Origin of the sequence: Methanobrevibacter sp. (genome assembly GCF_017410345.1) — an archaeon.
Classification (GTDB): Archaea; Methanobacteriota; Methanobacteria; order Methanobacteriales; family Methanobacteriaceae; genus Methanobrevibacter.
Window position 1 is genome coordinate 1 of sequence record NZ_JAFQQZ010000044.1, and the last position, 115343, is coordinate 115343.

Genomic DNA, 115343 nt, shown 5'->3' on the forward strand with positions numbered 1-115343 from the left:
TCAACATTTCAAGCACAAATCAACACATAAAATATACTTTTCTACTCCGCTTCTTTTTAAAAATTATACATAGGAGTTTTTAAAATGGCAAATACAGAAAACTTAAAACCATTTACTAAATTAAATGCTAAAGAAATGGGAAGACGTGGTGGAATTGCTTCTGGAAAAAGCAGAAAAGAAAAAGCATATATAAAACATAGCTTAACATTACTATTAAATATACAGAATTATATAAACTCTCTTTCTAACATAGAGTTTGAAACCTTTGTATGCGTTTTTTCATTAGAACAGCAAAGTTATATACGCACACTATTTAAACCTAGTAAAAAAGAAATAAGACAAATATTAAAAAAATTTAAATAAATTTTACACCAATATTTATATATCTATTTTTAAGAATCTAAGAACGGTGACATAATGGTAGAATTAGATAAGGAAGAATTATACAAGCAATTGGAAGAGATGGAAAACGATTTGAGACTTTATCCCATTGAAGATGGGTTGGAAGATGATATAATCGATTACATCAATGGAAAGGAATTGACTGAAAACGAAAAATGGGATTTGGAGAACAGACTTGAAGATTTCTTCTATGGCGCCAAACTCAAATGCAGAAAGCCTACCTACTACTTTACTGATGGATTTGAGTTTTATGTCACTGAAATCTATATAGACTTTAGAATCCTTGAACATGTCAGAAAATCATTCCCTAAATTCAATCAACTTTCAGTTTCATCTGAGATTGAACAAGGATTTTCCTGTCTTTCCGTTAAATTAACCCTATGATTTGATTTGCTTAAGCAATTTTCATGCCCACAATTTAATTATGCCTGATAAACATGTTAGACCTATTTAAAAATGAATTAAAAGATGCAATAAGATATCCCTTTATAGATTGGAAAAACCTTATCATAATAGGGACCTTAATGTTTGCCATTACCATTTCAAACAAGGCTAATCTTAGCAAAATAGATTTGGCAATTTCTATTTTAGAAAGTCTTATTCCCAACTATTTTAATTCAAATACAATCATTTTAATCATTTCTGTTATTTTATTATTTCTGGAAATGGGATATGGGTCAAAGATAGTCTATAAAGGATTATTGGGAGAAAACAAGCCCCCTAAATTAAATAAAATCAAAAAATTAGTTTGGGAAGGGTTTAAGAAATATTGCATCGTTGTAATTTATGGTATTGTGATGACACTTCTGCTTAAGCATGCAAAATCCTATTTCCTTGCAGATGATATTCCTTTGGCAATTGTATTTTTCATATTATTCAATTTTGTTTATTTGGTCTTGGTAGGGGCTCTTCTTAATAGATATGAAAGTAAGGGAAAGTTCATTAAGGCTTTTCACTACAAGGAAATCTTCGGCTTGATGAAGGACATTGGCGCAAAAGATGTCTTTACAATTTTCATCTGTGCTGTCATAGGCCAAATCTTTGTAGTGAGCGGTTTTGTTGACATTACAGAAGGTGGCCTAACCCTTTTTGAAATTGGCATTTCAATCCTGACTTTCTTTTTGGCTCCGATTAGTTTAATATCTACAAAAAGACTGATCTCCTTGAATCTAAGAAGAGTATACGCTGAGAAGGATAAAAAATTAAAATCATCCGAAAAAGAATATTTGGAATAATAAGTTTAAATTAAGATAAAAACAAGCAATAAAATTGTAAACAATTAAGTTAAAATAATTATTTATAATAAACATCTATTTTTTTATGAGGAACTGTCCTTTTGTATTTTACTCTTGGATAACCGATTACAAAAGCGGAATACATATGCTTATTTGAATCTATTTCAGGGAAGAATTCCATCAGCTTATCATGATTCAATTCATCAGCCTTAAGAGTGAATAAGGAATAGAATCCTCCAAGCCCCATTGTATAAGCCAATAATTCAATCCTTGCATTTGCAATAAGAGCATTTGCCTGGCTATTTGAAAAAGACAGAATCATCTGATGGCCTTCCCAAAGAAGCGGGTGATTCTTATAGTTTCCCTCACCTCTAAGATACTCTCCAAATTGCTTTATTCTAAAGAATTTTTCTTCTTCAACACTGATTATATCATAGACCAAATGCATGAATTCATCCAATTTCTCATCCATCACTACAAATTCAACATCCTGTGCATTTTGAGCACTTGGACTGTAATAGGCAGCTTCAAATAGCTTATCAAATGTTTCATCATCTATTTTTTTCTTCTTAAACCAGCGAATGCTTCTACGCTGCTTTAATAAATCAAGAAAATCTTCACTGGATACTGGAATTTCCTTAGGGTTATAATCAATAACCCGACTCTTCTGATTTTCAAATACCTTTAGAGAAATAGAATTAGTTGGACAAATTGCTAAACAATGCCCACAATCAAAACAGTCCCCATTATCGACTTCCACTGCCTTTTTATCAACAATAGCTATATTATCCCTAATACAAACCATTTCACATAATTTACATCCAGAACAAGTTTCTGTGTTGATGTTTAATTTCATTTAATCACTGGTAAATGCTATTTTAATTAAAATATTTAAAATTGATTAAGTTTTGTCAATACAAAAATTTTTAAAAATTTATGAAAAACAACTAACTCTTTTTACAAAAAATAAAATAAAAAAAGTTGAAATTTATAATAATTCTTCAATTCTTGCCTTTACATCATCCAAACTTTCAGTAGGTTCGAATCTTTGGACTACATTTCCTTCACGGTCAACCAAGAATTTAGTGAAATTCCATTTGATGTTTGGATTATTCATATAATCCTCATCAATCTGTTTTAATATGCCATCCATCAATTCGGCTTTTTCACCTGTAAATCCTTTGAATCCCTGTTCACTTTTAAGATAGGCATATAAAGGCTCTTCATTTTCACCATTCACTTCAATCTTTTCAAAGATTGGGTATTGAACTAAAAAGTCAACACGGCAGCTTTCAGCAATTTCCTCTCCAGTTCCAGGAGCCTGCTGGCCAAATTGATTGCATGGAAAATCCAAGATGGTGAATCCCTCATCCTTAAATTCATTGAAGATTTGAGTCAATTCATTATACTGTGGAGTGAACCCACATTTGGTTGCTGAATTAACAATTAACAATACTTGTCCCTCAAAATCCTTTAAGGATACCATATTTCCTGCAGTGTCCTTTACTTCAAAATCATAAATTGACATCTTTTCACCTTTGTTTTTTATTTGAATGAAAATCTGAAATAAAAAGAATAATAAAAGTTATTCTATAAATGAAGAGAGTTCCTCACTGAATTCATCACGTTTTACTTCCTTTGTAGTAAGTGCCAATGTCTTTAAGGGAGCCTTACCAACATACTTTTCCATTTGTGCAAAAGTGCCCTCAAATCCAGAACCCCCGGCAGTCACAAAGAATTTCACATCATTGAACTTGCCTTCATTCTGTTTAATATATGAAATCATAGGGTTTGCAGCCTTTCCTGCCCATACAGGAACGCCCAAATAAACCAAGTCATAATCTGAAGGGTCGAATTCCAAAGCTTCCAAATCAATGATCTTTTCTGAAATGGCATCCTTTCCACCACGCATATAACCTATTTTACCATCATAATTGACTTTGGATACGATTTCTTCAATATCCGCACCAGTTTCTCTTGCAATAGCTTCCGCCAATTTCTTTGTAACGTTTGATCTTGAATAATAAGCGACTAAAACACTCATGATATCACCATTTTTAAAATAAATTTAATTGATTTGATTGAAATAATTTTTTAATAAAATCATATAATCTTTTAATTTTCAAAATATAAAAAATTAATTATATAAAATATGAAAATTAAAGAATTAATTAACTAAAAATTACTTTTAAAATATTTGAAAAGAGGTTAAAGAATGTTATTTATTTACTATCCGAAATGCAGCACATGCAGAAAGGCCAAGAAATGGTTGGATGAAAACGGATTCGAATACGACGAGCAGCATATCGTTGAAGACAATCCTGACTACGACCAATTGAAGGCATTATATGAGAAAAGCGGACTTCCCCTCAAGAGGTTCTTCAATACCAGTGGCGGAATTTACAGGGAGATGCAATTAAAAGACAAGTTGACCGACATGAGTGAAGAAGAGCAATTGAATCTTTTAGCTAGTGAAGGCATGCTTGTAAAGCGTCCAATAATAGAGACTGAATCTATCTGCCTTACTGGATTTAGGCAAAAAGAGTGGGAAGAGAAGTTAAAGTAATTAACTTATCCCCTTTTTACTTTTTTTTAAAAATTTTTCTATTTTTCTTAAATTTGTATCTTATTTTCTTATTTTGAATTTTTCAATTCCCTCTTTTAATGCATTTAATCCTTCAACCAGTAATTCTTCAGGGCATGCAATGTTCATTCTTAGGAAATTGTCTCCATTTTGACCTAATTGAACTCCTGGAGACAGGAATAAACTGACTTCCTTCCTTAAGAATTCGGACAATGCATTGGAAAATTCTCCATTTTCAAAATTTTTATTCAAATCACTGCAATCCAGCCATAAGAGATAGGTTGCATTGGCGGGAACCAATTTGATTTCAGGAATCTCACTTCTTAAAAAATCATCCACAATCATCTTATTGTCAAATAATACTTCTTTTAGCTCGTTTAGCCAATCTTCACTTTTATACGCTGCAATTGTAGCGTCAATGGAGAATATGTTCGGCTGATTGAAGCAATCAATTGACAATTGCCTTTCAAGAACTTCATAAAGCTCTTTGCTTCTGGTGAAGACCGCAGAACTTTGAAGCCCAGCAATGTTAAATGTCTTGCTTGGAGAAATGCAATTAATGCTGTTATCGGACAATTCATCATCTAAGGATGCAAACGGAACATATTTTAAATCAGGATCTGTCAAATCACAATGAATCTCATCCGATACGACTATGACTCATTCTCTTTTGCCAAAATAGCTATTTTTTCTAGAGTCTCCTTATCCCAGATTCTACCAATAGGATTATGAGGATTACATAATAACATCAATTTAGTCTTTGGATTTTTGAATTTCTCTTCCAAGTCATCAAAATCAATTGCATAAGCGGTTTCCACATCTTCAGAGTCAGGATTGTAAATCAATTGATTTTCCACCACGTTTCTATTATTATTCTCAATCACATAAAAGAAATCATGATAAACTGGTGTTTGGATTAAGACATTATCCCCCTCATCTGAAAAGGCACGAATAATGCTTGTTATTAAAGGCATTACTCCAGTTGCAAACAGTAATTCCTCCTTTTTCATTGAAAGACCATATCTTTTCCACCAATTGATATAGGAATCAAATACCTCCTCATTTACAAAGGAATAAGCATAAACTCCATGCTTGGCTTTTCTACTGACTGATTCATAAATGAGTGGAGAGGCATAGAAATCCATATCTGCAACCCACATTGGATATTCATCATCAAACAAATCCCATTTCAGTGAATTGGTGTTTTTCCTATCAATAATAGATTCAAAATTGTATTTCATAAATAATCTCCTAATGAGAAATTGTTAATTATATTAGTCTTTAATTAATAAACTAAACAATAATAGAAATTAAAAAAAAAATGATAAAAAATAAATTTTAAATTTTAAAATGAAACATCCATTTTTAAAATTATGGTTTAACTATAAAAGAAACAAATCCATATGGTAAAAAAGAACTTTGCTCTTGTACAACTTCACCATGTTTAACGACTTGGACATTTAAAACATCTGAACTGCCATCTTGTTTTGAAACTTGGACATTAATTTTTTCACTACCATTAAAGTCTAAATCAATAATTTGATCTCCATGCCCTACTATTACTTTAACTGTATCATCATTTTGAACAATACCTTGCCATTGCCCATCATAATTAACTTTTAATTGTGTCCCAGAGCCTATGCCTCCAAGGGCAAGTAATAAGATTGCCGCTAAAATAAAGAAAGCAACTATAATGACAATTGCCTTTTTATTCATATCCCATTCATTCCAAGTATCTAAAATACTCATCTTAAAAACCTCACATATTTAAATCACTTTGCTTTGATAATAAACATCCGAAAATTATTATCTAAACTAAAATTTGTTTAATTTTAAATATATACATTATGATTTGATTTTAGACTTAATAGATAATTATATGACCATTATAAAAGAATATAAAATTTAAAAGAATAATAACAAATTAAGTTAAGATAATAATTTTTATATACATAAATAAATAGAATATAAAACAATTAAATGTAAATGAGGTGAAAATAATGGAATCAAATAAGATTTTAGCAATTATCTCAATAATCATTGGTTTAATATTCATCATATTCCCAATATTCAGTTCCAATTTAATTTCCATTCTAATTGGTGCTGCAGTATTGATATTCGGTATTGCATTGGCTTATACAGGAATCATCTCAAAAGAGATTTCCCCTGCTTTTTCAACCATTGCAGCAATATTTGGAGTGGTAATGATCATCTTAGGATTGGCATTCATCTTTGGAACAAATGCAATTGCCTTCCTGGTAGGATTGCAATTCTATATAGTAGGATTCATGATGGTTATTGTTGGTGTAATGGGGTTGCTTGGCGGTCCGGCCATTCAAAGAACCGGCTCTATAATCTGCTTGGTATTAGGAATAGTCATTTTATTGATTGCAATGTTTGCAGCAAACAATCCTGTATTGATTACCATCATTTTAGGTATTGCATTAGTGGCTTATGGAGTATCCGGATACTTGCATGCTGATGAATACTAAGAGACTAATTTTGAAGAATAATTATTCTTCATTTTCTTTTTTTTTTGATTTTTTATTCTATTTTTTTTTTTCGCAAAATAATTATTTTTATTTGTTCATATATTTTTTTTAGAAATTTTTTAATAACGGTTTTTCATTTTGTTCATATATTTCTTAAAAATGTTCAAAAATTCATAAAAAAATATATAAAAAAAGACATATACTATCTTTATAAGTAAAATAAGCAAATTCAACTTAGTTAAAACTGATTTTGTATAAATTATCATAAGGTAGTGTATTAGATGAATGAAAATTCCGGATGGGGTTCAATAGCAACATTTTTATTTGCAATGATTGGCCTTACAATTGGTATCGGCAATATTTGGCGTTTCAGTTATGTATTCTATACCAATGGAGGAGGATCATTCTTCATCCCCTATTTGATTGCCATCGCAGTTATGGGAATACCGTTCCTGATTTTAGAGTACGGACTTGGATTTAAATTCAAAAAGAGCTTTTCAAAGCTTTTATATGACATCGACCCAAGATTTGAGATTGTCGCATGGGCATTGGTGCTCTTTGTATTCATTGTTGCAATTTACTATATGGTCATTTTAAGTTGGGATTTCATTTATCTGATTAACAGCTTTACATTCGGATGGGGAAATGACCCATCACTCTTTTTCACCACAAATGTCGGAGGATCCTCCAATCTTAGTGGAATCGGTTCTGTAATATTGCCTACCTTCATTGCCATCATAATATTATGGGCCTTGTTCTGGCTTGTTTCAAACAGGGATGTTGATAAAGGAATCGGCAGAGCATCAAAAGTTCTAATGCCACTTCTCTTCATTATAATGTCATTCATCCTCATTTACTCATTTACATTGCCTGGATTTGAATTGGGATTGGCCACTTTATTGAAGCCTAACTGGCTGGCCCTTCTTGATGTGAACATTTGGCTTGCTGCATTTGCCCAAATAATATTTTCATTAAGCATAGGCCAAGCCATGGTATATACCTATGCAAGCTACCTATCCAAAGAATCCAGATTGATTGACGATGTCTTTATGGTCGTTGTTGCAAACTGCCTATATGAAATATTTGTTGCCATAGGAATATTCTCCATATTGGGATACATGTCTGTGACAAGCTCAATTCCTATAACAGAATTGATAAGTGAAGGAACCGGTTTGATTTTCATCGTTCTTCCGGAAGTCTTTGCAGTAATGGGACCTATCGGCAGAATAATAGCTCCATTATTGATGCTGTCCATATTATTTGCAGGATTCACCTCATCACTTGCATTGTTCGAACCGCTATTGTCTTCAGTCTGTGACAAGCTCAATTGGTCCCGTAAAAAAGGAGTTACCGTTCTAGTCATTATTGCATGTGTCTGTTCATTATTCTTCTCAACAGGAATAAGCAGCTATCTGGTTGAGATTGTTGACACTTTTGTCAATGAATTTGGAATTTTGATTCTGATAGCAATACAGGCAATAATATTTACCAGATATTTGGATATGGATGAGATAACTGCCGTTCTAAATGAAAACTCCACCATTAAGGTTGGAAGAAAATGGAAATTTGTTCTTAAATATCTGCTTCCATTGATGCTGATTATAATGTGGATTATAGGAATTTACAACTTAATCTACAATGTTGACGGGTTTAAGATAGGAATTTATCTTTTAATCACATTGATTGTTATTGGATTGTCAGTATTCTTCGTTAAAGTCAATCCAAAAAATGACTGAAAAAAGATTTGAAAAAAAGATAAATAAAATTAAAATAGATAAAAATAGCAATGAACTAAAATATACTTAAAATTAAGAAAATAAAAAAAGTATTTGACTAAAAAAATACTGAAAAAAATAATAAAAAAAGTAAAAGAATAAAATTATTCTTTTGCTTCAATAACTGTTTTTCCTCCCATATAAGGCACTAAGACCTCTGGGACCTTTACACTTCCATCCGCTTGCTGATAGTTTTCCAAAATGCAACATATGGTTCTTTCAGTAGCAATAGCTGTACTGTTTAATGTGTGCAATGTTTGAGCGTCTCCAGATCCTGCCCTACCGACTCTGGTCTTGGTCTTTCTTGCTTGATAATCGCCACAATTGGTACAGGACACCAATTCCCTGAATGCACCTGAACCTGGGAACCATGCCTCAAGGTCATACTTGATGGCTGCATTGTCATTCAATGCAGATGAAACAATAGCCACAATCTGATATGGAAGACCTAATTTCTTATAGATGCTTTCAGTGACTTCCAAGAGTCTCTTATGCTCATTCTTGCTCTCTTCAGGATTTGAGAAAATGAACTGTTCAATCTTTTCAAACTGGTGAACCCTAAAGATTCCTAAAGTGTCCTTTCCATGGGATCCTGCCTCTTTTCTAAAGCAGGTGGAAAGCGCACAGTATCTTAAAGGCAAGTCTTCAGGATTGATGATTTCGTCCCTGTGAAGAGCTGCAAGTGTCTGTTCAGCAGTTGCAATCAAGTATAAGTCCTCATTTTCTACCTTATATAAGGTCTCTTCAAACTCACCGAGCTCTGAAGTCTCAGCTGCAACTTCACTCTTTACAAAGAAAGGAGTTTGCATAGGAATGTACCCTTCTCCTTCAAGCTCGTTCAATGCAAATTGAATCAAAGCTAAATTGAGATGCAATATGTCTCTTTTCAAGTAGTAGAATCTTGCACCTGCAATGCTTGCTGCAGTTTCAATGTCTGCACCATCGATCTTTTCAATCAAGTCCACGTGGTTTAAAGGCTCAAAATCAAATTCAGTCAATTCTCCAACAGTCCTTACAACCACATTGTCATCTTCAGTGTCTGAAACAGGAACATCCTCATCGATGATGTTTCCAACTTTGTATCTGTAATCATCCCTAAGCTCAAGGTATTCTGCATTTTTGGCATTCAATTCCTTTATTTCATCTGCCACCGCCTTACTTTTGGCAATGACTTCCTCCATATTGCCTTCCTGCTTAGCTTTTTTGAATGATTTGGATAACTTGTTTTTCTCTGCCCTTAATGAGTTTAATCTCCTTTCACCTTCTCTCCATAAGGTGTCATATTCAATAACCTTTTCAGCATTTTCTGTGCTTCTGAACCTTTTCTCCTCAGAGTCAAATATCAAATCAGGGTTTTCTCTGAATAATTTAATGTCTAGCAATTTTTATTCTCCTTCTAAATGAATAAATGATTAATAATTATAATTTGATAATTTTTATTAAATTGAATAAATTTTTTTAAAAAAAATTTTACTATAAACTAATATATTTTTCTTATTTAATAATTATTTTGATTGATTGAGATTATTTTAATTCATTGATTAAAAAGGAATATCTTGATTCGGCTTTCAAAATCGGGTCTTTGGAAATGTTATTATGACTTAATATCCTTATGAATCTTTTAGTGTCATCTTCAAGATCTTCCCTTTTTAAGACTTCTTCCTCCAAATAGTCAGGATAAACCAAATAGCCATAATCCAAATCAGAATTATCTTCATCATTGCCATCTTTATCATATTTGAAATCGATTACATTTGCTCCAATATCTGAAACTATGTCCTTTAAGAACTCTGAATAGACCTTTACTTTTTTATCCTTATTGAGTTCTCTTATTTTATCAAATTCCTCTTCATCAAAAAGAGCATATTCAACATCATCCTTATAATCATTAAAAATGACTTCAATCTCTTCACAATCAATTGCTTTTTCAATCAAATTCTTTTCAAAAAGATAATCGGACACTGTTTTAATGCTTTCCTTGATTTGACTGAATGTATTTATTCTGATGGCTAATGAATCCATTTTCACCTTGCTTTCAGAAAGCAAAATGGCAAAATCCCCTTCTTCCTCATCTGGGAACCTGTTTACCTTAAAGTCTTCAAGTCCTGCCCATTCCACTATCTGCCTGCACATTGGAGTTGTAACAACTATCATAATATTCCTCTAATAAAAATAGAACTTAATACTTATTAAATATTATATATTACAAAATATAAAAATTATATTAGTTAAGCATAGAATTAGAGGCTTGAAAGTGAAGGTAAGTTTAAGTTTTGAAAAAGGTTCATCAAAAGACCTATCCATTATGGTTGATGCGTTAAGGGCAAGCAGCACAATGATTTTTGCTCTGGATAAATTCAAGGATATCTATCCGGTATACACTCCAGAGGAAGCAATGGAAATTGCTAAGGAAAAAGATGCTGCATTGGCAGGGGAGAGGACCGGTAGAACAATTGAAGGGTTTGAACTTGGAAATTCACCTGGTGAAATGAAAGCATATAATGGTGAAAAGGATTCCTTGGTTCTTACAACAACAAATGGAATAAGGGTGTTGGAAAATATGGAATCTGAAATCGTTCTGATTGGATCATTTGTCAATGCAAAGGCCTGTGCAAAGGCAGCATGCAAGCTTGCAAGAGAGCACATTGAAATCGTCATGGGAGGATTTGAAAGAACATTTGCAATAGAGGACTTCTTGGCAGCAGGTGAAATAATTTATTGGATCCAAAAGGAATTGGAAGAGGAAAATAAATTGAATATCGATGACATAGCCTACTATGAAGAGGAAACAGGCATAACAGAATATGCGCTTTCAGCCATATTGGCAAGCAGAGACAAGGAAAAGGTAGAGAAAGTCTCCATAAAATCAAAATCAGGACGTCGTCTTGCATATTTGGGATATGAGGATGATGTCAATCTATGTGTGAAAATCAATATAAGTGAAAATGTTGGAATCTATAAGGATGGAAAAATCACACTATATGAAAATCAGGAATAAATTGAAAATCATAATCCCATTTACACAAAGTTTATAAGCATAACTAATATAATTAATATAGTAATGAAAAACAATAATTCATAAAGAAATTTTATAAAGAAGGAATCTAATGATTAGAGAATGTTTAAAGATTATAGGAACCGCACATGTGTCTCAAGATAGTGCCGATGAAGTAAGGGCAGCCATTTTGGAAGACCAGCCTGATGTGGTGGCCATTGAATTGGATAGAGGACGATACCAAAGATTGATGAATGAGAGAAACGGTATCGTGGAAGATGACTCAATCCATATCACTGAAATCATCAAGGAAAACAAGGTAGGGGTTTTCCTGGTCACAACAATCCTTTCCTATATGCAAAATAAGATCGGTGAGGATGTGGACATCAAGCCGGGTGCCGAAATGGTTTCTGCAATTGAAGCCTCAGAAGAGATCGGCTGCAGAATCGCACTCATTGACAGAGACATCAATGTCACTTTGCAAAGGGTATTGAACAGCATGAGCGCTTGGGAAAAACTGAAGTTCCTGTATGGAATTGTCGCCTCAGTATTCTCCTCAGATGAAGAGGAACTGGACATTGAAGAGTTGAAACAGCAGGCCAATATTGACCAGGCCATGGAATACTTCAAGGAAATCTCACCTGGAGCATACAACGCACTTGTTAAGGAAAGGGACGCTTATCTTGCAAAGGGAATATTGAACATTCCGGAAGATAAGGTAATAGCTGTTGTAGGTGCAGGACACAGGGAAGGAATAATCAGTTTTCTTGACAATCCAGAAACCATACCAAGCTATAGAGAACTGAATGATATGAACAGCAAAGGAGGAATTCCTTGGCTTAAAATCATTTTGGCATTGATTCCAATCTCATTTGTCGTGATATTTTTTCTTGCTTGGATGAATGGAATTCACATAGAAGGGGACATTGCACAGTTCATTGTAATCAGCATGATAATGGGTTTCATAGGTTCAATCGTCTCAGGATCCAAAATCCAATCAGCCATCATCGGAGGACTTGTCGCTCCACTTACCATCATTCACCCATTGCTTGCTGCAGGATGGTTTTCAGGACTTGCAGAAGCCAAATTCAGAAGGGTGAGAAGACAGGACATCAATAATTTAGGCAAGATAGAAAGCTTTAGGGATTTATGGAACAATAATATCATTAGGATTTTGCTTGTGGTTGTTGGAACAAACATTGGAGTGAGCATTGCAACACTCATCATATTGCCATCACAAGTGTTTATTCCATTGTTCATGAAATTATTTGGAGGATAAAAATTAATTAATTTGAATTTTTTCCTAAATGAGGTTATTTAGATGTATTTAATATTTAGATGCGACTGCGGAAGGGTATTGTATGCAAAAAAAGGAGTCGCTACCAGAAAATGTCCATGCGGAAAGACAATCAAGGTAAAAAGCCGCAGAATCCTTCAAAAAGTGGAAACTGCAGAAGATGCAATATATGTGGTGCAGAAGATGCAAGAGGAAATTTACGGAGAATCCGTATTCAGCACTGCAGAGGAATTCAAGAACAATAAGTTTCTCAATCAATTGGATAGAAAAATGAAGGAATTATAATATTCTAATCAATCAAAGAAATTATAATGAAATTGTTATAAAATCATAAGAAAATCGTGATTAAATTGCTCAAAAAACATTAAATTTATAAATAGAATTATAAAAAAATTATTTTTAAAAATATAATCTTTTAAGGACTTAATGGAAATGGACTCGATAATTATAGGAATTGAAATTTTAGTAATAATAATTTTAATCGTGCTCAATGGACTTTTCTCCCTTGCAGAAATTGCAGTGGTATCCACAAGAAGAATCAGAATGCAAAAAATCGCAGACGATGGAGATAAAAGAGCGGCCGCTGTTTTAGGCTTTATGGATAATATCAGTGACTTCTTATCTACCGTTCAAGTAGGTATAACCTTTACTGCAATTATCACAGGGGCAATCGGCGGAACTACTTTTTCTGAACCTTTAGGTAATTTCTTAAGCCCATACATACCTTACAGTTACCAATTAAGCTTCATATTCGTTATTCTTGTAACCACATACTTTACAATCTTGATTGGTGAAATCGTACCTAAAAGAATGGCATTGAATGACCCTGAAGGATATTCCTTGAAAACCGCAAAATTCATGAAAATAAGTTCATTGATCTGCAAGCCAGTTGTAAAATTGCTTGACAGTTCCACTAATCTCGCTTTAAGAATTGTTGGCTCCAAACCAAAGGAAGACCTTGTCACTGAAGAGGAAGTCAAGCTTCTTATTGAAGAGGGTATTGAAGACGGAACAATAGCTGAAGAGGAAGAAGAGATCATTAAAAGAGTGTTCCGTTTGGATGACCAAAAAGTGGATATGATAATGACTCCAAGAAGTGAAATCATCTGGCTGGACTTGGAAGATGACTTGGAAGAGAACAAGGAAAGAATCATTGAAAGTAAAAGATCTATCTTCCCTGTAGCCGATGGAGAATTGGATGACTTCATTGGTGTTGTTCAGGCAAAGGACTTGTTAAGTGAAATCTTTTCAGGAAATGATGTTGACATTAAGGAAAGCGTCAAATCCCCATTGGTCGTTCCTGAGAATATGCTTTCAATGGACTTGCTTCAAGAGTTCAAGGAAAACAGAGAATATGTTCATATGGTTCTTGTTGTGGATGAATTCGGAAGTGTTGTGGGACTCATTACCTTAAACGACCTTCTTGAAGGAATCGTAGGGGATATTCCTGGTATCGATGAGGAAGATGATCCTAAAGCGATTGAGAGAAAAGACAATTCATGGTTGATTGATGGAAGGTTCTCCATTGAAGACTTTAAGGACTTATTTGAGATTGAAAAGGAAATGCCTAATGAAGTGGAAGATGGTTATACAACCATTGCAGGATTCATCCTTTCACACGCAGGAAAGATTCCGGACACTGGTGAAATATTCCATGAAGGCAAGTTTACCTTTGAAATAGTTGATATGGATGCAAACCATATCGATAAGATCTTGGTAACAGTCAACGAAGAGGATGCTAATAAGTTAGACTTAGAAAGCGATGAAGACTAGGGGATGAAAGATGGAACTTATCATTCAAATCATTTTACTTATCATAGGATTTGTGCTTTTGATTAAAGGTGCGGACGTATTTGTAGATGGTGCAAGTAATGTAGCCTACAATTTGAAGATTCCTACAATAATCGTTGGATTGACAATAGTCGCATTCGGTACAAGCGCACCTGAAGCTGCAGTTTCCATTACCTCAGCATTCGCTGGAACCAATGCAATTTCATTAGGAAACGTTATTGGTAGTAACATCTTCAATATTTTAGCTGTTGTCGGTGTTTCCGCATTGGTCGGAACATTAACCGTAGATAAGATTCTAATTAAAAGAGATTTCCCATTTTTAGTTATTTCAACAATAGGCCTGCTTGCAATAGCTATCATCTTTGGAGAGCTTAGCAGACTCTGCGGAATAATCTTCCTTATCATTATCATTGCTTATGTTTATGTTCTTGTCCAAGAGGCAAGACAGGACAAGGAAGCCATGTCTGAAGAGATTGAAGTGAAGCTTTCAATACCAAAAGCATTCCTTTACATCATCATTGGTATTGCAGGCATCATAATCGGTTCCGATTTGGTTGTAGATGGTGCAAGCTTCATTGCAAGTACATTCGGATTAAGCGATGTGCTCATTGGTCTTACCATTGTTGCAATAGGAACATCTCTACCTGAGCTTGTTACATCTGTTACTGCTCTTAAAAAAGGAGATAATGGTATTGTAATCGGTAATGTGCTTGGATCAAGCATTTTCAATATCCTATTTATTTTAGGTATCAGCAGTGCAATAATGCCTTTGCCAATTGAAGCGGAAATGATATCTGATATAGGATTGATGACTGTAATTACAATCATTGGTGCAGCATTCGCCTATACTAAAAATGAAGTGGATAAAAAAGAAGGAGCAGTATTGGTTGCCTTATTCATACTCTATATGGCATTTGTTATTTTAAGAAATTAATCCAAACTTTTACTTGCCTTCGGCTCGCAAAAGTTTGATCAAAACCTTTTCTATCCTATTTTTTGAAATTTATTCTTAAACAACAATTTCTAATTTTATTTTTTATTTTCATTAACAATATCCTTTATTTCACAAGCTTTACAAATCTTAGCTGATGTTGGCTCTCCACATCTTTCACATTCATTTAGAACTGTTCTGACATTCTCAACATCAAGTGTTTTGATAAATGAATTCAATACATTCTGTTTTGTTCCAGGATGCGTGGACTCTGTATTGTTTAAAAACTCTTTAATCTTAGCCCTTAGAGAAAGGTTTGAATAAGGACATTCATCCAAATGAATCTCTATTCCATTTAGAATTGCCCACATGCCAACCTCTTTTTCTGGTGTGTTCCATAATGGCTTGATTCTTGGAACCAGCTTTTCATGAATCTGATCAAGCTCCGGACCGAATTTAGAGAACTTTACAGTATCCCCTCTTGAAAAGCTCATCAAAAATGATTGGATCTCATCATCAAGATTATGTCCAGTAGCTATCTTATCTGCACCTATTTCATAAGCAGTCTTATTTAGAATATTACGTCTGAAGACACCACAAGGAATGCATGCGCTTTTGAAATAGGAATAAATGTCATCCAATGCAAATCCTTCCTCATCCTTAAAGGATTTTTGAATTAATGGAACATCCAAAAGCTTTGCATTGCTTACTGCAGCATCGATTCCATGCTGACGGTATCCTTCTATCCCTTCATCAACTGAGATGGCTACAAGCTCAAAGTCAAAATCAGCATTGTCTTGATAATTCTTAAGTGCATGAAGAGTCAATACGCTATCCTTACCTCCAGATAAGGCAATAGCTATCTTTTCACCAGATTTGATCAATTGATAATCATCAATCAACTTGTCTATTCTGCTGAAAATCTTTTCATTGAATTCATCTTTATTCAAACTCATGATACCACTTAAAAATTAAATTATATTATCTTCTAAAAAAAGTTTTTCTATTAAATCTTTTATCATACAAAGTATAAAAACTAAACTATGATTGGGAGAGTGATCTTTTAGAATTTATTGATCCTTCTTCTAATCACTCATTATCATCACATGAAAAAATTATCAAAACAAGAAACTTTTAACATAATGATTAAATTTTATCATTATATTCAATTTTTTAAAAGTATTATAATATTTTTTTCAATCTAAAAGAAACTTTTATATTTATTGTTCAATAAACTTTCCCATAACGAATATAATATTTTTATCACATATTATTAGATTTTTCTCTAAATTGTGAAGAATATTATTATTCAACGAGGTGTTATAAATGAAAAACTATTTTGATATCAAAGATAAAGTAGCTGTAATCACTGGTGGATCATCAGGTTTAGGATTCCAAATCGGTAAAGCATATGCTGACCAAGGCGCTAAAGTCATTCTCTTAGCAAGAAGAGAAGAAAGATTAAAAGAAAACGTTGCAGAAATCAAAGAAACATACGGAGTAGAAGCAGACTACGAAGTTGTTGACGTAACAGACTATGCAAATGTTGAAGCTGCTGCTAAAAACATCATTGACAAATTCGGAAGAGTTGACATCCTTGTAAACTGTGCAGGTAGAGGATACATGGCTCCTGTAGTTGAACAACCTGTTGAAGAATGGGACAAAGACATTGCAATCGACTTGACCGGTGTATTCTACTGCTGCAAAGCATTCGGAGAATATATGGTCAAACAAGAATACGGTAAGATCATCAACATGGGTTCCATCCACTCCAGAGTAGCATTGACTGGTGGATTAATTACCGGATATACCGCTGCAAAAGGTGGAGTATACAACCTTACCAAAACATTAGCAGCTGAATGGGCTCCATACAACATTACTGTAAACGCAATCGGTCCTGCATACTTCGAATCCGAATTGACCGCAGATGTTGTTGGCGATGAACAATTTGATATGTTAATCAAAGCATTCTGTCCAATGGGCAGATGGGGTAAAGAAGGAGAATTAGATGGAATCGCAATTTACTTGGCATCTGATGCATCCAGTTTCTGTACCGGCCAATTGATTAACATTGACGGCGGATGGACTGCTATCTAAAATTATTGAATATTATTTTCAAAAAGCTAATTCCAGTCTTTAGATGGAAATAGAAAAACCATTTAATATTTTAGTAGGATTATTCTAAAATAGTCTTGCTAAAATATTCTCCTTTTAAAAAAATTTAAAAAATAAATATATTCTCTTTTTACAATAATTAAAAAAAAAACTATTCTCTCATTTTATAAAGATTAAAAAAAAAAGTAAAAAAAATTAAAGAAAACTATTCAAAGAATTCTTTAATTGCCTTAATGATTAAATCCAAGTCTTCTTGAGTGAGCTTTGCATGAATAGGAAGTGACAATACCTCTTCAACAATCTCATCAGTTACTGGAAGAGCTTGATCATAGCCCATATTGGTGTATAGGACTTGATTATAGAGAGGAATTGGATAATAGATACCATTTCCAATGCCATTTTCAATCAAGAAATCAGAGAGCTCATCTCTTTTTCCATCCTTGACCTTAATTGTGTATTGGTGGTAAACATGCTTGTAGCCATCCTTTACAATAGGGGTTTCAATTCCATCAATGCCCTTCAAACCTTCATTAAGGTATTTTGCATTTGCAATTCTCTTTTCATTGAAGGAATCTATTTTCTTAAGCTGTTCAATACCAATGGCCGCTCCAATGTCAGTCATCCTGAAGTTGTATCCCAATACGTCATGATGGTATTTGGTGGCAGAACCGTGAGCCCTGTATACCTTTGCGTTTTCTGCAAATTCCTCATTGTTTGTGGTGATCATACCGCCTTCACTGGTTGTCATGTTCTTGGTAGGATAGAAACTGAAACAGGCCATGTCTCCAAGATTGCCTACCTTGACACCATTGTATTCGGCACCATGGGCTTGAGCGGCATCTTCAATCACAATCAAATCATGTTCCTTTGCAATTTTCATTATGGCGTCCATATCTGCAGATTGTCCATACAATTGAACAGGCATAATGGCTTTTGTCTTGTCAGTGATTGCCTCTTCGATTTTTGCAGGGTCTAAAGTAAATGTTTCAGGGTCGATATCTACAAAGACAGGTTTTGCGCCAGTGAATAGAATGGAGTTACCGGTAGCTGCAAATGTGAACGGACTGGTAATCACTTCATCACCTTCGCCGATTCCTGCAGCCAAGACAGCCACATGCAATGCGGAAGTTCCTGAATTGGTGGCAATTCCATACTTTGCACCTACATATTTTGCAAATTCCTCTTCAAATTCAATTACTTTCGGTCCCTGTGCAATCATACCTGATTTCATTACATCAATTACTGCATTTATCTCTTCCTCTTCAATAACAGGACTAGCTATTGAAACTTTAATGTCTGCCATATTTTCACCTATAATGAATAAAACAATTGTTTTAATTAAAACTTATTTCAATGAAATTTTAATATTTTTTAATATGAAAATTAATTATTTCTAAGATTTTTTGTAGTTAAATAGTTTATAATAGTCTATTTATACTTTGTATTATATTAGTTTTATTATAATTCTTAAATTTATTTAAATAAAATGAAAAATAAATATTTATAAGAATATTAAATTAAAAGAATTTTAAAAGCAAATGAAAATTTAAAAAGGACAGAAAATATGGATAATAATCAAAATAATAATTATCAAAATGATTACAATATAGAAATCAAGGAGTATAGGGAGGATGAACTCAAGGTCATCGAAGAGGGTGAAGTGAAGATAAAATTCCCTGACTTTGACAAGGTTTCATCAGATGCTCCCGTCTTCTATAATCCAAGAATGGAATTCAATAGGGACAACTCAATTCTTGCACTTCAGGCATACCAAAGGGAAGTTGATAGGGAAATAAACATCTGCGATCTCTTTGGAGGAAGCGGAATCAGAGGAATCCGCTATAAGAAGGAAATCGATGGTGTCGGTGATGTTGCAATAAACGACATCAGCCCCCTTGCAAATGAATTCACCAGAATCAATGCAGAGCTGAATGAAGTTGAAGTTGAAATAGACCAAAAGGAAGCGAACAACGAACTGCGAAGCAATATGGGAAGGTTTGATGTAATTGACATCGATCCATTCGGAACCCCTTCACCATTTGTGGATTCTGCAGGATACAATCTAAAAAGGGATTCACTTCTTTGCCTAACTGCAACAGACACTTCATGCCTTTGTGGAACATACGAAGAGCCATGCATCAGGAAATACAATGCACAGCCATACAAGAGCGAATACTGTCATGAAAACGGAATCAGGATTCTCATTGGATTTGCAGCATTGACCCTTGCAAAATATCAGAAATACATTGAAGTGAAGATGTCCCACAGTAGCGAGCATTACATGAGAACCTATCTGAAGGTAAGAAAAGGCTCAAAAGCGACAGACGAATCATTGAAGAACATTGGATATATTGCACATTGCAGAGATTGCCTATATAGAGAGGAATACAAAGGCCTTGCAAGCAGCACCCCTGAATTCTGTCCGGTATGTGGTGAAAAGCTGATTGCAGCTGGCCCAATGTGGCTGGGACCTATCCAAAATGAGGAGTTTATAGATTCAATGATTGAAATAGCTGAGGAAAAGGAGCTTAATCAAAAGGACAAGGTCTTGAAGCTATTGAATTCATGCAAGATAGAGGCAAATGCACCAAGCACATTCTATGATATCCACAAGGTCTGCAGAGTATTGAAGATCAGCGCACCTAAGTTTGACAAGGTATTTGACAGCCTGAAAGAAAAAGGATTCGTTGCAGTTAAGACACATTACAGTCCTCTTGGAATAAAGACCGATGCAAGCAATGAGGAATTGATGGATATTATAAAGGAATTGGCTGAATAGAAATTGAAACTAAACTCAATTAAGTATAATATAAAAGATTGAAAGTTTTTAAGGGATTTTATCCAAGAAAATGAGATTATAATAAAAAAGAATTTCTTAAATTGGAATATACGAACAAATTATTAGTAAAATATACTTTAAATAATTAAAATAAAATTTATTTTAAAAAATATTTGATAATCAATAAAATAAACAAATAAAAATAAAATTTATCAAAAATTAGAAAAAAATAAGAAAAATAAGAAAAGTTTTATATATAAATTATTACAAAAATAAGTATGTTATATTAATATGGTTTTAACCTATAAACACGAAACTAGTTGCAATGATTAAAACCCCTATAGAATTGCAATTCAATAAAAACTCAAAAAGTGAAAATATGTGTGCAAAAAAGAATGATGAAATAATCAAATTAGATGAAACTGATATCAAAATTCTAAAGATTATCAACGATGACGTTAGAATTTCATACAGACAGATATCACGTGATTTAGGAATTTCTGTAGGAACTGTACACAATCGTATCGATAAAATGCTTAAATCCGGTGTCATTGAAAAATTCGCACCAGTTTTAAACCATAAGAAATTAGGCTATGCACTTACCAGCATTATCGGCGTCAACGTAAAAGGTCAGGAACTTGAAGCTTGGGAAGCTGAAATCTCAAACAACAAGAATGTTGTAGGCCTTTATGACGTTACCGGCCAATACGATGCAATTGTAATTGCAAAATTCAAAGATACTGATGAATTGGACAAATTCCTTAAAGAATTGCTTAAATCCGGTTGTATTGAAAAGACAATTACACAAACTGTACTTAATATCGTTAAAGAAGATATTGGATCCGCCAATATCCTTTAATCTTAAGTGCATTCAAATTTAAATGATAGTAATTAAATAATTTTATATTAAACCCCTTTTTAAGATTATAAAATTATTTTAATTATTATTCAACCCCTTTTTTTAACTCCTTTTTTATTCATTTTAAATTCTTGAAGTTAATTTTATGGACTTTTTTTAATTGAAAATATCATAAGTGTTTTCAAGAATCCAAATATTTCAAGCTAATTTTACTAATGGATTGGCAAAATGCAATTTTAAAACAATTTAATATAGAAAATTTTATTAAATTAATCAAAAAATATATAAATATACAATTATATTATTGTAATTATAGAAAAAATAAAAAAGTTAATTCTAAAAACTTTTAGAATAAAGTAAAAATTTTTTATTTTTATCAATTATAAAGAAGGTAAACAAAAATGGTAGTTTGTCTCCCAGACACACAAGATGATGAACCACGTATCCCTATTCACTTAAGTAGAGTAGGCGTTACTGGCGTCAAAAAACTTTTAACTATTAATAGAAAAGAAAAAAGACCAATCATATTGCTACCTACTTTTGATGCTTTTGTAGATTTGCCAAGCACTCAAAAAGGTACACATATGTCTAGAACTCCTGAAGCTATCAGTGAAGTTGTTGATGAGGTTGCTACTAGTTCCACAACAGGTGTCGAATCACTTTGTGCTGAAATCGTCACCAGGATGCTTGAAAAGCACGAATACGCTAAACGTGTTGAAGTGAACATGACCAGTGACTACATGTTCATGAAAGAGTCTCCAGTAACCGACAATAGGTCACAGGAAATGGCTAAGCTAATAGCTCATGCTGTTGGTATCAGAAACGATGACGGATCCATTTCCATCAGAAAAGCCATTGGAGCTCAAGTTCTTGGAATGACTGTCTGTCCATGTGCACAGGAATCTGTAAGGGAAGTTGATAAGAGCAATTTATTGAAATTCTTAGATGAAGAGACCTGTCAAAAAGTATTGGATACTGTAACTTTCGCTTCTCACAACCAAAGAGGAGAAGGAACAATCTTGATAGAAGTTCCTGAAAAGGAATACATCGATGGTGAGAAATTGATTGAAATCATTGAATCCTCCATGAGTTCCCCTATTTCAGAACTTTTAAAACGTCCTGATGAAAATGCAGTTGTAATGAATGCTCACAAGAATCCTGTATTCGTAGAGGATTGTGTAAGGACAATGAATGAAAAGATCGTTGAGGCATTTTCATACTTGCCTGATGACACATTGATCACTACAAGACAGGAAAACCATGAAAGTATTCACAGACACAATGCTTATGCAGAAAAAGTTTCAACTTTAGGTTCCCTTAAAGAGGAACTTAATTTAGAATAAGAAGTTTTCATTAAGTCAATGGACTTAATCCAAACTTTATTTTTTCTTTTTAAACACATGCAAATATTGCTTATTTGCTTAATATACTAAAAAATAAGATAATAAAAATAAGAACTATTTTTAATATTTAATAGACCTAGTCAATATAAGGTTTATTAAACTAATTTTATCAAAACAATTAATGACCAGTGAATAGATTGAACTAATTTTATTAAAAAATAAATTTCCATCCCCCATTTCATGATTTAAGTATGCAAGTAAGTACTTGCATTCGAAAACCTTTATATAATCGTTTTAATAGATAAAAGAGTAAGCAAAATTAATTTCACTTAAAAAAATTGGGGGAAAAAATTATGAGTACTATTCTAATAATAAGTTTAATATTAATTTTAATTTCAGTCGGTGTTTCATATCTGTCTTATCTTTCTTTCATTAAGACTTACTCCGACGAAGCTAAAATCATTAATGAAATAATGGTTAAATATCCTAATAACTTAAGATATTACGCATAAATATCTAAAAAATAGTAAAAATCAAAGAATTAAATAATAAAATTTAATCCTTTGCCCATCTTTTCAATTGAGGAAATACTTCATTCATCATTTTAGAAGCTTCTTCAATGTTCATTTCCGGATGAACTTCCACCATCTTTTCACTGCAGAATGCAATCATTTCTTCCATAGTCATATCGGAAGTGAATTCACCATCCTTAAAGCAGTAGATGCAGTAATCCTCATTTTTGGATCCGTCTGCATTGGTTCCATAAAGCTCTTCGGTCATAGGCATTGCACATGATTGACAAAATTTCTGATTTTCAAAATTTTCCATAATATCTTTTTCCTAAATTTATACTTATATCTATTGAATCTTACCAATATTATAATTTTCGAAAGAGCATTTATAAAGTATTCTGATTCATGATTTCCAAAATGGAATCAATTCCATTAAGTGATTTCAGTTTTTCTCCAATTTGGAGAGCGTTTTCTCTAAAAATAGAATCATTTATCAGTTTTTCACTTTCAGATTTTATGATATCGCTTTTAAACTCATCAATTCCCAATACTTTACCAGAACCTGCCTTTTCAACAGATCGGCCATTATAAATACGTTCAAACACTCGTCCAGGACATATCAATTGGGGAACTCCATATATCAGGCCATCTATTACGCTATTTTGACCGCCATGATTTATGAACAATACAGCATTCTTAAGCAGTTTGGAAAAATCCCAGCGATTGTCAACATGAATATTATTATAATCCTGCTTTTCAAGTCCTAAAGAAGCAATGTAAACCTCATATTTGCTATCAATAAAGGCATCTTTAACTTCATTGAGCATCTTATTTGGTGAAATGGTTCCGTTTCCCATATAAACCAATATGACGTTCCTATCATCATCAGAATAATCGTCTTCATTAAACTCCACATCTTTCCAAGTTCCACAAAAAGTCACATTATCCTTATCAAACGGTTCCAGTTCATGAATGCTTGGAACGAATGACTCATCTGCCCACTTGAAAAGATCCAATGATGAATCAACTTCTGGAAGGTCATTTTCCTTTAAAAACTTCTTCAGCCCTTTGGCATACTTTGGACTGGAGGCATATTCAGTCTGTGTCGGATAGCTTACAGTTGAATATAATGGCTTATTCTCAAGTTTTGAAGCAATAATTGCAGACATATTGAACTCCGAATAGACAATATCCGGATTGAAATCCTTAATGGCATCTTGCATATTCTGAACACTTTTTACTAAATAATTATAATCAATATTTCCTGTAAAATGCAAGACATCCTCAAAGCTCCCTACATTCTTCCTTTCAATGATTCCCAATTTCTGAGCCATAGGAAATGTTCTACTGGCAATGGCTTTAGGAAGCCCAAGTGGCATAGGGACTTCAAGATAATAGTTCTTGACTCCATCAATTGGCTTATAATTCACATCTTCTGCCATACAAGTGGCAACTTCAATACCTGCATCCCTAAAATGTTCAACGAGCAGCCTAGCTCTACCGGAAGGACCAGCGGTTTCCGCCATTGCAGACATTGAACCAACCAATACTCTCATATTTACACCATAATCTCTTTTACAAACATTGAATTATTGCATTCATAAGCAAAAGCCTCTTGCTCCAATACATCATTATTTTCTATAAACCAGCATTCAAATATGGATTCCGGTAAACTATCATATGATGAAGTGAAAATAGTTATCAACAGCTCATCAAACTCTCTGGATTTATAAAATCCCTTCACTTCAGTAATATATAAGCTATCATAGCCATTTTGATTTAATCGATCAATCAGCACATCAAGAATCTCTTCATATTCTATAGGAATCAAGCCCATTTTCAAGAACTTATAGATAGGTATGTGAAATACATATTTTTTATCTAATTCCATTATTTCGCCCCCCTTTAAAATTAATTGATTTTAATTCTTTAAAAAATCCGATAAAACATATATTGATTTCATGTTATATATTATTTTGTAAAATATATATACTATCTAAATTAAAAATAAGATATATAAAAAATAAATTAAAATAATCAATTTAAAATAACAAGTGATTTTATGTCAGAAATATTACTAAGAACTACAGGGCAGATTATAGGTCATTTCAACGCATATAAAGGTTCCAGACCAGCATTTCATGGAGAACATGTTGTCATTGTAAGAGGAATCAGCCGTGACCCAATCGAAATTGATGAAATGGAAGCCAAATTGGCAGAAGTCAAGGATATCCTCCAAGCGGAAGAAGCGGATGTCATGTCAGATGACGGCAAAGCATTTGTAGAAAAGGTAGACTCCTATATCAGAGATACAGAAGCTGCCGATACCGCACCTGATAATGGAGGAATACTTAAAATGAAAGAGCAATTGGAAGCTATGGGTTTGAATGTGGAGTACAAATTGTTCCTAATGCCTAATGTAGGTGCATTTGTAGCAATCTGGAAAGACAAATCCGGATTCGGACCATTATATGTTGAAGTAACCGCTTCTGAGAGAGGAGAAGCTGATACTGAAATGATATAAGATATAATTTTAATTCTTAATTAAAACAAATAATAAAAAACTGGTTAAAATGTCTGATTTATCTAATATTGACTTTGAAAACCTTGGTCGTGAGGACCTAATAGCTATTTTGGAATGCAAGAAAGAGGACATTCTAAAGATTATGGCTTTAGCCAATTCCAAAAGGGAAAGCGATTATGTGACATATTCCAAAAATGTCTTCATTCCACTTACAAAGATATGCAGAAATGATTGCGGATACTGTGCATTCAAGCAAAGCCCGGATGATCCTGATGCAATCATATTGTTGGACAAGGAAGAGGTATTGGCTACATTGAAGGAAGCTGAAAAGTACGGCTGCAAGGAAGCATTGTTTACAATGGGTGAGGATGCAGATACAGAACCTGCTGTAAAGGCAAAGTTAGAGAAATCAGGCTATAATAACATGATTGATTACATCTATGACATCTGCAAGATGACCGTTGAGGAAACAGATCTCCTTCCTCACACAAATGCAGGAAACTTCCCATACGAAGATATGAAAAAACTTAAAGAGTACAATATCTCAATGGGAATGATGCTCGAAAGTTCATCAGAGAGATTGATGAGCACAATAGCTCACGAAAAAAGTCCTGGAAAAGATCCTAAAATAAGACTCCAAACTATAGAAAATGCCGGAAAGCTCAATATTGCATACACCACTGGAATATTGATTGGAATCGGTGAAACCAAGGAAGAAATAGCTGATTCACTGCTTAAGATAAAGGAGCTTTGCGATAAGTATGGCCACATTCAAGAGGTGATCATACAAAACTTTACTGTAAGCCCTGGAATTGAAATGGAAAGCTATGAAGAGCCAAGCCTTTTGGATATGGTCAGAACCGTTGCAGCTGCACAGCTCCTTTTCGATGAGGACGTTTCAGTTCAGGTCCCACCAAACCTAAACTATGAAACAAGCCAGATATTCCTTCTCTGCGGCACTGATGACTGGGGAGGAGTCTCACCATTAAGCGAAGATTACGTGAACCCATCATCTCCATGGCCAACATTGGAAAAACTTGAAAAACTGACTAACGATGCAGGATACGAATTAAAGGAAAGGCTTGCAATTTATGAAAAATACATAAATGAGAAATACATTGAAAATCCAGATTTGCTGGAAAAAACAAAAAGAGCTCAAGAAGAGATTAATAATAATTAATCTCCTTTTTTTAAAAAAAAGATTTAATAATAATATTGAAAAAAATTTTGGTCAAGGTTTTGGCCGAAGGCCAAAAAGCTTGGCTATAAAAAAAGTCTGGCTAACTTCAAAAGTGCTTTTGGATTGGATTTAATAACTATTTTTACAATATCACTTGTAGTCAGCTTATCAAATTCAGTTTCCTTGAATTTATGGGCAATCTTATTTATGTCATCATCATCCAAAGTCCATAGATACTCAGTTACTTTAGTGTACTTTTGCATTTCACTGCCCATTTCCTCTAAATACAATTTTTCATACTTCTTAAGGAAATTCTTTGAACAGTCCCCTGCCTTGATTGCTTCTGCAGCCACTTGGCCGGCGAATTTTCCACCTAACATACCATTGGTTATTCCACCACCGGTCAAAGGATTGACCTGACTTGCAGCATCCCCAACAAGCATGATGTTGTCTCCGTACATTTCCTTGACAAGACCTCCAACCGGATCCCCACCTGAATTCAATTCAACTGCCTGAGCATCTTGAGTTGCATAACAGTTGTCAGCCGCATCAACAAGGTATTCATAAGCGGATTTTTGAGCCATGTTTGTAATGACACCAAGACCTACATTTGCAACATCTCCACCTTTAGGGAATAGCCAGAAATAACCTCCTGGAGCAACGCTTCCGAAATAGAACTCAAGATAATCATTCCTTTTCATCTTGACATTGCACATTTCAAACTGCACACCCGCCACCATATGCTGGGGCTTGAGGTATGCATTCAAACCTGCCCATTTGGCAACATGAGACTCCGGACCATCTGCACCGATTATGATTTTGGCATGAATGTCAAAGGTCTCACCCATTGATTCACAAGTTACGATGAATGTTCCATCATCTGCTCTTTCAAGGCCTTTAGCTTGGGTCTTGATTCTGATTTTTGCCCCTTCCCTTGCAGCTTCAGCTGCCATATGCTTATCAAAGACCTTACGTTCCAATACATAGCCTGCATCAGGCAGGTCTATCTGATCCTCACCAAGCCATATGTCAGTTCCGTCAGGAGCAACGAATCTTACCCCGCTAATTTCATTGGTAATCCAATGAGGATCCGCCTCAAGGTCCAATTTCTCAAAAATCTTCTTTGAAACCCCTTCAGCACATCTTTTAGGAAATCCAATTTCGGATTTCTTGTCTATAATGATTACATCAACTCCTCCTTTAGCTGCAAATCTTGCAGCTGAAGAGCCTGCAGGTCCTCCGCCAATTACCAATACATCAGTTTCAATCATGATACTTCTTCCTTAAAAATAAAAAGTGCAATCATAAGTTCTTATGAAAATAATTATTACATATTATAGTTTTAATGAACAGTTATAAAAAATTTTTTAAAAAATTCTCGCATCCAATACTATATGCTCAACACCTGGAGAATATCTTTTAATCCTTTGAACATTCAAGACTTCAACTTCCCTCTCGCCACATTCCCAAGCCATCTCCTTTACTCTCTCATACGGACGGGTCCCAATCAGCTTATCCGGAACCGTTTCATGATAATGTATTATCCCTCCGTCCTTAACGCATTCCATTGCCGGCTTTAGGAAGTGATGGGTTGTCTTCACATATCCCATCAATACCCTATCTGCAGAGTATTTGGGAGCTTCCACAGCGCAATCCCCTAAGATTGGAATCATTCTCTCATAATTTGCCTTTTCATTGATCTTATTCAATTCAATGTTTCTCTTCAGGAAATGATAGGAATTTGGATTGATTTCAATTGAATAGATTTTCTTAGCCTCACTATGAACTCCAATTGGAATGGAAAAATAGCCGATTCCGGCAAACATGTCCACTACAGTCTCTCCCTTAGTGACTAATTTGGCAATTCTGAGCCTCTCATTATTGTTTCCTTTGGCCCACATCACCCTAGAAAGATCCAAATTAAACAAGCATCCGTTTTCCTTATGTATGGTCTCAGTTTCGCTACCATAAAGAAGACTTATGGTCGGCTCTCTTTTTTGTCCTTCGATTCTTTCTATCCTAATAATTGACTTGACATTATGCTTTGATGCAATGGCTTCCAAATCCTGATTCTCATTGAACTTGCTGTCAACTATTAGAATATCTCCAATTTTCTTCCATTTCAAAATAACACCTGAAAAAGTGAATAAGATCATCTTATACAATCAATGAAATAAATTCAATAATTATAATTTATTCTAATAAAATAAAATATTTTTTGTAAATAAGCAAATAAAGACTTAACAGAATAAACCATTCAATAAAAATATTAAACTAATTTAAAAACATTTATATAATACAAAATTAATAATAAATGTAGATACATTAAAATAAATTAAAGTTATTAAAATCAATATTAATTCTTAAAGAAAAATATTGATTGGCAATAGGTAGTTTGAATAAAAAAATAAAAATATTAAGTTAAATTAAAAATAAATAATGAATTAATCTTCAATAAAAGAATAATCTGATTTAAATAAATTAAAAAATTATAAAAAAATAAATCTGAAACATGAAATTATTATAAAATTACCAAAAATAACGAAACTATTATATATAATGTATAACATAATAAGAATAGGTTAGGAAAAGCGGTTATATTCTAAGAACATTAACTTAATTTTATGAATTTAATATGACTTGAAAACCTGACAGCTCTAATTTTAATTAATAATAATTTCAATCATTATTTTAGATTATATTTTATTATTTAAGATTACTTTATACTTTAAATTTAATTTTACATTATTATGCGAGGTGTATTAATATGGCTGAAAAAAACACTTTTGAAGGTACCACCACTGTGGGAATTACCTGTGTTGACGGTGTTGTATTCGCAAGCGAAAGAAGAGCAAGTATGGGAAACCTTGTTGCTCACAAAGTAGCTGAAAAGATATTCAAAATTGACAATCACATTGCAGCAACCATTGCAGGATCTGTTGCAGGTGCACAAAGCCTAATGAAAATCATTAGCGCTGAAACCGCATTATACAGATTAAGAAATGGCAAGGATATCAGTATCGAAGCAGCTGCAGCTGTAAGTTCTAACATATTACACTCCTCACCAGCATATGTACAAACTCTTATCGGAGGAGTAGATGAAACCGGCGCATCAATCTATTCATTGGATGCAGCAGGTGGTATGATTAAGGATACCTTCATTTCTACCGGTTCCGGTTCTACATTTGCATATGGTGTTCTTGAAGACAGATTCCACGAAGACATCACTGTAGAGGAAGCTAAGGAATTGGCTATTAGATCCATCAAGGCTGCTACAGAAAGAGACACTTACTCTGGAAATGGCTTCTTAGTAGCGGAAGTTACTAAAGACGGATTTAAAATGTTAGAAAAAGAAGAAGTTGAATCTATTATTGAAAAGATCAATAAATAAAAAAGATTCAATTAAAAGTTGAATCTATTGTTGAAAAATCCAATAACTAAAAAATTTATACGAATTATTAATTTTTTAACTTTATTTTACAACTAATTTTACATATTACAGTATAGATAGTATATGCAATAAATTAAGTAAACATCTTTTTTATGACACACAAGCTGTTTATTTAATAAAAGAATATTGATATTGAAATCAATATTCTTTAATTTAATTTTAATTTCATAATTCCTAGTTAGATTTAGGATTATCCGATAGTTAATTATTTTAATTATTTAATTTACTTATTTGAGTTATAAGCAGCTTATTTAAAAATTAACCAAAATTTACTTAACGAATATTTTTAAAAGAACAATTCTATAAACGAAATTTAAAGAACTGAAAATTAGAAGATTACAAAAATATTGACTTTATGCCATATGCTAATTTTATACGTCTATTTTTCGAAGTGATAATATGGCTTCAAACGTTTTAGAAGAAATCAAACAAAAAATCATAAAAAAACTACCTGATGAAGTTCAATTGGCAAATATTGAATTTGAAGGTCCTGAGGTAGTCATTTACACAAAAAACCCAGACATTGTAGCAGACAATGGTGACCTGATTCGAAACTTGGCAAAGGAACTTAGAAAAAGAATCATAATCAGATCAGACAAATCAGTTTTACTTCCATATGATGAAACCATTAAAAAGGTTGAAGAGATAGTTCCGGAAGATGCTGAAATCTCAAACATCACTTTTGATGAAGTTACCAATGAAGTGGTAATAGAAGCTACCAAGCCTGGTCTTGTCATTGGAAAATATGGAGTCACCTCAAGGGAAATCGTTAGAAAAACCGGTTGGGCTCCAAAGATCTTAAGGACTCCTCCAATCAGATCTGATGTGATTGACAGAATCAGAAATACATTGATGCACAACAGTAAGGAAAGAAAGAAAATCCTACAGACTTTAGGTGCAAGAATTCACCAAGGGGGAAAATATCCTAACGAATGGACCAGATTGACTGCTATGGGAGGATTCAAAGAGGTAGGACGTTCATGCATGTTGCTTCAAACCCCAAACAGTAGAGTATTGCTTGACTGCGGAGTGAACGTAGCAGGACAGGATGACAAAACCAAATTCCCAATGCTTGGAGTTCCTGAGTTTTCAATCCAGGACTTGGATGCTGTTGTAGTGTCACACGCTCACTTGGACCACTGCGGATTCATTCCTTACCTTTACCACTATGGTTACGAAGGTCCCGTCTACTGTACCACAGCAACAAGAGACCTGATGACCCTATTGCAAATGGATTACATCGACATTGCACATAGGGAAAACAACCCTCTTCCTTTCAATGTGAAGCATGTGCAGAAAATGATCAAGCACACAATCACTCTTGATTACGGTGTGGTGACTGACATCTCTCCAGACATCAAATTGACCTTGCATAATGCAGGACACATCTTAGGTTCCGCTATGTGCCACTTCCACATCGGTGACGGTGCACACAATATGCTTTACACCGGAGACTTCAAATACGAAAGAAGCAGACTCCTGGAACCTGCAACCACCAGATTCCCAAGGGTGGAAAGCTGTGTGATGGAAAGTACATATGGTGGACATGAGGATGTCACCCCTTCAAGAAACAATGCGGAAAAAGAATTGATGAAGACCATCTACAAAACCTTGAAACGTGGCGGAAAAGTCTTGGTTCCTGTATTTGCCGTAGGAAGAGCACAGGAATTGATGATTGTGCTTGAGGAATACATGCGCCATGGCATGATTGATGAAGTGCCAATCCACTTGGATGGTATGATTTGGGAAGCGACTGCAGTCCATACTGCAAGGCCTGAGTACCTAAGCAAGGACTTGAGAGACCAAATCTTCCATATGGGCAGAAACCCATTCATTTCAGAATCATTCAATAAGGTTCAAAACAATGCTGAAAGAAAGCAGATTGTTGAAGGAGAGCCTTCAATCATACTTTCAACCTCTGGTATGATGACTGGAGGAAACTCTGTAGAGTACTTCAAATGGCTATGTGAAGACAAGAACAACACAATCGTCTTCGTAGGTTACCAATCCGAAGGTTCCCTTGGTAGAAAGATTCAAAAAGGACACAAGGAAATACCACTTGAAGATGAAACAGGAAAAACCAGAGTCTTCAATGTTAAGATGGACGTAAAGACAATTGAAGGATTCAGTGGTCACTCCAACAGAAGACAATTGATGGAATTTGCAAAAAGATTGCATCCAAGACCAGATAAGATCATCACCTGTCACGGAGACCCATACAAGACTGTTGATCTCGCTTCAAGCATTCACAGAAGCTATAAGGTAGAGACCAAAACTCCACTTATTCTTGAAGCGACCAGACTTCAATAAATCTAAATTTTATTTTTTAAGATTGGAAATTATAAATTTTTAATCTTAAAATTTTATATTTTGAGAGTGGAAATTATTATAAAATTTTTAATCTAAAAATTTTATTTTAAACTAAATTTTATTTTTTTTTAATTTTTAATACTTAAAATAATTAATATAATATAAATAATAGCTAAAACAAATATTATAATGTTAGCTATTATTTAATTCATTATAATAGCCTATTTAAAATAAAGAACTTTTAAAAAAATATAGATTATTAAAATTATTATTAGGTGAATTTTATGGTTACTTATTCAGAATCCGGTGTTGACATTGACCTTGAAGCATTGACCGTTTCAAAATTAGCTTCAAAATTGCAGCCAACATTGGAATATAGGAATATCATTACTGACAGCGGACACTTTGCGGCATTGGTTGAACTTGGCGATAAGGCCATTGCAATGAGTACTGATGGTGTAGGAAGCAAGATATTAGTAGCAAAAATGATGGAAAAATATGATACCGTTGGAATTGACATGATTGCAATGGTAGTCAACGACATCCTTTGTGTAGGTGCGGAGCCTATTGCATTGGTAGACTACTTGGCAGTTGAGGAACCTGATCCAAAAGTAGCTGAAGAGATTGCAGACGGCCTTGTTAAAGGAGCAGAAGAATCCCAAATCGCTATCATCGGTGGAGAAACCGCTTCCCTTCCTGGAATTGTAAAGGACTTTGACTTGGCAGGAACCGGAATCGGATTTGTGGACAAGGACAAAATCATAACCGGTGCAGACATTGAGGAAGGAGACATCCTTATCGGTCTTAGAAGCAGCGGTATTCACAGTAACGGTTTAAGCCTCGCAAGAAGGGCAATCTTTGAAGACGGCGGATTCACTGTAGATGACAAGATGCCAAATTCAGACACTACCATCGGTGAAGAATTGTTAAAGCCAACTCAACTATACGTAAAAGCCATTGTTGAACTTCTTAAACATGACTTCAACATCAAAGGTCTTGCTCATATGACCGGTGGAGGGGTAAATAACCTTTCAAGACTTAAGAAAGGAATCGGTTTTGACATTACAGATTATCCTGAACCACAGGACATCTTCAAATTGATCTACGAACAAGGAGTTCCTTTGGAAGAGATGTACAAGGTCTTCAATATGGGAATCGGATTCTGCGTAATCGCAAGTCCAGAAGAAGCTGATGCAGTAGTTGAAGCATTAAGCGAAAACATCGAAGCCTACAAAGTGGGAACAGTTACCGGTGAAGAGAAGATCACCGTTAAAACCTTTGAAGGAACTGTAATCGAATATTAATTCAATCATAATTAAAAATAAAAAATAACATAAAATTCCAATAATAATTTTAAAAAATTTAAAGATTAATTACTATTTATTAATCTTAAAAAATGCATTAAAAAAAATAATAATTACAAAGATATTTCAACAAATGCCAATCATTAAGGAGGGAAAATATGAGAATTAGTGTTGAAAATGAGAGAAAACTTGTAAATGAAATCTTGGTCAATATTGGAGTGCAGGAAGACCATGCAAAGATAATTACCGAAGCGACCTTAGACTCTGACTTGAAAGGTTTCACTTCACATGGACTTGGAAGATTCCCACAATACATCAGAGGAATCAACAACGGTTTCATTGAAACCAAAGGAGACTACGAAGTTGTAAAGGATGAGGATTCCATTGCATTGATTGACGGTAAAAGCCTATTCGGACAATACATTGCACATGAAGCAATGATGATGGCAATCAACAAGGCAAAGGAAACCGGTATCGCTGCAGTAGGTACATTCAATTCAAACCACTTTGGAATAACCGGATATTATTCCGACTTGGCCATTAGAAATGACATGATTGGTATTGTAATTTGTAACACTGAACCTGGAGTAGCACCTTTAGGCGGTAAAAAGGCTATTCTTGGAACCAACCCAATAGCTATTGGTATCCCTTCTGAAACCTACATTGCTGTAGATATGGCAACTGCTGTAAGCGCAAGAGGAAAGATCCTTGAAGCTAAAAGAAAAGGTGTCGAAATTCCTCCAAACACTGCAATTGACAAGGATGGAAATCCTACCACTGATCCTGAAGCTGCATTAGGCGGTTCAATCCTTCCATTCGGTGGAGTAAAAGGATACGCTTTAAGCTTCATGATTGAAATCATGTGCGGCCCTCTCGTAAATGCTGCATTCGGTACCCATGTGACCGGTACTGCAGGAGATTACAAGGAAGACTGTAACAAAGGGGACTTGTTTGTAGCAATCAACCCCGCTAAATTCGTTTCAATTGACGCATTCAAGGAACAGGTCGAGGAATTCGTCAAGGAAATCAGAGAATCCGGTGACACATTCGTACCAGGAGACCTTGAAGTCAGAATGATTGCTCAAAATGAGAAAAATGGTTTGGAAATAGATGAAAAACTCTATGAAACCTTAAAGACCATTTGTGATGCTGAAGATATTGATTTAGACAGTTACTTGACTGACTAGATTAAAGTTTAAGAAAAAGTTTGAACAAAACTTTTTCAATTTATTTTTTTTTTACAGCTTTTTTTATTTTTACTATTTTTACTAATTTTACTATTTTTACATATCAACTGTTTCTAAGAAAAAAGATATTTTAAAATTTTCTCATTTTTCACTAATTTTTTTAAAATTTTTATGAAAAAAATACTAAAATTATGACATTTCAATTACTATAAAAATTTTAATAATAAAAGTTCATTAAATTATAGTTTATATTGATAAGTATTAAAATAATTAATCAAATAATGAAAATACTAAAAGTTTGAATAATATTGTTAATTTTGATAATAGGTAATCTACATAACACAAATGAAAAATAGAAAAATAGTTAAAAAGTGAAAAAACGATTTTGTGAATATGTGAAATTTAATAAAAAAATAAATTATGAAAATATGAAAGATGAAAATTTTTAAAAAATTGAAAAAAAGAAATAATGAAAAAATTTTAAAAAAATTAAATTGCACAAGATGGTGCAAAACCTATATCATGTAAGAATTTATCAAGACCCTTTTCTGCCATGACCACATCATCGACCAGACAGAATATTCCTAACTTGCCCTCTTTGATGAAAGTTGAAAGTTTGCTTGGATCATCTAACAGTTCAGCTGCATCATCTTCAGCAACTGTGAAAAACAAATCTGTTTCCATCATGTTGAGGGAACTATTAACATTGAACTTTGAATCAATAGCTCCTTCTGTTCTTTCTACAAGCAAGAAATTCTTATCGCTCTCACCAACAAAGAATGCGATTTTAGTCCCTGGGCTTAAGACTGCAAAATATTGTTCTGATTCTTTTATGAAATTATCCCATAGATTATTATCATGAACTTTAACCGGCTTTACCATAGAAATCACCTAAAGTGAAAAAATATATTAAATTATAAATCGAATTCATTGATCTTATCTTCAATGATTTCCTTGACAATCTTTACACAGATTTCCCCTTCATCATCCAATCTTGCAGCATCATTTGCCTTGTATTCTGTTTCAGCCAAAATGTCTCCAACATTGAGCTCATCAATGACTTCCACACCTTTATCCCTTAGAATCTTTCCAACACAATTTCCTTCACAACCATTGATTGCCAAAATCGGATACTTGTCAAGAACTCTTGTAAAACCTTCAACATTTGCGGAAGTTGAACCCATGCAAATGGATAGGATCTCCACATCATCAATAGCCAAGTCATGAACTGCAACTCTTGCCACCAATCCATTCGGACTCATGCCGCTACATGCTGCCAAAGCAATTTTTTCTTCCATAAACACACATCCTAAATAATAATTATAATGATAATTCTAATGAAAATCTAATGAAATTTTTAAATAATAATTTTAATAATAAATAATAATTCTAATTTTTAACTAATGATTCAAACTATTCCTTTTTCATTTCAGGAACATACTTTGCATAGAAACCATCGGTATCTGCATAAATGGCCTTGAATCCATAAGCCTCAGCTTCCTTCATGGCTTTCTTAATGTGCTGACGTCCCCATGCTGTAATGGACTGTGCACATTCAAATGAATACCAACGGAAACGCAGGAATCCATAAACTCCATACATTGTATTTGCCAAACGCTTTAAAGCCTGCTGCTGAACATCAAGACTCTTCCTTAAAACAGGGTCATCAGTTGCCTTCATCCTATTCTTTACGGCAAACCTTTCATTCAAAATGTCTTCCAAAGCGGATGGAATGAAACCTTGAGGCTCCTTCTTGAACTTGAAGAAGTGCTCAGGTGAGATATAATACTCTTCATCGTTATCAATCTCTGAAGATAACTCTTCCTCTCTTAGATTATCTATATCATCATAGCCGGTTTCAAAGTCTTCAAACTTGGCATTATATGACACATTGTCCTTAACCAAAACATCTGGAGAAATGTTCTTTGAAATAATCAATGTAGGATACAGACTCTTGAAGTCGAACTGAACCAGATTCTCATGCAAACCGATTTCAGGATCCTTCACATATCCCCCAGAATTGCTTCCTCTTTCCTTGATGTTCTTTTGAGTCAAGTTAGGCTTGTTCGGTACAACCTCATCAACTTCATAAGCCTTTCTCACCAGATACCATTCTGCCTGTTGGCCTGTAGCCATACGGGTCACGTCTACGAATGGCTGACCTACAATACGGGTGAGTTCCAAGTTCAACGGCAATGTTTCCTGAGCTATCTTCAATGTTGATACCACATCATCAAGAGAGTATTTGAACAGATTCTTCAGTTCCTTGCCGCCATTGTCCCAGAATTCATATATTCTGTCTCCTGGAACATCTATCTTTTCCTCTCCAAAGAACTCAAAGTAAACCCTCTCTAAAGTGTATCTGTCAAGGGACATGTATCTTCTCATGACCAAATACAAATCAACGTGAAGAAGGCCTTTGAATACTGCTGCATTGTTGAATCCTCTTCTAATTGATTTCATGGTGGAACCATCAACACCAAGGTCCAAGTCAAGACCCCATAACTTTGCCCTATCCTTGAGATATGGGAAGTCAAAGAGGTCAGAGTTATATCCGATGATAATATCAATATTGTTTTCCTTTACGGTTTTGATAAAGGATTCGATCATTTCCTTTTCATTGTCAACCTTTTCTATGAAGTACATTTCAGGGTCGTTTTCAAACTCATCTCCCTTGGTTGAAATTACTTTTCGAACTCCAACATTACTGTCGATTCCAATCATGATGATCTCATCTTCACTAGGATTTGGCATTCCATGAGGGTTTCGAACCTCCAGGTCAAAGCTCATCATCCTGAAGTTTTGAAAATCAGCGTTTGCAGTAATTGGAGATTTGGATAATTTAAGAATTTCAAGAGAATCATTATCGCTATCAATAGTCTCAAATGAATCAATGAGTTCTCCTTCCAATTCCAGTTCAGCCATAGGAACCAATGCATTGTCAATCAGATAACGTCTGTAAAATGGAATGTCATGTTCTCTAAGCTGTTTTACAGAGTCCAGATCCCAAATCTTATCTCTGTATTTAGGTACGTCTTGAGGATGGTTGAAGCTGATTTTAACGAATTCGGTTGGAACCTGAAAGTCCTTTTTAGTTACCTTTTCAAGCTTTACATATTCCACTTCCCCATTATCAGATAGTTCTTCCAAATCTTTTATGCATCTATCAATATTGGATGAAGGCAAAACATACAAGTAAGGAACGAAACTGTCGTCCAATGCAATCAGATTATTGGACTCTCCCCCTTTTACCTTCCCAAATAATCTCATGACTGGCTTTTCGTCATGAGTTATGTAATCAATATCCAAAAGAACTATATTTCTTTTTACCATCCTATCAACCTAAAAATTAATGAAATAATTATTTGATAATTATCAATTTTCTCTATTAATATTCTTCAGTATCCCCTTTATTATCGCTTTCAAGCTCTTCCTTAAGGGACTTGATAACCGCATAAGTTATTCCTAAAATCAATGGTCCTAAAATGAAACCTACAATTCCAAATACATAAGGTCCTGCCATGAATCCAACCAAAAGAATCAATGCATGAATATCAGCATACTTACCAGCCAATGCCGGACGGATATACATATCACTTAGGCTAAGCACAAAACCCCAAATAAGGGTCAGGACTGCCTGTACGACATTGCCAGTTACAAAAACATCATAAGCTGCCAATCCCCAGTAAATAGGCCATGGCCCGAATATAGGAATCAATTGAAGTATTCCAGTGATTACTCCCAAGAGCAATGCAAACTGATATCCTAAAAGGGCATAACCAATTCCTGCCATTATACCAATGATTACTGCTGTCAGGAAGTGACCATAGAAAATGCTTTTCAATACATTTGCAATCTCATCGATTGTCTTGTCAAAGAAGTCCTTATGGGCATCTGGAACAAATGCAAACAAATATTCCCAAACACCGTCTCCATCCTTAGCAAAGTAATATATTGAACAGAACAATACAAATAGTTTTATTATAATGTCTGAAAAGCTTTTAGCCAAAGCCACAATGTATTGCAAGATATAAGTGAAGCCTTCCTGCAAGTATAGGGAAATTGAATTGAAGAAGTTCTGTGCGGTCAATTGCACATCAACCGGCAAACTGCCCACAATATTTGAAAATCCTTTATCCAAAGTTACTTCAGAGCCGCTTGGATTAGAAGCCAGATACATTGTAGCGAAATTGGAAATATCCCAAAATACATATCCGAGCAATAAGATCAATGGAATGACAACCAATATTATCGCCAAAATGATTGAAATTGAAGGATACTTCAATTTGGTCTGTATTCTTCCAGCAACCGGCCTAACACCATAAGCTATCATTGCCCCTAACAATACCATATTCAAGACTGGAGCAATGGTAATGAATGAAAGTATCAGCAAGACCACTATGATAATAATATGCAAGCCATATTTGTTTTCACTTAAATTAAACATAATATCAAAACTAATAATAAGTTCTATCTAATAATCTTAAATTCTATTTTAAATAATCTAATTAGTCCTATTTAAAAGTATTGTTTTAATCCAGAGGCAGTTCTATGGAACTTACCAAACTCTACGATTTGTGAAACCTGATCTGATGAGAAAACAGGCCCTTCAGCACATATTCTCCAACCGGTATTGTCTACACAGCATTGGCCGCAAACACCTATGGCACATTTCATATAACGTTCCATTGAGTATTCTCCCTCAATCATATTGGCTTCAAGACTGCCGTACAATGGCCTCATCATTACTTCAGGACCACAAACAACCGCCCAGTCATACTCCTTATGCTCAATCAATTGCAATACCCTATGGATTGCAAATCCCTTGAAACCGCAGGATCCATCATCAGTACAGGTATAAACCTTTGCGCCTTTTGCCTTCAAGCGGTCATTGAACAAGAGTTCATCCTTGGTCTGTGCGGCACAAACAACATCAACTTGAGCTTTTTTCTTCAATGCCTCTTCAGTAAAGGAAGCAATAGGAGCCATTCCAACTCCACCGCCAATGGCCAAGACTTTCATGCCTTTCAAATCAGTGTCAAATCCATTTCCATAAGGTCCTCTAATGCCTAACTTGTCACCTTCCTTCAATGTATGCAAGGCTTCAGTGAATTCACCTACCTTCTTGACGGTTATTCCAAACTCGCCTTCAGCAACATCAATATATGAAATGGACATTGGCTTTTCATCCTTGAAATTCCATACCATTACAAATTGACCAGGAGTAGGAATGTTTTCACCAACCATAGTCCAATCAAAAATAAAGGTTTTAATTGTAGGAGTTTCTTCTATAATCTTTTTAATCTCTATAACTTTAGGTACATTCATCTTATCACCAACAATACCAAACTTTTCAACCTCAATTTAAACTATGGTTCCTTATGAGCAAAACCTACCATTTCACTAATTGAATCAAATTCGCTTTCCTCTATGAATTCTTCCAAGTCACTTGCGACCCTTCCGAATATCTCAGGACCTTCATACATAATGGAGGTTCCAATCTGAACGGCAGTGGCACCGGCATACAGGAACTCCACAACATCGGCATAATTGCGTATTCCTCCAACACCTACAATTGGAATGTCAGTTGCCGCATAGGCATCATAAACGCAACGAACTGCTATCGGCTTTATTGCAGGTCCGCTCATTCCGCCAAACTTATTGGCAAGTATTGGATTTCCGGTCACTATATCTATTTTCATTCCAGGACCTAAGGAGTTGATCAATGTCAATCCGTCTGCTCCACCATCTTCAGCTGCAACTGCAATCTCTGAAATGTCTGTTACATTTGGAGTCAATTTTGCAAGTATTGGAACATCCACAGCATCTTTCACTGCCTTTACGACATTTTTGGTGAGTTCCGGATTCTGACCAATTGATGCACCGTAGCCTTCCATTGCATGAGGACAGGAAACATTGAGTTCAATCATATCAACCAAATCCTCCACCTTTCCTGCAACATAAGCAAATTCATCTGGAGTTGCACCATAAATGGAAGCGATTGATTTGCCCTTTATCCTATTGACCTTTTCCAATTCGTCAATAAAGGCTTCAACACCAGGACTTGAAAGCCCGATAGCATTGATGATTCCTCCCTCTACAGCAACGGTAGTTGGATTTTTATAGCCGTCATTAGGCTCTTTTGAAAATGATTTGGATACAACTGCACCGGCACCAGATTTTATCATCCAATTAAGGGAAGATGCATGACTACCCAATACGCCTGCAGCAAGCATCAATGGATTCTTTAAACTGACACCGCATAATTTAGTTTTTAACATGAATAACCTCCAATAAACATGATAATTTTGATAAGTTGATAATCTTAAAATTCTTTATTATATTAATCATATAATTTTATACTATTTTAATATATGAAAACTATTAGATATAAAATATTTGATTTTTTATGAAAAAATCAGTCCTAATTTAATCAAAATCATAAGAATTTGCAAGAGAATAAGTGAAAATAATGTAAAATATATTAGAAATAAAAATTGAAAAAATAGAAAAATAAGGAAAAATAATGTAAAATATATTAGAAATAAAAATTGAAAAAATAGAAAAATAAGGAAAAATAATGTAAAATATATTAGAAATAAAAATTAAAATAAGATTATGGTATTTTATATAACACAATGTATTGCAGGATTTATTGCATTTGATGAAGATTTTCAAATAGCCAACTATAAACTGTTCAATGAAGAGGATATAGTTTCAAATCTCATTAAAATAGAGGAAAATGAGATTTTGGATGAAGAGATTGAACTGATTAATGAGATTGCATTTGATGAATCTTCTGATGAAAAAAAGATCATCATTGAAACCACTAAAAGAAAATCCCAATATAAGGAACTTGAAAACTATGAAAACATTGAAGTGAAAACTCCAAACAAAGGTGGAGAACACTTAAGAAGCAATATGGATAGTGTTTTAGAAGAGATTGGATTTTCAAAAGGCCAAGAGGAAATCATTCGGATTTATGAAAAACTGGCCATTTACAAAATAAAGAAATCATCACAGGAAGAGGACAAGCTGCTCATTCAGGCAATAAACTCTGTAGATGACATTGATGAATCAATCAGCAAATTAGTCGAACGTATCCGTGACTGGTACACCATTTATTTCCCGGAAATGGATACAATAGGCAATAATGAAACTTATATCAAATTAATAGCTGAAAGCGAAAATAGAGAGGATATCCTAGAAAACTTCAAGGAACATTTCAGTGAAGAGATTGAAGAGAGCACTGGAGCTGACATTGAAGAGGAAGATCTGGAAATGCTTAAAAGCTTTGCAGAATCCATCTATTCACTTCAAAAGTCAAGAAAGGAACTTGAAACTTATATCGATTCCAAGATGGAAGCCATTGCTCCAAACTTAAGGGACCTCTTGGGAGCTACCTTAGGTGCCAAATTGATTGCACATATCGGAAGCATAAAGAGATTGGCCACCTATCCTGCAAGTGTCATTCAAATCATGGGCGCTGAAAAGGCAATATTCAGACACTTGAAAACCGGAGAGCGTCCTCCAAAGCATGGATTGATATTCCAACACCCAAGCGTTCGTGGAGCCAAATGGTGGAATAGAGGAAAAATAGCCAGAAACCTGGCTTTAAAGATCACTCTTGCAGTCAGGAAAGATGTGTTCTCTGGAGAATATGATCCGACCATTGCAGAAGACTACTTGAAAAAGGTAGAGCAGATTGAAAAGGAAAATCCTTTCCCTAAAAAGACTAGCCAAAAAAGGGCAAAAGAAAGAAAATCCGAAAAGGATAAGGGAAAAGGAAAAAGCAAGAAATACAAAGGAAACAAGAAAAACAAGAAGAACAAAAAGAAGAGAAGAAAATAATCAATTGAATTTAAATCTGCAAATTTATAAAATTCCTATAAAACAAAATATAAAATCAAGAAATGAGAAAATCACTATAAAAATTATCAAATTCATATAAAGATGTGAAAAAATGAACATATTTTACAAAGATGGTGAAATAGCTACTAAAAACTTGGCTCCTGGAATTAGGGTTTATGATGAGAAACTCATTCAAGATGGAGATGAAGAGTACAGGATATGGAATCCGAGAAGGTCCAAATTAGCTGCAGCATTATTGAACGGATTGGAAGGGCTTAATCTGGAAAACGATTCAAAAGTCCTCTATTTAGGCGCTTCAACAGGAACAACCGTTTCACACATTTCAGACATTTGTGATGAAGGATTGATCTATGCTGTTGAATTTTCACCTGTCAGCATGAAAAAATTGGTGAGGCTATCCCAAAAGAGAAACAATATCATTCCATTGCTTGCTGATGCCACCAAACCGAAATATTACCTAAACAAAGTTGAAAAGGCAGACCTTGTTTACTGTGATGTGGCACAGGAAAAACAGAGCGAATTATTCATGGATAATATGAATCTCTTCCTAAAGGAAGACGGACAAGGCCTAATTACCATAAAAGCAAGAAGCATTGATGTTATCCAAAAGCCTAAAAAAATATTCAAGGATGAAGCAAAAAAAATAAAGGAAAATGGTTATTCCATTTTGGAAAAGATTAAGTTAGAACCTTATGAAAAGGACCATATAGCTTTTCTTGTGGAGAAATCTTTTTAAAAGAACATATATTCCTTTTTCAAAAAAAACCATTTTCAAAAACCATATAAAACTCTTATTTTAAGTTAAAACCACCATTTTTTTATTAAAATTATAAAATAAAAATTTATTTTATCTAATAATTTGTTTAATCCATTTATTTATAATATTATTAGAAAATATTAATATATCATTCTAATATCAATTATTCAACTACTTTTTATGATTAGATTGTAATTTAAAGCTCTAAAAATCCTTGTTTTATAAGTATTACTTTTATCAAAAAATTTCATTTCAAAAAAGAAAAAATACAATAGATTTTTTAAAAAAAATTGATTAAAATTAACTGAAAATTAAAAATAAAACTAATATAATTTTAAAAATGAAACTTGGAAAAATTTAGCATAATAAACAGTAATTTTAAGTAAAAATAAGAATTTAGTATAATCACGAACAATATCAAAAAAGTATTACTACTGAAACCTTTTTATATAAGAATATTACAAATATATATTTGCTAATGCAATAAAAAAAGAGTTCATAAAAATATCCTCTAGGTTAATTCACTCATAAAAAACACTCCATAATTAAATAACTTAGAGGATTGAACTTTTTTTGCAAAATAAACTATTTTTAATGCTTTTTTTACAAAATTTTATCAAAATTTTAAAAAATATTTCTAATTTTCCCTTATTTTCAAAAATAAGAAAGAACTACTAATTTTTATAAAAAAGTAATACTTTTTTTAATTTTTATCAAAATAAAAGCAAAAAAGAAGTATTAAGAATAATAAAGGAAAATATTTTAAATTTTTAAAGAAAAATAAGGAAAAATATAAGAGAAAAATTATATAACGAACAAAAAAAATCATGACTAAAAATAGATAAAGAAATAATTAAAAAAAATTATGAAAAAAAATAAAGAAATAATTAGTTTAATTTTTTAGAGACCTCATCAAATATTGATTTGGAAATCTCTCTTTTGGAGCTTAATGAAACCTTCTTGACTTCATCGCTTACAAGAATGACTTCATTGGTCTCAGATCCAAATCCGCATCCTTCATGGGAAACATCATTGGCCACTACCAAATCAGTGCCCGCTTCCTGCATTTGGGTTTTAGCGCAATTGATCATCTTCTCTTCTGAAATATTGTATTCAGCCTTAAATCCAACCAGGAATATGTCCTCATTGATCTTCTTAATCCTTTGGATTATCTTTGCAACAGGCTCGAATTCCAATGACAAGTTATATGATGATGAGATCTTGGATTCCTCCTTATTGATTGGAGTAAAGTCAGAAACAGCTGCAGTGGCTATGAAAACATCAAAGTCAGGAATCAATTCATCTATCTTCTCGTTCATTGCACTGGTTGATTCCGCATCAATCACATTGAATGCCTTTGGAATGGAAACGGAATGATGAGCTGCCAATATTGTCAGATTAGCTCCTCTAATGAATGCTTCCTTAGCAAGTTCCAGCCCCATCCTTCCTGAAGACCTGTTGGAAATTCCTCTTATAGGATCAATCTCTTCAAAGGTTCCTCCTAAGCTGATCAATACGTTTTTCCCTGCAATCTTGGATACTTCCTCATCTGCAATGCCTTTTTTTACCTTATCCAAATTAACTGCCCTTACAGATTCAAGAACTATATCCTCAATGGCTGGGAATTTGGCCTTTCCTTCATCAATGCGAGGATTGACAAATCTGATGCCCTCTTCTTTAAGTTTCTCCACATTCTCACTTACCGCATCATACATGGAATCATGCATTGAAGGGACGAAAACAATAGGTGTGTCATGGCCATAAGCGGTAATCAGTAGAGTGCTTACTGGATTGTCAGAAATCTTATATGCAAATTTGCTGATTGTATTTGCAGTAGCTGGAGCAACCAAGATCAAATCGACTTGAGAATACCTTACATGCTCTATCTTTCCAGTCAATTCCAAGACGACTTCCTGACCTGTTGCAAACTCAAGAGCATTCGGATGAATGATCTTTGTCGCTTCCTTGGTCATGAATGCCTTGACTGAATGGCCTTGCCTTCTAAATTCCCTTGCAAGCTTAATGGTTTCAGTTGCTGCAATGCTTCCAGTAACACATAAAACTATTTCCATAAGATCACTTCAATAAATTTAAAATACTTAATTAAAAACAATTTAAAAATAAAAATAGTGAATTGCCTAAGACAATCACTATTGAACCAATTATAAATAACTATTATAATCTAACGCTGTTAATGATAAAATCAAAAGTTCCCACTTCATCATCATATTGGGATTGCGGAGCAGAACATAGGATAACATAAATGTCAGAGCCTTTCTTAAACCAAATGGCCTTATGCTGTTTTGTTATGTTATCTGATACGGAAGTGTAGTCTGCCTCCAAAGCAGGTTCGCCATTGAATGAAACATTACCCATATATAGGATATTGAAATCAGAATTACGAGCTAATATATTATAATTAGAATTGAATTCAGATTGCAATGATTTGGCCTTTGATTTCTTTTCAATGTTCACATTAATGCTATTAAATCCTGAAGAATCTTTTGAATTGGAATCTGCAACTGCCAAAACTGTATCATTGGACTTGGAATTTGCAGCAACCCAATCTCCAGGCATTGATAATGATATTCCATTTTCAGTATAGTTTACTGATTGCTGTGACAAATCCACTTCATTGTCAGTATTGATAGGATTGTTTATAAAAAATGAAATACCTACAATCAATAAAATCAATATTAATCCGATACCAATAATCTTTTTCATATTATATCTCCAAAAAACAATAGTAGTACCATCAATAAAATCTATTCCTCAGTGCTTCCAGATGAACCGCCACCAGAAGAAGAACCTCCACCAGAAGATCCGCCACCGGAACTGCCTCCAGAAGAAGAACCTCCACCAGAAGATCCGCCACTAGAACTGCCTCCAGAAGAAGAACCTCCAGAATCACTGCTAGAACCACTGCCAGAAGATGAACTGGAAGAGGAGCTAGATGAACTGGAAGAACTGGATGAGCTTGAAGAACTTGAATCATCATCTGTAGAACCATACTTAGTGGTATTAGAGTAAGATTTTGTATAATTATAACTGAGAGACTTGTTTATCTTAACTTCCGGGAATGCTGTATCGTTAATGGTTGCCTCATGGCCAGTTAACATATGAGAGACATCCCCGTCTATGCCAATGCTAGACATACCAAAGCCTATACCTGCACCAAAGGCCACAAGCAGGAATACGACTGCCAAAGCTATATACCATGGACTTGTGCTTGAAGATTCCTCCGGCTTTTTAGATACTGTATAAGTCTCAGGATTGTGAATGTATTTCCTAACCAATTTTTCCTTTTCCTCTTGATATCTTCTAGAATCAGCATAATTGGATTTTAATGAAGAAGGAGTTTCCTCTTTTCCTTGCATCGCACGAATTCTATCACTGACTTCAATAGTTTCAAGCTTATGCTCATACTGGTCCCTGAAATAAACATACTTCTCTTCAGAAATAAGACCGGCTTCATAATCCCTTTGAAGATTTTCCAAAATCTGCATAAGCTTCTTTCTATCTGGATTCATACTTCTCCTCCTATATCGATTGATTGAATAAAATACTATAAATTAAAAATATCAAACTACTTATTATTTTTATATATTTATATTATATTAATATATAAATTTCATATTTAATAAACTATACTAAATAAATATGCTAAAAAAATGAATGAAAAATAGAAATATAGTTAAAAAATTTTGAATAAATGTTCTCTGAATGCCTGAAAAGAACCTAAAATTAAAATAAATTATTTGAATAAATCCTCACTGAAAACAGGATAAGACCCTAAAATCTTAAAGAATGAGGTATTGTTTTCCAAATCTTCCAAAATACGTTTTATATCCTCATCTAATCTGTGTCCTTCAAGATCTATGAAAAATATGTAGTGGCCCAATCCCTCTTTGGAAGGTCTTGATTCAATTTTAGTCAAGTTAACATCATTCTCTGCAAAGAGGCCTAAAAGCTCATAGAGTCCACCAGGCTTATCCACAAACAATGAAAATGAAATTGAAGTCTTGTCCTTACCGGTTATTGGAGAATCTTCATGGTCCAAAACAATAAAACGGGTTTCATTATTGAAATTCTCCTGTATGTTTGTATCGATAACCTTCAATCCATAGAGTTCCGCTGCCTTCAATGTTCCAATAGCTGCATCCTCACCGGTTTCAGCAACCCTTTTTGCAGCTGCTGCAGTACTTAATGTATAATGTGCGGTTATTCCATGCCTTTCCAAATAAGGCTGGCATTGCCCTAAAGCCTGTGAGTGTGAATAGACATTTTCCACTTCATCTACACTCATTTCCTTAGCAGCCAATAGGTTATGGTTGATTGGAATGACAATTTCATTCTTGATCTTCAAGTCGAAATTATGAATCAGGGAGTCTAAAGTCAAGCTGACTGGACCTTCAATGGAATTTTCAATTGGAACAACACCACATACACAGTCTCCACTTTCTACAGCACCCATAACCTGCTGTATTGAACAGTAGGAAACCAGATTGTCACTGACCAATGATGCCGCTTCATGGGAAAATGTACCTTGAGGTCCTAAAAATGCTACTTTGTCCTTTGTCATGATTAAACTCCTAATTAAAAAAAATAAATTATTATATTTTGCTTCGTACTTTAGTTTACTATTTCTTATATATTAATCATAGTATAAAAAGGGATAAGGTTAAAATAACTTAAATAAAATAAGTAAATCGAAAAAATAGCTAAAAAATAGTGAATAAATCAAATAAAAACTGTTTAAAATAAATAAAAATAGAAAAAAGAAAAATAAAGCATAAGAAAATCTTATGCTTAAGACTAAAATCAATCGAAAATGACTCATTGAGTTTCAATTTCATAAATCAATTTTAGCAAATCTGATTGAGTTACAATTCCTATAATCTGATCTTCATCATCGACTACAGGGTAACCATTATAACCAGTTTCCAACATCGCATCGGCAAGTGTTGGAATTGTTGCATACTGTGAGATTGTCTCCACATTTGTGGACATGTAATCTCCTGCAATCAACTCCTTGATTTGAGAAGCTTGATACTTGTCAGGAGTGTGTTTCCTAAAGGAAACGAATGCCTTTGCAATGTCTTTTGAAGTTATAATTCCTGCAAGCTCATTGTCTTCAGTCAACAATAGACGTCCTATCTTTGAGTCCATAATGACCTTTCTTGCATGAACTAAACGATCATCTGCAGATATTGAAACAATATCTGTTGTCATAATATCCTTAACTGAAATCTTTTCATATGCTTTTGCCTTGCATAAATATATGAAATCAGATTTAGTTACGATTCCTACCATTTCACCATCGGACATGACTGGAATGGCACCAATGTTCTTGTCAATCAATATCTTTGCCACATCGGTTACATCATCATCCTCATCAACTGTAATCAAGTCCTTGACCATCACAGTTGATACATGGAAATGGGAAGGAGCCATATTACCATATTTAGCGGAGCCTAACTTATCAGCTATATCCTTTTCTGAGATAATTCCGACTAAAACTTTCTTATTGTTTTCATTGGTACTAGTGACTGGTATTCTTGATAAGTTATCCTTATACATCATTCTTAGACAATCACATATGTTTAAATTCTTATCAATAGATACCACGTTTTCAGACATTATATTTTTGATTTTCATACTTTCACCAACGATAAAATACAATGAAATAGCTATTAGATAAATTTGAAATTGAAATAATCATTAAATTTTAATTCAATTCTTATTTGATAATTAAATCTCATAGCGTATCTAATCAAAGATATAAACCATTACCTACCAATAGCTATCTCTTAAAGTTCAACAATAGCTACCTGATTGCAAAGCAATCAACAATTCCTTAAAAAATAATTCAATTATTTGTTAAGAACTGTATTCAAAATATCTCTTTCAGTGACGATTCCCACTAGTTCATCATCATCAACTACAGGAACACCACCAATGTTCTTTTCAGCTAATAATTCACATAAGTCTCCTAATCTAACATTAGATTCAGTTACTAATATGTTTGGTTTAATGATTTCAGAAATTTTTCTTTTCAATACATCTAAACCACTATTAGAGGTCATAGAAGCAAACATTTCTTTATCACCAAAGAATCTTAAGATATCAGTTGAAGTTACAATTCCTATTAGCTTTTCTTCTTCGACTACAGGAATTCTTCTTAAGTTATTTCTTACCATGATCTTGGAACAACTTTCAATAGGGGTTCCAGGAGTGGTAGTAATAACATCTTTAATCATGATATCACCTACAGTTTCAGTAGTCAATGAACCTGCAAGTGCTAATGCGAAATCTCTTTCAGTGACTATTCCCACTAATTTTTCTTCCTTATCTACAATAGGTAAAGATCCAATGCCGTTTTTGGTCATTACATCTACACTTTCTCTAATAGAATATTTAGGGCTAATAGAAATAACATCTCTTGTCATGATTTCCTTGACATGATCATTGATTGCTGCCAAGAAATTGTCATTGTGTTTCTTTTCTATTATGTCAAATTTACTTCCTCCACCAAGGAAGTCAAGAATATCCATAGCAGTTACAATACCCAAAAGTTTATCTGAGCCAGGATGGGTTACTGGTAATCTTCTGAATCCATGTTCAATCATCATTTCAGCAGCTTCCTTGATAGTCTTGGTTGGAGGAATGCTGATCACTTCTCTTTTAGCGAGAGTCATGATTTCCCCTTCATTTTCAGCCACTTTTGTTTCATGTTCAACTGAACCACGATTCATAGATTTTCTCAAGTTTTTAGTGTTTTTGTCTTTCATATCGACACCTCCGGATTTAATAATTCTTCCAGGTCTAAATTACAAATCCTATCATAACAATCAAGCTATAGAACTCTGGGAAATACCATTAACCAGATGACAAGTTCAATTGATTTTTTTTATTTCACTAAAAATCAATTAGATTCATGTGAACTTAAAAAATTCCTCAAACCTACATCCAATTTAACAATATAGAAATTAAGCCTATAATCCGTCATTACGATAATTGACGATCCGTAATCTATTTTTGAAATTATGGATTTGTGGGAAGTTCTTATGTATCTTTAATTCTATCATCCAAGTCTTTAAATAATAAAAACTCTCTAGAAATCCAAATGAAAAATTTGGATAAATGACATAGAACTAACTACAATATTAGATAGGTTTTGATAGTTAATATTATTATCGATTTAATTCTTACTCACTTATAAAAGAAGTGATTTTTTATTGAAAATCATTGAAAATATACACTTGAAAAAACTAAGAAATCATGAAAAATCAAAAATATAAAAATTAATTAATAATAAGACAATATAGTAAATACTATAATAGAAATTATACTTATCAAATCATCAAGAATTAGTGATTAAAATGACTCAAATTAAAAAAACTGTTAGAACAAGAGACTTCATTATAAGTACAGACGGATTATTATTCGCTTCAACAAATTACATTCACCCTGAAGACAGAATCATTTGCTTCCTAAGATACATTCCAGATGAAAACGGAGACAGGAAAAAGGATGGAATCAGATATTCAAAAGTAGGTTCAGAAGAGGCTTACGCATATTTAAGGGAAAACCATCCTGACTATCTATACTTCTGTGATGTGACAAATGTAGAGATGATGGGAGTTCCTATAGACAAGGTTGAAAGAATCATCAAGCCAGAAGAAAGATTAAAGGGTCTCAGGGCAACCTACTACGAAGAAATAAATGATAAAGTAAAAGCTGGAGAAGAATTGGATTACAAGGAAGAACTCTTGAGCAAACTCTTTGACTTATCAGACTTCTTCCATTATGTTGCAGGAATCGATTATGATGACCTTGGAATCTCAGGATCAATCTTGCCAGGACTTCAAAAGGCAGGAACTTCAGACCTTGACTTTGTAGTCTATGGCCTTGAAAACCATAGGAATGCAATCAAAGCATACAAGGACAACAAGGACAAAGCTGTTTTCATAGAAGATATCGACAAATCAATCACACTAAATAGAATCAACGATGACTTCTGGGACTTTGTATATGATAAGAGAATCAAAGACGACTCCCTGACAAAAGAAGAGTTCGCTTGGTATGAGGAAAGAAAAAGCAATAGAGGATTGATTAGAGAAACCCTTTTCGACATCTTGGCAACCAGAAACTATGATGAGATTGAAGGAACCTGGGGAGATACAGTATACGAACCAGAAGGATTTGCGAAAGTTAACTGCACAATAAAAAGCGCACTTGGAGCCTTCGACAATCCTGCAGTATATACAATAGAAGATGTTGAGATTCTAGAAGGACCAGATATCGAAATCTCAGAGCTCGCTTCACTAACACACACTTACGCTGGAGAAGTAGTGGATGGAGAGGAAGTAGTGGCAAGAGGAAAAATAGAAAAGGTCTTGAAAAACGGAGAGTTTGAGAAATATAGGATCTTGGTAGGTACTACTAGGGAATCCTTGAATGAATATATCAAACTTAGAGAGAGTCCTGTATAAACTCATACTAAATTAAGAGAAAGTCCAGTTTAGACTGGATTTCTTATTTTATTTTTTTACTTTTTTTAATAAATTTACTATTTTAAATTAATTTACCTACCTACATTTAAAACTATTTTTATAATTTCCATATATGATAAACTATTTTTAAAAAATGAATTAAAATTACCAAGTTTTAATCAACAAACCTCATTTTAATTAATCGTATTTATAATTAAAATGTAGGAAAAATTTTTGTAAAAAATTGAACTATTTTTCAAATAAAATCAATTTTTCAAGCTAATGTAAAAATTGATTTAAAATTATTAAATTCTAATAAAACTGCAAAATTATAATTATTTCGTAAAAATAACTATTTTTATAAAATTATAATCAAAAATAACTGCATACTATTTATTAAATGAAAAATAAAGAATAATTTAACAAATAATATGGAGTTAAAAAATGATAAGTGTGTCAACAATTAAAAGTTATATGTTCTGTCCTTTGAAATTATATTTTCAAAGCAATATCGATGAAGAAACCGAAGAAGATTATTTTATCTCAAAGACATTAAAGGATCTTAGAATGGACATACAAGATCTTCTTCGTAAGAACCTAAGGCATATCAAAAAGGATATGTCTGAAGAAGAGATTGAAAAAAGAATTGCAATAGGAATAAACAATCAAATAAAAACCACATTCGATATTATAGAAGAGATAAATGAGAAGAACAAGAACAATGAAAACAGCAATTTAAAAAAAGATGAGGAAATAGAATTCATTGATGAAACTAAAACCGAAGATGAAAAGCTAAATGAACTAAAAAAAGAACTGATTAGCGAAATAGACTTCAATCTCAAAATACTTTCCCTAAAGGTATCACAATCCATGAAAGTCCTTGATAAGGATGGAGATGAACTTCAGGGACTCTTCTTCCCAACTTCCATGTACAGCTATCTTATACGAGACATCGGTTTGGACCTGATAGGACTAATAGACAAGATAGAAGTTGAAAAGGGGAATTATTTCCCAATATCATTGAAATCATCAAATCCTCCTATAAAGGGAGTTTGGGATGGTGATTTCATGGAGGCAATCGCCAATGCACTCCTGATTGAACAGGAATTCAATACCTATGTTACAGTTGCCTATGTGGATTACTTGAAAATAGGGGAACGTAGAACTGTAATAATAGATACCGAAGCAAGAAAAAGCTTTTTTAAAGTTCTGACCAATATAAATAGAATAATCGAAGGTGGGGAAATACCTACAGTTAAAACCGGTTTGAAAAAGTGTGAAAGCTGTGAATATAAGGAACTATGTGATAACAGTTAAAAAAATAAAGAAAAAAGAACTAAATCAAAACTGGGAAAAACGGCACTAACAAGTAAACTGCAATCAGCACAATCACAGTCAAAATTACAATAGCTCCAAGAGGTACCTTTTTCCATGCGAGTCCTCCTGCTATGATTGCTCCAATAAGTCCAATGTACCATAATTCAGGGTCTACAGTAAGCACTCCTGGACAGATCAATGCTGCAAGTGCAGTGTATGGAATCAGATTCAGGAACTTCTCAAATTTAGGTGAGAAATTCAATCTTTCCATAAAGATTGCTGGAATTACCCTTGGAATAAAGGTAACAAGTGCACAAAGAATAATGAGTAAAGTAATATTCATCATTGCACCTCCTCATTACTGCCATTCACTCTGCAATGGTCATCACTTGTATTATAGGCATCCCCTAAAACTGTATCATCATCGACTATATACATTCCAATGAGAGCACCTAAAAGAATGGCTATGATCAATGACCAATTTCCAATGAAAAACTGCAATACAACATTTAAAATAGCTGTTATTACAACTAAAATAGCCAATTCCTTACTTTCCTTAACTGCAGGAACCAATAGTGCTACAAATAGGGCATATAAAGAAATGTTAAAACTATTTGCAACAATTATAGGAAGCACATTCAAGACTATAACACCAATAATTGCACCAAAAATCCAAGACAGCCATGCAATTCCTGCAAGACCTATATAAGTCCATATTGAAGACTCTTCCATTAGCATGAACATTGCAAAGGCTTCATCAACAGCAAGGTGTGATGAAGGTATCCTCACAGCAAGGGAAGCATCATCAACCTTGTTGTAAATGCAAGTGTTCATTACAAAATATCTGAAATTAAGTACAAATGAAGTCAAAACGATATTGAAAAGAGTGGCCCCTTGAGCCAACATGGTAGCTATCATGATTTGTCCGGCACCTGCATAAATAAGCACAGACATTGAAACTGTCTCAAATGGAGAGAGCCCTGCCTTAATAGCTAAAGCAGCATATCCAATTCCCATTGGAATATATCCAAATGTGATTGGAATACCTAACTTTAAACCATGCACAAACTTTTCCTTTCTAGTAATTTAAAACAACTCCAAAAATAGATAAAAAATCATGAAAAAAATAGATAGAGAGATGAAAATAAAAAAATTAGAACTTATTGTTCTTTGCTAATCTTTTCACATCAAAGACTGCAGTGCTTGCAACAGCCATGACCGCCATTACACCTGCTTGAATAGGATCTGTCACAATCAAGTCAGCCTCTTCTGTTACGCTTCCAGGCATATTCAAAGTGATGACAATCAAGTCCTCATGCTTTTCCTTAAGGCTTCTGACTGTTTCAGTTATCTTGCCGCCCATCAAAGATCCTGCAAGGACAAGGGCGCCTACACGAGGCAATCTGTTTACTGCATCTACAGCTTCGGCAATATTCTCTTCGCCAACTAAAGGAATAGTATCCACACTTATGCGCTCTCCACGGATATTATGCCTATCCGCTTCTGTAATTGCACCGACTGCAACTTGAGATACCTGAGCTCCACCACCGAAAATAAGAACCCTTTTACCGAAAATGTCATTCAAGGAACCGTGGATTTCAATATCTAAAATAAAATCAGTGGATTTCAAATCCTCTATGAGCTCATCAAGATGCTCCACATTATCAAGTTCAAGATTCAATGTGCCGACATCCTCATTAACATAAAGATGAACATAGGAAATGTTTATTCCATGACGTGAGAGAATGTCTGTTATCTCATCTAGAACTCCCTTCTCTTCCTTAGTTGTAAGTGTTAAAGAAATACTATTCATAATATTACCTAATAATACTTAAAATATTCAATTATTTAAATATTGTCTAAAAATCCAAAGAATACTTAAAAAAATCAAATTTTAAAAATATAAGATTTATTCAATAAATTTAAAAATAATAAAAAAGATTAATTGAAGATAAAATAATCAAGAAAATATTTATGAGGAAAACTAATATTAAATTATCTCCAATTAATCTAATTTTGCTTTTAGCGCATCTAATTCCGCATGCGCCTTCTTATATAAGTTTAAATAGCTGTCATGCTCTGTGACAGGAATAACCTTTAGACCTAACTTTTCATATTCCTCAATATAAGATCCGTCAAATACAGGAATCTCAAATTTGATTTCATCTGGAGTCTCATTCACAATAATCAAATCCCTGTAAGGGAAATCATATTCCACAATGTATCCTCCAAGACTCATCATATGGTAAGGTCTGATTACAAATTTCATTAAATCACCACGATTAAATTTAAAAAATTTAATAGTTTCTATAATTCTAAACTCTTATATCCAAATTCCCAAATCTAGAACAATGCAATTACCATAGCCAATACTCCAAGTGCAGAACTGACCAAAATGGTAGGATATAACTGTCTGTTGGTAAATATTGGAGAGAATGCACTGACAATTGCCATAATCACAGGCAACAATAGGGACACTATAATACATACTATGAATTTAAGTGAGAACAGTTCAGGAGCAACTCCCAAGAACAATACACAGTACATCAATCCTAAAGTAAATATCAGGAATCCTCTGGTCAGGTAAACAAATGTTCTGTATTTGGACGCAAGTTCCATATATGGTCCTTCAATCACATCTGACTTGGCCTTGATGTATGAAAACGGATATTCATTCAAAAGAATCATGTATCCTATAAAGAAGACCACTGTTCCGATGATACCTGCCAAAGTAAACAGGAATGGTCCGTTTGCTTGCTGATAAGCTACAATATCCGCCAGGAATATACTTTTTGATAAGGCTGCAGGTATGAATAAAGCCAAATACAATGGGAATGAACCGAAAATAATCATCCTAAGTGACCTGTTAGAACTGATGTCCTCAATGGATGATACAAGCAAACCTGGTCTTTCAGCACCTTTTGCATGGTCTGGGAACCTTAAGTTAATGCTCATAACGGATTTTGATAAGGAACCCATCAACACATAAGCGATTTCTTCAACTTTTAAGAATCCAACAATAGCTATTAGGCTAGCAAAGGCCATGAACTGATAATTCTCCGGCATCAATGCTAGAAATACTGCGAGCACTGCAATGAAACAAAGGATAGGCATTGCCTTATACAATCCAGGTGCAGGGGAATTAGGCTGTATGTTCTCCTTGAAGAGGAACTTGACTGATGCCCATAGTCCCGGACTTGTAACAGGCGGCCCGATTCTTTGCTGAATCCTTGCCTGAACATATTTCCTTTCAATTCCAGGAATCAAAACACCTATGAACAATGCTATGATAAGTGTTAGAATAACCTCTAAAATTGAAATAAGTGATATTTCATAAGCCATTTTTCTTTCCTCATAAATTTTTAATAAATGTTATCATAAATGATTAAATCATCTAAATTAAATTTTAATACTATCTTTTAATGAGATTTTATTTTTCAATCAATGAATGTTTGAACGTAAAATTGATTTGTCCAACTTATTGTTCCTTGTATCATAAACCTCTATTGCCCTGTCTGAACAGGTAAAGCATGGATCACACTGGACAATGCATAACTGACCGTCAGTGATGTGATTGCCGATGCAGGCGTATTGCATGGCCCCGATGTTACTCATTGAAGGGGTTCTTATGATGCAATGCCTAACCCTTCCATCCTCAATTGCATAGGAGTGATACAATGTTCCCCTAGGAACTTCAATATAGCTTTCAATCAAGTCGGTGTCAACCATTTCCCAGGACCTGTCAGTGATTTTTCCTTCAGGCAAGTCCCTTATGGCTTGGCGAATGATCTTGATCGCTTCAAAAATCTCAAACACTCTCATAAGAAGCTGAGCCTTTACGTCACAAGTGTCTTGAGTGATTATATCATAATCGAAATTGTCATACTCATACATATCAGTTCTTAAGTCTCTCTTTACACCTGTAGCACGTAAGGTAGGTCCAGAAACCGCTAACTTAATAGCCTGTTCCTGTGGAATGTATCCGGTTCCTGTAATCCTTGACAATACAATTGAATCATGAACGAATCTGTCTGCAAAGTCTGCAACATTCTTTTCCACAAGGTCCAATCCATCCAATATCCTTTGGATTCTGTTCTCATCCAATTCGCATCTTGGCCTTACTCCACCAATGATGGAACATCCGTATTGGACACGGTTTCCCCCAATCATTCCCAAAAGGTCCATGATGGTTTCCCTAATGTAAAACACCCTCATGGAGAATGTCTCATGAGCCAAGGTTTCACAACCATGCCCTAAGTACAATAAGTGACTGTGCAATCTTTCAAGCTCACCGACTATTACACGAATGTAGACTGCCCTGTCCGGAACTTCAACTCCAAGACCTTTCTCGGCAGTCCTTACGGAATTCCATGTATGTGAGTTTGAACAGATCCCACAAATCTTTTCTGTAAGCATATTGGCTTTTTCCACTGGAAGACCTTCCATAATACGCTCAATACCTCTGTGGTTAACACCAATTGTAATTTCCGCATCCTTGATTATCTCATCCTCTACGAAAAATCTAACCCTATAAGGTTCTAAAGCAGCAGGGTGAACCGTACCCATTTGAATCTCAGTCTCTATGATTTCCTGCTTTTTAGCTTTTTTCTCTTCCATATAAATCCTCTCTTTAATACATTAATGATTAATCAGCATTCAATAAATGTGGCAATGATGCAACTACTCCTGCCAATACATCCTGTGGCCTTACGGCACAGCCTGGAATCTTTGCATCAACTGGAATGACATTTTCAACAGGACCTTCAATCTCTTCTGAAGGAATGTCTCCATAACAGTTCTTATAGACACCACCCATCACTGCGCAAGCTCCTGCAGCAACAACAAGCTTTGGATTTGGAATGGCATTGTAAATGTCTTCCAATGGCTTTCTGTTGTCATGTGTGACCGGTCCTGTAACAACTAAAATGTCCGCTTCACGAGGGTTCCATGTCAAGAAAACACCATATTGTTCCATGTCAAATTTAGGAGATAATACTGCGTTTACAATCTCAATATCACAGCCATTGCATCCGCCGGTATAAACCAGCATGACATGGATAGCTTTTGACCTTGAAAGTGTTTTAAGACTCATCTATTCACCTCCCTCATCTGAAGACTCAACAGTTTCACTATCGACCTCATCAGCAGAACTTTCATTGATTTCAGCACTTCTTTGAACGTCCTTCTCATATTTCTCATTAATATTATCCTGAATGTCCTTGATTTTGGAGACCTTTTCAAGACCTACTCCCACATTCTCAATATCATCCGCTACAACATTCTCAGACAGCAATGACTTGTCAGACAGGTATTGTGCAATGAATGATATCTTCTCTTGTGATATCTTGATAGGTTCCTCCAGCAATTCGCTGGTGTCAATATGAATTTCACCGACATTTCCTGGGTGAATTGTTCCTGCCTCTTCAAAGAATGAATATATAGGACAGAAATCGTGACACCAGTAACATACCACACATTTTAAAGGATCCAACTCTGGAACTTCGGTCTTTACCCATCCTTCCTTAAGCTTTACAGGGTTTTGCAATGGCTTCATTGTAACCGCACCGGTCGGACAGACATTTGCACAACCTCCACATCCAATGCAAGCCTCTTCATCCACTTTCTTGTCAGGCTCAACTGTTCCTGTAAGAATAGCGTTACGGAGTTCCATATCAGTTACTCTATCTGCTGCGAAGAGAATCCTTTTGAAATTAGTATAGGCTCCATTAAGCATAATTTTCAATACATCTTTCATTTCCATCAAACTCCTAATTCACCCTATCAAACTCTCTTTCGAAAATAAATGATTTGGATGGACATATATTCATACAAGCTCCACAGTAAATACATTTATCATCATCTACAGCGAATTTAAGGTTCTTATTTCTAGTTCCGAGATTAACTTCATCGCTTGGAATCTCAACTGTATAGATTGCCTCTTCCGGACAGATGTCCTTACATAATCCGCATTTCACACATAGGTTCTCATCAATGTAATTGAATCCTCCGGAAATTTCATATTTGACTGCTGTTGTTTTAGGAATCGCATCCTTAGGACAGTGTATTCCACAGGTTTCACACATTATACATTTATCCAAGTCGACGTTGATTGCACCTCTTTGAAGTGTAATCGCTTCCTCAGGACAAAGCTCAGCACATATTCCACAGGAAATGCAGTCATCACTGACTTCTCCGTCCCATGAGATGACTTGGAAACTTCTTGCCTCTTCCTTACATTCATTCACACATTTTCCACAGGAAACGCAGTATCCGAATAATTTGTTGTCTTCGCTTTCTGTCAAGGAAGAAACAGGACAGGCATATATCGCTTCAAGACGTTTAGCCTTGTTCTCTTCAGTATCCTCATCAAGTGAAGGGTCATATCTCAATGCGTTCTCATCCCTGATCAATGCCTTGCTGTCAAATGTTTCCTTACACAATCCGCAATTGAGACAGCTTATTATGCTTCCTTCAGTGTTTGAATATAATGTGTCATCCTTAATGCTTCTTACAATCTTGAAGTCCCTTGCGGTCAATGCGTCATTGATACAGTTTTCAACACATGCCAAACACAAGGTACAGATGCTCTTATCGTAGTCGCCATCCTTCAATGCACCTGTAGGACAGACATCCTCACATACCTTGCATCCTATACAGTATCCCTCATCCAGAATAATAACCTCTATCGCACGAGTAGGACAGTAATATGCACATCTTCCACATTTCACACATTTTTCCAAGTCTGTGCTGACACATATTCTATCTGCTGTCTTGTCAGACTTTACAGGAAGCTTCATGCTTTCAATCTTCTTGACTCCTGCACCGAAACCGACAGTATTCGCAACCATTTTCAAGGAATTGAGCAGTACTTTCTGCTTGTCCAATACCAGGTTGTCAGTGTCCACTCTTGCCTTTCTGGTACATACATCCTCACAAACTCCACAGCGTGAACAGATACCTTTGACGATTCCATTATCAAGATGAATGCTTTCTATAGGGCAGGTGAATTCACAAACACCGCAACCATTACATTTTGCCCTATCAACCACATATCCGCCGTATTTATTTTTGAATATCGCATGATTCGGACAAGCTTCGAAGCAAGCACCACAACACATACAGCTAAAAGCCTTGTTATCAACAAAGCGTATTGCTTCACTTGGACAATTCCTTATGCAATCCCCTTGTCCATCACACTTATTAGTTGTTAAATACATGATTCTTCTCCTTATAATAAGTAAGACCAAAATCTAATGGTCCCCTTTCGCTCGTCCTCCTAACAATGCACTACCAATTAAAACACCGAAAATAGTGGCTAAAAATACAGTAGCTATCGGCAAGTCCTGATAAGTGGCAAATTGACCAATATCATAAGACATTATAAATCCGCCTACAATAAGAGCAACAATTGCGCCTAAAGTAAATTTAAAACTATTTTCCTCACTTAAATGGAGTCTTGTGCCTACTATAAATCCAAAGATCAAGGCAATTAGAATTGGTCCGATTACAATATTAGCGATACTCATTCCTCTTCCTCCGCTAATTTTTTAAACTGTGAAAATGCAATCACGACTGCACTTAAACCAACAAATACCTTTAATCCCACTGCTATATTCAAATAAGGAACAATTCCCGCATGGGTCACATCAGGATATGAGAATATTGCTGCAATGGCTTGAGGAACCAGTCCATAAAGATTTCCACCTACATTATAGAGGAATGAACCGGTCAATGCAAGTCCTGCCAAACCGAGCAATACATAAGCCAATGCTCCAACAGATTCCAAAGTGGAAATGAATTTGTGAGACAATTTGATTGGACTGCCATCAACACCGTAGACTATGACACAGAATATGATTGCCCCTGCAATCATGGCTCCACCTTGGAAACCTCCACCAGGAGTTATATGCCCTCCTAAAATGGTCATGATTCCCAAAGCAATCATGATAATGGCTATTGGAAGAGTCATAATCTTCAATATAGGGCTGCTCTCATCCTTGTTCCAGTTTGGAGATTTTTTACCTTCCACCATCATTCATCATCTCCTTCATCAATATCTGCATTTATGTTCTTGTCTAAAATCTTTCCTTTTCCAAAGACAAGCAATACAACAAGGACTGCAGTGACTAGAATCAAAGATTCTCCCAATGTATCAAAGCCTCTCCAATCGAATACAACCAATGTAACCATGTTCGGAGCAAGCTGGGTTCCGATTGCATTGTAGACCAAGCTTATTCCAGGCTGAATCAAGCTTTTGAATCCATAAATCGCATCGAAGAGACTTGCCGCAAAGATCAATGTGGCCAAGCCCATTATTAAAGACCTTACACTAGTAATTTTATCAGACATACTTTAACCCCCAATAAATTACTGCAATGAGAATTCCAAGAGTTATGATGACATAGAATGTCATCTTTTCCAAGGAATCTGACTGTTCGGATTTTATCTTTCCTGCAAGAGGCATGTTTGTAAAGAATAATATAGCTACCAAAAGCACTACAACAATTGAAGCAACCAGACTAACGTGCCTTAGGAATAATGCCGCAAGTATCAATGAAACGAACACCAGGAATTCGGCAGCTATTGCTCCTGAAACGTTATTCATGGTTGTAGGGTCTTTGGATAAATTAGACTTAAGTTCTTTCATTGAAACTAAGAATTTACTGTATAAACCCATCAGATCAATCCTCCTGCAAATGGAATGAATACATCAGTTACTATATTTGGGAAAATACCCAATGCCAAACAAATAATCAATAGAATGGCTACAGAAAATACGGTAGCCTTTGGAATCTTATCATGAGCAAATTTCAAGTCCTTTGGTTTTGGCTGCAAGTATACAGTATGGAATGCCTTTACAAAGGTGAAGAATATAACTACACTTACAATGATTGCAAGTATGGCCAACTCTGTGTATCCTGCATCCAAGGCAGCCTGCACAAGCATCAGCTTACTTTGGAAACCGTTGAACGGTGGAACACCTGCCAAAGCAAATCCTCCAAGCAATACCATTATTGCCATTGTGGAATCCACTCCAATCAATCCTCCTAACTTTCTGGTGTCAGAGGTTTTTGTAAGGTAATATACAGTACCGAATCCAATGAACAGCAATGCAGTGATCACAATCTCATTCGCTGCCTGGAACAATGCCGCTGCAATTGAGTATTGTGTGCCTATACCGAAACCTAAGGCAATGAAACCAAGTTCCCCTACAGCCAGGAATGCTATCATTCTTCTAAAGTCTACCTCCATTGCAGACATTGCCACACTTAAAACCATCGCAAGAATGGCAAATACGATTATGGCTGTATTGAAGTAAGGGATATAAGCAAATATCTTATACATTGCAAGTCCGAATGCGAGCATGCACAATACTGAAAATCCTTGCAATATTGCAGATCCGTTAGGTCTTGCCTTTGAGTAAACCGCTGATTTGATTGTGTGGAATGGAGGCAATCCTGCTGAGTATAGCCATCCAAACAAGATCAATGCAAAACCGATCACCAGGCTTGGAGAATATGGGTTTACGAAATTGTTGCTAATTGCATATATAATGTCATTTATGTTTACAGAACCGATTGTTCCGAGTATGAATGCAATTCCCAACAAGAGCATTGGTCCGCCGATTGCACCTAAAATCAGGTATTTCAAGGCAATTTCATAATTGTCCTCAGTGCTTGATGCTATGATAATACCCACTTGGGTCAAGGCTGTAATTTCAAAGAACACATACATATTGAAAATATCGTTGGAAAGCATCAATGCGGTTACAGATGCTATACCCATAAAAATAAGGTATAGGTAAGGTCCGGAGACTTCCTTCTTCTCAGAGAAGTAAGTAAGCACTGCAAGGAATGCAACGATTCCCATAAGGAATATGAATATCCTTTCAATATTTTCAAATACATAAACAATACCAGTATTGTAGCTTGCTGCAAGAGTGCCTGCAAGATTTGCTGGAAGTGAATTGGCCAATAGTGTTGGGTCGTGTCCTCCGAAGAATTGGACACCGACAGCTGCAATAACTGCAATTATAGGAATTGCAATGGCCACAACAAGTGAAATGGCCTTTACGGTCTTGTCCTTTCCACCAAATATGTTAACGATCAAAGCAGCCAATATTGGAATGACAACCATCAATGGAATCAGATAATTCATTTTTCATCCCCCATTATCTCAGATACGCTTAAGGTTCCATGCTTTCTGTAAAGAACCATAGCCAAAGCCAACATCACTGCTAAAGTACTTGCACCAATTACAATGCTTGTAAGAACTAATGCTTGAGGCAAAGGATAAGCCGCATTCGCTGCAAACCAGTCTGCAGTCATGCCTGGCAGGAAGATAGGAACAACGCCTCCTGCCTTGTATCCTAGGCAAATCAGGAAAAGGTTAACCCCTTCCTCAATGAAAGCAATACCGATAATTTTTTTAATCAGATTATCTATGAATATTGCTGCAAATAGTCCGATAATTATAAATGCGCCAGAAGCGAACAAGGACGCCAATTGAAGATCCATCATAACTATGCCTCCTCCCTTCTGGTCTTTAAGACAGCCAGTGCGATAAATACAGGTACGATTGCCCCTTCCACAATAGCTTGGGTCAATGCCACATCCGGAGCAAGCAAAATCTGGAAGAGAAATGCCACACAGAATCCGGAAATACCTGTCAAGATTGCTGCCTTAAGCAAGTCATTTTGTAAAAGTGCGATAATAGCGCTTACAACTGCAACAAAAATAACTATATATTCAATCATTGCCATCATCCCCACTTTTCTCATCTAAATCTTCATCAACACTTGAATCCAATTCCTCTTCGACAGGAGCCTCTTCAAGATCCTCATCATCTTCGACAGGAGCTTCTGGAACGTCCTCATTTTCTTCCAAAATCTCCTCCTCCAAAAGGTTTGGATTAAGTACTGGATTATTAAGATCATCTTCACTATGGAAATAAGCATTAGCCAATGCATGAGCCAAGAGTGGAGCTAGGAATAAATAGATAAGGGCAAACAAGGGTTGGCCCAATGCAATGAATGCGATTATTCCTGCAACATCAACAATCCCTAAAATATGGATTCTGGCATAGACTACATTGTCTAAGTTTCTATCAATCCTTAAGACACCTACTACTGCAACCAATATCAGAAGCGCAGAAATGACAAGCAAGACTGATTGAATGAGATTTATTAAACCCGGGTCAATTCCAAACATCATCTATGCCCTCCTCATAACTGCTGCATAGGCTATTGTTCCAACAATTCCCAATAGGAGCAATGCCAGAGCAATATCCTTGAAAAATCCGATATTATATATTGTACCGACTGTAATAAGTAGCAAAGTAAGTGCCAAAGTGAATGAAGAAGTACCTATAAGTCCCATAGATATGGATTTATATGTAATAATCCTCAAGCTTGCAATTGAAAATGCAATCAATGCAATTATTAAGAAACACTCACAAATCAATAAAATATCCATTATCATCACATTCTATGATTAATAAATTAAATCAGATTAATAAACATTACAAAATTTCATAAATTAAATCGCTTATTCATTCATTTAAAGCCGTATCGACAAATTAAATGAAAATTTTAGAAATTATTCCAGCATTCCCTTGATATAAGGTTCAAAGGGAATGATGTCCTTAACGTCTCTTGGAGCAATGACTGCAACTTTAAGAACTTGATTTTCGCTGTCCAAGTCTACAGACAAGGTTCCTGGAGTCAAGGTGATACTGTTTGCTAAGATTGTTTGAGAAATCGGTCTTTTCAAATCAGTATCAATATCGATTACAATAGGGTCAAAGCCATCACTCTTAAAGACTCTTAAGGCCATATCTATTGTGGATTTGATAATTTCCAAAATAAGAACCACCAAATAAGCAATCGCATAATAAATTCTACTTAAAAACATTAAAATAACCCCATAATGTTTTAAATTAAAAATATTTACAATAAGTCAAAAATTTGCAAAAAACAGTTAAAATTTTTTAACCAATCATAACAAATCATGATAAATTATCATAAATATTCATGACACTTTCATGACAAATTCCACATGAAAAAAAATATGCAATAAAAGCACCATATAAATTATATATAATGATAGTAAAAAAATTAATTTTTTTAATATATTATAAACACTATTATTTATCATGATTATTTATTATAAATCTTTTTATATTTTTCATGAAAATTTGGTGATAAAAACAGATAGTAATACTAAGTTATTGAAAAATATTAAAAAATTAGAAAAAATTCTAAAGATTTCAATAAAAAAAATTTATTAAAAAATTAATTGAAAATCCTTAAGTCCGTATTAAGAAAATTCCTTAAAGACCAGTTAAAAAATTAAGGTAAAAGAGGAGTTTATTAGGAAACAAAAATACAAACATCACCATCAAAATCAAGAACAATAAAACACCTAATTTCTTATGGTATTCCTTGTCCCTAAATGGACTGAATGCCTTGACTCCAGAATGGGTGAAGGAGTCCAGGATTATATGGCTGCACAATCCAAAGAATATTGAGAATGCAAGCAATGTCAAATTGATCTTTAAAGGAGGAATAAAGCCCATATTTACAGAGACAACCAATATTGCAATAGCTACCAAGAATACTGGAGAGAGTTTCTTATTCAAGAAGAGCAATGCTAAAGCAATAATCAATATCAACAGAATCATCAGGTTTCTTGAGTTATTGAAGTCCAGATCATAGGAAGACAGACCCATTCCAAAAAAGAGGAAAAGTGATAAAATAAGACTTATTAGAAATGCACCTAAAATAGAATGGGTAAATCCTCTATGGCTTGAGACCAAGAATATGGCTCCAAGCAATATAATCACCAGGCCTAAATAATAAGGCAATCCCAGAAAATACAGAAAGATTGAAATCAACGCCCCTAGAGCAATGATTGTGAGAACATGATTTCTTTTGAATTCATGGTCAAAGTCAGGAATATTCGCTGAGATTACCGCTAATGCAATAGCCAAAGGATTATAAAACATTAATAGAGAAAGAACAAATGCAAATATGGTATGGCCCTTATAAGAGGAAATACTAACACATCCTATTGATTGACATACTCTAAAACACTCCAAATAAGTATGTTCAAATAAATATTTGATTTTAAGTCAATATAAACTAAATGAGAGCATTTGAGAAGTAATAATTTAAGGAATAGTTTACTATTTAGAAAAGAATGATTTAAAATTGGAAATAGTTTACTATTTTAAAAAAAGTAGAGAATATTTTTAAATCATTTAATCATAAGTTTTCTCAATTATGCCAAAATATTCTAAAAAGGCTTTCATCTGCAGGTAAGATCTTTTGCAAATCTTTTCATTTGAATATCCAATGGCTGACAATACCTCACATGTTACAGCTGGAATCTGCGCCAAATTGGATTCATCCTCAAGAGCTCCCTTAAAAGGAATCCCCGCCATAGGATAAATGATCTTTTCAGAGCCAACTTTCTTGGAAATGTAATCGGCAATGTAAAAGCTTGCTGTACATGGCTTTTGAGTGCAGAATACCCCTTCCTTACCTGGATTTGAATTAGGTGCAGATGAATGGAAATCACCGATTGCAGAAATACCCAATTCCTTGGCTTTCTTTAGAATGTTATTTGTTATTGTATTAGGCAGATGAGTGGATCTGTTCAAGTCAATCCCATCAAAATATCTTGAATTGTCCATAGTGCTTTTTGGAGAAGCTGAAGGAATGATATAAACAGTGCCTTGCAAATCCAAACCAGCAATTTTCTCAATCAAATTATAAGCGGCAATCTGAGGAGCCAATTCGTTTCCATGAACTCCAGCAACAAGCATGACATTCGGATATCCCTCTCCAATCTTTATCATGGGAGTTCCCTTAATGGCCTGATTTAAAATGAATCTGGAATTGTCTGATAAAGGAATATTATTGAAAATATTCCTATTTGCAGAAATGAATCCTCCGCTTTCATGGGAAACGATCTCCAATTCCAAATTGTTTCTATTCAAGTCATCCATCAAATCGCCTTTAAGAAATAGTTTTGAAAATATAAAAAATATACAATAATAATTTTTATATCTTATTTTATTTAATTGATTCTTTTTAAACTTAAAAACCATATACAATAAAATATAAATTTAATAAATTCTTTTTAAACTTAAAAACTATATATAATAAAATACAAAACTTAATTTATAATTTAAACTTAAATTATAATATCAATCAACAAAAAATTTAACAAAATTAAATTTACTAAATTTATTAAATAATAAAAGTGATAATATGGAAAAAGTCGTTCTTGCATTCAGTGGAGGATTAGACACCACTGTATGCGTTAAATTATTGGAAGAGGAATATAATTACGAAGTAATTACCGCATGTGTTGATGTTGGCCAACCCCCTGAAGATTTAAAGAAATCTCAAGATTCTGCAGACAAGATCAACACAGGAAAACATTACATCATTGACGCAAAGGATGAATTTGCAAACGAATACATTGCAAGAGGAATCAAGGCAAATGCAGAATATGAAGGATACCCATTAAGCACTGCACTTGCAAGACCTTTGATTGCAATGAAAATCATTGAAATCGCTGAAAAGGAAGGTGCAACTGCAATCGCACACGGATGTACAGGAAAAGGAAATGACCAATTCAGATTTGAAGCCATCATCAGATCCATGTCTGACTTTGATATCATTGCCCCAATCAGAGAAAAGAACCTGACAAGAACTGAAGAAGTGGCTTATGTGAAGGAACATGGACTTAATTTGGCATATGATAAGATTTACAGTATTGATGAAAACCTTTGGGGAAGAGCTATTGAAGGTGACGTTCTTGAAGACCCTGCAAATGAGCCTCCTGAAGACATCTATGAATGGACTAAATCTGCAGAAGACGCTAAGGACACCCCTACCAAAGTAAGCATTGAATTTGAGGAAGGAGTTCCTGTAGCTATCGATGGAGAAATGATGGGACTTGTAGACTTGATCCGCAAGGCAAATGAGATTGCCGGTGAAAACGGTGTCGGTAGAGTGGACATCATCGAAAACAGAATGATCGGTCTTAAGAGCAGAGAAATCTATGAAGTTCCAGGTGCTAAACTCTTAATCGCTGCTCACAGAGCATTGGAACCATTGGTCTTGACTGTAGATGAATTGAGATTTGCAGAATACATGAGCACATTATACGCTGACATGGTTTACGAAGCATTATGGCAAGAGCCTTTAAGAGAGGACATCGATCAGGCTATCGACCATATGCAAAGAAGAGTCAGCGGAGAAGTCGTGATGAAACTCTTCAAAGGTTCCATGCAACCTATAAGCAGAAAGTCACCTTTCAGCTTACACAGCATTGAACAGATCACCTTTGAAGACAAGGAAACCGACCAAAGAGAAGTTGAAGGCATGATCAAATACCACGGTCTTCAAGCTGCAAACTATCAAAAATTAAATAGATAATTCTTTTATCTATTTTTTCTTTTTTTATTTGATTTTAAGTTTAAATTTAACTAATTTTAAAAAAAATTAAAAAATTTGCTATTTTTATAATATGAAAAATTAATAAAATTGGCCAATTGTCTAAAAAATTTGAGAAAAATTAAAAAAAGCATGATAATTCTTTAATAAAATTTTTCAAAAGTATGTAAATCATATTTTTAATCAAAAACTTTATAAATGGGAAACGATATATTATAAAAAGAGAATAATATGTACTCAATTACATATCACCCCCTTTACATATGTTTTTTTTAAAAATTAAACCTTTGCATATTATTCTCGCCTTTTTTTAAACTATTTTTCGTTATTTTTAAATTTAAAGCAAAATAAGCTATTTTTATAGAGCATTAAAACATTCCAATATCGTATTATTTTAAAAAAAAGTCTGTAGATTATGATATTGAAAATAAACTATTTTTCCAAACTAAAATCCAATGAATTTCCAACTAATTCAATGCTTTCCAAGGTATTTTCTGTCTTATAGACAAGAATTTCCACACCTTCGGCATATGCCTTGTTTAGAGTCTGTGAAAACTTGGGATCATTTTCCCAATTAGGCCTGAAGCTATTTCCGTTTGGATGTTCAATCAGGAAAAATACAACTGCCCTAATTCCTTCTTTTTTAAGTGAAATAAGCTCTTCCAAATGCTTTCTGCCTCTTTCTGTAGGGGCATCCGGAAACTGTGCAACTCCATCCTTGATTAGGGTGACTGACTTTACTTCAACATATGTTTCATCAATGACTTTTGAACCATCATTTGAACTGTCTTCATTTGCCAAATAAATATCAATCCTTGAATTTCCAATTGTCTTTTCAGATTCTAAAATGGAATAGCCTAAAAGTTCCTTAATCTTTCCCTCTTTAATGGCATCAAAGACAATACTATTCGCTTGCTGTGAAAACATTGCAACAAGAGCGCCATTGTTTTCAACCAAATAGAGAGAGTATTTGGTTTTTCTATTGGGATTGTCACTTGGCTTTAGATAAACTGTTGCACCATCAACCAAAAGCTCCTTGCATCTGCCTGTATTCGGCAAGTGTGCCCTGACAATTTCCCCATCAAGCTCTGCTTCCACAATAAATCGATTGGCCCTTTTTCTAAAAATGGCTTTAACCAAATCAGTCAATTAAATCACTCTAAAAAATAAAAAAGAATATGAATTATTCAATCAAATCACTCATCACTGCACCTAAATACTGAGTCAGATCCTGAGCTCCAAAGCCGTATCCCTGTGCCTCATAGGCCAAATCTCCAGCCTTTCCATTTAGATAAGGGGCAAGCAATGCCGCATCAAAGCTATTCAATCCTTGGGACAATAAGCTGAGACAAATTCCCGCCAATGCATCTCCTGTTCCGCCAACAGTCATTCCAGGATTTCCTGTCCTATTGATCTTCAATCTGTTTCCATTGAAGATAAAATCATATTTGCCTTTCAATATGACTGAACCGTTAATGTTTTTAGTAATCTTGTGCAAACCATCAATCTTGTCATTGACTTTTCTAAAGTCGAGATTATCCTTATTGCTTAATTTAACTATCTTTTCAAGCTTATCCAAATCCTCACTTGGAATATCCTTAAAGAAAGACCTGAACTCTGACAAATGAGGTGTGATAATCAAATCCTCTTTTTTAGAGACTAAAGAAATATCAACCAATTTCAATGCATCTGCATCCAAAACCAATGGCTTGTCTATTTTCATTGCCAATACATTGAATAGCTTTCCAGTCTCTTCCATTTGACTTGAACCTGGACCTAATAGAACAGCATCCACCTTTGAAGCAAGTTCCAAAATATCATCCAAGTCCTCAAGGGAAAGATAATCTCCTTTTGCTTCAGTTACAATGAAATCTTCAGAGAATGATTTTATAGGAATTGCCGCATTCCTTGGAGTGTAGATATAAGTCAAGTCAACACCTGTTGCAATGGCTGCCTTAGCTGAAATTGCAGGGGCACCATAATAATCCTTGCTTCCCCCTACAATCAGGACCTTGCCATTGTTTCCCTTATGGGAATCATTGGCCCTGTTCTTCAGTCTAAGCAAATCGCCACCTTCAACAAACAATTCAGCTTCTATAGGAATTCCAATATCACAGGTGATGACTCCGCCGGTCTTTTCCTCACCTGCCAATTTGACACCGGTCTTGATCTTATGAAAGCTTACGGTATAGTCAGCATTTACAGCAATGTCTGATATCTCTCCAGTTAATGGATCCAAACCTGAAGGGGCATCCACTGCTATCTTTATGCCGTTTATTTCATTGATGATCTCCACTGTTTTTCTAACCTTTGTTCTGAGCTTTCCCTTGATTCCAGTTCCAAGAAGACAATCAAGTACTATATACTCACTATTGGAATCAAAATCAAGCTTGTCCAAATCTGAAGAATCCTTAATGAAATCAACAGACAATCGTGAAACTCTCGGTTCCATATTCATGAGTATTTCAAGGTTTGTGAATGCATCCTCAGACTTTATCTCATCTAAGGAATTTAAACAATACACTTCGACTTCAAAGCCTCTGTTCAATAAATGCCTTGCTGCGACAAACCCGTCTCCACCATTTCCACCAGAACCTGTGAAAATGATAACCTTCACTGGCTTTGAAAACTTGAAAGTTGAAAGGGTTGCCACCTCATCTGACAATGATTTGCCTGCATTCTCCATCAAGCACAATCGAGAAAGCCCTAAATATTCACAATTATAGTCTGTTGTCATCATATCTATTGGATCCATTATTTCACCTTTAATGCTGAATTATTTTTGAAGATTTAAAAAAAATATCATAAATAATATAATATATAAACTTACTAATAATTAAATATACAATAAAGAAAATTAATAATATTAATAAAAATCTTAATACTTGAAAAATAAGAAAAGTTTAAGAATTAATGGAGAATCATAATGAGTGAAATAAGAAAAATTATTGAAGATTTGAGAAAAAATAAGGCAGGAATGCGTGGAATCCTCGCTATTATCATAATTTTTGCCTATGGGATTTTAGGATCTTATTTCATCATGGGCCTTAACATAAATAACTCAATTTATTATACAGTCATAACAGTGGCAACTGTAGGATATGGAGATATAATACCAGTTACTCCACTTCAAAAATTATTTTCTACTAGTTTAGCCCTAACAGGTCTAGGATTGCTTGCATATATATTTACCATTATTATTAATTCATTTGAAGAAAACCTACACGACATCAGGAGTGGAAGACATATGGAAAAAAGATTGGCTGAAATGGAAAACCATTATATTTTATGCGGTTTTGGAAGAGTAGGTACCGCAGTCTATGAAGAACTGATGAAAAGAAACCAGAAAGTAATCATAATTGAGAAGAATGATGAAAAATTGGAAGACATCGAAGAAGATGACAATGTCATTGCACTTCATGCAAATGCAACAGAAGACAAAACCCTTAAAAAGCTCAATATTGACAAGTCATTGGGAGTGATAGTGACAACCGGAAGCGATGTTGACAATCTGTTCATAGTCCTTACAACAAGGGAACTCTATGAAGACGCTTGGATCATATCAAGGGCAAGCAAAAAGGAAAGCATCAAAAGATTGAAGAATGCCGGTGCAAACAAGGTTATTTCCCCTGAAGTGAGTGGAGGAAACGACATATACTTTGCTGCCGTACAACCTAACTTGGTTCATATCACTCAAAATCATGGAATCGATTTCCTTGAAAGGGAATTTGAAATACTTAAAAAGCACAATTGCCATTTGGAAAATATAGAATACCATTTCCCAGGAATCAGAACCCCTGTTACCAGAACCATTGGAGTCTTGGATGAAGAGGAAAAGGACCATTTCATTGATATGGTCAAGAACAATCCAGAGGTTAAGGAATCCTTGGATGTCATGTACAATTCAGTGAATGGAGTCCATTCCCATTGGATATCCGGACCGGATAAGACTCATGTGGACATGGCCATTGAAGAACTAAAAAAAGAAGGAAACCTTTTAGGCATTAATTTAGACTTTAAGGAAATAAATGAGTTTACTAAACAATTTAAAGAGTAAACTCTAACTTTTTTATTAAAAATAGCATAATATTAAAAAAACTGAAAAATAATTAAAACTCAAAATCTATATTCATTTCCATTAGATTCTCAGTTTCCTCAAGTTTATTAACTAGTCTTTCATCCAAATCAGGATTGTTATCGTGAAAATCAATTTCTCCAAATTCGCTTCTAGGTGAAAAGGCCAAGTAATCTTTTTCTAAACTAAAATCATCCTCCTCCTTTCCAACATTTCCACGAGCATCAAGCCTAATCCACTTATTTGAATCTTTAATATACACAGTATTTAAGGCATGGACAATATGACCTAAACTATCATCTTCAGCTATTGTAAGCAACTGATAACTGATTCCTGATGGAATTCCATTTGCCCTAAGAAGTGCTGCAAGAAGACATGATTTTGTCCAGCATATCCCTGTCTCATTTATTAATGCATCACTGGCTGTCCTTGAAACTATATTTGTTTGTATATCCCATGAGTGTGGAATTTCATCTCTGACAAAGATATAAGCTCTTTTAATATAATCTTCATCATCATATGATTGATCTTTTAATTCCTGAACCTTTTCTTGGATATGTGGGTTCATATAATCAATGCTTTTTGTCTCCGCTAAATATTCCTTCATTAAGATTATTCCTCCACCCAATAAATTGTAAATCTAATTTCAAAAAATTTGTTAAAAAATGATAAATAAATATAATAAAAAAAGAAAAAAGAGTTGAGATAATAGAATTATCTCAAAACATTAATACACCATCTTAAGCTAATGTACTAATTAAATTAAATTTTAATAAATTACAGAATTATTCAAATAATTCGTGTAATTTCATGATGTAACTACCTAATTTACCGTCAAAGTTACCTGCACTGATTTCAAGTACTCCGTCAACGGTACAAGCTGCCATAATACCTGCTTTCATAGCTGCTTTTACAGATTCTTCATCTACACCATCAATAACGATTTCAAATACACCATCAGCATCTGGTCTGATGTCAGAGTCGACTTGGTCTTTTAAGGTTACACACATTTTTTCGTTAGTGGATGCGTTTAAGAATTTGGAATATTTGTTGGATCCTACTTTGGAACCGGAAGCAACCATACCACCAGGGAATGGAGTGATGGTACCAGGTACGTGGGAAATTGCTTTTACAGCTAATTGAGCAGCTTTAACTCCAGCCATTACGTCTCTAGCTAAGATGAAGAAGTTTCCTCCAGCTACACCATCTTTGTAACCGAATTCGGATTCTACAATGAAGTCACCGGACATGATTGGAATGGAGTGTACTTTTCTGCCGTCAATGCAGCATTCTTTTTCGTAACCGTCACCGAAGAATTTGAGTTTGTTACCGGTTTTTAAGGTTTCTTCAGATTCAAGTAAGTTGAATGCAGCTGCAGTAGGAGCGGTTAAAACACACATACCGATTCTTTCCATTAATTCGTGGTCGAGTGCTTTTTTACCACCTTGACAGATCATGATTGCGTAACCAGGTCTTCCGTCAGGAGTACATTCAGCTGGTACAAAACAGTCAATACCTGCTTCAGCAGGACATCCGATTACAGAAGTTCCGTAACCAGTTGCTTCAGTTGCTGCGATTTTTGCAAGTCTTGGAGTTGCTGCAGTTACTAAGATTCTAGTTACTTTAATTCCGAAACCTTCTGCGAAAGTATCTTTAATTTCTACACCGTTAATTTCCATTTTTTCACCATTTAAATATTTAAATATTGAATTAGAATAAATTAAAATCTCGAGATTTAATTTAAAAAAATTAAAGTTATCTAATTTATACTAATAATTAATTATATATTAATTCATTAAAATAAAGTTTCCTATTTAATTGTAAAATAAAAAATTAATGAAGGTTCTAAAAAGTTAAATTTATTAAAAATATTTTACTAATATAATATTAAATATACAATTTAAGGTGTCTAAAATGGAAAGGGAAAGCTATTATTTTTTATTCCTGCTGATTGCATTTGCAATCTGCATTGGGGTATTCTGGTTCCAATTCAACAATGATGTGACTACATTCATGATAATCAATGCAACTGAAGTTACAGAGGGAGAATCCTTCAAGGGAGCATTGATGGATTCATATGGACAGGGAGTTCCAAATAAAACAATCACATATCATAAGCCAGGATATCAATTTGGAACATTGGTGGATACGCAGACGGATGAAAACGGCGAATTTGTGATAGAAAAAGCGGAGTATCTCTCCGATGCCCCTGAAGATAATTACTATGGTGATTTCACTTATGCCGGTGATGGAAAATATCAAGGCTGCGTATATGAAAGAAATGTTACTGTAGTGGCCAAATAATTAAAAAATAGATAAAATTTAAAATAGAAAAATAGAGCTATTCAATAGCTCTTAATACTCTTTTTATAAAAATTAGTTTACTGGTTTTGAACTGTTTCTTCCAAGACTTCTTTTTCTTCTTCAGTTACAACTTCAAGAACAGCTTCAGCTTCCAGAACCTCTTCATCTTCCATCTCATCCTTAGCTTCAGAAATTGGATCTTCGGTTTCACTATCCAAAGAATCATCTGTGGAATCCTCATCTATCTGTTCCAAGACCTTTTGTCCTTCTTCAGAAAGCTCATCATCACCTTCATTCTCATTTTCAGCCATTTCAAATGATCTGTCCAATACGGAAGTTCCAAACATTGAAAGGCAAAGCAATCCGATTGAAGTTGTCATCCAAAATGAAATCAATCTTTCCACAACAGTAGCTGCCGCACTGATTGAAGGTGTGATTCCTGCTGCAGCATAGAACAGAATCATAATGCCGTCTACAGCACCAAGACCTCCTGGAAGAAGAGGGACCATACCGACAAGTGATGCTATGATGAACACTTCACCAATGAGAATTGGAGAGACATCTGCCCCAAACGCTAAAAAGACCACATATACCCTTAAGATTTCAAATATCCAAATGAGGAAGGACAATGGCAAGGCATAATAGATAATGGTCTTATCCCTCATCAATGCATTCATTCTGGATTGGAAAGTTATGACCGCCTCAACAATCCTCTTTTCAGTATCCTCATTGAATTTCTTATAGAATCTGCGGGTTATCCTTATGACCCATGATGTGATCTTTACACCAAAGGATTGGTTGATGCACACATAGAGCAATAGGATAACCAAAGCGGTGATTCCGCCAACACAGAGAACCAACAGGATAATCCATGCGATATCCAACGAAAAGGTGAATATCATTCCAATGATTGTCAGAATGGAAAGTATGACGAATGGGAAAGTATCCAAAGCCCTGTCTGCAATGACAGTTGCAAAGGTGTCTTCAAACTTAAAATTGCCCTCTTTTGCCAAAAGATAGGCTCTTACAGGCTCTCCTCCGCCACGGCCACTTGGAGTGATGTTGTTTACAGCTAAGCTAACCAATACCATAGGAAGGGATTTTCTTATTCCCAAATCCATATCCGCGGTCTTGTTGATGATGTTCCATCTCCAAGTGAACAGAAAATAAGTGAAGAATTGACAGCAAACAGCCAATAAGACAAACCATAGGTTTGACATTTCTAAAGCCCTTATGACATCATCTATACCAATGAAGTATAGCATTACGGCCATTATTATCAAACCGACTATTAGGAATACAATAACTTTCTTGCCTCTCATTTTATCAACTGCTGTTTGCTATTTGGAATAATTCCCATATGACTTAAAAAAATTTTCAAATCCTTGAAAAAATTAACTTTATTAATAGAATATTTAATAAATCTTTTATATAAAATTATATATTTTTTTTAATATGGTTTGTACATATAAAAACTAAACTATAATAATATTTAAATACATAAAGGATATAATCAATATTTGTATGAAAAGGAAATATATCACTAAAGCAGATTTATTCGTTGTGCTCCATTACTTAGGGTACATAATGCAAGGGTTAGGAGTTGTATTGTTAGCTCCGATCTTAGTTGCATTGGTGTATGGAGAGTATATTAAAGTGAGCGCTTTTTTAATTCCCTGCTTTACTTCATTTGTTATAGGAACCTATTTCACTAACAAATTTAAAGGCTATAACAAGCTTAGGCTAAAGCATGGAATGCTGATATCATCCTTTGCATGGCTATGGGCTTCACTTATCGGAGCTTCAATCATGGCCCTTTCATTAGATATCCACTTTGTCGATGCCCTTTTTGAAAACATGTCCGCATGGACAGGAAGTGGAATGACTTTTTTTGTAAATGTTGAAATCTTGCCTAAATCCATCCTATTCTTAAGAAGCTTGGAACAATGGATAGGTGGATTAGGAATTGTAATCATATTCATCGGAATTTTAATCAGGTCAGGTACTGCAGCGGCCAGATTATACAAATCAGAAGCTAGAGAAGAAAAGATCAAGCCGAACATTGCAAACACCTTAAGGAAAGCTTTGGAAATCTACCTGATTTATACTGCACTGGGAATATTTCTTTTCATTCTGGCGGGACTTCCTATCTTTGATTCCATAAACCTCACATTCACCAGCATTTCCACTGGAGGAATGTCCATTAAAAATGCAAATGTGGGTTTCTATCAGAATGACTTGGTATACATCATCAGCATGTTCCTGATGATTGTAGGTGCAACCAGCTTTACAATCCACTATAGGATTGCAAAAACAAAAGGAAAGGCACTTTTAAAGGATGTTCAATTCCAATTGATGATTTCCCTAATTATCCTAGCAAGTGCGATCATTTTAGTGACAAACAAGATGGTGCCTATTGAAGAGATATTCACAGTCATATCTGCAATTACAACTACCGGTGCGAATGTTGTGCCTGCCCACGAACTTGCCACATGGAAAAGCTCCTCCCTTATCATTCTAATGGTCTTGATGGTTATTGGAGGTTCTTCAGGGTCCACAGTAGGTGGTATGAAACTCATTAGGGTCATTACAGTCCTTAAAGGAATGAATCTGACTGTAACTAACTTGGTCTCACCTGAAGGAAGAGTTGTTAGCACAAGGATTGGTGGGAAGAAGATTAATGAAAGAGAAATTAAAGAGGCTTCTGGATATATGGTCATCTTCTTCATGTTTTTAGTCTTCGGATGGCTGGTTATGACATTGTACGGATATGATCCGTTTACAGCACTCTTTGACGTTGTATCCCTTATAAGCAATAATGGATTAAGCACTGGAATAGTCTTCGGAGGATTGCCTCTTCCTGTAAAACTGACATTGATCTTCCTGATGTGGATTGGCAGATTGGAAATCATTCCTGTCTTAGTGGTATTCAGAACAATTGGAGGACTGATTAGTCCTAGAAGAATTAAAAATTCAATGAGAAATGGGCATAATGAATGAGATAATTTATTATGAACTTTAAACAGCCCAAAAAAAATCTATTTTAATTCTTGTTCCCATAAATAGGGAATGCCCCCTAAAATCGCCACGAAAAAATGCTATTTTTATATTGTTCTTATAAATTAAAACTAAGATTTAGAAAGATTTATAAGTATAAATTAAGATATTAATTTTATAAATTTTTTAAAGACTATTAAAAAATTAATGAGTTATCATATTTATAAAAGATTATTAGGTGATTGTTATGTATATTGTGATTATGGGCGGAGGTCGTGTAGGGCTTTCCCTTGCAGACCGTTTAATTATTCATGGTTATGATGTAACAATAATTGAAAGCAATGAAGACTTATGTGATAATGCTTCAGAAGAATTGGATGCAATGGTTATCTGCGGTAACGGAACAGATACAAAAACCTTGGAAGAAGCGAATATTGAGGAAGCTGATGTTTTTGTGGCAACTACAGGTAACGATGAATCAAACTTACTTTCTTGCATTTTAGTGAAAGAGTATACAGATGGAAAGATCATTGCAAGGGTAAGCAATCCTGACCACGAAGAAGCATTCAAGAAAGTCGGAATCGACAAGGTAATCAGCCCTGAAAGAACTGCTGCAGGATTCCTTGAGAAAGTCATTACAAGACCGAATGTAGCTGACTTGATGGCATTTGGTGCGGGTAATGCAGAGATATTGGATATGACAATTCAAAATCCAAAGGTATTTGGAAAGAAAGTTTCCGAATTCTCACCAACTAAGGATTATATCATCATATCCAGAAACAAAGGCAACCACGAATTGGAAATTCCTCAACCGGATGACATCTTAAGCAATGGTGACAAGATTTCCATTCTTGTAAAAAGAAACGCCTTTGAAAAAGCAGAAAAGAAATTTATGGGTGCAGGAGGATTATTCGGATTTTAAATCCCACTCCTAATATTTTTTTATAAATCAATAATTCATTCGTAATTATTAAAACTAATTTGTTTTTCAATAAAAAAAGAATGGGAAAACTAAGTTTATCTTATTCCCATCATCATGCAAGACATTTTGATATGCTGATTTCCATTATTTACCCAAGGGCCATGACCTGGAAGCAGATATTCAACATCCAATTCCTTCAAGCGCATCAATGATGCCTTCATGTCATTTGGATTTCCACCAATATCCATACGACCTACACCGCCATTTGCAAAGATTGTATCACCACAAATGAGAATCTCACCATCATACAAGGATATTCCTCCAGAGGTATGCCCAGGAGTTGAAATGATTTCAAAATCAGCTATTCTTTCCCCCTCTTCAAGTTCTATGTCAACATCATGCTTTCTGACAATTGAACCGAACAAGGAGGAAACGGTCAATTCACTGTCAGGGTCTCTCAATGCTACAGCATCTATCTTATGAATGGCTATCTTTGCATTCGGAAAGAAGTCATTACCACCAACATGGTCAAAATGGCAATGAGTGTTTACAATAAGATCTATATCCTCTGGCTCAATTCCTATTTCCCTTATTTGTGAGAATAATGTTGCATTGGATTGTCCTGTTCCGGTATCAACCAATATGTAATTGTAATCATCATCCCCATTTGAATCATCGATTAGATAAGAATTGGAATCCGCCATAAGTCCTTCTATACAATAGACATTTTTGATTTTTTCCATAATATCACTAAAATTAACTTTAAAAAATTGAAAATAATTAAAAAATAATCATTTTTCTTATCATATTTAATTTTTTAAAAAATAGTAAATAAATTTACCTAAAATAAACTATAAAATAAGTAAAATTGATAAAAATCGATAAAAATAGTAATTAAGTAAAAATGGGGTCACAGGGATTTGAACCCCGATCCTAGGATTTCTCATGCCTCAGTACTCCAATTGGTCATCACATAACCAATCTATACTGATTATCAGACTACGCGTATTTCTTCAAAGACAACTGGAGTCCCAGATGATGCCAGGTTACACCATAACCCCATACTTAATAGATTAACATATCAGATATGTTAACCTAAAGCCAAGAGAGAGATTTGAACTCCCGTGTAATTGGTCTGCAGCCAACCGCTTCGCCTCTAAGCTATCTTGGCATAATAATACAGTACTATAAATTATGTTTTAATAATATATAAACTTATTGATAAAATAAAAAAAATAGTAAAATATTGTCCAATTTTGACAAAAAGAATAATCATAAAAATTAAAATTAAAATTTCATTTGCTTGTCAAAGCCACAGATCTCATCAATCTCATATGCCTTTTCCAAACAATAATCCTTCTCCACCTTATAATTTCCATTTCTGGTTTTCTCGATTAAGTCTGGAGATAAAAAGAACCATTTTGTGTATTTGAATTTGACACCAAGATATGGGTTTGCACCAAAAGTCTCTGAAAACTCCACTAAAGCATCAATTTGAGGAGAATCAATATAAATCTTGTCTTTAGTAGTAGTCTTCACTTCAATAGCCAAGTAAATCTTGCCATTTCCTGCAATGACATCAGGCAATGGTTTTTTAGTGGCTCCTCCAGATGCTGGAGCTCTCATAGCAGCAAAATTTCTATCCCATAATTTGTGAACCAAATCCCTTTCTTCAGCTGAACCTTTTTTAGCCATATTAAAACCCACTTAAATGTAACCTAATTAATATTTAGTTTATTTTTTTATATATAAATAAAAGCAGTTAGAGCATTTGAAAAGTAATATTTCTAAAATTTTCTAAATAAAATGAAAAAAACTGAAAATAAAATGAAAAAATAGACTCATAGAAATGATAAAAATGATAAAAAAAGTTTAAAAATGGGGCCGGGGCCGAGATTTGAACCCGAGTCACAGGATCCACAGTCCCGTAGGATGACCGCCTACCCTACCCCGGCATATGAATACCATAATAGAATAAAAAATGAAAATAAAGATTATGCGGGGGCAGGGATTCGAACCCTGGTAGATCTGCATCAACAGGTCCTAAGCCTGTCTCCTTTGGCCGCTCGGACACCCCCGCTAATGAGAGGGAAGGAGATCCCCAAAAAATCTTCAAATATAAAAAATGCTCCGACCGGGATTCGAACCCGAGTCTTCGGCTCGAAAGGCCGAAATGATTGGCCGGACTACACCATCGGAGCAAATAATACCTATGATAAAACTAGAATATGCAATGGGCCCAATGGGATTCGAACCCATGACATCCCGGTTATGAGCCGAGCGCTCTACCTGGCTAAGCTATGGGCCCAGAAGCGCCGTCGACAGGGCTCGAACCTGTGACCAATCGGTTAACAGCCGAACGCTCTACCTACTGAGCTACGACGGCATAATAACCCATGCTTGCAAATCAAGTTTTATAAAAATTAACACTGCAAAAATACAGTAATAATATGTTGAATAACATACTATATAAATGTTTCTATAAAAAAAGTTTGAAAAACAAATCATCATTTGCCTCCTGCTCTACAAAATTTAATATATAAGAATATAATATAAATTAATAAAGAAAGAAGATGAGAATAGAGCAAATCTTCTCAAAAATCAATGAAAAAGAAAGACAAAAGGCGAAACCATGAATAATATAGACAGCATTGAAACACTTGAACTGGTCACAAAGGCCAATGCCCTCAGCTTGAAAAAGGGATATACAGAAATAAGTCTTGAAAGAGCTGTTTTCTTATCATGGTGGTGCGATAAGGGAGATTGCAAATTCTGCTATATGAGCACTCAAAAGAACAAGATCAAAGATCCCACAAAGGCAAAGCGCAGAGTGAACAACATATTGGCAGAAGCCGAAATGTGCAGCAGACTCGGATGGAATATAGAATTCCTTTCAGGAGGATACAAATCCTTCACTACACAGGAGATCAAATCAATAGCTGAAAACATACAATCCATAACCGGAGATGGGGTTTGGCTCAATACAGGAATCACTTCTGAACTTGAGGAATACGGCTCTGAAATCAAGGGAATCACCGGAGCTGTGGAAGCTGCAAATCCTGAGTTTCAAAAGACAGTCTGTCCAAGCAAGCCATTGGACCAAATCAGCGAGATGCTGGATAAGGCTGGAGATTTGGGATTCAAAAAAGCAATCACAATCATACTTGGTCTTGGAGAAACTTTCGAAGATGTGGAATACTTGAAGGACTACATCAGAGATCATAAAATCGATAGGGTGATCTTCTATTCCCTGAATCCTCACCCTGAAACCGAATACGTAAACAGTTCCCAGCCTGCATCAATGTATTATGCCAAGGTGGTCTCAACAATAAGACTTGAATTCCCAGATCTTGAAATAATCTGCGGAACATGGACCGACAATCTGGCAAATATAGGAATACTCATTTTAAGCGGAGCAAATGGAATCACCAAATTCCCGCTCTTCAAGATGTTCGGTACCAAATACGGCAAAAGGGTTGAAGAGGAAGTCAAATGGACTGGCAGAACACTTAAGGGAACCTTCACAGACAAAAGCAAATTAGGAAGCGAGAAAAGTGAAGTCAGCCCGGAACTGGACCCATACATTAAAAGATACATTAAGGATTCCTTAAAAAACAAATACAAATAATAAGAAGTACAAGAATCCCTTAAACAAATAGAAAAACCCTATTAAAAACTCCTTCATAACAACTTATTTTATTAATAATATATATTATAAAGAAAATCTTTATAAATATAAATATACATAAACTAACATAATATGAATTTATAGTTAATTAACATAACTTTCCAATTAACAGCTATTAACTACTTATTCTTATTTAATTAAAATAAATTATTTGACTAAAAAATAATTTAATAAAAAAATATAATATTTAAAAATCCTTGGAGGGATTGATATAGACGTAAATATGATGTGTGGACTTGAGATACATGTACAGCTTGAAACTGACTCAAAATTATTCTGTAACTGTCCAACAAACTATCAGGAAGCACCTGCAAACACAAACGTTTGCCCAGTATGCTTGAACCAGCCAGGTGCAAAGCCATTTCCAACAAATGAAAAGGCAATTGAAAACGCTTTAATGATTTCATTGATGCTTAACTGTAAGATTGACAAGAACTTCACTTATTTCATGAGAAAACACTATGACTATCCTGACTTGCCTTGCGGATATCAGAAAACCTCTGTGCCAATAGGCTATGAAGGGGAATTGAATGGCGTTAGAATCAGAGAGATTCACATGGAAGAGGATCCTGGACAATTCAAACCTGACAGAGGTATTGTAGACTTCAACCGTTCTGGAATCCCACTTATCGAGATTGTTACCGAGCCTGACATGCACTCTCCTGAAGAGGCACGTAACTTCCTGAAAGAGCTCATCAGAGTATTGGAATACAGTGGAGGAGCCCGTGGAGAAGGTACCATGAGAGCGGATGTAAACGTTTCCATCAATGGTGGAAACAGAGTGGAAATGAAGAACATCAACTCCATCAAAGGTGCATACAAGGCATTGAACTTTGAAGTGATAAGACAAAAGAATCTCTTGAAAAGAGGCCGTGAAGTAAAACAGGAAACCAGAGCTTTCCTTGAATCACAAATGATTACCGTTTCAATGAGGGACAAGGAAAATGCAGATGACTACAGATTCATCCCAGACCCTGACCTTCCACCAATGAAAATCAGCGACGAACAGATCAACAAGGTTCTTGACGTCATGCCTGAAGCACCTCACAACAAGGTGAAAAGGTTCATGGCAGAGTACGGAATCGATGAGGAATCTGCAAAAGTGCTTACATCCGAACTTGATTTGGCTCAATGCTACGAAGAGGTTGCTAAGGAAGTTGACCCTAAATTCGCAGCAAAATGGATGAGAGACGAACTCAAAAGGGTACTCACATACAATAAGCTTGACTTTGCAGATAGTGGAATCGTAGCTGATGACTTGATTGAATTCTTGAACATGCTCTTAAACAAGGAGATCACCACTAAGGCAGGTCAAAGAATCATCGAGCAAATGCCAAACAGCAAACAGACTCCAAAGCAAATAGCTGAAGAGATGGGATTGATTGGTGTTGTAAAAGATGATGAAGTTCAAGCTGCAGCAAAACAGGCAGTTGAAGAAAACCCTAAGGCTGTTGACGATTACCACAACGGTGAGAAAGGTGCATTGAACTTCCTGATGGGTCAAGTTATGAGACTGACCAAAGGAAAGGCAGACCCAAGAGAAACTGTTAAGATATTGAAAGAATTGCTTGAAGAATAATTGAATTAATTCAATTATTCAATATTTTTTTATAAGAATTAACTTAATTTAAAATATAATATTAATTTTTAAAAATCATTGTATGGGAGGATGAATATGGAACAAGAAAAGGCCACAGTAAGGGATTACATGACAAAAGATGTAATTACTGTAAGATATAATGCTCTCAACAAAGATGTTATTGCCTTGATGAAGGAAACAAAGCACGACGGTTATCCTGTAGTTGATGAAGATGGAATAATTGTCGGAATAATAACCGCTTACGACTTATTGTTAAAAGACTGGGAAACTGAATATGTAAGTGGAATAATGTCTACAGATGTAATCGTCGCAAGAGAGGACATGCACATCAACGACGCTTCAAGAGTGATGTTCAGACATGGTATTTCAAGACTTCCTGTTGTTGACAAGGGAAGACATGTGAAAGGAATCATGACCAACACAGATATTGTAAGGTCACATATCGAAAGGTCAACTCCAACTAAAGTCAACGCATTCAAGGAAACCATGGAAAAGCTCTATGACATCAAAACCACATTGACAAGGGAGGAAGTCCCTGTAGAAAAGATCAGACCTACTCAAGACAGAGTCTATGCCGATGAATTGCAGGGAAGAACCTACGAGCTTGAAAAGGGATTGGCTGAACCGACCATTGTGGTTAAAAGCGGAGACAGATATATCCTAGTGGACGGACATCATAGGGCAGTGGCATCTGTAAAATTAGGATTGGACAAGATCGATTCCTATGTTGTGGATTTCCACAAGGACATTAAGTTAGGTATGGAAAAGACTGCTGAAAGACAAGGATTGAATTCATTCAACGACATAACAATTATCGATGACGATCAGCATCCTTTGATTGCAATAACTGAAACCATTAAAAACTCACAGCGCAAGCATACCTAATCGAATTATTGATTTTTTTTAAGTAAATTACACTTTATGGAAGTGAATTGATGGTAGATGAAAAGATTTTAAGAGATGTTTATGAAGTATTGGAAAGCCGTAGGGATTCCCCAATAGACTCATACACCTCCAACATCATGAAAGACAGCGATAAAAAGGCAGAGGACAAGATCCTTGAAAAGATTGCCGAAGAATGTGGAGAAACCCTTATCGCCTCTAAAAATGATGAGAATTTGGTTTATGAATCTGTTGATTTGATATTTCATACATTGCTCCTTTTGGTTTACAAAGGAGTGGAATTCGATGAGATTCTGGAAGAATTTGAAAGAAGAAGAAAATAATTCTTTCAATAAAATCTTCTTTTTTTATGAAAAGATAATTAGTTTGAATAATTACGAATTAAATATTGAAAAATAAAAAATCTATAAAATTAAAAAAAATAGCAGAAAAAAAATAAAAAAATAGATAATAAATAGAAAATAGCTATTTTAAAACCAATTCCATATTACGCATCCCTCTTTTCTTTCCAGGAACACCGAATGATTTCCTATTGAAGACCTTAAATCCTTTGGAACTGTATAGCCTATATGCACCATCATTTCTAAAATCGGCATCCAAAACCACTCTTCTGCAATCCAAATCTTTTGCAAGCTGAATCAATTGATCCAAAGCTTCAGTTCCGTATCCTTTTCCCCTTTGATTGGAGCAGATAGCCAATTCGCAGATGTAAAAGTCTTCATCCTCAACATCTACCAAAACGAAATTGTCCATAAAGGAGACTTTTGAAAGACCTAATGCATCCTTGAATTTAAGGGTCTTGAACTGATTCTTAATATCACCTAATAGTGAATGTTGAACTCCCTTTCCTCCATTGAACATGCCGATTATTTCATTCTCCTCTACATCCTCATCATCAAAGAAGACATAGAACAGTTCATTTTCATCCTCTTGGGCACCTTCAGCAAAATCAATCAGAAGCAATCTGTTCCTAATGGCTTCCACACCTTCTTCCTTTGATTTGAAAACATGCTTGAATGTTCTAAAATCAACATCATAGATGAGCTCAGCCACTTTATAAGTATCATGAATCTCTGGATTAAAGTCTCTAAAAATCAATACAAACACCAATAAAATAATATAAATTAAAAACAAATAAGAATTAATAAAAAATTAATTGAATGAATAAAAATTATCCTTTAGACATCTTCACTTTTTTGGCAATGTTCTTTGCAATGGTTAAAGCAAAGACTCCTGCACCGAATCCATTGTCAATATTTACAACGGATAATCCTGGAGCACAGGATTGCAGCATGGAATACAATGCTGCCTTGCCGTCTGCACCTACACCATAACCTACAGATGTTGGAACGGCAATCACAGGAACATCAACCAATCCTGCAACAACAGAAGGAAGTGCCCCTTCCATTCCTGCGCAGACGATGAATGCGCAAACATCTTCCTCCACCATATGAGCGATTTGAGGGAAAAGCCTATGAATTCCCGCAACGCCAATGTCATAGGAGCTGATGACTTCACATCCTCCCTGTTCAACAATGACCTTTGCCTCTTCAGCAATTGGAATGTCGGATGTGCCGGCAGTTAAAAGTCCTATCTTGCCATATTCAGGATTGAAATCAACTAAAGCATCCGTATAGATAATCAAGATCTTTGCTCTTTTATTATAGTCAAATTTGATTCCCTTATCAAGCAAATAAGCCAAATCTTCATTTAATAACTCATATCTTTCCTTAGATAATCTTGTAATTATGATATTGCTCTTCAATTCAATTGAACCATTTGACTCTTCCTTTTCAAAATACCTTTTGATAATGGTCAATAGATCTTCATAATCCTTGCTATCTGCCAAAATGGCTTCTGGGAATCCAGTCCTATCCCTACGGGAAGTGTCTATTTGAGCCACATCATCCAATTGGCGAATGCTTTCAGCCTTTAAGAGAGTCTCGCATTCCTCTATTGAAATCTTTCCTTCAGCAAGACTTTTAAGAATTTCCTTCATTTTATCACAAACATTATAAAATCAATAATTTAACTAAGAATACTTTTTAAAAATTTAATTAAATTCAAATCACAATAGAAAACATTATATTAAAAAGATTTATAATTACTATAATATATAATTAATATATTGAATATAAATTATATTATTATTTTATTATTATCTTTTTATTTTATTTATGATTTTATTCTAGATGGTGGAAATGAGAACAAGAAAAGTATTGGTTGAAGGGATTGTACAAGGAGTGGGATTCAGGCCCTTCATATATAGGATAGCTACTGAATTAAAATTGGTAGGTTATGTCAGGAACTTGGGAAATGTAGTGGAGATAATAATCCAAGGTTCTGATGAACAAATAGCTGATTTCATATACAAACTCCAAAATGAACTTCCGCCAATAGCTAAAATAAACAACTTGGAAACCGAAGATCTTGTTGAGGCAGAAGAATATGCTGATTTTACAATCAAGGAAAGTTCAGACAGTTTCTCAGGAACATCAGTCATTCCACCTGACCTTGCAATCTGCGACAAATGCTTGGAAGAGATAAACGATCCAAACAATAGAAGATACAATTATCCATTCAATGCCTGCACTGACTGCGGGCCTCGTTTTACTGTAATTGAAAATGTCCCATATGACAGGGACAAGACCACCATGGACGATTTCCCATTATGCGATGAATGTGAAGTGGAATACAAAAACCCTCTCGACAGACGTTATCATGCAGAAGCAAGCTGCTGTGAAGTCTGCGGACCATCCTTGGAATTGTATGGAAAGGACAATCAAAATCCAATTAGGATAGATTGTGAAGACCCCTTGAAGGAAACCGCAAGACTCCTTGATGAAGGAAAGATATTTGCAATCAAGGGAATTGGAGGAACACACTTAGTTGCAAATGTGATGATGGAAGATACTGTAAATCTCCTAAGGGAAAGATTGGGAAGAGAAAACCAGGCTTTTGCAGTTATGAGCCCAAACATTGAAACCGTCAAAGGATATGCAATCGTATCAGAAGCTGAAGAAAAGACATTATTATCAAAGGAAAGGCCTATTGTAATCCTAAAGAAGAATGATGATTATGATTTCGCAGAGTCAGTTTCACCTGGTCTGCACAATATTGGAGTCATGTTGCCATATGCCCCATTGCACCATCTACTGTTCAATCATACCGACACTCCAGCTTATATCATGACTTCAGCTAACGTTCCTGGAGAGCCTATGATGATTACAAACCAGGAAATCCTTGAAAACCTTGATGAAATAGCTGACTATTACCTCATCCACAACAGAAGAATACTCAATAGATGCGACGATTCCGTGGCCAGATTCAGAAACAATGAGCTTGCATTCATAAGAAGATCAAGAGGATACACTCCAGAACCATACGACCTCAAAGGAAAATACATCCATCTGAATCCAGAGTTCGATAACTTAAACATTCTCGCTCTTGGTCCTGAACTTGACGTCACATTCACTATCCTTAAGAATTCCAAGGCATATGTGTCCCAGCATATCGGAAATACCAACAAGTACAGAACCTATGAATTCCTCCAGGAAGCAATCAAGCATATGATGAGGATTACAAAAACCGATGATTTCGATGCAATCGCATGTGACTTGCACCCACAGTTCTTCACTACAAAGCTTGCAAAAGAGCTTGCAGATGAATATGACTGTCCATTGATACCTGTTCAGCACCATCATGCCCATGGAATCTCATTGTTAAATGACCACTATTCAAAAGAGGAAGGAAATGAATATGATGAAATGATCATAATCGCTGCAGATGGAGTGGGATATGGTGGAGACGGCAACTCATGGGGTGGAGAAATACTGTACACAAACATTAAGGATTATGAAAGAACAGCCTCATTGATGCCTCAGAAGATGCCTGGTGGAGATTTGTGCACTAAATTCCCAGTGAGAATGTTGGCAGCCATACTTGCAAATCCAAACAGTGACTATGAAAGCGAAAAGTACACTGAAGATTACATAAAGGAACTATTGAATGAAAATTACATCAACTCATTCCAGCATGGAGCAATTGAAATAAAAAGTCTTTTCAGGCAATTGGAAACCAATCTCAACGTTGGAATAAACACAAGTACCGGAAGGGTTCTTGATTCCATTTCAACCGCTCTCCACATATGTGACAGACGTACCTACGAAGGGGAAGCCTCCATGAAATTGGAATCATACGCTTATGATTACAAAGAAGAAGACAAGCTCGAAGACTTCCCAATAATCATTAAAGAATATGAAGATGAAAACGGAAAGAGAATGATTCTTGATACTACTGCAATACTCAGATATGTTGTAGACAAGATTGAAGAAGGAGAGAATCTCAATAAGATTGCAGTTGCAGGTCAAAAGGCAGTTAGCATAGGACTTGCTAAGCTTGCCGTGGAATCCGCAAGGGAAAAGGGAATCAGAACAATAGGTGCAACAGGCGGAGTGTTCTACAACGAGGCAATCACATCACACATTAAGAACTATGTGGAAAAAGATGGATTCGAATTCATTCAACACATCAACTCCTGTCCGGGAGACGGATCAGTATCCTTAGGACAGGCAATAGTTGCTGGAATAAATCTCAAGGATTTGTAAAATAAGAAAATAAATAATAATGAAAATATTATTTATTATATATTATATTTATAATATAGTATTTTTTATATAATACTATTTTTAATTTATTTAATTTAAAAAAAAGTAAAAAAAGAAAGACAATAAAAAGAATAATAAATATTATATTATTATATTATTATTTTAATAATAATCTAATATCTATTATAAGTTCTTTCCAAAATGTATTCTGCTCTTTCCTTCAAGTTGTCGTATAAGCGTATTTGACTTTTCAATTCTTCAATGGCTTCTGTCTGACCTTGGTCAATTCTCTTTTCAATGTCCAATAACTTAGACCATTCGTCACCAGAAGGCAATTGCTTAATGTCATTTTGAGGATTTAGCATATCCTCGGAAATTGCCACATTGAATGAATGCTTGGTGATTGTAATGCTGACATTCACATCATTAGGCATGTCATAATACTTACGAGGGCGACCTCTGACCACTTTTTTTGTTGAAGATGTTAAGATTCCCACATCTTCCATAGCCCTTAAATGTTCAATAATGGCTTTCTGACCTATTTGGAGCTCTTGGGATATTTCACTGACAAATCTTGGCTCTTCCCTTAAGAGATCCATGATATCACGTCTGGTCTTGCATCCCATAACATCAAGAATGGCTTCCATATCAACATCATCTTGCTGTCTTTGGTTCTGTTCCATAATTTGACCTCCACTTTTTAAAAAAATTGTAAAAATAAATTAATATTTCTGCACTATGCTCTATAATAATATAAGTCATAAGTATTATATTAACTTTTTGTTACTAAAAACCGAAATCTTTATATAACATTTTGTTACTATAATAAGTATAGAGAAAGATAACATTTTGTTACTTTAATATAAATTGACAAAATAAAATCTAAATCCAACGGTTATTTATTAAAAGCAGAACTTAAACAAATCAAAAAATCAAACTTCTGTCAATGAATAACTTAAACTCAAAAAGTTATTATGAGAAACCTATAAGATTCTAAAAAATAATAACAAACCGGATAAACACAAATCAAAGAACATTTCAAAATCCTCTTTAAAAATCACACTATAAACAAAGATTTCCTAGATTTAAGCCCACACCCTAAATCTAGAAACATAAAACACTTTTCTATTAACCCATATAATAGAAAAAACAAATCAAATTTCTTTGATTGAAGTCATGAATATTAAAGGAGCTTATCGCTCTCTTTCTCTTTCATTATAACTTTATGATAAATTCATAAAAGGTGAATAAATGGCTAAGAAAAACAAGAAAGAAAAATCTGAAGATTTGAATATTGAAGAAGATCAATCCAAACTTCAGGAAGAAAAGGAAGAAGCTCCTTCTGAAGATGAAGAAAAATCTGAAGATGAAGAAGTGCCTTCTGAAGGAGAAGAAGAAAAGGAAGATGATGAATTAGCTAAATTGAAAGAAGACCTTGAAAAGAAAGATGAAGAGATCATAGAGCTAAAATCCCATATACAAAGACTTCAAGCAGACTTTGATAATTTCAGAAAGCAAGGTGAAAAGCAAAAGCAAGACCTGATAAGATATGCAAATGAAGGCCTCATTGTAAAATTCATAGACATCTATGAGGATATGGAAAGGGCTCTTGAAAACTCAACTAACGAAGAAGAACTTAGAGAAGGTTTAGAACTAATTTATTCAAAAATGAAAAATACCTTAGAAAAGGAAGGTGTTGAAGAGATTCCTGCAGTGGGAGAGAAATTCGACCCATTCAAGCATGAGGCATTGCTTACTGTAGACAGTCCGGATCATGAAAACAATGAAATCGTTGATGAACTCATGAAAGGATACACCTTGAAGGATAAGGTAATCAAATACTCTAAAGTTAGAGTTTGCAAAAAAGCTAAAAAAGAAGAATAATCAAAATATAAAAAATTAAAATTCATATTTATAAATTATTATAAAATTAAAATTATTTTAATCTTAAAATAATTTTTCTAGCAAATATTTTAAGAAATCTTAAAATTAAAATATCTGCAAATAAAAAATCAAAATAACTTTTATTAAAAACAAAATGTAAAGGTGAAAACTATGTCTGATACTAAAAAAGAAAAAATCATTGGAATTGACTTAGGAACCAGTAACTCTGCAGCTTCCGTACTTGTCGGTGGTAAACCTACCGTTATCCCAAGTGCAGAAGGTGCAAGCCAATATGGTAAGGCATTTCCAAGTTATGTCGCATTTACCGAAGATGGCCAGCAATTAGTTGGTGAACCAGCAAGAAGACAAGCTGTAACCAACCCTGAAAACACTATCAGTGCAATCAAAAGAAAAATGGGTACCGACTACAAAGTAACCATCCAAGGAAAACAATACACTCCACAGGAAATCTCTGCAAAAATCTTGCAAAAGATCAAAAAAGATGCGGAATCCTTCTTAGGAGAACCTATTGAAAAAGCGGTAATCACCGTACCTGCTTACTTTGACGACAACCAAAGAACCGCAACCAAAGACGCAGGAACCATTGCAGGCCTCGATGTAGTAAGACTTGTAAACGAACCTACCGCAGCAAGTTTAGCTTATGGTATCGACAAACAGGATGACGATGATGACGTAAACATTTTAGTATTCGATTTAGGTGGAGGTACCTTAGACGTAACCATCATGGAATTCGGTGGAGGAGTATTCGAAGTGCAATCCACCAGCGGTGACACCCAACTTGGTGGTACCGACATGGACAACGCTTTAATGAACTACTTAGCAAGCGAATTCAAAGCTGAAACCGGAATCGACCTAATGACCGATGACCAAGCTGTACAAAGATTAAGAGAAGCAGCTGAAAAGGCAAAGATTGAATTGTCCACTACATTGACAAGTGAAGTGAACTTGCCATTCATCTGCATGGGCGCTGACGGCAAACCTCACAACCTCATCAACAACTTGACCAGAGCAAAATTGGAAGAATTAGTAGATCCTATCGTAAACAAATGTGGTCAACCTATCAAACAGGCATTGGATGATGCAAAAATGACCAAAAACGACATTGACAAAATCATTCTTGTCGGCGGACCTACTAGAATGCCAATCGTACAAAAATTCGTAGAAAACTACATCGGCAAACCTGTAGAAAGAGGAATCGACCCAATGGAATGTGTAGCAATGGGTGCAGCTATCCAAGGTGGAGTATTAGCTGGAGAAATCAAGGACTTAGTTCTCTTGGACGTTACCCCATTATCCTTAGGTATTGAAACCTTAGGTGGAGTATCAACCACCCTTATTGAAAGAAACACTACAATTCCTGCTAAAAAGTCTCAAATCTTCTCAACTGCAGCTGACAACCAACCTTCCGTAGACATTCACGTAGTTCAAGGGGAAAGAAAAATGGCAGCAGACAACACCACTCTTGGAAGATTCCAATTAGTGGGAATACCTCCTGCACCAAGAGGAATGCCTCAAATCGAAGTAACCTTCGATATCGATGCAAACGGTATTATCAATGTTACTGCACAAGACAAAGGAACCGGCAAGGAACAATCCATTACCATCACTTCCTCTACCAAATTGACTGACGAGGAAATCGAAAAGGCTGTCAAGGAAGCTGAAATGAACGCTGAAGCAGACAAGAAGAAACAAGAGGAAATTGAAGTTAGAAACAATGCCGACTCCATGATCTACACTGCAGAAAAAACCATCAATGAGGAAGAAATCAAGGACAAAGTCTCTGATGATGAAAGATCCAACATTGAAAGATTGGTTGCAGAACTCAGGGAATTAATCAGCGGCGACGACATTGCTGCAATCAAGGAAAAAACCGATGAACTTACCAAAGTGGTTCAAGACATCGGTGCTAGAATCTACCAAGAGGCTGCAGCAGCACAACAAGCAGCACAAGATGCAGCAGCTGGCGCTGACCCTAACGCAGGAGCAGGCCCACAAGATGACGATGACGGCACCATTGATGCTGAATTCGAAGAGAAAAAATAGATTAAAGCAATAGCTTTTAATCTATTTATTTTTTGATTTTATTTAATCTCAAAAAAATTTATAGAAACATTTGAAACTCTCAAAAATCAAATTTAAAGATTAATAAATGGAATTCTTTTAGACATTCCTCCTTAGTTTTTCTTAGCCACTTATACCTTTTAATGTCTGAAGAATTCTTTTTATTAATTAAATATTAAAAAAATCAATTAAACGTAAATTAATAAATTAAATTAAGTTTAAATATTAAAATTAACTAATAATTAATTTAGTAAATATTATTAGCTAAAATTTAATTAAATTATCAGAAAATAATGAAAAAATAATTTAATTAAATTTTAATTAATAGTAGATATGCTATTTTTAAAAATTTATTTGATAAACATTAAAAAAAAAATAAATCATAATTAATCGAAATAAACTGAATAATCAATTATTAATCTTATAAGGTGACGAAATGGCAGAGAAGCGTGACTATTATGAAGTTCTCGGAGTGGACAAGACCGCCGATGAGAAAGAGATTAAGAAAGCTTATCGTAAATTAGCTAGAAAATACCATCCTGACGTTGTGGAAGAGGATCAAAAAGAGGAAGCCACTGAAAAGTTCAAGGAAATCAGTGAAGCTTACGCTGTCCTATCCGATGAAGAGAAAAGGCAAAGATATGATCAATTCGGCCATGCAGGTATGGAAGGCTTCACCAATGAAGACATCTTTAGAAACGTAAACTTCGAAGACATCTTCCAAGGATTCGGAGGAGGCGGAATAGAGGACATATTCGATCTCTTCGGATTCGGTACAGGAAGGTCCAGATCACGCAGTACCGGACCAAGAAGGGGAAGCGACATCTACACTGAAATCGAAATCACATTGGAAGAGGCAGCTAATGGTGCCGATAAGGAAGTCACAGTCAGACACGATGTATTCTGCCCAGTCTGTGACGGTTCAAAGGCCGAGCCTGGAAGCGAAGTGGAAACCTGTCCAGTCTGTGGCGGTACAGGTCAAAGAAAACAGATTAGGCAAAGCCTCTTCGGTCAAGTCATGAACGTTGTCCAATGTGGAGAATGTAATGGTACCGGTAAGATTATCAAGGAACCATGCCACAACTGTAAGGGAAGAGGAACCGTCAAGGAAAGCAAGACCCTCAACATCAAGATTCCAGCAGGTGTTGAAAATGGAAACAGATTAAGAGTTTCCGGTGAAGGTAATGTTGGAGATGTTGGCGGAGGAAAGGGAGACCTTTATGTGGAAATCTACATCAAAAGGCACGAGTACTTCGAAAGGGATGGTGCTAACCTCTACTATGAAAAGCAGATCAGCTTCGTCCAAGCAAGTTTAGGTGACACTGTAGACATTCCAACAATCAATGGTGAAGTCGAGCTTAAGATTCCACCTGGAACCCAAAGCGGAACCACATTCAGATTAAGAGACCAAGGTATGCCTTACATGAGACGTGCAGGAAAAGGTAACCTTTATGTGAACATTACCGTTGTCGTTCCACAAAGATTAAGCAAGGAACAGAAAAAGCTCTTGATCCAATTCGGTGAAATCAGCGGAGACGAGATAAAGGTCTACAAAAAAGGATTGTTTGACAAAGTGAAAGATGCTATAAACAATCCGTAAATTTAACTAATAATCAGATGTTTAAATTAAACATCTTTTTCTATTTTTTAACTATTTTTTCAAATATTTTCATTTTCTATTTTTCAACTATTTTTTATAAAATTTTACTAAAATTAAAAATTTTTATCTTCTTATGTAGATACTATTATTTTAAAACATGTGATTTAAAAAATGAATCAATTTAATAATAGTAATACATGATTAAAATATAGTTTACTTATCAAACTATCATTTTAAATGTATCTTGAATCAATTAAGTTGAATGAAAATTTTTACTGAAAAATTCTTTTCAAATTATTGGAAATTTTAGAAAATTTTCACATATTAAATGTTAATAATTATGAAGAACATATAGATTATAGTAAAAATTTTAACAGGCAAGATCTTATGATGTACAGCATAAAGATGCGATGCTCAAAAGGAGGCCCTCATGAAGAAGGGGGAAAGCACATCTCAGGAGCAGAACGTATTTTAAGGGAAGAAGAAATAGAAAAGGAACTGATCAATGTTTATAGAAGGGCAATCACTCACGAGCGAGGAAAGCCTGATTTCATAAACTTCAAGATTGAAGAGATTGATGAAGATGACATCATCTATAAAAAGAGATTGAACATTAACCAGCATCATGTTAATTCCAAAGAGGAAGGATTGAATCTTGCCAAAGAACTACTGAAGGAAAATGATGTAAGCGAAGAATCCACCCAAAAAGCCATTCAGACCCTGCTTGACCTTGAAGATAGCATGCATGGAGCTATGCTGATTGACAAGGACACTGGAGATAGAATAGACAATAAAGGAATTAAGGGTGTCAGAGTCACCGGAATAGCCAGTGCGGACATAACTAAATACAAAGAATCACTGAAAAATGATGGAAGGGAAGGACTTCACCTTGAAGAGGCATTGATTCTAGCATCCAAGATAGCAAGTACTAAAGGAATCGTTGCAGAGCTTTGTTGGTCAGATGATCCAAGCTATGTGATAGGATATGTTGGAACAAAGGATACTTATGAACGGATTCCTATCCTAAAAGATGAAGGAACTCCTATAGGCGGAAGGGTTTTCTTTGTTGATACAAATCAATTGAATGATGATTACACTTTAGATGATTTGATGAATTACCTTGAAAAGCAGGTTGTGCTGATTGAATAGAATCCTAATTATTGATGATAACATGAATCCAAATCTTGAAAAGCAATTGAAAAAAGAGTTGGAAGAGCTCAAAAGCAAGAATCTAAATAGAACCGTAGATGACTTAAGGTTCATCAGTTCCACAAAAGCCATCGATAGTGATGGAAAGGAGTATCTTGTTTTTGGAACAAACAATTATCTTGGATTGACTCATCATCATGATGTGATAAAAGCATCAAAGGATGCAAGCACATATGGAACAGGTTCAACTGGTTCAAGACTGACTACAGGAGCCTCTTTTGAAGCTAGAGAACTTGAAAAAAGCATCTCCGAGTTTAAGAACACTGAATCCGCACTTATTTTTAATACAGGATATATGACTAACTTAGGAGTCATTTATGCACTTACAAAGGAAAATGACATAATATTCTCTGATGAATTGAATCATGCAAGCATCATTGATGGAACTAAAATCTCTAAAGCTAAAGTAAAGGTCTATAAACATAAAGATACTGATGAATTGGAAAGATTAATTCAATCTGAATTAAAAGAAATGAATAATCAAAATTCCAATTTTTTCATTGCCAGCGATGGAGTATTCAGCATGGATGGAGACATTGCTCCACTACCGGAACTTGTGGAAATAGCTGAGAAATACAACTGCACTCTAATAATTGATGATGCTCATGCGACTGGAGTAATCGGAAAGACCGGTAAAGGAACAGTTGAATACTTTAAAGACAAGACAGGAATCGATCTGACCGATTCTGTAGACTTGCAGATAGGCACCTTAAGCAAGGCACTTGCATCTGAAGGAGGATTCGTCTGTGGAAAGCAAGTCTACATTGATTACCTCATAAACAAATCAAGACCATTCATATTCTCAACAGCACTTTCACCTTCCACAATAGCTAGTGCAAATGTTGCATTGAATCTATTGAAGGAAAATAGTGAAGAATACTTGAATAATCTAAATTCAAACACAAAGCTTATGAGAGAACTACTCATCAATGCAGGATTGAATATTGTTGATGGAGAAACACCAATCATTCCAATCATCATAGGCCCTGCAGATTTAGCAAACAGATTCTCAAATGAACTTAAAAAAGAGGGAATTTTGGTTTCAGCAATCAGACCACCATCCGTACCTAAAGAGATGAGCAGACTGAGATTTACAATAATGTCAACCCATACAAAAGAAGAAATAGAATTCACTGCAAATGAGATTATTAAAATTTGGAATAATATTAAAAAATAGCTTTTTTTAAAAATAGATAAAAGGATTAACTCTCCCTACTAGTGAAAGAGTTTTGGTCAAGGTTTTATTGGCCGAAGGCCAATAAAAGCTTGTTGGTCTGCCGAGAGTAACCCACATTCTGTTTTATACAGCATTCATCTTAGCGAACTACTCTGCTTCCCTTAGAGGTCATCAGCATATTTGTTCTTGCATCCTGTAGATTGGCCGTTTCACCGATTCCTTTAATGTCCATCAGTCAAGCATCATTGTCATCCATCAAAGGCCGTGTCGTTTCTGCTCCAGAGTCATACTTCTCAGCATAAGTCTTTCAACTTTACAGTCTATACGATGTGCGGAGTTTCCCTAGTTATAAAACCAGCAGCTGTCTTCGGCTTACCATTACCAATAATTTATCTTTTCTAGTATAAATAATTAAAATTTGAAAAATAGTAAAAAAATTAAAAAAGAAGAAAATCATTTAGTCTTATTCTGGACCATGATCATCTTACCCGTTTGTGGGTCCTTATACACCTTACCCATCTCGGTATAACCCTGTCCAGTCTGATTGCTTGTATCAGGAGTCTCATTCAATATTTCCCCCTCTTGAACCTCAGTCACTTCCTGATTCATTGCTTCCATAACCTGTTCCTTCTGTTCCTGAGTCAAATCATTATTAAATAAAACGCTTTGCATGTTCCAAGCAAGCACCAGGAAAACGAGCAAGCCTACAGCAATGACCAACATTGCATCCACAAGGTTGGCGGTTCCTGCCATAGGATCCTCTTCCTCACTGTCAAAACGTCCCTTTCCTCGACGACGAGCCATAACAATCACCAAAATTTTTAATATAAACACATATGAATTCCAATCTATTGTAAAATTTTTTAAATATATTGTATACAATATCTGAACTTATTTTTCAAAAACAATTTATTTAAATTAATGTTTTCAAAATTATATTGTATAATCCTCAATCACTTCAGTGATTATTTCAGCCTCTCATCCCTCTTGTCGATATTGTCCAAAATCGCATCCATCAATGCATCCAGGTTGGCAAGGTATTCACCAAACCATCTTCGTCTCAACTTGGAGGCGAAGTATGCGATAGCACCTGCACCAATACCAATGACTGTTGTGTTGAATGCAATTGTAATCGCACTTGCAAGTGTGGTAACGTCACCGGTACCCAATGCCGCAAGCCCCGGACCCATAGGAATCAATGTACCCATCAATCCAAGGGTTGGACCGATTTTAGTCACGATATCTGTCTTGTTAAGATTCTGTGCGATCTTATCCTCTTCATTGTCTATCAATCTACGAGCAAGGGTTTCCCTTGACTTCTTACCAAGATGCTCACTGTCTGCAAGTTCTGACAAGATTCTCTTTTGGGACTTCTGAATATCCGCATTGTTCACAACATTCTTGATATCCTCAGCAGACTCTGCATCATAGATTGCGTAAATCATATCCTTGATTAAGCTAACAGGCACTTTCTTACGGGAAAGGTGTTCTGATAATAGCTTTCCTAAAGTATATACGGCAAAGACTAAAAATGCTATCAAAAGTATGATTACAGGTATCTGCAATGCCTGTGTAATGGCAGTCAGTGAACTGTCAAGTATTGGAAGTCCGGTTCCATTGGTATTTGAGAACATGGACAACAATCCGTTTGAACCTTGAAAGGCAGCCTCATCAGCATAAATCAAAGCATTTCCAACATTAATCATTAAATCACCATAAAAATAAAGAATAAAATAATTAAAATGAATTAATTACTTATTCTAGAAATCTATTTTATTACAACTTTTCCGGTTTTTGTAACCGCCACATAAGTCTTGTCACCAGCGAATTTAACTGTAAGCTTATAGGTTTTCTTTTTGGATAATTTGACCTTTACAGTCGCAACTCCTTTAGAATTGGTTTTTGCGGAGTATTTTTTACCATTAACTGTGAAAGTAATCTTTTTGGATTTTAAGACTTTTCCAGTCTGATCCTTTAAGGTTGCAGTCAGTTTCTTGTTTTTTGCAGCCTTCTTATAAGTCTTTTTAGGCACAGCCAATTTGGTTTTTGTCTTAGTCACCTTAACCTTTATGGACTTGGTGCTTGCTTTGTAATTGCTGTCACCTGCAAACTTAAGGCTTACAGTATAGGTCTTTACAGCAGTCAATTTCAATTTAATTGTTGCCACACCTTTGGAGTTGGTTGTACCGCTATAGGTTTTTCCATTTACGGTTGCTGTAATCTTCTTATTCTTAATTACATTTCCACTTCCATCCTTTAATGTTACCGCAATGGCTTTTGAACTTGTAGTAACTGTAAAAGTCTTGCCGGATGCGGTTAGACTTGTAGAGCCTTTAGTAATTGTAATCTTTCCAGATGCGGATGACGCAAAGTTATAGGAATCACCTTCAAATTTAGCACTGATACTATAAGATTTAACTGCATTCAATGAAACCTTTAAGGTTGCAACACCCTTATCATTAGTTTTGGCAGTATATGTTTTACCATTTACAGTTATTTTGATCTTGGCATTAGCAATGGCATTTCCGTATTCATCCTTGAGAGTTACAGAGATAATTTTGTTTAAGTTATCCACTTTATAGGATGAATTGGAGACAACTAAAGTGGAATTGGCTTTTCCTGTAAAGCTATTTCCTTCAATAGCATTGTTCTCACTTCCGCTATATGTCAAGATGTTATGACTGTGATTGGTAAAGATCCCAAAATTATTATTTAGGAAATTGGAGTCAATTGCTTTATATCCTAAAACAATGCCTACACCATGTAAAGGACCAATAATTGTAACATTATTATCAGTGAAGTTGTTGTTTTTAGATCCTTCAGCTGTACTGTTCGGACTTGCTCCAATAATGCCTATGCCATAAATGATAGGGTCATTGGAATGAAGAAGAATATCATTATTTGAAATGGTATTGTTAAATCCGCCATAATGGATAAATACCCCTGCAATGGAGTTATAGGATTCATTCAAATTATAATTTGATGGCAAATCAGAGCTTACATCAATCTTATTGTTTGTTAAGTTAACATTAGAGGAATGGATTAATAAGACCCCATAGGTCCTGTATACTCCGGATACCATATGGGAACCTGGTATAACCCCATCTAAAACATTACTTGAACCTGTTCCATCAAGGCAGATGACTGTTCCATTTGAATACTCTATTGTACCATTTGTGTAATAGGTTGTGCCATCAACACAGATAGAACCATCTGGATTGACGTCTCCCTCGCCATAGTTTATTATTGTGCCATCAGGACATCTAATGATGCCATCTGCACAAACAATACTTCCATCAGCACATACAAATGCACCATCTGCACAAATTACAGTGCCATTAGTGCATAAGGTAGTTCCATCCGGACAAACAACAGAACCATCCTGACAAACAGTAATTCCATCGGTACAGACAGAACCATCAGGACAGACAACAGTACCATCTGAAGTAAGCCTATAACCACCAGCAACAATACGAGTACCATCAGCAAGAAGAACAGTACCATCAAGACAATAGGTAACACCATCAGCACAGACAGAACCATCCGGACAAATCTCAGAATTGATAAATGTCCCATCAGGACATCTGATAGTGCCATCAGTACAAACAATACTTCCATCAGCACAGATTCTTGCTCCATCAGCAAGGTTTACGGAACCGTCTGTACATAAGGTAGTTCCATCCGGACAAACTACAGAACCGTCCGCACAAATGGTAGTGCCATCAGTACAAACAATACTTCCATCCGGACAAACAGTTACTCCATCGGTACAGACAGAACCATCCGGACAGATTATTGTATTATTCGGAGTGATTTGATAACCGCCAGCAACAATACGAGTACCATCAGCAAGAAGAACAGTACCATCAAGACAATAGGTAACACCATCTACACAAACTCCATCAGGACAGATTTGAGTGTTTTCAGAACTGACTACAGTACCATCGGCACAGATTAGAGACCCATCAGTGCAAACTATTGATCCATCAACACAGATTGTAAATTGATTTGAACCGATTACATTACCATCAGGACATAGCAAAGAGCCATCGGCACAAATTGTGTATCCATCAGGACATGTTATGGAACCATCCAAACAGGCATCCACACAAATGCTGAGATAACCATCCAAACAGCTTTTATTGTTTATGAGATAAGTATCACCGCTTCCAATTGTTTTTATAGTGTTTCCATCCATAAGAATATCTCTTGAATTGAATGAAAGTATTGCAGCAGTGAAATAGTTTCCTCTCGCCTGTAGCGTATTGTTGATAATGCTGCAATTTGAAGCTTCTAAAAGATAGATGGCATATGCTGAAAAGGTATCATTTATTGATATATCACAATTTTTAATTGACACATTATTGACGCCATTAACTTGAATGCCCCATAAACGGTCTTTCACATCATGATTCGGATTAAAAATCTTAATATCGGAAATTGATACATCATCAACATCTATTATGAAAGTTGTGTCAACAAAACTTGCATTAATGCCTAAAATTTTAACTTTTTCATTTATGTGTATCTTATTTTTAGATGAAAATTCACCTTTAAATATTAAATAATCATTTTCTTTTATAATATTTTCCAGATATCCAGTTGATGTGAAGTAAGTGTAGAAATTAGACTCCTCAATGAAATGTACCTCCCCATCATCTAATGCGATTGGTTCTGTACCTCCTATTAAAATATTAGAGATTAAAGTGATATTTTGAGATTCAGATGGAACATCAATAGATACAACACCTGAATTATATAATATGTTGTCATTTATAATAATGTCATTCGGTATCTTGTCTCTTCCCAATTTTATTAATTTGATATTATTTTTATTATGTGAATCTATGATATTGTTTGAAACTGAAACATTACTGATATTTCCATAATAAGGATTAATGTAAATACCATAACCGGTAACATTGATATTATTGTCTGAAATATTGACATTGCCCTTTTCTATAAAAATTCCAATGCCTGTAACATTTGTTATATTGTTATTGGTAATATTAGACCCCTGACCCGCTTGAATAGCCGCTTTGGTTCCATTAAAAAATGAATTATAAATTAAATTGTCTTTAATTAAGCTATTAGGGCCAGAAATAATGGCATTATCAGCACCTTCTTCCACATCAGAATAGCTACTATATGTTCCATGGATATTATAAATCACATTTCCGATAATCTGATTGCTGGTTCCAGTAGTGGAAATTCCCCTATATGCATTGTAAACTGTATTATTTATAACATAATTGTAACTGCTCATCACTTGAATGGCATAAACAAATGAAGAAGGGAGAGGCCTAATTGAATAAACCGTATTATTCACAATGTAATTTGAATAGCTTTCCGCATCTCCCCCTGAACCCATAGAGGATGTAGCACCATATCCTGTGAAATAAATACCATTTGAATCATTAGTTATAACCGTATTATCATAGATGTTACAAGAGCCTGCATTACGGAAAACCATCGCAGAGGGATGCCCCCAACCTTCTACATACCCAGTAGATCGAAGGGTATTATTGTAAATATTCATTCTATTAACCCTTTCGAATGTCATTGGGTGGGAACCTGTAGCTGAACTAAATAGGTCATTTTCCCTAAGAGTCATGTCATCAGCATCTGAAACAGAAATAAGAGGTTTATTAATAACCGAATTATTAATTTTCATATTGGAAATGCTGGAACCGCTTGATCCATTTATAAAATTAAATGCACAATTAGTCAAATGGGCAGTGCTATCAGTACTGGTAACAATCAAAGGAATATTGATAATGAATGTCTTATTGGTGAATTCCCCTGAAAAATCTAAAGTGTCTCCAGACTTTAATTTTCCGGAGATTATCTTCCCATTTGAACTGAAGTATTTGGAATAGTCGCTTTCTCTAAATGTTATTGTAGATGCAAGAATATCCGTATCAGGACTAGCGCCAAGACTGCTTGTCACACCTACAGAATTTTCATAAGAATAATCAATACTGCCTATACATTCACTATTGTCCTTTTCATCCTCTTCCACATTTTTAATAGCATATACAGTATTTTCATCACTTGCAACATTGGAATCATCAATATGATTAACAGCCATTCCATCATCTGCTAACTCAAGACTAGAATCATCCATATCATTATCCATATTAGCTGCACTGATATTTCCAATAGCTAATATCAATAATGCCAACAATCCCAACATTGCAATAAATTTTTTAGAATTCATGTTTTACACCCCGATTTATAAAATAAATCATTTAAGCATGCTAGATTAAAAAAATTAATTATTAAATTATGTTTACTTTTAATAAGAATTTATGAATAATTAAATCATATTTGATATAAAAATAAAATAAAATTTAACAAATATAAAATAAAATTTATACATTTATATTTATTATATTATAATAATATAAATTTATCTAAAAAATTGTAATGAAAAAGAAAGGAAGGATTTTATCACTAAAATCAGGAAAAAAAAGAAATTAAAATTTAAAAAATATTAATTATAAAAAAAATAAGAAAATGAAACTTTAATATTAAAATATTAATTTTTGTCAGGTATTTCCTAATAAAAAATGAAGGAAAGAGGAAAAATATAAATTTTATTCCTCATCATCTTCGTCCCTTGCAGCCAAGAAACTGAAACAGAAAACCAATACTAGAATCAATGCCGCAACCGGTACAAAAATTCCTCCAGATATTGATTTGCTTGCAACTTCTTCAATTTCACTTGCAACCACATCAGATCCATCTCCTGCTTCACCGGAATCTCCAGCCCCATCGTTTGCAGAGGATTGCGCATTTGCATTGAAGTTGGAATTCACATCACCAAATGCACTTGCACCATTGGATGGGGAATTACCTGAATTGCCAGAGATGCTTGAACTGCCATTGGTATGAATCGGTCTTCTAGGATTGACATTGCCACTATCTGAACCATGCCTTAATCCGGTATTTCCAGAAATATGATTCATGCCGGTATTGTCTGAAACAGCAGCATTTCCCTTGCCTTTTGATGAGGCTAACTCATTATTCAAAATAGAGTTTCCAACAGAACCATCGATAGTGATTGCATAATCTCCGTCACTAACAATAACATTATCTGCGATCAAATTGCCATTTGAACCTTTTTCAAGGAGAATGCCAGTATTAATCAGACTAACGGAATCTGGATGCTCAGGACCTTGTGCCGGATCATTAATACCATCACCAAAGGAATGGATGGTGTTGTTTGTAATGCTATTGCCTGATGAACCATAAAGCCCCACTTCACTGAAACTTCCATTGGCATAAATATTGTTGTGGCCAATATCATTGCTCCAAGCGGAATAAAGTTCCATAGCATAAATTCCTGCACGACCAGATAAGTTCAAGGTATTGTTTTCAACTTGGGCGCCACCTGAAATTTCCAATGTCAGACCGTAGGTATAATTATTGGAATAAAGGTTGAATTGATTTTCCTCAACAACAGTGTCAATGGAGTTGTGTCTTAAAATCATACCCATTGCAAAATAATCCGCCTCTATTGTAATATTGTTCCTTGAGAAAATATTTTCACATGCATAAGTTACGGATTTGTCAGTGTCATCCCCAGATGAACCCATTCCATAAAGGAAAGGATCGTGTCCATGGACATACACATTGTTTTCACTGACATTGTTCCTATTGGAATCATAATAAATATAAAGACCGTAAAGAAGGTTTTCAGCTGGATTATATGGAACCTGGAATCCTTCAACAGTTGAAGTTACCTCAATGTCATTGTGAATGAATTGATTGTCACTTGAGAAATCAATGATGACCCCATAAGTGTTTGCCATTTCTGAAATACTGTGAACACCATCTATGCAAATGGTCTGGTAATATGAGTATAGCTTCCCTGTTCCAATGGCAAGGATGCTGTTGTTTTCTATTAGGCTTCCATAAGTCTCATAGGTTATCAGTCCCAATACCAAGTTATCTCCTTGACATCTGATGCTATTGTTTGCAACTGTATCATAACGGGAGTCGCAAAGGTAAATCCCATAAGAGGTATTCTTATCCCAAACTGTGATATTGTTTCCACATATGATTTCATTATCCGCTTCATAGACATAAATTCCCCAAAGGTTGCAATTGCTGTCAGTTGAACCATTGTTTATGATAGTCAAGTTCTGAACTTCACAATTTGATGAATAAACAACAATGGTGGTGTCCTTAAGCACCGCACTGTCACCAATGATTTTCACTGCCTTATTTAAGATGATTTTGCCTTTTGGAGCAAAGTTTCCAAAGAGAATCAGTGTGTCTCCATTCTGGACATTATCTCTTAAATAACCATTGGAATCAAAATACTCATCATAATTCTCATTGGTCACTTCATAATAATTGCCATCTCCGGAATGAGGGATATCACCACTTGGAATCGGATAAATAATCACTCTATCACCAATTATGTTATCTATGCATAAATAGGATTCATTTGAAGACTGGGCAATGTTTATTGCCACTTCATTGGAAGTATAGATTGTATTATTGCATGTAGAGATATTGTAAGGTCTTTTGGTTCTTGATTGGTAAATGGATAAGATGCCAATTCCTAAACCGGAACCTTGTGAAGCCCCTATTTCAGATAAGGAGTTTATAATGTTCTTGTAAACTTCACTATCTTGAGGGCTGCCTTTTAAAACAATGCCTGCACCTGATAGGAAATCTATAGTGTTATTATAAACTTTTGAATTATGACCTCCTTCCACGTCACCAAGGATAATTCCGTTTCCACTGCTGTTTATTTGAATATAGTTTCCATAGACATCACTGTTTGAACCTACAAGAATGCCTGCACCAATCAAATCTGCATTGTAAATGGAGTTATTGGCAATTAAAGTGTCATTACCTCCCCAAATACCATAATCTCCACCAATACCATTATTATCATCAAATCCGGTTATGTTATAGATTTTATTGCCAACTATATAATTATGAGGATAACTTGAATGGATTCCCCTATACATGCGGATTATAGTGTTGTCAGCTACTGTGTTATAATTTCCAGTTAGGTAAACACCATAAGACCAGAATGAAGGAGTTTCTGAAGTGGCTCTAATAGTATTGTTTGCTATGATATTGTTATTGGAAATGGAAACGCCATAACAAAGGTATACTCCATAGGAATTTTCAACTGTGATGTCATTATGAACAATTGAATTCCCATGTGCATCCCTTAAGCTGATACCTGAATGTTGCCAACTGCTGTTGTCTCCACTGTTTTCCTCATCCTGATCGGTCTCGGAGGAACTTGCACCGGTATTGACCGGAACGACCGTTTTAATAATGTTGTTTTCAACAAGACAATTGTAGGTAAACCCATCAAGGGAAATAGGATAGCCGTTATGCCCTGTAGTGAATATGTCATTGTTTAAAACCTTTATGCAAGTTGATCCGACTACCCAAACTGCAGATATGTCAGGAATATTTGATTCAATTTTCAAGTTGGAAACAATTGCATCATAAGCAAAATTCTCATTGGATACATTATAGTAATATATTGGAGAATTCTTCAATATCGCATCGTTTTCTGTACTTGTAATTGTTAAAGGAATATTTATTACAAATTTCTTATTAGAAAAATTACCAGACAAATTAATAGTGTCATTGGCCTTTACCAATGAATTTATCAAATTACCATTGGAATCAAAATAACTAGAATAATTCTCTTCGGTAATTGTGTGAACTGTCTTTTCACCGGCACCGAGATTAGATTGAGACTCTTCACCAGAGATTTCTTCAATAGGATCATTTGAGTTGGATATGATGTTATCATCAATTGAATCATCCAAATCAGATAGTCTATTATCCACAATAGAATTGGATTCAAGATTATCTGATGATTCCAAAGCTTCATTAACGCTATCAACAGCATTTGAAACTGGACTGGATTCCAAACTTTCTGATAAATTGTTAATCAAATCATCTGAACTTGATGCGCTAACAGTGTTCAATCCTAAAAGAAGAAAAATCAAAATAACGATTAAGCTTAATCCGATTATTCTTTTACTTCTCATCAAACACCTCCAGTAATTTTCTTAATTTCAACAACTAATTTCCATAAACTAAAACCTGAAAATTCAAGAATTTGCTTTATTAAATCTTAAGTCAATTAAAGAAATCTTAAAGTAAGTTAAAGTTTATTTTTTTAAAATATTTTATAATTAAAGTTTCTTTATAAAATATAAAATATAATTGATACATTATTAATTTATAATTCTTAATATTAATAAATATTTCTTATTTAATAATGATAATGTAAAAAAATAAGAGAAAAAATAAGCCAAATCCCCATTTAAAAAAAGGAAAAGTGAAAAAATAGCAAAATATAACATTGTTATATGACTGTTCCATAAAAAATAGCAGGGCCTAGATTTGAACTAGGGCTCTCGGGGTTATGAGCCCCGCGGGATCACCAGACTACCCCACCCTGCTAAACGAATAAACAATGATAAATTCCTTTTAACATTATAATATTAAGCACCATCATATATAAATATTTGCATAAAAAGAGACTGTGAATTCCTTTCATTTAGAAATGAAAAAACAAGTAATAACTAATTTAATAGAAAAAACAAACTAAAGCAAGTAATAAAAATAGAAAAAACAAGTAAAAAAGCCATTTTAAAAAAATAAAAAATAAAAAGAGAAAAGAATAAAAATTATTCTTTTTCAGCTTCCACTACAGCTTCTTCAGCCTCTTCCAAATCCTTTTCAGCCTCTTCTAAAGCTTTGAGACGTTTGTCAAGATCTTCGATTTTGGCATCAGTTGCATTGGTGAATTCGCTGAATCTTTTCTCTAATGCTTCAATGCTTTCAAAAGCATTATCATATCTTTCTTCTAAAGAGGATAAATCATCAGTAGTCACCAAGGACCAGTTTTCAATCAGTTCCTCACTTCTTTCATCCAAGAAGGAATCCAATCTTCTTGAAAATGCATCTGTAGTGTTGGCATAGGACTTGTCAATATCCTTAAAGGTGTACTTTATCTTGTCACCCATGGATTTCTTTTCCTGAATATCCTCATCGACAAGAGAATTAATATTGTTTTCCTTAGGTGAAAACTTAAGTATTTCCTTAATATCAATATTGCCGTCATTTGCTGTTTTAATGTAATAATACACTAAAAACACTATAGCAGCGACTAAGATAATGATGGCAATCAATTCAATAATATCCATAATAAGACCTCATTATAAATAATATTCATTTATCCAAGCTTAATATTAAATTAAAATATAATAAATATTAATTATTTATTAAGCTTTTTCTCTTTCTCTTCAATTTCCTTGAGCATTTTTTCTAACTTTTTAAGTTCGGTTTGAGCTTCAAGACGAGCTAAACGTTCATTGATTTCACTATGCAAGTATCCTACATTGCTCATGACTTCAGCAGTGGAATCCCTGATTTGAGTGAGTTGCGCTTGTTGCTCTTCAGGCAATTGAATCGGATTTTCCATAATGCGCTTGTTCTCTAAATCCTTTTCAACCATAGCTATTTTCTTAAGCTCAATTTCCTTTTCCATTAACTTTAAAGTGTTGTTAGATTGACTTACCTTTTTCCATTGGCTTACTACAATAATTACAACAATAGCCAATATAACTACTAAAATAAGCATAAAGATTTGATCCGGAATGATTTCAGCAGCCATAGATTTACCTCCATAATAAACATAATTCTATCATATTTTTAAAAATCATAAAACTGATTGACATAAGAATTATTCAAATATAAATTAAAGATATTTAAATAAGAATAAGTATATTATATAATTAAGAGTATATAAAAATTTTTATATGAATGTTTAAGAATTTTGAATATGCCCATTAAATATGATTAACTAATGCTAAAATTAAAGAATATTATTTAGAGTTAAATTAACTAAATAAAACTAGAATTAAAAAATACTATTAAACCAAAGTGATAATATGGTTGATGAAATCAAATCTTATGAAGAAGCCGGAAAGATCGTATCTAAAGTTAGATCAGATGCTTCAAAAATGATTCAAAACGGACTGCCGATTCTTGATCTTGTGGAATTTGTGGAAAGTGAAATATTAAAGGCCGGCGCGGGGATTGCATTCCCTTGCAACGTTTCCATAAACGAAATCACCGCCCATTACACCTCTCCTGCAGGAGACACCAACAAGATGGTCACAGGAGATCTGGTAAAGCTTGACCTTGGAGCGGAAGTGAACGGTTTCATTGCAGATTCCGCAGTTACAATAATGGTTCCTGGAGACAATCTGGAAGAAGTCTTCGATGAAGAGACATTGGAGCTCAATCAAAGAATCATCGATGCTTCAGCGGCAGGCCTTGAAGCTGCAATAAGCACCGTAAGGGCAGGAGTAAAGGTCTGTGATGTCGGCAGAGCAGTTGAAGAGGCAATTGCAGAGTACAATCTAAACCCGGTAAGAAACCTTACAGGACACAGCCTTGAACATTGGAACCTGCATGCAGGCATTTCTGTTCCGAATTATGACAATAACGATCCGACAATTCTTGAGGAAGGACAGGCTGTGGCAATCGAACCTTTTGCAACAAATGGCGAAGGTATTGTAAATGACTGCCCTCATGCATATATCTTTTCATTTTTACAGAATAAACCGTTCCGTATGAAAAATACTCAAAGGATGCTATCATATATTGAAAAGAATTATCGCTACTTGCCATTTAGTGGACGCTGGCTTACAGAAAACTTCAATGAAAGAAGAGTGAACTCTGGCCTTAAGCAATTAGGGGATGCCATGGCAATTTATCCATATGCTGCCCTTAAGGAAAGAACAGGTGCATGGGTATCACAAAAGGAACATACCTTGATTGTTGAAAGTGATGGCTGTCAAATTACCACACTATAATTCAAGCTTTTTGACCTTCGGTCAAAAACCTTGACCAAAACTCTTATCCCTAGTTGGAAGCAAACCCCAACTATTACTATTTTCATATTTCGTTTTTAAACTTAAGAAATATTTTCTTTTTTTTAATTTTTTTATAATATATATAAATTAATTTTTTTACATACTCTTTTTTTTAAAATTAATTAATATTTAATCAAAAAATCTTTTTTTAAAAATAGTTAACTTATATAGATTAAAAAATTTATAAGAATTAGACAAAAATAGAATCAATTGATATGATTTAAAAAAAATAAAAAAAGGATCTAGGATTTGAGCTAATGCTCAAACACTAGATAAAATAAAACAACTTATTTTATTACAATTTTACCAGTCTTTTTAGTAACTGCTTTGTATTGGGTGTCACCTGCAAATTTAACTGTGTACTTAAAGGTACCTTTTTTAGTTAATTTAACTTTAAAGGTTGCTTTACCTTTTTTGTTGGTTTTTACAGTGTATTTTTTCTTATTAACTGTTAAGGTAATTTTCTTGCTAGCGATAGCTTTACCTTTAGAGTTTTTAAGAGTAATTACAACTTTTTTGGTTTTTGCAGATTTTTTGAATGTCTTTTTAGGAGCAGTTATCTTGGTTTTCTCTTTGTTGAGTTTTACTTTAACTGATTTAGTGGATGCAGCGTAAACACTGTCAGCTGCAAATTTGATTTTTACAGTGTATGTTTTTGCAGCTTTCAATGCTAATTTAACAGTAGCAACACCTTTAGCATTGGTGGTTGCTTTGTAGGTTTTACCGTTTACGGTAAAGGAAACTGTTTTCTTAGCAAGAGGATTGCCGTTTGCATCTTTCAATGTTGCAGTTAATTTTTTGGTAGTTGCAGTAGCAAGGAAAGTTTTGCCAGATGCAGTTAATGCAGTTTTAACTTTATTAATGGTTATTTTTGCACTAGCATCAGCTCCTCTGTAATTATCATCACCTAAGTAGAATACTTCAGTGTTGTAAGTACCTGACTTGTTAAGTGGGAATGATAATACAGCAACACCTTTAGCATCAGTGGTTAACTCATACATTTGACTGTTGAATACCACTTTTACAACTTGGTTTGCTAAAGCCATACCACCAGCAGTCTTTAAGGTAATTTGTAAGCTGCCATTTCCACTAGGAGCAGCGGTAACGGTAAGGTCACTTACTTCAATTACAGTGTCTAATCTGACTGCACTTACTTCAGAAACATCGTTATTGTTCATTTCAACATTAGTATTGCCGTCTCCAGATAAGACAGCTGCATTTGCAGTACCTAAGGTGTCAGAAGAGGTAATAGTAGTGTAGTCTCCACCATCGATAGCTACAGTGTTGTCTTCAATAGTTATTCCATCTTGATGGTTAATACCAATACCTACAGCACCAGTACCTTTAGCATCAATTTCATTTGCACGGATGATTGTGCCACTACCAGAAGTGGTTGCAGTAATACCATAAGCCTGAGTGGCTGCATCTGCAGCAATATTGTTGGATGTAATAACTGCATTGGTTAATTGATCGGTAGCAACACCATAAGCAGCACCGTTAGAGGTGGAACTAATAATGTTTCCATCAATTATTACATCATCAGATTCACTTACATAAATAGCTTCAGCCATCTTGGAACCACCATTTATGGTGATATTGTTTTCAAAGATGTTGATATTGTTGTTTCTGTTTTCAGATTTGTAGGTTTTGAAAACATCAATACCATAAAGATATCTGCAAGTTCCTGCCATGTTGATGGCATTATTATTTATGGAAATATCTTTACAGCCTGACATACCGCTTTCAACTTCAATGGCATAAACAGATGAACCATATTTTGCACCGACTTTGTCAACAAAGTCAGGAACAGTGATCTTATTGTTGGAAATGGTTACATTTGTTACATCCTTAATGTAAATAATTCCAATGGATCCGGTAGTGTTGTCACCGGTGAATTCCATGTTCAATCCATCAATTACAGAATTGTCTGCACCTGCAACAAGGTTAATAGTAGTGTTGATTAAAGTTGAATCTTCACTTAAAGCTTTTATAGTGATAGGAGCATTTATTATCATTTTCTTATTGGATAAGTCACCTAATAATAATGTGCTTTCTTGAGGTATGGTCTTAAGATTGCCTTTTTCATCAAAGAAAATATCATAAGTAGACTCATTAACTATAAATGCACCAGACTCGTCAACAGCAGAAACAATAGTATTATCGAAGATTACATAGTCCTCATCATTAGTATCTTCTGCAACAACGTTAGTGAAAATATTATTATTTTTCACATTAACTTCATAATCTTCATCTTCAATACTTGCAGCTCTAGAATTGACATATATGGCAGTAGTTCCAACACCTATCATATCCTGAGAAGTTACTTCTTCACTGGAACCTCCAATGACGTTTATGTCATTATTAGAAATAGAACCATCATAGAAGATACCTCCAACTCCAATAACTCCTTTCTCAGAAGTAATGACAACATTATTGTCGGAAATTACAATATTCAATGGTAAAGCAAATAATTCTTCTTCATTAACATCATAACCAAAACTAATTACTGTAATACCATAAGCCATGTATTGTGTTTCAAGATTTACAATGTTGTTTTTAATCTCAACATTTGTTGGAGAATTGCTAGTTGGATCGTAGGAATATGCCATCATAGTATATGAAGTATCTGGCACTTGAATACCATATGCAAATGCATTACCTACTGATTTTACAGTTATATTGTTATTTTCAATTACTGAATCACTAACTTCTACATAGATTGCCGCATTGGATCCAGAAGTGGATGAAATATCTAAAACAATAGTGTTTCCAGAAATATTGAAGTTTGATGGAGTATCTGCAGCACCCCAGTTCATAGCATAAATACCATTACTGTAAGGAACATCACCTGTAACGGTGATATTATTATCGATGATTGCTAATCCATAAATGAAATTATGTGGGGAAATGGCTGTAAGAGTGTATACATTTGCACTAGAATCTCCAACAAGGTCCATGGTATTTCCTTGAATAGTTATAAAAGTACAATATTCGGCAATGTCAACAGCACCTTTATTGGTGTTGGTGAAGGTTAAACCTGAGATAGTAATGGAACCGACTAAACCATCAGCACCACCATCAAGATAAATAGTACCATCATTAATGAATCCTGCACCTTCTTTACCAGTGATAAGAATATTAGAACCGGAATGGATTACAATATCCTTATCGGTTAAGGTATCAATGACCAAGGTGTAATCTCCAGATGGACTTAAGTAATCTTTAACAGTACCGTTTGCATAGAAGTAGATATCATAATTTCCATCATTAAGGACAACATAACTGGTTTCAAAAGTATTGTCTTCAATCACTAATGGATCATTTCCATCCTCATTTTTAGAAACTCTAATAGGATTTTCAGTTGTTTCAATTGTGTTTCCAGTTACAGTATTGTTAACATAATAACCCATATTATTATTAAAGTTATTAACAAAGATAGCACAACTTTCATTACCGATATAACTATCAACATAAGCCGCAATAGGATTATGGTCCGCTTTGAGAGTAACTTTGTTGTCAACAATGCTCACATCGGAAGAATCTGCACAAATTCCAACACCTTCGGTTTGGGTTGTGATGTTTACTTCATTGCCAGAGATAATCATATCCTTAACAATTTTGCCATAATTTTCATCATAAGGCCATAAGCTAATTACACTAATACCATAAGCCAAGTCAGCAGAATCCAATACTATGGTGTTATCCTTGATAGTTACATTATACGGTGAAGCCGCCCAAGGAACATTGAAGAATCCCCAAGAATCAGAAACTTGCATACCATAATTAGCGACACCTGCATTGTCAGTGACAACAGTGATATTGTTGCCTTCAATTACTGAATTGATTATAGTGTCTAAATACATAGCCTCAGCCATACCGCCAAAAGCAGTGGAATGAATATTGATTTTATTATTAGCTACATAGAAATGCTCACCATTGGCATCTCCGGAGCCAGCCCAATTAGCAAGATAATAGCATAAATCAATACCATAGGTATAGTAACCAGCACTTTCCATATTGATTTCATTATTTACAATGATAGTTCCGTCAACATAACCATAGGTAACAATAGCCATAGGAGATCCGGCATAAGTATCATCATAAGTTAAATCAAACTTATTTTGAGCGATAGCAACTCCATTAGCATATTGGTTAACAACTATAGCATCTTTGTTATTGTTAATGAAAGTTAACCCGGAAATTTGGACGGTACCGATTTTATCCTCAGTACCATCACCAATGGTAATGGTACCGTCATTGATTATACCTGCTCCTTCCTTACCTTGGATGTAAACATTTTGGCCAGAAACAATTTTTATGTCCTTATTGGTTAAAGTACCAACGTTCAAATAGTAATTTCCGTCAGCACTTAACGCTT

Annotated in this window: 106 protein-coding genes, 8 tRNA genes and 1 other RNA gene (1 of these 115 running past the window's edge); 41 read left to right on the plus strand and 74 right to left on the minus strand. The window is 34.7% G+C overall.

What is annotated here, in order from left to right:
* Positions 1-84 precede the first annotated feature (84 nt).
* From IJE13_RS05395 to IJE13_RS05405, 3 genes are read left to right on the plus strand one after another with little or no spacing between them, the layout of a single operon-like run.
* Positions 85-363 carry a hypothetical protein gene (locus IJE13_RS05395; RefSeq protein ID WP_292778014.1) on the plus strand — a complete coding sequence of 93 codons (279 nt, stop codon included), beginning with the start codon at positions 85-87 and terminating at the stop codon, positions 361-363.
* Positions 364-417: 54 nt separating this feature from the next.
* Positions 418-786, plus strand: coding sequence for a hypothetical protein (locus tag IJE13_RS05400; RefSeq protein WP_292778017.1), 369 nt, complete (start codon positions 418-420; stop codon positions 784-786).
* Positions 787-839: 53 nt separating this feature from the next.
* On the plus strand, positions 840-1637 hold the full coding sequence (locus IJE13_RS05405) for a DUF4013 domain-containing protein (RefSeq protein WP_292778019.1): 798 nt from the start codon (positions 840-842) through the stop codon (positions 1635-1637).
* Between the two features lie 58 nt (positions 1638-1695).
* Here IJE13_RS05405 and IJE13_RS05410 read toward each other — a convergent pair whose 3' ends face one another.
* The 3 genes from IJE13_RS05410 to IJE13_RS05420 all read right to left on the minus strand — a co-directional run bounded on the left by IJE13_RS05410 (position 1696) and on the right by IJE13_RS05420 (position 3681).
* Positions 1696-2493 (minus strand): nitroreductase family protein, encoded by a 798-nt coding sequence (locus IJE13_RS05410; protein ID WP_292778023.1) that lies wholly within the window; start codon positions 2491-2493, stop codon positions 1696-1698.
* Positions 2494-2625: 132 nt separating this feature from the next.
* Positions 2626-3165: a glutathione peroxidase gene (locus IJE13_RS05415; protein ID WP_292778025.1), complete on the minus strand. Its 540-nt coding sequence runs from the start codon at positions 3163-3165 to the stop codon at positions 2626-2628.
* 57 nt (positions 3166-3222) lie between these two features.
* Complete coding sequence (locus tag IJE13_RS05420; RefSeq protein WP_292778029.1) at positions 3223-3681, minus strand: flavodoxin; 459 nt, start codon at positions 3679-3681, stop codon at positions 3223-3225.
* Between the two features lie 171 nt (positions 3682-3852).
* Here IJE13_RS05420 and IJE13_RS05425 point away from each other — a divergent pair, with 171 nt between their 5' ends.
* Positions 3853-4203 (plus strand): arsenate reductase family protein, encoded by a 351-nt coding sequence (locus IJE13_RS05425; protein WP_292778033.1) that lies wholly within the window; start codon positions 3853-3855, stop codon positions 4201-4203.
* A 60-nt stretch (positions 4204-4263) separates the two neighbouring features.
* Here IJE13_RS05425 and IJE13_RS05430 read toward each other — a convergent pair whose 3' ends face one another.
* The 3 genes from IJE13_RS05430 to IJE13_RS05440 form a co-directional block, all read right to left on the minus strand.
* Positions 4264-4848, minus strand: coding sequence for a hypothetical protein (locus IJE13_RS05430; protein ID WP_292778036.1), 585 nt, complete (start codon positions 4846-4848; stop codon positions 4264-4266).
* Between the two features lie 26 nt (positions 4849-4874).
* Positions 4875-5462: an aminotransferase class I/II-fold pyridoxal phosphate-dependent enzyme gene (locus IJE13_RS05435; RefSeq protein ID WP_292778037.1), complete on the minus strand. Its 588-nt coding sequence runs from the start codon at positions 5460-5462 to the stop codon at positions 4875-4877.
* A 130-nt stretch (positions 5463-5592) separates the two neighbouring features.
* Positions 5593-5970 (minus strand): hypothetical protein, encoded by a 378-nt coding sequence (locus IJE13_RS05440; protein ID WP_292778038.1) that lies wholly within the window; start codon positions 5968-5970, stop codon positions 5593-5595.
* A 251-nt stretch (positions 5971-6221) separates the two neighbouring features.
* Between IJE13_RS05440 and IJE13_RS05445 the strand changes: the two genes are divergently transcribed.
* Positions 6222-6713: a DUF308 domain-containing protein gene (locus tag IJE13_RS05445; RefSeq protein WP_292778039.1), complete on the plus strand. Its 492-nt coding sequence runs from the start codon at positions 6222-6224 to the stop codon at positions 6711-6713.
* Between the two features lie 281 nt (positions 6714-6994).
* Positions 6995-8449, plus strand: a complete 1455-nt coding sequence (locus IJE13_RS05450; RefSeq protein ID WP_292778041.1) for a sodium-dependent transporter — start codon at positions 6995-6997, stop codon at positions 8447-8449.
* 143 nt (positions 8450-8592) lie between these two features.
* On the opposite strand, the gene serS is transcribed toward IJE13_RS05450, so the two are convergent.
* Both serS and IJE13_RS05460 read right to left on the minus strand, forming a co-directional pair.
* On the minus strand, positions 8593-9870 hold the full coding sequence (serS, locus tag IJE13_RS05455; RefSeq protein WP_292778043.1) for a serine--tRNA ligase: 1278 nt from the start codon (positions 9868-9870) through the stop codon (positions 8593-8595).
* Between the two features lie 142 nt (positions 9871-10012).
* The gene (locus IJE13_RS05460) at positions 10013-10642 is read right to left on the minus strand and encodes a hypothetical protein (protein ID WP_292778045.1); all 630 of its coding nucleotides are present in this window, start codon (positions 10640-10642) and stop codon (positions 10013-10015) included.
* A gap of 100 nt (positions 10643-10742) precedes the next feature.
* Between IJE13_RS05460 and comB the strand changes: the two genes are divergently transcribed.
* The 5 genes from comB (at position 10743) to IJE13_RS05485 (ending at position 15505) form a co-directional block, all read left to right on the plus strand.
* Positions 10743-11486, plus strand: a complete 744-nt coding sequence (comB, locus tag IJE13_RS05465; protein WP_292778047.1) for a 2-phosphosulfolactate phosphatase — start codon at positions 10743-10745, stop codon at positions 11484-11486.
* 109 nt (positions 11487-11595) lie between these two features.
* The gene (locus tag IJE13_RS05470) at positions 11596-12762 is read left to right on the plus strand and encodes a TraB/GumN family protein (RefSeq protein ID WP_292778049.1); all 1167 of its coding nucleotides are present in this window, start codon (positions 11596-11598) and stop codon (positions 12760-12762) included.
* 42 nt (positions 12763-12804) lie between these two features.
* Positions 12805-13065 (plus strand): DUF1922 domain-containing protein, encoded by a 261-nt coding sequence (locus tag IJE13_RS05475; protein WP_292778051.1) that lies wholly within the window; start codon positions 12805-12807, stop codon positions 13063-13065.
* A gap of 147 nt (positions 13066-13212) precedes the next feature.
* A complete protein-coding gene (locus tag IJE13_RS05480) occupies positions 13213-14553 on the plus strand; it encodes a hemolysin family protein (protein ID WP_366514852.1) in 1341 nt (446 codons plus the stop codon).
* 10 nt (positions 14554-14563) lie between these two features.
* Entirely contained in the window at positions 14564-15505 is a 942-nt protein-coding gene (locus IJE13_RS05485) for a calcium/sodium antiporter (protein ID WP_292778055.1), read from the plus strand.
* Between the two features lie 95 nt (positions 15506-15600).
* Here the strand turns inward: IJE13_RS05485 and IJE13_RS05490 are convergent, their stop codons facing one another.
* Entirely contained in the window at positions 15601-16461 is an 861-nt protein-coding gene (locus IJE13_RS05490; protein ID WP_292778269.1) for a TIGR00269 family protein, read from the minus strand.
* 367 nt (positions 16462-16828) lie between these two features.
* Between IJE13_RS05490 and IJE13_RS05495 the strand changes: the two genes are divergently transcribed.
* Positions 16829-17599, plus strand: coding sequence for an SDR family oxidoreductase (locus IJE13_RS05495; protein WP_292778057.1), 771 nt, complete (start codon positions 16829-16831; stop codon positions 17597-17599).
* Positions 17600-17822: 223 nt separating this feature from the next.
* On the opposite strand, the gene IJE13_RS05500 is transcribed toward IJE13_RS05495, so the two are convergent.
* Positions 17823-18920, minus strand: a complete 1098-nt coding sequence (locus IJE13_RS05500) for a DegT/DnrJ/EryC1/StrS family aminotransferase (protein ID WP_292778059.1) — start codon at positions 18918-18920, stop codon at positions 17823-17825.
* Positions 18921-19181: 261 nt separating this feature from the next.
* Here IJE13_RS05500 and IJE13_RS05505 point away from each other — a divergent pair, with 261 nt between their 5' ends.
* The 3 genes from IJE13_RS05505 to mptA all read left to right on the plus strand — a co-directional run bounded on the left by IJE13_RS05505 (position 19182) and on the right by mptA (position 22598).
* Positions 19182-20396, plus strand: a complete 1215-nt coding sequence (locus tag IJE13_RS05505) for a tRNA (guanine(10)-N(2))-dimethyltransferase (RefSeq protein ID WP_292778061.1) — start codon at positions 19182-19184, stop codon at positions 20394-20396.
* Between the two features lie 379 nt (positions 20397-20775).
* The gene (locus tag IJE13_RS05510) at positions 20776-21255 is read left to right on the plus strand and encodes an Lrp/AsnC family transcriptional regulator (RefSeq protein WP_292778063.1); all 480 of its coding nucleotides are present in this window, start codon (positions 20776-20778) and stop codon (positions 21253-21255) included.
* A gap of 401 nt (positions 21256-21656) precedes the next feature.
* Positions 21657-22598: a GTP cyclohydrolase MptA gene (mptA, locus tag IJE13_RS05515; RefSeq protein ID WP_292778066.1), complete on the plus strand. Its 942-nt coding sequence runs from the start codon at positions 21657-21659 to the stop codon at positions 22596-22598.
* 555 nt (positions 22599-23153) lie between these two features.
* Here the strand turns inward: mptA and IJE13_RS05520 are convergent.
* From IJE13_RS05520 to IJE13_RS05530, 3 genes are all read right to left on the minus strand, one after another.
* Positions 23154-23426 carry a zinc ribbon domain-containing protein gene (locus tag IJE13_RS05520; protein WP_292778068.1) on the minus strand — a complete coding sequence of 91 codons (273 nt, stop codon included), beginning with the start codon at positions 23424-23426 and terminating at the stop codon, positions 23154-23156.
* Positions 23427-23496: 70 nt separating this feature from the next.
* The gene (locus tag IJE13_RS05525; RefSeq protein WP_292778071.1) at positions 23497-24666 is read right to left on the minus strand and encodes a nucleotide disphospho-sugar-binding domain-containing protein; all 1170 of its coding nucleotides are present in this window, start codon (positions 24664-24666) and stop codon (positions 23497-23499) included.
* A 2-nt stretch (positions 24667-24668) separates the two neighbouring features.
* Positions 24669-25001 carry a hypothetical protein gene (locus IJE13_RS05530; protein ID WP_292778075.1) on the minus strand — a complete coding sequence of 111 codons (333 nt, stop codon included), beginning with the start codon at positions 24999-25001 and terminating at the stop codon, positions 24669-24671.
* Positions 25002-25172: 171 nt separating this feature from the next.
* On the opposite strand from IJE13_RS05530, the gene IJE13_RS05535 reads away from it, so the two are divergent.
* Both IJE13_RS05535 and cofG read left to right on the plus strand, forming a co-directional pair.
* Positions 25173-25634, plus strand: coding sequence for a DUF2120 domain-containing protein (locus IJE13_RS05535; RefSeq protein ID WP_292778078.1), 462 nt, complete (start codon positions 25173-25175; stop codon positions 25632-25634).
* 142 nt (positions 25635-25776) lie between these two features.
* On the plus strand, positions 25777-26814 hold the full coding sequence (gene cofG, locus IJE13_RS05540) for a 7,8-didemethyl-8-hydroxy-5-deazariboflavin synthase subunit CofG (RefSeq protein ID WP_292778272.1): 1038 nt from the start codon (positions 25777-25779) through the stop codon (positions 26812-26814).
* Positions 26815-26897: 83 nt separating this feature from the next.
* Here cofG and IJE13_RS05545 read toward each other — a convergent pair whose 3' ends face one another.
* Entirely contained in the window at positions 26898-28085 is a 1188-nt protein-coding gene (locus IJE13_RS05545; RefSeq protein ID WP_292778080.1) for an NAD(P)/FAD-dependent oxidoreductase, read from the minus strand.
* Positions 28086-28181: 96 nt separating this feature from the next.
* On the minus strand, positions 28182-28940 hold the full coding sequence (locus IJE13_RS05550; RefSeq protein WP_292778082.1) for a class I SAM-dependent methyltransferase family protein: 759 nt from the start codon (positions 28938-28940) through the stop codon (positions 28182-28184).
* Between the two features lie 641 nt (positions 28941-29581).
* Here IJE13_RS05550 and psmB point away from each other — a divergent pair.
* The 4 genes from psmB (at position 29582) to comC (ending at position 35066) form a co-directional block, all read left to right on the plus strand.
* Positions 29582-30205: an archaeal proteasome endopeptidase complex subunit beta gene (psmB, locus tag IJE13_RS05555; protein WP_292778084.1), complete on the plus strand. Its 624-nt coding sequence runs from the start codon at positions 29582-29584 to the stop codon at positions 30203-30205.
* 459 nt (positions 30206-30664) lie between these two features.
* The gene (locus tag IJE13_RS05560) at positions 30665-32575 is read left to right on the plus strand and encodes a beta-CASP ribonuclease aCPSF1 (RefSeq protein WP_292778086.1); all 1911 of its coding nucleotides are present in this window, start codon (positions 30665-30667) and stop codon (positions 32573-32575) included.
* 284 nt (positions 32576-32859) lie between these two features.
* Positions 32860-33879 carry a phosphoribosylformylglycinamidine cyclo-ligase gene (gene purM / locus IJE13_RS05565; RefSeq protein ID WP_292778088.1) on the plus strand — a complete coding sequence of 340 codons (1020 nt, stop codon included), beginning with the start codon at positions 32860-32862 and terminating at the stop codon, positions 33877-33879.
* Between the two features lie 158 nt (positions 33880-34037).
* A complete protein-coding gene (gene comC / locus IJE13_RS05570) occupies positions 34038-35066 on the plus strand; it encodes an L-sulfolactate dehydrogenase (RefSeq protein WP_292778090.1) in 1029 nt (342 codons plus the stop codon).
* A gap of 489 nt (positions 35067-35555) precedes the next feature.
* Here the strand turns inward: comC and IJE13_RS05575 are convergent, their stop codons facing one another.
* From IJE13_RS05575 to IJE13_RS05600, 6 genes are all read right to left on the minus strand, one after another.
* Positions 35556-35948 carry a hypothetical protein gene (locus IJE13_RS05575; protein WP_292778092.1) on the minus strand — a complete coding sequence of 131 codons (393 nt, stop codon included), beginning with the start codon at positions 35946-35948 and terminating at the stop codon, positions 35556-35558.
* Between the two features lie 32 nt (positions 35949-35980).
* The gene (locus IJE13_RS05580) at positions 35981-36364 is read right to left on the minus strand and encodes a putative zinc-binding protein (RefSeq protein WP_292778094.1); all 384 of its coding nucleotides are present in this window, start codon (positions 36362-36364) and stop codon (positions 35981-35983) included.
* Positions 36365-36479: 115 nt separating this feature from the next.
* Positions 36480-38399 (minus strand): DNA-directed DNA polymerase, encoded by a 1920-nt coding sequence (locus tag IJE13_RS05585; RefSeq protein ID WP_292778096.1) that lies wholly within the window; start codon positions 38397-38399, stop codon positions 36480-36482.
* A gap of 55 nt (positions 38400-38454) precedes the next feature.
* Positions 38455-39513, minus strand: coding sequence for an AI-2E family transporter (locus tag IJE13_RS05590; protein ID WP_292778098.1), 1059 nt, complete (start codon positions 39511-39513; stop codon positions 38455-38457).
* A 71-nt stretch (positions 39514-39584) separates the two neighbouring features.
* Complete coding sequence (locus IJE13_RS05595; RefSeq protein ID WP_292778100.1) at positions 39585-40394, minus strand: dihydroorotate dehydrogenase electron transfer subunit; 810 nt, start codon at positions 40392-40394, stop codon at positions 39585-39587.
* A 41-nt stretch (positions 40395-40435) separates the two neighbouring features.
* On the minus strand, positions 40436-41347 hold the full coding sequence (locus tag IJE13_RS05600) for a dihydroorotate dehydrogenase (protein ID WP_292778102.1): 912 nt from the start codon (positions 41345-41347) through the stop codon (positions 40436-40438).
* 337 nt (positions 41348-41684) lie between these two features.
* Here IJE13_RS05600 and IJE13_RS05605 point away from each other — a divergent pair, with 337 nt between their 5' ends.
* Positions 41685-42917, plus strand: a complete 1233-nt coding sequence (locus IJE13_RS05605) for an ATP-binding protein (protein ID WP_292778104.1) — start codon at positions 41685-41687, stop codon at positions 42915-42917.
* Between the two features lie 112 nt (positions 42918-43029).
* Positions 43030-43674: a fibrillarin-like rRNA/tRNA 2'-O-methyltransferase gene (locus IJE13_RS05610; protein ID WP_292778106.1), complete on the plus strand. Its 645-nt coding sequence runs from the start codon at positions 43030-43032 to the stop codon at positions 43672-43674.
* Positions 43675-44582: 908 nt separating this feature from the next.
* On the opposite strand, the gene coaBC is transcribed toward IJE13_RS05610, so the two are convergent.
* The 6 genes from coaBC to IJE13_RS05640 all read right to left on the minus strand — a co-directional run bounded on the left by coaBC (position 44583) and on the right by IJE13_RS05640 (position 50486).
* A complete protein-coding gene (coaBC, locus tag IJE13_RS05615) occupies positions 44583-45767 on the minus strand; it encodes a bifunctional phosphopantothenoylcysteine decarboxylase/phosphopantothenate--cysteine ligase CoaBC (RefSeq protein WP_292778109.1) in 1185 nt (394 codons plus the stop codon).
* A 103-nt stretch (positions 45768-45870) separates the two neighbouring features.
* The gene (locus IJE13_RS05620; RefSeq protein ID WP_292778111.1) at positions 45871-46419 is read right to left on the minus strand and encodes a PsbP-related protein; all 549 of its coding nucleotides are present in this window, start codon (positions 46417-46419) and stop codon (positions 45871-45873) included.
* A 41-nt stretch (positions 46420-46460) separates the two neighbouring features.
* Positions 46461-47225, minus strand: a complete 765-nt coding sequence (locus tag IJE13_RS05625) for a hypothetical protein (RefSeq protein ID WP_292778113.1) — start codon at positions 47223-47225, stop codon at positions 46461-46463.
* 224 nt (positions 47226-47449) lie between these two features.
* Positions 47450-48277: a prephenate dehydratase gene (gene pheA / locus IJE13_RS05630; RefSeq protein ID WP_292778115.1), complete on the minus strand. Its 828-nt coding sequence runs from the start codon at positions 48275-48277 to the stop codon at positions 47450-47452.
* Between the two features lie 254 nt (positions 48278-48531).
* On the minus strand, positions 48532-49353 hold the full coding sequence (locus IJE13_RS05635; RefSeq protein ID WP_292778117.1) for a CBS domain-containing protein: 822 nt from the start codon (positions 49351-49353) through the stop codon (positions 48532-48534).
* A gap of 215 nt (positions 49354-49568) precedes the next feature.
* On the minus strand, positions 49569-50486 hold the full coding sequence (locus tag IJE13_RS05640) for a CBS domain-containing protein (RefSeq protein ID WP_292778119.1): 918 nt from the start codon (positions 50484-50486) through the stop codon (positions 49569-49571).
* Between the two features lie 591 nt (positions 50487-51077).
* On the opposite strand from IJE13_RS05640, the gene IJE13_RS05645 reads away from it, so the two are divergent.
* Complete coding sequence (locus tag IJE13_RS05645) at positions 51078-52190, plus strand: DNA polymerase subunit beta (protein WP_292778123.1); 1113 nt, start codon at positions 51078-51080, stop codon at positions 52188-52190.
* Positions 52191-52634: 444 nt separating this feature from the next.
* Entirely contained in the window at positions 52635-53507 is an 873-nt protein-coding gene (locus IJE13_RS05650; RefSeq protein ID WP_292778126.1) for a Dna2/Cas4 domain-containing protein, read from the plus strand.
* 19 nt (positions 53508-53526) lie between these two features.
* Here the strand turns inward: IJE13_RS05650 and IJE13_RS05655 are convergent, their stop codons facing one another.
* The 21 genes from IJE13_RS05655 to IJE13_RS05755 form a co-directional block, all read right to left on the minus strand.
* Positions 53527-53850: an AzlD domain-containing protein gene (locus IJE13_RS05655; protein ID WP_292778129.1), complete on the minus strand. Its 324-nt coding sequence runs from the start codon at positions 53848-53850 to the stop codon at positions 53527-53529.
* Complete coding sequence (locus tag IJE13_RS05660; RefSeq protein WP_292778131.1) at positions 53850-54572, minus strand: AzlC family ABC transporter permease; 723 nt, start codon at positions 54570-54572, stop codon at positions 53850-53852. The genes IJE13_RS05655 and IJE13_RS05660 overlap by 1 nt, the downstream gene beginning before the upstream one ends.
* An 88-nt stretch (positions 54573-54660) precedes the next feature.
* Positions 54661-55320, minus strand: a complete 660-nt coding sequence (locus IJE13_RS05665; protein ID WP_292778133.1) for a DUF5612 domain-containing protein — start codon at positions 55318-55320, stop codon at positions 54661-54663.
* Between the two features lie 192 nt (positions 55321-55512).
* Positions 55513-55776: an energy-converting hydrogenase B subunit EhbP gene (gene ehbP, locus IJE13_RS05670; RefSeq protein WP_292778135.1), complete on the minus strand. Its 264-nt coding sequence runs from the start codon at positions 55774-55776 to the stop codon at positions 55513-55515.
* A gap of 74 nt (positions 55777-55850) precedes the next feature.
* Positions 55851-56849: an NADH-quinone oxidoreductase subunit H gene (locus IJE13_RS05675; RefSeq protein WP_292778137.1), complete on the minus strand. Its 999-nt coding sequence runs from the start codon at positions 56847-56849 to the stop codon at positions 55851-55853.
* A gap of 99 nt (positions 56850-56948) precedes the next feature.
* Entirely contained in the window at positions 56949-58124 is a 1176-nt protein-coding gene (locus tag IJE13_RS05680) for a nickel-dependent hydrogenase large subunit (RefSeq protein WP_292778139.1), read from the minus strand.
* A gap of 28 nt (positions 58125-58152) precedes the next feature.
* Complete coding sequence (locus tag IJE13_RS05685) at positions 58153-58599, minus strand: NADH-quinone oxidoreductase subunit B family protein (protein WP_292778141.1); 447 nt, start codon at positions 58597-58599, stop codon at positions 58153-58155.
* Complete coding sequence (locus IJE13_RS05690) at positions 58600-59262, minus strand: 4Fe-4S binding protein (protein WP_292778274.1); 663 nt, start codon at positions 59260-59262, stop codon at positions 58600-58602. It abuts the gene before it with no gap.
* Positions 59263-59275: 13 nt separating this feature from the next.
* The gene (locus tag IJE13_RS05695; RefSeq protein ID WP_292778143.1) at positions 59276-60724 is read right to left on the minus strand and encodes a 4Fe-4S binding protein; all 1449 of its coding nucleotides are present in this window, start codon (positions 60722-60724) and stop codon (positions 59276-59278) included.
* A 33-nt stretch (positions 60725-60757) separates the two neighbouring features.
* On the minus strand, positions 60758-61033 hold the full coding sequence (locus IJE13_RS05700; protein WP_292778146.1) for a hypothetical protein: 276 nt from the start codon (positions 61031-61033) through the stop codon (positions 60758-60760).
* Positions 61030-61542 (minus strand): MnhB domain-containing protein, encoded by a 513-nt coding sequence (locus tag IJE13_RS05705; protein ID WP_292778148.1) that lies wholly within the window; start codon positions 61540-61542, stop codon positions 61030-61032. The genes IJE13_RS05700 and IJE13_RS05705 overlap by 4 nt, the downstream gene beginning before the upstream one ends.
* A complete protein-coding gene (locus IJE13_RS05710) occupies positions 61539-61856 on the minus strand; it encodes an EhbH (protein WP_292778150.1) in 318 nt (105 codons plus the stop codon). Before IJE13_RS05710 ends, IJE13_RS05705 begins: the two co-directional genes overlap by 4 nt.
* The gene (locus tag IJE13_RS05715) at positions 61849-62184 is read right to left on the minus strand and encodes an energy-converting hydrogenase B subunit G EhbG (RefSeq protein ID WP_292778152.1); all 336 of its coding nucleotides are present in this window, start codon (positions 62182-62184) and stop codon (positions 61849-61851) included. Before IJE13_RS05715 ends, IJE13_RS05710 begins: the two co-directional genes overlap by 8 nt.
* Entirely contained in the window at positions 62184-63665 is a 1482-nt protein-coding gene (ehbF, locus tag IJE13_RS05720; protein WP_292778155.1) for an energy conserving hydrogenase EhbF, read from the minus strand. The genes IJE13_RS05715 and ehbF overlap by 1 nt, the downstream gene beginning before the upstream one ends.
* Positions 63662-64027, minus strand: a complete 366-nt coding sequence (locus tag IJE13_RS05725; RefSeq protein WP_292778157.1) for a cation:proton antiporter subunit C — start codon at positions 64025-64027, stop codon at positions 63662-63664. Before IJE13_RS05725 ends, ehbF begins: the two co-directional genes overlap by 4 nt.
* A gap of 2 nt (positions 64028-64029) precedes the next feature.
* Positions 64030-64272 (minus strand): DUF4040 domain-containing protein, encoded by a 243-nt coding sequence (locus tag IJE13_RS05730; RefSeq protein WP_292778159.1) that lies wholly within the window; start codon positions 64270-64272, stop codon positions 64030-64032.
* Entirely contained in the window at positions 64256-64720 is a 465-nt protein-coding gene (locus tag IJE13_RS05735; RefSeq protein WP_292778161.1) for a cation:proton antiporter, read from the minus strand. The genes IJE13_RS05730 and IJE13_RS05735 overlap by 17 nt, the downstream gene beginning before the upstream one ends.
* Positions 64721-64969 (minus strand): monovalent cation/H+ antiporter complex subunit F, encoded by a 249-nt coding sequence (locus tag IJE13_RS05740; RefSeq protein WP_292778163.1) that lies wholly within the window; start codon positions 64967-64969, stop codon positions 64721-64723. It abuts the gene before it with no gap.
* A gap of 135 nt (positions 64970-65104) precedes the next feature.
* The gene (locus IJE13_RS05745; RefSeq protein ID WP_292778165.1) at positions 65105-65419 is read right to left on the minus strand and encodes a Na+/H+ antiporter subunit E; all 315 of its coding nucleotides are present in this window, start codon (positions 65417-65419) and stop codon (positions 65105-65107) included.
* Between the two features lie 418 nt (positions 65420-65837).
* Positions 65838-66605, minus strand: coding sequence for a metal-dependent hydrolase (locus IJE13_RS05750; RefSeq protein ID WP_292778167.1), 768 nt, complete (start codon positions 66603-66605; stop codon positions 65838-65840).
* A 162-nt stretch (positions 66606-66767) separates the two neighbouring features.
* Positions 66768-67517 carry a succinylglutamate desuccinylase/aspartoacylase family protein gene (locus tag IJE13_RS05755; RefSeq protein WP_292778169.1) on the minus strand — a complete coding sequence of 250 codons (750 nt, stop codon included), beginning with the start codon at positions 67515-67517 and terminating at the stop codon, positions 66768-66770.
* Between the two features lie 265 nt (positions 67518-67782).
* Between IJE13_RS05755 and IJE13_RS05760 the strand changes: the two genes are divergently transcribed.
* Complete coding sequence (locus tag IJE13_RS05760; RefSeq protein WP_292778171.1) at positions 67783-68958, plus strand: argininosuccinate synthase; 1176 nt, start codon at positions 67783-67785, stop codon at positions 68956-68958.
* Between the two features lie 450 nt (positions 68959-69408).
* On the opposite strand, the gene sfsA is transcribed toward IJE13_RS05760, so the two are convergent.
* Together sfsA and IJE13_RS05770 are read right to left on the minus strand one after the other, a co-directional pair.
* A complete protein-coding gene (gene sfsA / locus IJE13_RS05765; protein WP_292778173.1) occupies positions 69409-70125 on the minus strand; it encodes a DNA/RNA nuclease SfsA in 717 nt (238 codons plus the stop codon).
* Positions 70126-70159: 34 nt separating this feature from the next.
* A complete protein-coding gene (locus tag IJE13_RS05770; RefSeq protein WP_292778175.1) occupies positions 70160-71731 on the minus strand; it encodes an NAD(P)H-hydrate dehydratase in 1572 nt (523 codons plus the stop codon).
* A 171-nt stretch (positions 71732-71902) separates the two neighbouring features.
* On the opposite strand from IJE13_RS05770, the gene IJE13_RS05775 reads away from it, so the two are divergent.
* On the plus strand, positions 71903-73033 hold the full coding sequence (locus IJE13_RS05775; protein ID WP_292778177.1) for an NAD-binding protein: 1131 nt from the start codon (positions 71903-71905) through the stop codon (positions 73031-73033).
* 52 nt (positions 73034-73085) lie between these two features.
* On the opposite strand, the gene IJE13_RS05780 is transcribed toward IJE13_RS05775, so the two are convergent.
* Both IJE13_RS05780 and fhcD read right to left on the minus strand, forming a co-directional pair.
* Positions 73086-73658 (minus strand): transglutaminase family protein, encoded by a 573-nt coding sequence (locus IJE13_RS05780; RefSeq protein WP_292778179.1) that lies wholly within the window; start codon positions 73656-73658, stop codon positions 73086-73088.
* 178 nt (positions 73659-73836) lie between these two features.
* Entirely contained in the window at positions 73837-74730 is an 894-nt protein-coding gene (fhcD, locus tag IJE13_RS05785; protein WP_292778181.1) for a formylmethanofuran--tetrahydromethanopterin N-formyltransferase, read from the minus strand.
* 235 nt (positions 74731-74965) lie between these two features.
* On the opposite strand from fhcD, the gene IJE13_RS05790 reads away from it, so the two are divergent.
* Positions 74966-75355 (plus strand): hypothetical protein, encoded by a 390-nt coding sequence (locus IJE13_RS05790; RefSeq protein ID WP_292778183.1) that lies wholly within the window; start codon positions 74966-74968, stop codon positions 75353-75355.
* Between the two features lie 77 nt (positions 75356-75432).
* On the opposite strand, the gene IJE13_RS05795 is transcribed toward IJE13_RS05790, so the two are convergent.
* Positions 75433-76677, minus strand: coding sequence for a UPF0104 family protein (locus tag IJE13_RS05795; protein ID WP_292778185.1), 1245 nt, complete (start codon positions 76675-76677; stop codon positions 75433-75435).
* 202 nt (positions 76678-76879) lie between these two features.
* On the opposite strand from IJE13_RS05795, the gene IJE13_RS05800 reads away from it, so the two are divergent.
* Positions 76880-78355, plus strand: a complete 1476-nt coding sequence (locus IJE13_RS05800) for a TrkH family potassium uptake protein (RefSeq protein WP_292778187.1) — start codon at positions 76880-76882, stop codon at positions 78353-78355.
* A gap of 244 nt (positions 78356-78599) precedes the next feature.
* Positions 78600-79274 (plus strand): TrkA family potassium uptake protein, encoded by a 675-nt coding sequence (locus tag IJE13_RS05805; protein ID WP_292778189.1) that lies wholly within the window; start codon positions 78600-78602, stop codon positions 79272-79274.
* A gap of 95 nt (positions 79275-79369) precedes the next feature.
* Here IJE13_RS05805 and IJE13_RS05810 read toward each other — a convergent pair whose 3' ends face one another.
* The 9 genes from IJE13_RS05810 to IJE13_RS05850 all read right to left on the minus strand — a co-directional run bounded on the left by IJE13_RS05810 (position 79370) and on the right by IJE13_RS05850 (position 81660).
* The gene (locus IJE13_RS05810; protein WP_292778276.1) at positions 79370-79978 is read right to left on the minus strand and encodes an MBL fold metallo-hydrolase; all 609 of its coding nucleotides are present in this window, start codon (positions 79976-79978) and stop codon (positions 79370-79372) included.
* A gap of 201 nt (positions 79979-80179) precedes the next feature.
* Positions 80180-80335 (minus strand) — tRNA-Trp (locus IJE13_RS05815).
* A 38-nt stretch (positions 80336-80373) separates the two neighbouring features.
* Positions 80374-80445: transfer RNA gene (locus IJE13_RS05820), tRNA-Cys, on the minus strand.
* A 116-nt stretch (positions 80446-80561) separates the two neighbouring features.
* On the minus strand, positions 80562-80969 hold the full coding sequence (gene hjc / locus IJE13_RS05825) for a Holliday junction resolvase Hjc (RefSeq protein WP_292778191.1): 408 nt from the start codon (positions 80967-80969) through the stop codon (positions 80562-80564).
* 184 nt (positions 80970-81153) lie between these two features.
* Positions 81154-81229: transfer RNA gene (locus IJE13_RS05830), tRNA-His, on the minus strand.
* A gap of 42 nt (positions 81230-81271) precedes the next feature.
* A tRNA-Leu gene (locus IJE13_RS05835) sits at positions 81272-81354 on the minus strand.
* A 46-nt stretch (positions 81355-81400) separates the two neighbouring features.
* A tRNA-Glu gene (locus tag IJE13_RS05840) sits at positions 81401-81475 on the minus strand.
* A 33-nt stretch (positions 81476-81508) separates the two neighbouring features.
* Positions 81509-81582, minus strand: a tRNA-Ile gene (locus IJE13_RS05845).
* A 5-nt stretch (positions 81583-81587) separates the two neighbouring features.
* Positions 81588-81660 (minus strand) — tRNA-Asn (locus IJE13_RS05850).
* A 246-nt stretch (positions 81661-81906) separates the two neighbouring features.
* Between IJE13_RS05850 and IJE13_RS05855 the strand changes: the two genes are divergently transcribed.
* From IJE13_RS05855 to hisE, 4 genes are all read left to right on the plus strand, one after another.
* Positions 81907-82902 (plus strand): radical SAM protein, encoded by a 996-nt coding sequence (locus IJE13_RS05855; protein WP_292778193.1) that lies wholly within the window; start codon positions 81907-81909, stop codon positions 82900-82902.
* A gap of 283 nt (positions 82903-83185) precedes the next feature.
* On the plus strand, positions 83186-84541 hold the full coding sequence (gene gatB, locus IJE13_RS05860) for an Asp-tRNA(Asn)/Glu-tRNA(Gln) amidotransferase subunit GatB (RefSeq protein ID WP_292778195.1): 1356 nt from the start codon (positions 83186-83188) through the stop codon (positions 84539-84541).
* A gap of 96 nt (positions 84542-84637) precedes the next feature.
* Positions 84638-85447 carry a CBS domain-containing protein gene (locus IJE13_RS05865; RefSeq protein WP_292778197.1) on the plus strand — a complete coding sequence of 270 codons (810 nt, stop codon included), beginning with the start codon at positions 84638-84640 and terminating at the stop codon, positions 85445-85447.
* Positions 85448-85497: 50 nt separating this feature from the next.
* Positions 85498-85788: a phosphoribosyl-ATP diphosphatase gene (gene hisE / locus IJE13_RS05870; RefSeq protein ID WP_292778200.1), complete on the plus strand. Its 291-nt coding sequence runs from the start codon at positions 85498-85500 to the stop codon at positions 85786-85788.
* 142 nt (positions 85789-85930) lie between these two features.
* On the opposite strand, the gene IJE13_RS05875 is transcribed toward hisE, so the two are convergent.
* Together IJE13_RS05875 and larB are read right to left on the minus strand one after the other, a co-directional pair.
* Complete coding sequence (locus IJE13_RS05875; RefSeq protein ID WP_292778202.1) at positions 85931-86563, minus strand: GNAT family N-acetyltransferase; 633 nt, start codon at positions 86561-86563, stop codon at positions 85931-85933.
* Between the two features lie 73 nt (positions 86564-86636).
* Positions 86637-87464 (minus strand): nickel pincer cofactor biosynthesis protein LarB, encoded by an 828-nt coding sequence (gene larB, locus IJE13_RS05880; RefSeq protein ID WP_292778205.1) that lies wholly within the window; start codon positions 87462-87464, stop codon positions 86637-86639.
* A gap of 202 nt (positions 87465-87666) precedes the next feature.
* On the opposite strand from larB, the gene hypF reads away from it, so the two are divergent.
* Positions 87667-90072 carry a carbamoyltransferase HypF gene (gene hypF, locus IJE13_RS05885; RefSeq protein WP_292778210.1) on the plus strand — a complete coding sequence of 802 codons (2406 nt, stop codon included), beginning with the start codon at positions 87667-87669 and terminating at the stop codon, positions 90070-90072.
* A 173-nt stretch (positions 90073-90245) separates the two neighbouring features.
* Here the strand turns inward: hypF and IJE13_RS05890 are convergent, their stop codons facing one another.
* The gene (locus tag IJE13_RS05890) at positions 90246-90755 is read right to left on the minus strand and encodes an ArsR family transcriptional regulator (RefSeq protein WP_292778213.1); all 510 of its coding nucleotides are present in this window, start codon (positions 90753-90755) and stop codon (positions 90246-90248) included.
* A gap of 568 nt (positions 90756-91323) precedes the next feature.
* Between IJE13_RS05890 and IJE13_RS05895 the strand changes: the two genes are divergently transcribed.
* From IJE13_RS05895 to IJE13_RS05915, 5 genes are all read left to right on the plus strand, one after another.
* Positions 91324-91956 carry a nucleotide exchange factor GrpE gene (locus IJE13_RS05895; protein WP_292778216.1) on the plus strand — a complete coding sequence of 211 codons (633 nt, stop codon included), beginning with the start codon at positions 91324-91326 and terminating at the stop codon, positions 91954-91956.
* 171 nt (positions 91957-92127) lie between these two features.
* A complete protein-coding gene (dnaK, locus tag IJE13_RS05900; protein WP_292778218.1) occupies positions 92128-94020 on the plus strand; it encodes a molecular chaperone DnaK in 1893 nt (630 codons plus the stop codon).
* Positions 94021-94474: 454 nt separating this feature from the next.
* On the plus strand, positions 94475-95638 hold the full coding sequence (gene dnaJ / locus IJE13_RS05905; RefSeq protein ID WP_292778220.1) for a molecular chaperone DnaJ: 1164 nt from the start codon (positions 94475-94477) through the stop codon (positions 95636-95638).
* A gap of 387 nt (positions 95639-96025) precedes the next feature.
* A complete protein-coding gene (locus IJE13_RS05910) occupies positions 96026-96787 on the plus strand; it encodes a 6-carboxyhexanoate--CoA ligase (protein ID WP_292778222.1) in 762 nt (253 codons plus the stop codon).
* Between the two features lie 22 nt (positions 96788-96809).
* Positions 96810-98024, plus strand: a complete 1215-nt coding sequence (locus IJE13_RS05915) for a pyridoxal phosphate-dependent aminotransferase family protein (RefSeq protein WP_292778224.1) — start codon at positions 96810-96812, stop codon at positions 98022-98024.
* 95 nt (positions 98025-98119) lie between these two features.
* Here IJE13_RS05915 and rnpB read toward each other — a convergent pair.
* The 8 genes from rnpB to IJE13_RS05955 form a co-directional block, all read right to left on the minus strand.
* An RNA gene (gene rnpB / locus IJE13_RS05920) (RNase P RNA component) lies at positions 98120-98400 on the minus strand.
* A 77-nt stretch (positions 98401-98477) separates the two neighbouring features.
* Positions 98478-98828 (minus strand): DUF2149 domain-containing protein, encoded by a 351-nt coding sequence (locus IJE13_RS05925; RefSeq protein WP_292778226.1) that lies wholly within the window; start codon positions 98826-98828, stop codon positions 98478-98480.
* A gap of 161 nt (positions 98829-98989) precedes the next feature.
* Positions 98990-99658, minus strand: coding sequence for a MotA/TolQ/ExbB proton channel family protein (locus IJE13_RS05930; protein WP_292778278.1), 669 nt, complete (start codon positions 99656-99658; stop codon positions 98990-98992).
* A 134-nt stretch (positions 99659-99792) separates the two neighbouring features.
* Complete coding sequence (locus IJE13_RS05935) at positions 99793-104244, minus strand: Ig-like domain repeat protein (RefSeq protein ID WP_292778228.1); 4452 nt, start codon at positions 104242-104244, stop codon at positions 99793-99795.
* 379 nt (positions 104245-104623) lie between these two features.
* Positions 104624-108064 (minus strand): right-handed parallel beta-helix repeat-containing protein, encoded by a 3441-nt coding sequence (locus IJE13_RS05940; protein WP_292778231.1) that lies wholly within the window; start codon positions 108062-108064, stop codon positions 104624-104626.
* 343 nt (positions 108065-108407) lie between these two features.
* Positions 108408-108482 (minus strand) — tRNA-Met (locus IJE13_RS05945).
* Between the two features lie 227 nt (positions 108483-108709).
* Complete coding sequence (locus IJE13_RS05950) at positions 108710-109228, minus strand: hypothetical protein (RefSeq protein ID WP_292778233.1); 519 nt, start codon at positions 109226-109228, stop codon at positions 108710-108712.
* A 71-nt stretch (positions 109229-109299) separates the two neighbouring features.
* A complete protein-coding gene (locus tag IJE13_RS05955) occupies positions 109300-109698 on the minus strand; it encodes a hypothetical protein (RefSeq protein ID WP_292778234.1) in 399 nt (132 codons plus the stop codon).
* 277 nt (positions 109699-109975) lie between these two features.
* On the opposite strand from IJE13_RS05955, the gene map reads away from it, so the two are divergent.
* Positions 109976-110905, plus strand: coding sequence for a type II methionyl aminopeptidase (gene map, locus IJE13_RS05960; RefSeq protein ID WP_292778236.1), 930 nt, complete (start codon positions 109976-109978; stop codon positions 110903-110905).
* Positions 110906-111252: 347 nt separating this feature from the next.
* Here map and IJE13_RS05965 read toward each other — a convergent pair whose 3' ends face one another.
* Positions 111253-115343: the 3' portion of an Ig-like domain repeat protein gene (locus IJE13_RS05965; protein WP_292778238.1), read on the minus strand. It continues 286 nt past the right edge of the window; only the last 4091 of its 4377 coding nucleotides appear in the window; the start codon falls outside the window, past its right edge; its stop codon occupies positions 111253-111255.

What these genes read in the sequence shown, in the direction of transcription:
- IJE13_RS05480 (WP_366514852.1), top strand. Translation starts at nt 13,213, where the DNA reads ATGGACTCGATAATTATAGGAATTGAAATTTTAGTAATAATAATTTTA.
- IJE13_RS05895 (WP_292778216.1), top strand. Translation starts at nt 91,324, where the DNA reads ATGGCTAAGAAAAACAAGAAAGAAAAATCTGAAGATTTGAATATTGAA.
- IJE13_RS05725 (WP_292778157.1), bottom strand. Translation starts at nt 64,027, where the DNA reads ATGATGGATCTTCAATTGGCGTCCTTGTTCGCTTCTGGCGCATTTATA.
- IJE13_RS05735 (WP_292778161.1), bottom strand. Translation starts at nt 64,720, where the DNA reads ATGATGTTTGGAATTGACCCGGGTTTAATAAATCTCATTCAATCAGTC.
- IJE13_RS05665 (WP_292778133.1), bottom strand. Translation starts at nt 55,320, where the DNA reads ATGAATAGTATTTCTTTAACACTTACAACTAAGGAAGAGAAGGGAGTT.
- IJE13_RS05700 (WP_292778146.1), bottom strand. Translation starts at nt 61,033, where the DNA reads ATGAGTATCGCTAATATTGTAATCGGACCAATTCTAATTGCCTTGATC.
- IJE13_RS05400 (WP_292778017.1), top strand. Translation starts at nt 418, where the DNA reads ATGGTAGAATTAGATAAGGAAGAATTATACAAGCAATTGGAAGAGATG.
- IJE13_RS05415 (WP_292778025.1), bottom strand. Translation starts at nt 3,165, where the DNA reads ATGTCAATTTATGATTTTGAAGTAAAGGACACTGCAGGAAATATGGTA.
- purM (WP_292778088.1), top strand. Translation starts at nt 32,860, where the DNA reads ATGGTTACTTATTCAGAATCCGGTGTTGACATTGACCTTGAAGCATTG.
- IJE13_RS05730 (WP_292778159.1), bottom strand. Translation starts at nt 64,272, where the DNA reads ATGATGGCAATGATTGAATATATAGTTATTTTTGTTGCAGTTGTAAGC.
- pheA (WP_292778115.1), bottom strand. Translation starts at nt 48,277, where the DNA reads ATGACAAAGGACAAAGTAGCATTTTTAGGACCTCAAGGTACATTTTCC.
- IJE13_RS05915 (WP_292778224.1), top strand. Translation starts at nt 96,810, where the DNA reads ATGAATCCAAATCTTGAAAAGCAATTGAAAAAAGAGTTGGAAGAGCTC.
- hisE (WP_292778200.1), top strand. Translation starts at nt 85,498, where the DNA reads ATGGTAGATGAAAAGATTTTAAGAGATGTTTATGAAGTATTGGAAAGC.
- comC (WP_292778090.1), top strand. Translation starts at nt 34,038, where the DNA reads ATGAGAATTAGTGTTGAAAATGAGAGAAAACTTGTAAATGAAATCTTG.
- IJE13_RS05500 (WP_292778059.1), bottom strand. Translation starts at nt 18,920, where the DNA reads ATGGCAGACATTAAAGTTTCAATAGCTAGTCCTGTTATTGAAGAGGAA.
- IJE13_RS05705 (WP_292778148.1), bottom strand. Translation starts at nt 61,542, where the DNA reads ATGATGGTGGAAGGTAAAAAATCTCCAAACTGGAACAAGGATGAGAGC.
- IJE13_RS05930 (WP_292778278.1), bottom strand. Translation starts at nt 99,658, where the DNA reads ATGTTCTCAAATACCAATGGAACCGGACTTCCAATACTTGACAGTTCA.
- IJE13_RS05625 (WP_292778113.1), bottom strand. Translation starts at nt 47,225, where the DNA reads ATGAATCCAGATAGAAAGAAGCTTATGCAGATTTTGGAAAATCTTCAA.
- IJE13_RS05690 (WP_292778274.1), bottom strand. Translation starts at nt 59,262, where the DNA reads ATGAAAGATGTATTGAAAATTATGCTTAATGGAGCCTATACTAATTTC.
- IJE13_RS05435 (WP_292778037.1), bottom strand. Translation starts at nt 5,462, where the DNA reads ATGAAATACAATTTTGAATCTATTATTGATAGGAAAAACACCAATTCA.
- IJE13_RS05475 (WP_292778051.1), top strand. Translation starts at nt 12,805, where the DNA reads ATGTATTTAATATTTAGATGCGACTGCGGAAGGGTATTGTATGCAAAA.
- IJE13_RS05585 (WP_292778096.1), bottom strand. Translation starts at nt 38,399, where the DNA reads ATGGTAAAAAGAAATATAGTTCTTTTGGATATTGATTACATAACTCAT.
- IJE13_RS05495 (WP_292778057.1), top strand. Translation starts at nt 16,829, where the DNA reads ATGAAAAACTATTTTGATATCAAAGATAAAGTAGCTGTAATCACTGGT.
- IJE13_RS05650 (WP_292778126.1), top strand. Translation starts at nt 52,635, where the DNA reads ATGATAAGTGTGTCAACAATTAAAAGTTATATGTTCTGTCCTTTGAAA.
- IJE13_RS05925 (WP_292778226.1), bottom strand. Translation starts at nt 98,828, where the DNA reads ATGGCTCGTCGTCGAGGAAAGGGACGTTTTGACAGTGAGGAAGAGGAT.
- IJE13_RS05450 (WP_292778041.1), top strand. Translation starts at nt 6,995, where the DNA reads ATGAATGAAAATTCCGGATGGGGTTCAATAGCAACATTTTTATTTGCA.
- IJE13_RS05640 (WP_292778119.1), bottom strand. Translation starts at nt 50,486, where the DNA reads ATGAAAGACAAAAACACTAAAAACTTGAGAAAATCTATGAATCGTGGT.
- IJE13_RS05755 (WP_292778169.1), bottom strand. Translation starts at nt 67,517, where the DNA reads ATGGATGACTTGAATAGAAACAATTTGGAATTGGAGATCGTTTCCCAT.
- IJE13_RS05600 (WP_292778102.1), bottom strand. Translation starts at nt 41,347, where the DNA reads ATGTTAAAAACTAAATTATGCGGTGTCAGTTTAAAGAATCCATTGATG.
- IJE13_RS05545 (WP_292778080.1), bottom strand. Translation starts at nt 28,085, where the DNA reads ATGATTGAAACTGATGTATTGGTAATTGGCGGAGGACCTGCAGGCTCT.
- ehbP (WP_292778135.1), bottom strand. Translation starts at nt 55,776, where the DNA reads ATGAAATTTGTAATCAGACCTTACCATATGATGAGTCTTGGAGGATAC.
- IJE13_RS05675 (WP_292778137.1), bottom strand. Translation starts at nt 56,849, where the DNA reads ATGGCTTATGAAATATCACTTATTTCAATTTTAGAGGTTATTCTAACA.
- IJE13_RS05745 (WP_292778165.1), bottom strand. Translation starts at nt 65,419, where the DNA reads ATGTTTTTAAGTAGAATTTATTATGCGATTGCTTATTTGGTGGTTCTT.
- IJE13_RS05890 (WP_292778213.1), bottom strand. Translation starts at nt 90,755, where the DNA reads ATGGAACAGAACCAAAGACAGCAAGATGATGTTGATATGGAAGCCATT.
- IJE13_RS05440 (WP_292778038.1), bottom strand. Translation starts at nt 5,970, where the DNA reads ATGAGTATTTTAGATACTTGGAATGAATGGGATATGAATAAAAAGGCA.
- IJE13_RS05560 (WP_292778086.1), top strand. Translation starts at nt 30,665, where the DNA reads ATGGCTTCAAACGTTTTAGAAGAAATCAAACAAAAAATCATAAAAAAA.
- IJE13_RS05940 (WP_292778231.1), bottom strand. Translation starts at nt 108,064, where the DNA reads ATGAGAAGTAAAAGAATAATCGGATTAAGCTTAATCGTTATTTTGATT.
- IJE13_RS05655 (WP_292778129.1), bottom strand. Translation starts at nt 53,850, where the DNA reads ATGAATATTACTTTACTCATTATTCTTTGTGCACTTGTTACCTTTATT.
- IJE13_RS05610 (WP_292778106.1), top strand. Translation starts at nt 43,030, where the DNA reads ATGAACATATTTTACAAAGATGGTGAAATAGCTACTAAAAACTTGGCT.
- dnaK (WP_292778218.1), top strand. Translation starts at nt 92,128, where the DNA reads ATGTCTGATACTAAAAAAGAAAAAATCATTGGAATTGACTTAGGAACC.
- IJE13_RS05680 (WP_292778139.1), bottom strand. Translation starts at nt 58,124, where the DNA reads ATGGAAGAGAAAAAAGCTAAAAAGCAGGAAATCATAGAGACTGAGATT.
- IJE13_RS05530 (WP_292778075.1), bottom strand. Translation starts at nt 25,001, where the DNA reads ATGGAATTAGATAAAAAATATGTATTTCACATACCTATCTATAAGTTC.
- IJE13_RS05410 (WP_292778023.1), bottom strand. Translation starts at nt 2,493, where the DNA reads ATGAAATTAAACATCAACACAGAAACTTGTTCTGGATGTAAATTATGT.
- IJE13_RS05505 (WP_292778061.1), top strand. Translation starts at nt 19,182, where the DNA reads ATGGATAATAATCAAAATAATAATTATCAAAATGATTACAATATAGAA.
- IJE13_RS05635 (WP_292778117.1), bottom strand. Translation starts at nt 49,353, where the DNA reads ATGAAAATCAAAAATATAATGTCTGAAAACGTGGTATCTATTGATAAG.
- IJE13_RS05760 (WP_292778171.1), top strand. Translation starts at nt 67,783, where the DNA reads ATGGAAAAAGTCGTTCTTGCATTCAGTGGAGGATTAGACACCACTGTA.
- IJE13_RS05595 (WP_292778100.1), bottom strand. Translation starts at nt 40,394, where the DNA reads ATGAATGTACCTAAAGTTATAGAGATTAAAAAGATTATAGAAGAAACT.
- IJE13_RS05810 (WP_292778276.1), bottom strand. Translation starts at nt 79,978, where the DNA reads ATGGCGGATTCCAATTCTTATCTAATCGATGATTCAAATGGGGATGAT.
- IJE13_RS05935 (WP_292778228.1), bottom strand. Translation starts at nt 104,244, where the DNA reads ATGAATTCTAAAAAATTTATTGCAATGTTGGGATTGTTGGCATTATTG.
- dnaJ (WP_292778220.1), top strand. Translation starts at nt 94,475, where the DNA reads ATGGCAGAGAAGCGTGACTATTATGAAGTTCTCGGAGTGGACAAGACC.
- IJE13_RS05715 (WP_292778152.1), bottom strand. Translation starts at nt 62,184, where the DNA reads ATGGGTTTATACAGTAAATTCTTAGTTTCAATGAAAGAACTTAAGTCT.
- IJE13_RS05775 (WP_292778177.1), top strand. Translation starts at nt 71,903, where the DNA reads ATGAGTGAAATAAGAAAAATTATTGAAGATTTGAGAAAAAATAAGGCA.
- IJE13_RS05510 (WP_292778063.1), top strand. Translation starts at nt 20,776, where the DNA reads ATGTGTGCAAAAAAGAATGATGAAATAATCAAATTAGATGAAACTGAT.
- IJE13_RS05405 (WP_292778019.1), top strand. Translation starts at nt 840, where the DNA reads ATGTTAGACCTATTTAAAAATGAATTAAAAGATGCAATAAGATATCCC.
- cofG (WP_292778272.1), top strand. Translation starts at nt 25,777, where the DNA reads ATGGCTTTAGCCAATTCCAAAAGGGAAAGCGATTATGTGACATATTCC.
- IJE13_RS05420 (WP_292778029.1), bottom strand. Translation starts at nt 3,681, where the DNA reads ATGAGTGTTTTAGTCGCTTATTATTCAAGATCAAACGTTACAAAGAAA.
- IJE13_RS05685 (WP_292778141.1), bottom strand. Translation starts at nt 58,599, where the DNA reads ATGAGTCTTAAAACACTTTCAAGGTCAAAAGCTATCCATGTCATGCTG.
- IJE13_RS05535 (WP_292778078.1), top strand. Translation starts at nt 25,173, where the DNA reads ATGTCAGAAATATTACTAAGAACTACAGGGCAGATTATAGGTCATTTC.
- IJE13_RS05525 (WP_292778071.1), bottom strand. Translation starts at nt 24,666, where the DNA reads ATGAGAGTATTGGTTGGTTCAATGTCTGCAATGGCGGAAACCGCTGGT.
- IJE13_RS05790 (WP_292778183.1), top strand. Translation starts at nt 74,966, where the DNA reads ATGGAAAGGGAAAGCTATTATTTTTTATTCCTGCTGATTGCATTTGCA.
- IJE13_RS05425 (WP_292778033.1), top strand. Translation starts at nt 3,853, where the DNA reads ATGTTATTTATTTACTATCCGAAATGCAGCACATGCAGAAAGGCCAAG.
- IJE13_RS05445 (WP_292778039.1), top strand. Translation starts at nt 6,222, where the DNA reads ATGGAATCAAATAAGATTTTAGCAATTATCTCAATAATCATTGGTTTA.
- hjc (WP_292778191.1), bottom strand. Translation starts at nt 80,969, where the DNA reads ATGGCTAAAAAAGGTTCAGCTGAAGAAAGGGATTTGGTTCACAAATTA.
- hypF (WP_292778210.1), top strand. Translation starts at nt 87,667, where the DNA reads ATGAGAACAAGAAAAGTATTGGTTGAAGGGATTGTACAAGGAGTGGGA.
- IJE13_RS05770 (WP_292778175.1), bottom strand. Translation starts at nt 71,731, where the DNA reads ATGGATCCAATAGATATGATGACAACAGACTATAATTGTGAATATTTA.
- IJE13_RS05395 (WP_292778014.1), top strand. Translation starts at nt 85, where the DNA reads ATGGCAAATACAGAAAACTTAAAACCATTTACTAAATTAAATGCTAAA.
- IJE13_RS05710 (WP_292778150.1), bottom strand. Translation starts at nt 61,856, where the DNA reads ATGTCTGATAAAATTACTAGTGTAAGGTCTTTAATAATGGGCTTGGCC.
- IJE13_RS05580 (WP_292778094.1), bottom strand. Translation starts at nt 36,364, where the DNA reads ATGGAAGAAAAAATTGCTTTGGCAGCATGTAGCGGCATGAGTCCGAAT.
- ehbF (WP_292778155.1), bottom strand. Translation starts at nt 63,665, where the DNA reads ATGAATTATCTGATTCCATTGATGGTTGTCATTCCAATATTGGCTGCT.
- mptA (WP_292778066.1), top strand. Translation starts at nt 21,657, where the DNA reads ATGGTAGTTTGTCTCCCAGACACACAAGATGATGAACCACGTATCCCT.
- IJE13_RS05590 (WP_292778098.1), bottom strand. Translation starts at nt 39,513, where the DNA reads ATGTTTAATTTAAGTGAAAACAAATATGGCTTGCATATTATTATCATA.
- IJE13_RS05795 (WP_292778185.1), bottom strand. Translation starts at nt 76,677, where the DNA reads ATGAGAGGCAAGAAAGTTATTGTATTCCTAATAGTCGGTTTGATAATA.
- IJE13_RS05645 (WP_292778123.1), top strand. Translation starts at nt 51,078, where the DNA reads ATGACTCAAATTAAAAAAACTGTTAGAACAAGAGACTTCATTATAAGT.
- IJE13_RS05605 (WP_292778104.1), top strand. Translation starts at nt 41,685, where the DNA reads ATGGTATTTTATATAACACAATGTATTGCAGGATTTATTGCATTTGAT.
- IJE13_RS05780 (WP_292778179.1), bottom strand. Translation starts at nt 73,658, where the DNA reads ATGAAGGAATATTTAGCGGAGACAAAAAGCATTGATTATATGAACCCA.
- IJE13_RS05855 (WP_292778193.1), top strand. Translation starts at nt 81,907, where the DNA reads ATGAATAATATAGACAGCATTGAAACACTTGAACTGGTCACAAAGGCC.
- gatB (WP_292778195.1), top strand. Translation starts at nt 83,186, where the DNA reads ATGATGTGTGGACTTGAGATACATGTACAGCTTGAAACTGACTCAAAA.
- IJE13_RS05620 (WP_292778111.1), bottom strand. Translation starts at nt 46,419, where the DNA reads ATGAAAAAGATTATTGGTATCGGATTAATATTGATTTTATTGATTGTA.
- IJE13_RS05865 (WP_292778197.1), top strand. Translation starts at nt 84,638, where the DNA reads ATGGAACAAGAAAAGGCCACAGTAAGGGATTACATGACAAAAGATGTA.
- IJE13_RS05950 (WP_292778233.1), bottom strand. Translation starts at nt 109,228, where the DNA reads ATGGATATTATTGAATTGATTGCCATCATTATCTTAGTCGCTGCTATA.
- fhcD (WP_292778181.1), bottom strand. Translation starts at nt 74,730, where the DNA reads ATGGAAATTAACGGTGTAGAAATTAAAGATACTTTCGCAGAAGGTTTC.
- IJE13_RS05800 (WP_292778187.1), top strand. Translation starts at nt 76,880, where the DNA reads ATGAAAAGGAAATATATCACTAAAGCAGATTTATTCGTTGTGCTCCAT.
- IJE13_RS05955 (WP_292778234.1), bottom strand. Translation starts at nt 109,698, where the DNA reads ATGGCTGCTGAAATCATTCCGGATCAAATCTTTATGCTTATTTTAGTA.
- IJE13_RS05575 (WP_292778092.1), bottom strand. Translation starts at nt 35,948, where the DNA reads ATGGTAAAGCCGGTTAAAGTTCATGATAATAATCTATGGGATAATTTC.
- coaBC (WP_292778109.1), bottom strand. Translation starts at nt 45,767, where the DNA reads ATGGAAATAGTTTTATGTGTTACTGGAAGCATTGCAGCAACTGAAACC.
- psmB (WP_292778084.1), top strand. Translation starts at nt 29,582, where the DNA reads ATGGCTGAAAAAAACACTTTTGAAGGTACCACCACTGTGGGAATTACC.
- IJE13_RS05520 (WP_292778068.1), bottom strand. Translation starts at nt 23,426, where the DNA reads ATGGAAAATTTTGAAAATCAGAAATTTTGTCAATCATGTGCAATGCCT.
- IJE13_RS05805 (WP_292778189.1), top strand. Translation starts at nt 78,600, where the DNA reads ATGTATATTGTGATTATGGGCGGAGGTCGTGTAGGGCTTTCCCTTGCA.
- IJE13_RS05485 (WP_292778055.1), top strand. Translation starts at nt 14,564, where the DNA reads ATGGAACTTATCATTCAAATCATTTTACTTATCATAGGATTTGTGCTT.
- IJE13_RS05695 (WP_292778143.1), bottom strand. Translation starts at nt 60,724, where the DNA reads ATGTATTTAACAACTAATAAGTGTGATGGACAAGGGGATTGCATAAGG.
- map (WP_292778236.1), top strand. Translation starts at nt 109,976, where the DNA reads ATGGTTGATGAAATCAAATCTTATGAAGAAGCCGGAAAGATCGTATCT.
- IJE13_RS05470 (WP_292778049.1), top strand. Translation starts at nt 11,596, where the DNA reads ATGATTAGAGAATGTTTAAAGATTATAGGAACCGCACATGTGTCTCAA.
- larB (WP_292778205.1), bottom strand. Translation starts at nt 87,464, where the DNA reads ATGAAGGAAATTCTTAAAAGTCTTGCTGAAGGAAAGATTTCAATAGAG.
- IJE13_RS05460 (WP_292778045.1), bottom strand. Translation starts at nt 10,642, where the DNA reads ATGATAGTTGTTACAACTCCAATGTGCAGGCAGATAGTGGAATGGGCA.
- IJE13_RS05910 (WP_292778222.1), top strand. Translation starts at nt 96,026, where the DNA reads ATGATGTACAGCATAAAGATGCGATGCTCAAAAGGAGGCCCTCATGAA.